The 115343-nt window shown below is 71.2% G+C and carries 88 protein-coding genes (2 of these 88 running past the window's edge); 48 read left to right on the forward strand and 40 right to left on the reverse strand.

Annotated features, from left to right (window positions below):
- From O0S08_RS10265 to O0S08_RS10300, 8 genes are all read left to right on the forward strand, one after another.
- Positions 1-269 carry the 3' end of an ATP-binding cassette domain-containing protein gene (locus tag O0S08_RS10265; protein WP_269038891.1) on the forward strand. 1591 nt of this gene lie to the left of the window's left edge, so the window shows 269 of its 1860 coding nt (coding positions 1592-1860); its start codon lies off the left edge, out of view; its stop codon occupies positions 267-269.
- Entirely contained in the window at positions 266-1522 is a 1257-nt protein-coding gene (locus O0S08_RS10270) for a hypothetical protein (protein WP_269038892.1), read from the forward strand. The genes O0S08_RS10265 and O0S08_RS10270 overlap by 4 nt, the downstream gene beginning before the upstream one ends.
- A gap of 240 nt (positions 1523-1762) precedes the next feature.
- Complete coding sequence (locus O0S08_RS10275) at positions 1763-2698, forward strand: hypothetical protein (RefSeq protein ID WP_269038894.1); 936 nt, start codon at positions 1763-1765, stop codon at positions 2696-2698.
- A gap of 436 nt (positions 2699-3134) precedes the next feature.
- Positions 3135-5003 carry an RCC1 domain-containing protein gene (locus tag O0S08_RS10280; RefSeq protein ID WP_269038895.1) on the forward strand — a complete coding sequence of 623 codons (1869 nt, stop codon included), beginning with the start codon at positions 3135-3137 and terminating at the stop codon, positions 5001-5003.
- 488 nt (positions 5004-5491) lie between these two features.
- The gene (locus O0S08_RS10285; protein WP_269038896.1) at positions 5492-6148 is read left to right on the forward strand and encodes an RNA polymerase sigma factor; all 657 of its coding nucleotides are present in this window, start codon (positions 5492-5494) and stop codon (positions 6146-6148) included.
- Between the two features lie 11 nt (positions 6149-6159).
- The gene (locus O0S08_RS10290; protein WP_269038897.1) at positions 6160-7545 is read left to right on the forward strand and encodes a serine/threonine protein kinase; all 1386 of its coding nucleotides are present in this window, start codon (positions 6160-6162) and stop codon (positions 7543-7545) included.
- On the forward strand, positions 7542-8375 hold the full coding sequence (locus tag O0S08_RS10295; protein WP_269038898.1) for a hypothetical protein: 834 nt from the start codon (positions 7542-7544) through the stop codon (positions 8373-8375). The genes O0S08_RS10290 and O0S08_RS10295 overlap by 4 nt, the downstream gene beginning before the upstream one ends.
- Position 8376: 1 nt before the next feature.
- Positions 8377-10044, forward strand: coding sequence for a hypothetical protein (locus O0S08_RS10300; RefSeq protein ID WP_269038899.1), 1668 nt, complete (start codon positions 8377-8379; stop codon positions 10042-10044).
- A 7-nt stretch (positions 10045-10051) separates the two neighbouring features.
- On the opposite strand, the gene O0S08_RS10305 is transcribed toward O0S08_RS10300, so the two are convergent.
- Together O0S08_RS10305 and coaA are read right to left on the reverse strand one after the other, a co-directional pair.
- Positions 10052-11152, reverse strand: coding sequence for a hypothetical protein (locus O0S08_RS10305; RefSeq protein ID WP_269038900.1), 1101 nt, complete (start codon positions 11150-11152; stop codon positions 10052-10054).
- A 492-nt stretch (positions 11153-11644) separates the two neighbouring features.
- Positions 11645-12586 carry a type I pantothenate kinase gene (gene coaA / locus O0S08_RS10310; RefSeq protein ID WP_269038901.1) on the reverse strand — a complete coding sequence of 314 codons (942 nt, stop codon included), beginning with the start codon at positions 12584-12586 and terminating at the stop codon, positions 11645-11647.
- A 351-nt stretch (positions 12587-12937) separates the two neighbouring features.
- On the opposite strand from coaA, the gene O0S08_RS10315 reads away from it, so the two are divergent.
- Positions 12938-13315: a hypothetical protein gene (locus O0S08_RS10315; protein ID WP_269038902.1), complete on the forward strand. Its 378-nt coding sequence runs from the start codon at positions 12938-12940 to the stop codon at positions 13313-13315.
- 560 nt (positions 13316-13875) lie between these two features.
- On the forward strand, positions 13876-15432 hold the full coding sequence (locus O0S08_RS10320; RefSeq protein WP_269038903.1) for a benzoate-CoA ligase family protein: 1557 nt from the start codon (positions 13876-13878) through the stop codon (positions 15430-15432).
- Between the two features lie 85 nt (positions 15433-15517).
- On the opposite strand, the gene O0S08_RS10325 is transcribed toward O0S08_RS10320, so the two are convergent.
- From O0S08_RS10325 to O0S08_RS10335, 3 genes are all read right to left on the reverse strand, one after another.
- A complete protein-coding gene (locus O0S08_RS10325; RefSeq protein ID WP_269038904.1) occupies positions 15518-16603 on the reverse strand; it encodes a CehA/McbA family metallohydrolase in 1086 nt (361 codons plus the stop codon).
- A 415-nt stretch (positions 16604-17018) separates the two neighbouring features.
- Positions 17019-17732 (reverse strand): hypothetical protein, encoded by a 714-nt coding sequence (locus O0S08_RS10330; RefSeq protein ID WP_269038905.1) that lies wholly within the window; start codon positions 17730-17732, stop codon positions 17019-17021.
- A gap of 56 nt (positions 17733-17788) precedes the next feature.
- Positions 17789-18211 (reverse strand): hypothetical protein, encoded by a 423-nt coding sequence (locus O0S08_RS10335; protein WP_269038906.1) that lies wholly within the window; start codon positions 18209-18211, stop codon positions 17789-17791.
- Positions 18212-18511: 300 nt separating this feature from the next.
- On the opposite strand from O0S08_RS10335, the gene O0S08_RS10340 reads away from it, so the two are divergent.
- Both O0S08_RS10340 and O0S08_RS10345 read left to right on the forward strand, forming a co-directional pair.
- Positions 18512-19717: a hypothetical protein gene (locus O0S08_RS10340; RefSeq protein WP_269038907.1), complete on the forward strand. Its 1206-nt coding sequence runs from the start codon at positions 18512-18514 to the stop codon at positions 19715-19717.
- Entirely contained in the window at positions 19714-20469 is a 756-nt protein-coding gene (locus O0S08_RS10345; RefSeq protein ID WP_269038908.1) for a ferritin-like domain-containing protein, read from the forward strand. The genes O0S08_RS10340 and O0S08_RS10345 overlap by 4 nt, the downstream gene beginning before the upstream one ends.
- 9 nt (positions 20470-20478) lie before the next feature.
- Here the strand turns inward: O0S08_RS10345 and O0S08_RS10350 are convergent, their stop codons facing one another.
- The 3 genes from O0S08_RS10350 to O0S08_RS10360 all read right to left on the reverse strand — a co-directional run bounded on the left by O0S08_RS10350 (position 20479) and on the right by O0S08_RS10360 (position 24483).
- Positions 20479-21066 carry a hypothetical protein gene (locus O0S08_RS10350; protein ID WP_269038909.1) on the reverse strand — a complete coding sequence of 196 codons (588 nt, stop codon included), beginning with the start codon at positions 21064-21066 and terminating at the stop codon, positions 20479-20481.
- Positions 21067-21224: 158 nt separating this feature from the next.
- Positions 21225-23387, reverse strand: coding sequence for an NHL repeat-containing protein (locus O0S08_RS10355; RefSeq protein ID WP_269038910.1), 2163 nt, complete (start codon positions 23385-23387; stop codon positions 21225-21227).
- Between the two features lie 649 nt (positions 23388-24036).
- On the reverse strand, positions 24037-24483 hold the full coding sequence (locus O0S08_RS10360) for an SPW repeat domain-containing protein (RefSeq protein ID WP_269038911.1): 447 nt from the start codon (positions 24481-24483) through the stop codon (positions 24037-24039).
- 397 nt (positions 24484-24880) lie between these two features.
- Here O0S08_RS10360 and O0S08_RS10365 point away from each other — a divergent pair, with 397 nt between their 5' ends.
- The gene (locus O0S08_RS10365; protein WP_269038912.1) at positions 24881-25297 is read left to right on the forward strand and encodes a hypothetical protein; all 417 of its coding nucleotides are present in this window, start codon (positions 24881-24883) and stop codon (positions 25295-25297) included.
- 862 nt (positions 25298-26159) lie between these two features.
- Here O0S08_RS10365 and O0S08_RS10370 read toward each other — a convergent pair.
- Complete coding sequence (locus O0S08_RS10370) at positions 26160-28232, reverse strand: UvrD-helicase domain-containing protein (RefSeq protein ID WP_269038913.1); 2073 nt, start codon at positions 28230-28232, stop codon at positions 26160-26162.
- 195 nt (positions 28233-28427) lie between these two features.
- Between O0S08_RS10370 and O0S08_RS10375 the strand changes: the two genes are divergently transcribed.
- The 4 genes from O0S08_RS10375 (at position 28428) to O0S08_RS10390 (ending at position 32046) form a co-directional block, all read left to right on the forward strand.
- Complete coding sequence (locus O0S08_RS10375; RefSeq protein WP_269038914.1) at positions 28428-28796, forward strand: winged helix-turn-helix transcriptional regulator; 369 nt, start codon at positions 28428-28430, stop codon at positions 28794-28796.
- Between the two features lie 77 nt (positions 28797-28873).
- Positions 28874-29536, forward strand: coding sequence for an FMN-dependent NADH-azoreductase (locus O0S08_RS10380; RefSeq protein ID WP_269038915.1), 663 nt, complete (start codon positions 28874-28876; stop codon positions 29534-29536).
- Between the two features lie 372 nt (positions 29537-29908).
- Positions 29909-30955, forward strand: a complete 1047-nt coding sequence (locus O0S08_RS10385) for a hypothetical protein (protein ID WP_269038916.1) — start codon at positions 29909-29911, stop codon at positions 30953-30955.
- 407 nt (positions 30956-31362) lie between these two features.
- Positions 31363-32046 (forward strand): hypothetical protein, encoded by a 684-nt coding sequence (locus tag O0S08_RS10390; protein ID WP_269038917.1) that lies wholly within the window; start codon positions 31363-31365, stop codon positions 32044-32046.
- A 32-nt stretch (positions 32047-32078) separates the two neighbouring features.
- Here the strand turns inward: O0S08_RS10390 and O0S08_RS10395 are convergent, their stop codons facing one another.
- Complete coding sequence (locus O0S08_RS10395) at positions 32079-32873, reverse strand: hypothetical protein (RefSeq protein WP_269038918.1); 795 nt, start codon at positions 32871-32873, stop codon at positions 32079-32081.
- 72 nt (positions 32874-32945) lie between these two features.
- Positions 32946-33113, reverse strand: a complete 168-nt coding sequence (locus tag O0S08_RS10400; RefSeq protein WP_269038919.1) for a hypothetical protein — start codon at positions 33111-33113, stop codon at positions 32946-32948.
- A gap of 230 nt (positions 33114-33343) precedes the next feature.
- Between O0S08_RS10400 and O0S08_RS10405 the strand changes: the two genes are divergently transcribed.
- Both O0S08_RS10405 and O0S08_RS10410 read left to right on the forward strand, forming a co-directional pair.
- Entirely contained in the window at positions 33344-33949 is a 606-nt protein-coding gene (locus tag O0S08_RS10405) for a hypothetical protein (RefSeq protein WP_269038920.1), read from the forward strand.
- Positions 33950-34115: 166 nt separating this feature from the next.
- Positions 34116-35210 carry an STAS domain-containing protein gene (locus O0S08_RS10410; protein WP_269038921.1) on the forward strand — a complete coding sequence of 365 codons (1095 nt, stop codon included), beginning with the start codon at positions 34116-34118 and terminating at the stop codon, positions 35208-35210.
- Positions 35211-35288: 78 nt separating this feature from the next.
- Here the strand turns inward: O0S08_RS10410 and O0S08_RS10415 are convergent, their stop codons facing one another.
- Complete coding sequence (locus tag O0S08_RS10415) at positions 35289-39020, reverse strand: ATP-binding protein (protein WP_269038922.1); 3732 nt, start codon at positions 39018-39020, stop codon at positions 35289-35291.
- A 594-nt stretch (positions 39021-39614) separates the two neighbouring features.
- On the opposite strand from O0S08_RS10415, the gene O0S08_RS10420 reads away from it, so the two are divergent.
- Positions 39615-39959: a hypothetical protein gene (locus tag O0S08_RS10420; RefSeq protein ID WP_269038923.1), complete on the forward strand. Its 345-nt coding sequence runs from the start codon at positions 39615-39617 to the stop codon at positions 39957-39959.
- A gap of 329 nt (positions 39960-40288) precedes the next feature.
- Positions 40289-42025, forward strand: a complete 1737-nt coding sequence (locus O0S08_RS10425; RefSeq protein WP_269038924.1) for a CHASE domain-containing protein — start codon at positions 40289-40291, stop codon at positions 42023-42025.
- 60 nt (positions 42026-42085) lie between these two features.
- Here the strand turns inward: O0S08_RS10425 and O0S08_RS10430 are convergent, their stop codons facing one another.
- A complete protein-coding gene (locus O0S08_RS10430) occupies positions 42086-42340 on the reverse strand; it encodes a hypothetical protein (protein ID WP_269038925.1) in 255 nt (84 codons plus the stop codon).
- Positions 42341-42739: 399 nt separating this feature from the next.
- Here O0S08_RS10430 and tssI point away from each other — a divergent pair, with 399 nt between their 5' ends.
- On the forward strand, positions 42740-45403 hold the full coding sequence (tssI, locus tag O0S08_RS10435; RefSeq protein WP_269038926.1) for a type VI secretion system tip protein TssI/VgrG: 2664 nt from the start codon (positions 42740-42742) through the stop codon (positions 45401-45403).
- A gap of 10 nt (positions 45404-45413) precedes the next feature.
- Positions 45414-46055, forward strand: a complete 642-nt coding sequence (locus O0S08_RS10440) for a hypothetical protein (protein WP_269038927.1) — start codon at positions 45414-45416, stop codon at positions 46053-46055.
- 12 nt (positions 46056-46067) lie between these two features.
- On the opposite strand, the gene O0S08_RS10445 is transcribed toward O0S08_RS10440, so the two are convergent.
- Together O0S08_RS10445 and O0S08_RS10450 are read right to left on the reverse strand one after the other, a co-directional pair.
- Positions 46068-46310, reverse strand: a complete 243-nt coding sequence (locus tag O0S08_RS10445; protein ID WP_269038928.1) for a hypothetical protein — start codon at positions 46308-46310, stop codon at positions 46068-46070.
- A 248-nt stretch (positions 46311-46558) separates the two neighbouring features.
- A complete protein-coding gene (locus tag O0S08_RS10450) occupies positions 46559-47770 on the reverse strand; it encodes a hypothetical protein (RefSeq protein WP_269038930.1) in 1212 nt (403 codons plus the stop codon).
- 86 nt (positions 47771-47856) lie between these two features.
- Here O0S08_RS10450 and O0S08_RS10455 point away from each other — a divergent pair, with 86 nt between their 5' ends.
- Entirely contained in the window at positions 47857-48729 is an 873-nt protein-coding gene (locus O0S08_RS10455; protein WP_269038932.1) for a LysR family transcriptional regulator, read from the forward strand.
- A 286-nt stretch (positions 48730-49015) separates the two neighbouring features.
- Here the strand turns inward: O0S08_RS10455 and O0S08_RS10460 are convergent, their stop codons facing one another.
- On the reverse strand, positions 49016-49765 hold the full coding sequence (locus O0S08_RS10460) for a hypothetical protein (RefSeq protein ID WP_269038933.1): 750 nt from the start codon (positions 49763-49765) through the stop codon (positions 49016-49018).
- Positions 49766-50024: 259 nt separating this feature from the next.
- Between O0S08_RS10460 and O0S08_RS10465 the strand changes: the two genes are divergently transcribed.
- From O0S08_RS10465 to O0S08_RS10475, 3 genes are all read left to right on the forward strand, one after another.
- Complete coding sequence (locus O0S08_RS10465; protein ID WP_269038934.1) at positions 50025-50636, forward strand: hypothetical protein; 612 nt, start codon at positions 50025-50027, stop codon at positions 50634-50636.
- 265 nt (positions 50637-50901) lie between these two features.
- Positions 50902-52137, forward strand: a complete 1236-nt coding sequence (locus O0S08_RS10470; protein ID WP_269038935.1) for a monooxygenase — start codon at positions 50902-50904, stop codon at positions 52135-52137.
- Positions 52138-53030: 893 nt separating this feature from the next.
- On the forward strand, positions 53031-54509 hold the full coding sequence (locus O0S08_RS10475; RefSeq protein ID WP_269038936.1) for a cytochrome-c peroxidase: 1479 nt from the start codon (positions 53031-53033) through the stop codon (positions 54507-54509).
- Between the two features lie 140 nt (positions 54510-54649).
- Here O0S08_RS10475 and O0S08_RS10480 read toward each other — a convergent pair whose 3' ends face one another.
- Entirely contained in the window at positions 54650-55465 is an 816-nt protein-coding gene (locus tag O0S08_RS10480) for a LysR family transcriptional regulator (protein ID WP_269038938.1), read from the reverse strand.
- Between the two features lie 88 nt (positions 55466-55553).
- Between O0S08_RS10480 and O0S08_RS10485 the strand changes: the two genes are divergently transcribed.
- From O0S08_RS10485 to O0S08_RS10495, 3 genes are all read left to right on the forward strand, one after another.
- A complete protein-coding gene (locus O0S08_RS10485; RefSeq protein ID WP_269038940.1) occupies positions 55554-56387 on the forward strand; it encodes an NAD-dependent epimerase/dehydratase family protein in 834 nt (277 codons plus the stop codon).
- 129 nt (positions 56388-56516) lie between these two features.
- Complete coding sequence (locus tag O0S08_RS10490) at positions 56517-56792, forward strand: DNA-directed RNA polymerase subunit alpha C-terminal domain-containing protein (protein ID WP_269038941.1); 276 nt, start codon at positions 56517-56519, stop codon at positions 56790-56792.
- 163 nt (positions 56793-56955) lie between these two features.
- On the forward strand, positions 56956-58410 hold the full coding sequence (locus O0S08_RS10495; protein WP_269038943.1) for a hypothetical protein: 1455 nt from the start codon (positions 56956-56958) through the stop codon (positions 58408-58410).
- A gap of 196 nt (positions 58411-58606) precedes the next feature.
- Here O0S08_RS10495 and O0S08_RS10500 read toward each other — a convergent pair whose 3' ends face one another.
- Positions 58607-58804 (reverse strand): hypothetical protein, encoded by a 198-nt coding sequence (locus O0S08_RS10500; protein ID WP_269038944.1) that lies wholly within the window; start codon positions 58802-58804, stop codon positions 58607-58609.
- 2 nt (positions 58805-58806) lie between these two features.
- Positions 58807-59196, reverse strand: coding sequence for a hypothetical protein (locus O0S08_RS10505; protein WP_269038945.1), 390 nt, complete (start codon positions 59194-59196; stop codon positions 58807-58809).
- Positions 59197-59515: 319 nt separating this feature from the next.
- On the opposite strand from O0S08_RS10505, the gene O0S08_RS10510 reads away from it, so the two are divergent.
- Entirely contained in the window at positions 59516-60208 is a 693-nt protein-coding gene (locus O0S08_RS10510) for a hypothetical protein (protein WP_269038946.1), read from the forward strand.
- A 197-nt stretch (positions 60209-60405) separates the two neighbouring features.
- Positions 60406-60750, forward strand: a complete 345-nt coding sequence (locus O0S08_RS10515; protein WP_269038947.1) for a lectin — start codon at positions 60406-60408, stop codon at positions 60748-60750.
- 13 nt (positions 60751-60763) lie between these two features.
- Here O0S08_RS10515 and O0S08_RS10520 read toward each other — a convergent pair whose 3' ends face one another.
- The gene (locus O0S08_RS10520; RefSeq protein WP_269038948.1) at positions 60764-63271 is read right to left on the reverse strand and encodes a bifunctional aminotransferase class I/II-fold pyridoxal phosphate-dependent enzyme/GNAT family N-acetyltransferase; all 2508 of its coding nucleotides are present in this window, start codon (positions 63269-63271) and stop codon (positions 60764-60766) included.
- Positions 63272-63567: 296 nt separating this feature from the next.
- Here O0S08_RS10520 and O0S08_RS10525 point away from each other — a divergent pair, with 296 nt between their 5' ends.
- Positions 63568-64236 carry a hypothetical protein gene (locus O0S08_RS10525; RefSeq protein WP_269038949.1) on the forward strand — a complete coding sequence of 223 codons (669 nt, stop codon included), beginning with the start codon at positions 63568-63570 and terminating at the stop codon, positions 64234-64236.
- A 317-nt stretch (positions 64237-64553) separates the two neighbouring features.
- On the opposite strand, the gene O0S08_RS10530 is transcribed toward O0S08_RS10525, so the two are convergent.
- On the reverse strand, positions 64554-64847 hold the full coding sequence (locus tag O0S08_RS10530; RefSeq protein ID WP_269038950.1) for a hypothetical protein: 294 nt from the start codon (positions 64845-64847) through the stop codon (positions 64554-64556).
- A gap of 351 nt (positions 64848-65198) precedes the next feature.
- Between O0S08_RS10530 and O0S08_RS10535 the strand changes: the two genes are divergently transcribed.
- From O0S08_RS10535 to O0S08_RS10545, 3 genes are all read left to right on the forward strand, one after another.
- On the forward strand, positions 65199-66119 hold the full coding sequence (locus O0S08_RS10535) for a Mu transposase domain-containing protein (protein ID WP_269038951.1): 921 nt from the start codon (positions 65199-65201) through the stop codon (positions 66117-66119).
- The gene (istB, locus tag O0S08_RS10540; RefSeq protein ID WP_269037240.1) at positions 66116-66904 is read left to right on the forward strand and encodes an IS21-like element helper ATPase IstB; all 789 of its coding nucleotides are present in this window, start codon (positions 66116-66118) and stop codon (positions 66902-66904) included. The genes O0S08_RS10535 and istB overlap by 4 nt, the downstream gene beginning before the upstream one ends.
- Positions 66905-67015: 111 nt before the next feature.
- On the forward strand, positions 67016-68197 hold the full coding sequence (locus tag O0S08_RS10545; RefSeq protein ID WP_269038952.1) for an NHL repeat-containing protein: 1182 nt from the start codon (positions 67016-67018) through the stop codon (positions 68195-68197).
- Between the two features lie 803 nt (positions 68198-69000).
- Here O0S08_RS10545 and O0S08_RS10550 read toward each other — a convergent pair.
- The 4 genes from O0S08_RS10550 to O0S08_RS10565 form a co-directional block, all read right to left on the reverse strand.
- A complete protein-coding gene (locus tag O0S08_RS10550; protein WP_269038953.1) occupies positions 69001-72054 on the reverse strand; it encodes a thiopeptide-type bacteriocin biosynthesis protein in 3054 nt (1017 codons plus the stop codon).
- A gap of 71 nt (positions 72055-72125) precedes the next feature.
- Positions 72126-73454 carry a lanthionine synthetase C family protein gene (locus O0S08_RS10555; RefSeq protein ID WP_308477871.1) on the reverse strand — a complete coding sequence of 443 codons (1329 nt, stop codon included), beginning with the start codon at positions 73452-73454 and terminating at the stop codon, positions 72126-72128.
- Entirely contained in the window at positions 73442-73648 is a 207-nt protein-coding gene (locus O0S08_RS10560) for a hypothetical protein (RefSeq protein ID WP_269038954.1), read from the reverse strand. Before O0S08_RS10560 ends, O0S08_RS10555 begins: the two co-directional genes overlap by 13 nt.
- Positions 73649-73661: 13 nt before the next feature.
- Positions 73662-74414, reverse strand: coding sequence for a hypothetical protein (locus O0S08_RS10565; protein WP_269038955.1), 753 nt, complete (start codon positions 74412-74414; stop codon positions 73662-73664).
- 616 nt (positions 74415-75030) lie between these two features.
- On the opposite strand from O0S08_RS10565, the gene O0S08_RS10570 reads away from it, so the two are divergent.
- On the forward strand, positions 75031-75426 hold the full coding sequence (locus O0S08_RS10570) for a hypothetical protein (protein WP_269038956.1): 396 nt from the start codon (positions 75031-75033) through the stop codon (positions 75424-75426).
- 2 nt (positions 75427-75428) lie between these two features.
- Positions 75429-77402, forward strand: coding sequence for a hypothetical protein (locus tag O0S08_RS10575; protein WP_269038957.1), 1974 nt, complete (start codon positions 75429-75431; stop codon positions 77400-77402).
- Between the two features lie 23 nt (positions 77403-77425).
- On the opposite strand, the gene O0S08_RS10580 is transcribed toward O0S08_RS10575, so the two are convergent.
- Positions 77426-78556 carry an immunity protein Tsi6 family protein gene (locus O0S08_RS10580; protein ID WP_269038958.1) on the reverse strand — a complete coding sequence of 377 codons (1131 nt, stop codon included), beginning with the start codon at positions 78554-78556 and terminating at the stop codon, positions 77426-77428.
- Positions 78557-78578: 22 nt separating this feature from the next.
- The gene (locus O0S08_RS10585; RefSeq protein ID WP_269038959.1) at positions 78579-79586 is read right to left on the reverse strand and encodes a PAAR domain-containing protein; all 1008 of its coding nucleotides are present in this window, start codon (positions 79584-79586) and stop codon (positions 78579-78581) included.
- 108 nt (positions 79587-79694) lie between these two features.
- Between O0S08_RS10585 and O0S08_RS10590 the strand changes: the two genes are divergently transcribed.
- Positions 79695-81557: a serine/threonine protein kinase gene (locus O0S08_RS10590; protein ID WP_269038960.1), complete on the forward strand. Its 1863-nt coding sequence runs from the start codon at positions 79695-79697 to the stop codon at positions 81555-81557.
- Positions 81558-81628: 71 nt separating this feature from the next.
- On the opposite strand, the gene O0S08_RS10595 is transcribed toward O0S08_RS10590, so the two are convergent.
- The 5 genes from O0S08_RS10595 to O0S08_RS10615 all read right to left on the reverse strand — a co-directional run bounded on the left by O0S08_RS10595 (position 81629) and on the right by O0S08_RS10615 (position 87518).
- Positions 81629-82960 carry a hypothetical protein gene (locus O0S08_RS10595; protein ID WP_269038961.1) on the reverse strand — a complete coding sequence of 444 codons (1332 nt, stop codon included), beginning with the start codon at positions 82958-82960 and terminating at the stop codon, positions 81629-81631.
- The gene (locus O0S08_RS10600) at positions 82957-83646 is read right to left on the reverse strand and encodes a hypothetical protein (RefSeq protein ID WP_269038962.1); all 690 of its coding nucleotides are present in this window, start codon (positions 83644-83646) and stop codon (positions 82957-82959) included. The genes O0S08_RS10595 and O0S08_RS10600 overlap by 4 nt, the downstream gene beginning before the upstream one ends.
- A gap of 63 nt (positions 83647-83709) precedes the next feature.
- On the reverse strand, positions 83710-84912 hold the full coding sequence (locus O0S08_RS10605) for a hypothetical protein (protein ID WP_269038963.1): 1203 nt from the start codon (positions 84910-84912) through the stop codon (positions 83710-83712).
- Positions 84913-84968: 56 nt separating this feature from the next.
- Positions 84969-86840: a serine/threonine-protein kinase gene (locus O0S08_RS10610; RefSeq protein ID WP_269038964.1), complete on the reverse strand. Its 1872-nt coding sequence runs from the start codon at positions 86838-86840 to the stop codon at positions 84969-84971.
- A gap of 540 nt (positions 86841-87380) precedes the next feature.
- Positions 87381-87518, reverse strand: a complete 138-nt coding sequence (locus O0S08_RS10615) for a hypothetical protein (RefSeq protein WP_269038965.1) — start codon at positions 87516-87518, stop codon at positions 87381-87383.
- A 300-nt stretch (positions 87519-87818) separates the two neighbouring features.
- Between O0S08_RS10615 and O0S08_RS10620 the strand changes: the two genes are divergently transcribed.
- A complete protein-coding gene (locus tag O0S08_RS10620) occupies positions 87819-88715 on the forward strand; it encodes an outer membrane protein assembly factor BamD (protein WP_269038966.1) in 897 nt (298 codons plus the stop codon).
- An 88-nt stretch (positions 88716-88803) separates the two neighbouring features.
- Here O0S08_RS10620 and O0S08_RS10625 read toward each other — a convergent pair whose 3' ends face one another.
- On the reverse strand, positions 88804-89355 hold the full coding sequence (locus O0S08_RS10625; RefSeq protein WP_269038967.1) for a hypothetical protein: 552 nt from the start codon (positions 89353-89355) through the stop codon (positions 88804-88806).
- A 227-nt stretch (positions 89356-89582) separates the two neighbouring features.
- The gene (locus O0S08_RS10630) at positions 89583-90134 is read right to left on the reverse strand and encodes a TetR/AcrR family transcriptional regulator (protein WP_269038968.1); all 552 of its coding nucleotides are present in this window, start codon (positions 90132-90134) and stop codon (positions 89583-89585) included.
- 103 nt (positions 90135-90237) lie between these two features.
- Between O0S08_RS10630 and O0S08_RS10635 the strand changes: the two genes are divergently transcribed.
- Positions 90238-90573, forward strand: a complete 336-nt coding sequence (locus O0S08_RS10635; protein WP_269038969.1) for a DUF6463 family protein — start codon at positions 90238-90240, stop codon at positions 90571-90573.
- Positions 90574-90863: 290 nt separating this feature from the next.
- On the forward strand, positions 90864-91214 hold the full coding sequence (locus O0S08_RS10640) for a thioredoxin family protein (protein ID WP_269038970.1): 351 nt from the start codon (positions 90864-90866) through the stop codon (positions 91212-91214).
- A 79-nt stretch (positions 91215-91293) separates the two neighbouring features.
- Here the strand turns inward: O0S08_RS10640 and O0S08_RS10645 are convergent, their stop codons facing one another.
- The gene (locus O0S08_RS10645) at positions 91294-92442 is read right to left on the reverse strand and encodes a M23 family metallopeptidase (protein WP_269038971.1); all 1149 of its coding nucleotides are present in this window, start codon (positions 92440-92442) and stop codon (positions 91294-91296) included.
- A 429-nt stretch (positions 92443-92871) separates the two neighbouring features.
- On the opposite strand from O0S08_RS10645, the gene O0S08_RS10650 reads away from it, so the two are divergent.
- From O0S08_RS10650 to O0S08_RS10675, 6 genes are all read left to right on the forward strand, one after another.
- A complete protein-coding gene (locus O0S08_RS10650) occupies positions 92872-93711 on the forward strand; it encodes a hypothetical protein (RefSeq protein WP_269038972.1) in 840 nt (279 codons plus the stop codon).
- Between the two features lie 877 nt (positions 93712-94588).
- The gene (locus O0S08_RS10655; protein WP_269038973.1) at positions 94589-96757 is read left to right on the forward strand and encodes a heavy metal translocating P-type ATPase; all 2169 of its coding nucleotides are present in this window, start codon (positions 94589-94591) and stop codon (positions 96755-96757) included.
- Between the two features lie 61 nt (positions 96758-96818).
- On the forward strand, positions 96819-98318 hold the full coding sequence (locus tag O0S08_RS10660; RefSeq protein WP_269038974.1) for a tryptophan 7-halogenase: 1500 nt from the start codon (positions 96819-96821) through the stop codon (positions 98316-98318).
- Between the two features lie 454 nt (positions 98319-98772).
- Positions 98773-100221, forward strand: a complete 1449-nt coding sequence (locus O0S08_RS10665; RefSeq protein ID WP_269038975.1) for an RCC1 domain-containing protein — start codon at positions 98773-98775, stop codon at positions 100219-100221.
- Between the two features lie 444 nt (positions 100222-100665).
- Positions 100666-101499 (forward strand): hypothetical protein, encoded by an 834-nt coding sequence (locus tag O0S08_RS10670; RefSeq protein WP_269038976.1) that lies wholly within the window; start codon positions 100666-100668, stop codon positions 101497-101499.
- Between the two features lie 1325 nt (positions 101500-102824).
- Positions 102825-103565, forward strand: a complete 741-nt coding sequence (locus O0S08_RS10675; RefSeq protein ID WP_269038977.1) for a hypothetical protein — start codon at positions 102825-102827, stop codon at positions 103563-103565.
- Between the two features lie 105 nt (positions 103566-103670).
- Here the strand turns inward: O0S08_RS10675 and O0S08_RS10680 are convergent, their stop codons facing one another.
- From O0S08_RS10680 to O0S08_RS10700, 5 genes are all read right to left on the reverse strand, one after another.
- On the reverse strand, positions 103671-104609 hold the full coding sequence (locus O0S08_RS10680; protein ID WP_269038978.1) for an outer membrane protein assembly factor BamB family protein: 939 nt from the start codon (positions 104607-104609) through the stop codon (positions 103671-103673).
- A complete protein-coding gene (locus O0S08_RS10685; protein WP_269038979.1) occupies positions 104606-105862 on the reverse strand; it encodes an outer membrane protein assembly factor BamB family protein in 1257 nt (418 codons plus the stop codon). Before O0S08_RS10685 ends, O0S08_RS10680 begins: the two co-directional genes overlap by 4 nt.
- Positions 105863-106180: 318 nt before the next feature.
- The gene (locus O0S08_RS10690) at positions 106181-107026 is read right to left on the reverse strand and encodes a PEP/pyruvate-binding domain-containing protein (protein ID WP_269038980.1); all 846 of its coding nucleotides are present in this window, start codon (positions 107024-107026) and stop codon (positions 106181-106183) included.
- Between the two features lie 257 nt (positions 107027-107283).
- Positions 107284-108507 carry a cytochrome P450 gene (locus tag O0S08_RS10695; RefSeq protein ID WP_269038981.1) on the reverse strand — a complete coding sequence of 408 codons (1224 nt, stop codon included), beginning with the start codon at positions 108505-108507 and terminating at the stop codon, positions 107284-107286.
- Positions 108504-115343: the 3' portion of a non-ribosomal peptide synthetase gene (locus O0S08_RS10700; RefSeq protein ID WP_269038982.1), read on the reverse strand. 3534 nt of this gene lie beyond the right edge of the window; 6840 of the gene's 10374 nt are visible here — the last part of the coding sequence; its start codon lies off the right edge, out of view — the gene reads right to left on this strand; it ends in the stop codon at positions 108504-108506. The genes O0S08_RS10695 and O0S08_RS10700 overlap by 4 nt, the downstream gene beginning before the upstream one ends.

Consider the following 115343-nt stretch of genomic DNA (forward strand, 5'->3'; position numbering starts at 1 on the left):
ACGGCGGGGTCCTCGACCTCGAGCAGGCCCGCCGCGGGGCGCTGTTCGAGATCGGCGGCCACCTCGAGGACGCGACGCGCGACCGCCTGACCGCCGAGTTCGGCCCGGGCTGCCTGCGCGAGCGCGAGAGCGTGACGCTCCTGCGCGTCGGCGGCCAGGTTTCGCGCCGCGAGGTGCTGGAGCTGCTGTGCGCGCTCGGCGAGCCGCCGATGTACTTCCGCGACATCAGCGGGTCGCACCTGCGCATGTTCTGGGGGGACAGGCCGTGAGGGCGGCGGTCCATCGCCTGGTCGACGCCTGGGCCGCGGTGCGCCGACGACTGCAGCGCTACGACCGGTTCGTGCTGGTGCGCCGGCCGGAGCTGCGCCAGACCCGGGCGCACTGGATCGCGCCGGCGAGCGCGCTGCTCAGCCTGGTCGGGGCGGCGATCGTGTGCTTGCCGGGCGCCGGCGCCGATGACCCGCTGCGCACCGTCGAGTCGTTCGTGTCGCCGCTGCTGTTCGGCGCGGTGCTGTTCCTGGTGCTGTGGATCCGCGACCAGACCCGCGCGCTGGTGTCGTTCGCCCCGCTGCCGCGGGCCCGGATCGCCAGGCTCGCGCTGCTGCGCCTCGCCTGCGTGGCGGCCATCCTGCTCCCGCCGCTGGTCGTCGACGCCTGCATGCGGGCCCGCGCGGCCCGCATCGCCGCCCACGAGGACAACGTCGGCGTGGCCCTGGCGATCGTCGAGGCGGCCGACCGCTGCCTCGCCGTGGCGCCGACCACCGAGACCGGCGAGGCGACGCCGATCGCCGGGCTGCGCGAGCACGCGGCGCGGCTGGTCGAGTCGGCGCGGGCCCACGGCGGCGCCGACGGACCGCGAACGCCCCGGCCGGCCGCCACCCGCAGCGCCTACTGGATCGAGAAGCACTGCCAGGACCCGGCGGTCGCGAGCCCGAGCGAGGACATCGAGCGGCTCGAGCGGCTCCACCTCTACGCGGTCGCGCGCGTGTTCCCCCGCCCGCCGCTGCGCGCGCTGCTGTACCTGCTGGCCTGCGGGGCGGTGGTGGTGCCGTTCCTGGCGATCTGGGAGGACCGGCGCGGGCGCGCCGTCGGCCCGGCGGTCGCGCTCGGCCTGTTCTTCGTCGTCCACGCGTCGATGGCGATCGGCTGGATGCCCGGCAGCGGGTCGACGCGCGGCCTGTGGGTCGGCAGCCTGGTCGCGGTCTCGGTCGTCGCGGTGGTCGCCGCGCCGCTGGCCGCGTGGCGGCGCGCGCGGTGCGAATGGTGCCTGCTCGCGTTCGCGACCGCGGTGATCGTGGTGCCGCTGCTGCCGGTGGCGCTGGCGTGGCTGGCCGCGGCCGAGGCGAGCGCCCCCGGCGAGGTCGGCCCCGCGTGCGCCAGCCTGCCGCGCTTCGTCCCGGCCGAGCTCACGGCCCTGGGCCCGCACGAGCTGGCAGCCTACGCGGCAGGGCTGGTGTTCTGTTGCGTGTACATCGTGGCGATGGGCCCGACGATGCACCGGCTGTGGGCGGCGCCGCGGTGATCCTGCCCGAGCGGCTCGTGAAGTCGGCTCATGGCGTCCCGATGGCGCCGATCCGTCGCCGACGCGACGCCGGAGCCGATGTTTCGCCTGGTTCTTCGGACATGTCTGATGATTGGAAAACCTCGGCCGGATCCTGACGGGACCTCGGCGAGATGCCGACCGCGCCGACTGCCCGCCCGGGGCTCGCCGGCTGCTCGGGGGGCGCGCGCGACCGCGTCCTCGGGTACCTTCGCTGCCACCATGGATCTCGCCGGCGCGTTCGTCGAACTGTTCCCGATCACGTACAAGCAATTCTCCGTCGAACTCGTCCCGGACAAGGACACCGGGGACGGCGGCCTCCGCCGCACGGACGACGGGGAGCTGTGCGCGACCCTGAGGCTGAGCGTGTCGGAGGGCGACGAAGAGGTCGCCTCGAGCCAGGGAGAGGTCACCTTCGTCTACGAACCACACGGCGACGATCCGCGGATCGTCGCCTATTTCGCCGGCTGGGCCGCCGCGCTGCGCCGCGTCCTCGAGTGCCACGCCGATCCCGATGCGCTGCCCGAGGCTCTGCGCGACCGGCTCTCTTTCGTCGGGGTGGACGAGCTGGTGTTCCCCGGCGTCCTCTGGCTGGGCTGGCCGCAGACCGTCGACGACTTCACCGAGGCCCTGCTGTCCAACAAGCGACGGCTCGGGCGACTGCTCCCGTCCGGCACCGATCTCGGGCTCGCGTTCGCCGGGCTGTTCCCGATCAGGTCCGAGCGCCTGACGATCGAGTTCGTGCCGGAGACCGTCGACGAGGACACCGGAGAGGTCCGGGGCGGCTTCCAGGAGATGACCGACGGGCGACTGGTAGCGACGCTGCGGATCGTCCTGTGGGACCTCCACGAGGGCGAACGGACGATCCGCCAGACCACCGAGCAGGAGCTCGTCGTCGTCGACAGCGAGTACAGCTACGACCCGCGCGTCCCGGCCTACTTCGCCGGCTGGGCGGCCGCCGTGCGCTTCGTGTTCGGGCGCCTCGACGAGCTCGCCGCCGCCGACGAGCTGCCCGACCTCGACGAGCGGCTCCAGGAGCTCGTGCCTTCGGACCTGGTGTTCTCCGAGGTCCTCGAGCTGCGCCGGCCGCAGACCGCCGACGAGTTCACCGACGTCCTGCTGTCCGGCAAGAAGCGCCTCGGGGGGGTGCTGCCGTAGCGCGTCTCGCCGGGAGTTTCTCTGCCGAGGCCGACGACCTTCGCGTCTTGTACGTCTCTGAGAGTATGTCCTGAAGGACATGATCCATCGAGTGGTCGGCGGCCTCCCGCAGGCTGGCGCAGTGGATCGTGTCCCCTCATGCCAGCTGCATGACGCCAGCTCGGAGGGACACCGGCGGGGCATCGCGTCGCGCGGAGAGTTCGTGTGGAAGATGCTGGTCCGTGGCGCCGGAATATCCGCCGATCCAGGGAAGAAGTAGCGCGCCTCGCCGGCATGCCGGCCAGGAGCGCGTCGTGCTACGCTGGAATCAGCCGGCGTGAAGCTCTCTTTCGCAGCCCGCTCGTCAGGAGCGCCTCGGCTCGGGGCCGCCTGGGCCCTGGGGTGCTCGTTGTGGCTCGCGGGCTCCGGCTGCGCCACGGGCGGGCGAGGCCCTGTGTTGCAGATCTCGCTCGCGGGCGCGCCGGCGCTGCACGGCCCGGTCGAGGCGCTCTCGCCGGGGAGGCTGTGGGTCGGGCGGATCTGGGGGACGCTCGCCTGCTTCACCACCGCGGCCGGGCGCACGGGTTGCTGGGGTAGCGAGCTGCCGACGCCGATGGCCGCTCTGGCGCCGCTGCCCGCGGGCGCGCGCACTGCCTGCCTCGCCGCGGTGCCGTGGGCCCCGAACTGCGCGGTCGTCGACGCGAGCGCGGCGCGCGGGACGGAGGTCCGCGCGCTCGCCGACGATCCGACGTCGGATCTGTGTGCCTTGCTCGTCGGCGGCGGGGTGCGTTGCTGGGGCAGCGACGGCCGATCCTCGCGCGTACGAGGGATCCGCGAGGCCGTCGAGGTCGCGTCGGACGGCAGCGACGGCTGCGCGCGCCTGGGCGACGGCGCGGTGAAGTGCTGGCATCGCTGGGCGGCGGCCCGGCCGCGCGCGGATGTCGCGGCGGCAGCCGACCTCGATGTCGGCCGCGGGCTCGCCTGCGCGGCCCTGCGTTCGGGCGGCGTGTCGTGCTGGGACAGCGAGGGCGCAGCGTGGCCGGTCGCGGACCTGCAGGGGGCCGTCGCCGTCGCAGTCGGCCAGTCGCTGGGCTGCGCCCGCCTGTTCGACGGCGGAGTCGCTTGCTGGGATCCTTCGGCGAGGTCGGCCGCCCGGCGAGTCGCGGGCGCGGCCGGCATCGTCGAGCTCAAGATGGCCGACGAGTATGCGTGCGGGCGCGACCGCGACGACGGCGTGTGGTGTTGGGGAGACAATCATCGCTTCGGGCTCGGCGATCCGGAGTCCTCGCCGTTCCTGACCCGGCCGCTGCGTGTGCCAGGCATCCCTCCGGCAGTCGATGTGCAGCTCGGTCGGGACGACGCATGCGCACGCACCGAGGCCGGCGAGCTGTGGTGCTGGGGCGCGTCGCTGTCCGGGGTCGAGGCGGAGCGGCCTGTGCCGGTCCGCCTCGGCGAGGGGGTGCAGCACGTGGTGCTCGCCGCCGACGGGCTTTACGCCGAGCTCGCTGACGGGCTCCACCACCTCGACGCTCGCGGGTCGAACGGGTTCGTGCGGGAGCCGGGGCTGACCGAGACGTCGGCGCTCGTGGTCAGCGAGGGGTGGGGCTGTGCGATCCAGCGAGGCACGCTGCGATGCTTTTACCGCACGCTGCCCTTCGACGCGACGGCGCCGGCGTGGCTCACGAAGGTTCGCCGGATATCGCTGCCGGCCGTCGTTTCTCTCGGCGGTTACGGACCTCGTGGCTGCGTGGCGCTCGCGGACGGACGCGCGATGTGCTGGGGCGACCGCTTCGACGGGCAGGATGACGCTGTGGCCAGAGATGCGTTGGTGACGGTCGCCGGTCTGCCGCCGGTCGATGCCGTCGCGGTCGGCGGCGGGTTCGCGTGCGCGCGGACTCCCACGGGCGAGCTGTGGTGCTGGGGCGATGCGAGCGAGGGCCGTCGCGGCGGCGCAGCGGAGGCGACGTCGAGCGCGCCGCGGCGAATCGAGGCGCTGCCGCCGGTGGTGCAGGTCGCCGCCGGAGCGGCTCACGCGTGCGCCCGGACCGAAGCCGGCGAGCTGTGGTGCTGGGGTCGCAACAATCGCGGTCAGCTCGGCCGCGGGACCCGCTCGGCCTGGTCTGCCGAGCCCGCGCCGGTGCAGAACCTCGCGCAGGTCACCGCAGTGGCGCTCTCGCACGAGACGAGCTGCGCGGTGGTGGCCGACGGCGGCGTGCACTGCTGGGGCGACAACCACAAGCGGCACGCGAGCCCGCGCGGCCTGCTGCGCTCGGAGGAGGCGGTGCCGGTCGATCCGTCGCGGGTGACATGGATCGACGCGCGCTGATTCGTGCCGGAGACCGTCGACGACAAGGCGCAGCGAGAACGCTCCTGCCGTGGCAGCTCGCCGAGTTCTCGACTGTCTTGGCGAGACGGTTGTCGACCGAGGCTCGCCGGTGTCTCGACGGTTCCCATGCCTTTTGATGATGACCTTGAGGACAGGTTATGGTGTGAAGTCGATGGCAAGGACGGCGCGTCTCGCCGGGCGTAGCGACGACAAGAAGCGCCTGCGACCGCTGCCGCGGCGTAGCTCGGTGGACTTCGACCGACGCATGTCCTTGCGGACATGCCCTCAGGGCCAGGATCCGAGCGCCGCGGGCGCCGCAAGACGAATCGCCAGAGCGGGGGAGGGGTCCGTCGACATAGCCAGTGAGATTATATCGTTGCTGCGAGCTGGCGGCGCCGCCAGTGGGACTATTCCATTGCTGCACAGCAGTTAAACTATTCCGTTGCTGCGAGCTGACGATGTGTTCAGGGCGTGCCGCGTGCCGACTTATGGCAGCCTCGCATCCGATGCAGGTCCCTGCCCCCGAATTGCATCCGGACGTCGAGCGCTTCGCGGTCTGGCTGGCCGGCTCCGCGGACGGCGGCGCGCGCCTCGTGGAGCAGGCCAGGCCGAGCGGCGATGTCCCGAGCCAGCTTCGGGCCTTGCTCCGCACGCTGCCCCGCGACGCCACGCGGACCGACCTCGACGCGGTGCTGCGCGTCGACCCGACGACCGTCATGGACCTGCAACATCCGTTGATCCGCGGCGAGCCGCGGCGCCTGTACGTCCTGCAGCGGCAGCTGCAACGCACCTGTCTCGCCGCGACCCTCGGGCGTTTGGCCAGGGACCGGCGCGCGGCGTTCATCCTGGTCGACCTCCTGGGTTACTCGAAGGAGGCCGCGGCCGCGATCCTGCAGAGGACGGCGAGCGCCGTCGATGTGCTGGTGTGCCGCGCTCGCCGCGAGCTCGACAATTACCTGGGGCCTCGCTGCGAGCACGTCGACCCCGAGAACCCCTGCCACTGCGTCAATCGCCTGCCGAGCGCCGTCGACCGCGGGTTCGTGGCCTGGCCGGCGCGGAACGACCTCCCCGACGACGGCCCGCTCCAGGCCCGTCGGTACAGCGACGCATCCGCCCTCTACGCGTCATTGACGCCCCCGGGCTGATCGGAGTCGTCGTGTCGGAACCCCGCTCGCGGCTCGATGAGCCCCTCTACGGACGTTACAAGGTGATCCGCGAGCTCGGCTGCGGCGGCATGGGGATCGTCCACCTCGCCCACGATCTCCGCATGCGACGCGAGGTCGCGATCAAGCGGATCCACCGCACCGACGGGGGCGGCCTCGAACGCTTCCGGCGCGAATTCAAGGCGCTGTCGGCGATCCGGCACCGCGGCGTGCCCACGATCTACGAGTGCGGCGACACCACGAAGGGAGAGGCGTTCTTCACGATGGAGATCGTGGAAGGCACGACCCTCGTCGACGTCATGCGAGGCGGCGCCCTCGCGCCCGTGCGCGCGCTGACCCTGACGATCGAGCTCGGCCGGATCTTGATGGCGGTCCACGAGGCCGGGATCATTCATCGCGACGTGAAGCCGAGCAACATCATCATCGAGCCCGGCGATCGCGTGCGCCTGCTCGACTTCGGGGTCTGCGCGCTGACCGACGACTACTACAAGCTCCGGCCCGTGACCGTCGTCGGGCAACGCTTCCAGAGCGGCGACTTCGAGTTCGTCGGCGACCCCGCCTATTCCGACCCGCAGCACTTCAACGAGGGCCTCACGTCGCCACAAAACGACGTGTTCTCGGTCTGCGTCATCCTGTACGAGCTGGTAACGGGGCGCCATCTGTACAGCCACGACATCATGGGCCACCGGGAGATCATGGCCGAAGAGTTCGCGCCCGAGCTCGCACCACTGGCGGTCGAGCTGCAACGCGGCGTGGCCGACACTGCCGACAATCGCCACCTGACGATGGTCGACCTGGTCCGCGAGCTCGAGATCGTGAGGTCGAAGCTAGCGACTCCTCGGGTGCCTCCTCCCCCGACCAGCCGCGCCCGCCGGCTCGCCCTGGGCGCGGCGCTCGTCGTGGCGTTCACCCTCGGCCGCTTCAGCGGTGAGCTGCTCGCGGCGCCGACGCATGCGCCGAGCCCTGCCGAGGTCGGAGCGTCCACCACGCCACCTTCGTTGATTCCTCCCGAGGTTGGCGCTGTCTCGCCGACGTCGTCGTCGGCAGCGAGTGGTGCGTCGCTGCCCGCGGAGGAAGAGGCGCCCGCCGAACGCCCCAGGGTGAAGAGCCGGACACGAATCCGCCGCACGGGCGCCGAGAGCTGGGACGATCGCATGGCCAGGGCCGAGGCGCACGCGCGGCGCTGCTTGAAGGGCAGGGGCGTGGCGCTTCAACCGCTCAAGGTGGCGCTCGAGCCGGACACGCCCGCCCGGGTCCGCGGGTTCACGTCGACGGCGCCGGAGACCGAGTGCGTGCGGGCGGCCCTGCAGCGCTTCGAGCTCCACGTCGCCGACGGACAGCGCATGCACACTTTCTTCGCCGATCGGAGGCCACGATGATCCTGCGCCTGTTGCTCACGCTCTCTCTGGCCGCTCCAGCGACGGAGGAGGCGGCGGAAGCGGCGTACAGCGCCGGCGATCTCGAGGCCGCGCTGAAGATGTACCTCGAGCTCGCCGAGGCCCCGGGCGCTCATCCGCCGCGCGCGCTCGACGGGGCCCACACCAGCCTCCGCGCCATGCACCGCGAGGATCCGCAGGGCGGTCACCTGTGCCGCGCCCGCGACATGGCGCGCGAGCTGGTGAGGCGCGACGCCTTCGCCAGCGAGCAGGAGCGGGGCGCGTGGATCGAGATGCAGGCCGAGGACGAGCGCGACCTGGCGGGCGTGTCGTGCCCGGACGCCGGGGTCGGTGCGACGGAGCGCAAGGCGAGCCCGGAGACCGAGCAGGCCGTGCTCGAGGAGTCCGGCGAGCGGGTGCGCAGCGAGCCGGCGGCGCGCGCCGAGGGGCCGGCGCCACTATCTGTCCCGAAAGACAGCTCGCCCTGGCGTCCGCGGAGCCGGATCGCGGCGGCCTCCGCCCTCGGCGCCGTCGGCCTGGGCCTGCTCGGCTGGATGGCCGGCGCCCTCGCGGGCCGCGCCCGCGCGAACGAGGTGATCGCGACGATCACTGCGGATGCCATGGCCGATGGTCGCGAGTTCACGCTCGGCGAACGAGCTGCCGTCCACGATGCGAACGATCGTCACCGCCGGCTCGACGGGATCGCGAAGACCGTCGGCATCGCCGGAGGTGTAATCCTGCTTACAAGTCTGGCTGTGCTCCTTGTTCCGCCGCGCGGGGCCTCACGGGCGCGAGTTCGCGCCAGCGGCGCTGGCCTCGTATATTCCTTCTGACATGGCTCGCCGATTCTCCAGCGTCGTCCTGCTCGCGCTCGCGTCCTGCGCGGATGCCCCGGCCTTCGCCGCGTTCGCGGCGTACGACGCTCAGATGTCCGCAGGGACAGGTAGCGACGGCAGCGGAGCGACGGCGACGACCGGCGCCGAGGACCCGAGCGCCGCATCGACGGGGAGCGGCGAGGCCGACGCGACGGGCACGGGCGAGGCGAGCGGAGGAGAGGCGAGCGGTGGCGCGGTGGACTCGACGAGCGTCGGTGATGCCGAGCTGCTGCCGCCGCAGATCCTCGCGGTCGACGTGCCGGCCGCGGTTCACCTGGCCGGGCCGGTCGCGGTGCAGGTGACCGTCGAGCACGCGACCGAAGTGCGGGGCACGCTCGACGGGGTCGAGCTGGAGCTGTTCGAAGACCAGGGCGGCGGCGTGTGGCTCGGCACCGCGCCGATCTTCGGCGCGGTCGACGACGGCGACCACGTGGTCGAGGTGACGGCGACCCACGGGCCCCTGGTCGCCACGTGGCCGCCGGTGTCGTTCACGGTGTCGACGCCGGCGCCGGGCGGGCAGGCGTGGGCGTTGCTCGCTCCGCCCGCCTCGACCACGAAGCGGGCGGCCGTCACGCCCGAGGGCGATCTGATCGAGGTCGGTGCGATGGGGGTCGAGGGCGTGATGATGCCGGCGATCCGCAAGCGCTCCGCGGCGAACGGGAGCGAGGTTTGGGCCGAGGGGACGATCGTGCTCGACGTGCGCGAGGGCTCGGCGGACGCGATCGCGGTGCGGGCCGACGGGTGGATGTGGGTGGCGATGAACGTCGCCAACCCGAATAAAAAATGGCAGCCGCGGATCGTCCTGCTCGACGCCGACGGTCACGCGACCGGCGTCGAGGCGCCGACCGAGCCGGGGCCGACGGTGCGAGGCATCGCCGTGACGGACGACGGCGGCTTCTTCGCGGTGGGCTTCGGCGGATCTGGCTTCGGGGACATGGACGTCGTGCACTGGCGGATGACCGGCGAGGACGTGGCCACGGCGAGCGCGAAGACGTGGGACTACCTGCCGCCCGATGACATGGCCGAACCACACACCTTCGACGATCTCGCCTTCGACGTCGTCGTCGTCGACGACGTCGCGTGGTTGGTCGGCGCCAGCACGGGGAAGCACGAGGCCGACTTCGTGTTCACACGCGGCGTCGTCGTGCGCATGGACGTCGAGACCGGCGCGGCGCTCGGGGCGGCGGTCTTCGCCGAGCCGGTGAAGGAGTGGCGCAATAGCATGTTCCTCGCGGCCGGGCGGCACCCCGACGGCGTCGTCGTCACCGGCAACGAGAGCACCAACGACGGCACCACGCAGCGGATCACCGTCCAGGCGTACGATGCCGCCGGCGCGCGCACCTACTACCTCGGCGAGTGGCCGGCGTCCGTCGCGTACGGGACCGGCATCGCGTGGAGCCTTCACGGTGGTGCCCTTGCCGCTGGCGTCGTGGATGACGGCGACGGGCTTCGCGGGGTCCTGTACGGCCGCGGGGGGCCGGGCCTCAACTTCGATCACTTGTTCCCCGGGACGGAGCCCTCGGCCGCGAACGGGCTCGCGCTCGACGCATACGAACAGGTGTATCTGGTCGGCGAACGAACGCTCGGCGGCGTGCGACAGGCCCGGGCCTCGCGTATCCACCGGTGAGCGCCGCTCACTGCGGGATGAAGCTGTTACACGCCTCGTGGACGAGACTCGCGGCGGCGCCGTTGAAGAACGTCGCATATTCGGCCGCGCAGATGTCGCCGTCGGCGTGGTAAGGGAACTGCTCGATCACGCTGCCCAAGAACTGGCCTTCAGGCGGGCTGTCATAGACGCAATCAGGCACCGGCTCGCCCTCAAGCGGTTGCGGGATGATGGCGAGGGCGACGATCGCGTCCTCGTCGCCGCCCTTGGCCGCGACCACGGCGTCGCGGACCTTCTTCGCGCTGAGTGTCGATTCGACGTCCTCGTTGTCCATGATGAACACGAACACGAGGAGCGCGTCGGGTCGCAGAAAGCCGGCGTTGCAACCCTCGGGCCCGTTGAGCTCGGGCGAGAGCGCCGCGACTAGCGAGTCGGCAAGCGGCGGATCCTCGCCGAAGGTGCCCACCTGCGCGATGCACTGGAACGCTTCGGCGGGGTCCGGCTCGCCATCGATGATGTAGCGATTGCCGCCGTAGAGGTTGCAGGGCTTGTTGTACGCGTTCGCGCCGGCGTTGAAGATGAGGCCTGCGCCCAGGGTCTTGTCGCAGGTCCAGACCTGGTCGACGTACTTCCCGCACTCGTAGTCGACCGCGTACGGGCCGCAGTTGCCCTTGTTCAAGCACCAGTCGGGCGACTCGCAGTAGTCGCCGCGCCATGAGCCGTCGGTGTTGATCGAGATGACGTGCGCGTCGAAGTCGGCGAAGTCCTCGGCGATCGTCTCGATGAAGCCGGGCAGGCTGGCGACCAACTGGTCCTGTTCGGTCGCCATCGTGTGCAGCGCCGAGATGGCGAACACGAAGTCGATCTTGCCCTTGCAGCCCGCGGGCGTCGGGTCGCCGAGGTCGGGCGGCGGGGCCATGTCGAACGTCGACGCCACGCCTGAGCTGCTCGCGGCGGCGCTGTCCTCGGCACTGCCGGAGGTCGAGGTCGAGGTCGAGGCCGACGTCGTCGTGCTGTCCGAGCTGCTCGACGTGTGCGCGACGGAGGTGACGCCCGTCGACGAGAACGCCGGCGAGTTGTCGGTGCCGCAGCCGAGCGCGAGGGCGGCGGCGAGGGCGAGACGACGCATGGCCCTCCGAGCGTAGCGCCGCGAGCGAGCGATGTCACGCCGAGGCTACCGCGGGTCGTCGGGCCGCAGCTGTTTCGGGCTGTTCGGTGGCGAGAGCGCGGTGGCGGCAGTCCCGGCGGCGAGCGTCCCGGTCCGTGGCAATAGACGCCACGCAGCGCCGATGAACAGCGCAAGAGCCAGCACGCTCACCGCGGCAGCGAGGGCGCCCCAAATTGGGCCGAGAGCGACGGCCGTCGCCAGGCCCCCGAACGCGGCAAAGCGTCCAGTAGAGTCGAGCCGACGAGGGCGGGAGCAGGCCGGTCGGGCTCACCTGGACGAGCTCTTCGCCGAGCTCGGCTCCTCCTCATCTCCGCGTCGCCCTCGTCGTCGCCGAACGCGACGGCAGGCAGCGGCGGACTGCTGCCGTGGCGCGGTTCGCCGGGCGCCTCGACGACCGACCTGTCGATCCGTATGTCCTCTCGGACATGCCCTCGGGGGCAGATGCGAACGCCTTCAGCCGACGCGCAGCCGGACCCGCTGGACCGAGTGGTCGGCGGCCTTTTCCAAGATGAGGTCGGCGCGCTCGCGCGTGGGGGCGATGTTCTGCCGCAGGTTGACGCCGTTGATCGTGTCCCACACCGTGTGCGCCAGCTGCATCGCGCTGGCCTCGGGCATGTTGGCGTACTTGTGGAAGTACGAGTGCGGGTCGCGGAAGGCGGTCTCGCGCAGGCGGCGGAACCGCTGGAAGAACCACTCGCGGATCGCCGACTCCTCGGCGTCGATGTAGATCGAGAAGTCGAAGTAGTCGGAGATGTACACGCCCTTGCGGCCGAGCGCGTGGGCGCCCCGCTGCAGCACGTTGAGGCCCTCGAGGATCAGGATGTCGGGCCGGCGCACGTGCTGCCGCTCGTCCGGGCGGATGTCGTAGAACAGGTGCGAATAGACCGGGGCCGCCACGTCCTCGGCGCCCTCGCGCACGTCGGCGACGAAGCGCATCAGCGCGCGCAGGTCGTAGCTCTCGGGGAAGCCCTTCCGCTGGAGGATCCCCCGCGCCTCGAGGGTGGCGTTGGGAAACAGAAAGCCGTCGGTGGTGACGAGGTCGACCCGCGGGTGCTCGGGCCAGCGCGACAGGATGGTCTGCAGCACGCGCCCCGCGGTGCTCTTGCCGACGGCGACGCTGCCCGCCAGGCCGAGGATGAACGGCGAGGCGTGGTCCGGGCCGGTGCGGCCGAGGAAGGTCTGGGTGACCCGCCGGAGCTCGCGCAGCGCGGCGAAGCGGAGGTTCAACAGGCGCGTGACCGGCAGCCAGATCTCCTGCACCTCGTCCAGCGACAGCCGCTCGTTGATGCCCCGCAGCGCGTCGAGGTCGGCCTCGCCGAGCGTGAGCGGGGTCTGTTCGCGCAGCCGCGCCCACGCGTCGCGGTCGAAGGTGGCGAAGGGAGCCCTCGAGGTCACTCGCCGCAGTCTCGCACACGCGCGCGCGCGGCACTCGCGCCTTCGCGCGTCGTGCAGGCGTGGAGAGCTGGATCCCGGGCCCGTCGGTGAAGTTCGTCGAGGCGGAGCCATCGGCTCCGTGCGGAAAGTCCGCCATTGCCGGGCGCCCCCGCAGCAAAAGAACACTTTATGGCCTCTCGCCCATTCTCGCGCGGCATCGGGCGCATCCGGGGGTGCTGCGCTGCGCCCGGATTCACACGACGAGGCGCCTGCACCCGGTGGGCCGCTCCACCAGAGCGGTTCTGATACGCTCGCTCCGCAATGGGGGAGCCCCCATTCGTCCGACCTGAACGCCGCGGAATCGTTGCACCCATGGGAAAACCCAAGCTCTCCTTCCGCGGCTGCAGGGCGGACGACGAGGACGCGATCTTGCCGCACGGTGGCGAGTACATGTGGCTCGCCGCCGAGCTCGCGGACTCTCTCGACCGGACGGATCTGGCGACGGAGATCCGCGACATCCTCCGCGATCCGGCCACCCGCGACGAGAACGGCGAAGCGACGTTCCCGCTCGAGCGGGTCGCCGCGCTCCACGGGCTGATGACCACGGTCGCCGCGCTGCTCCGCGCTGCCCCCGAGACGTGGGCGGAGCCCCTCGGCGATTACCCGCTGAGCCGCGTGGAGGTCGTCGCCGAGTATCTGAAGAGCGCGCTCGAGCGCGGTGTCGAGGTCGACCATGGCCGCTATACGTAGTCGACCTCGGGGCGTCGCGGCCTGGCGCGTCGTTCGGGCGAGCGGCGCGATGACGGTCTCGAATTGTTCACATTGAGCGGTCAGGGGCCGGCACCGACGGGCATCGACTGATGCAGCGCGCGCGAAATTCGGCGGCGCGTCGACGGCGTGTTGATGGCGGCCGGGACGAGCGCCATGGTGGTGTACGGGCCTCATCAGGTCGACGCCGTCGTGCCCGATGGCCGGGCGACGACGCCGGCAACGAAGGTGAGCTCATGCATTCGAGAGAGCGCGAGCGGTCGATCTTCCTGGCAGTCCTCGCCATGGCGTGCGGGCCGGACATCCCCGCGGAGAGCAGCGCCGTTCACCTGCGTCCGCGGGGCTGTGTGCGTCGTCGATCATGGTAGCTGTCCCGGTCCGGTGGGCAGCCAATGCGAGCAGTTCGAGACGGTATGGTACGACGAGCCGCCGCCGTCGCTCGAGGGCGATCGTGCGGGCGTCCGCGGGCACGGGGGAGGCGATGTCGCCGCCGGGCAGGGAGGTCCTGACGCCGCGCCGTGTGCCTGGTACGATGCCGTGAGATGGCCGTCAGCTTCCCGCGCCAGTACAACGCCGCAGTCGACCTCGTCGAGCGCAATCTGGCCCGCGGGCTCGGCGGCAAGATCGCCTACGTCGACGCGTTCGGGCCGGTGACCTACGCGGCGCTGGCCGAGCGGGTCGATCGGGCGGGCGACCTGCTGCGCGGGCTGGGGGTGCAGATCGAGCAACGGGTGATGCTGGCGCTGCTCGACACCGTCGACTTCGTGGCGGTTTTCCTCGGGGCGATGAAGATCGGGGCGGTGCCGGTGCCGGTCAACACGCTGCTGCCGGCGGCCGACTACGAGCACCTGCTGCGCGACAGCCGGGCGCGGGTGCTGGTGGTCAGCGATTCGCTGCTGCCGAAGCTCCGCGAGGCGCGGGCGCGCAGCCCGTGGCTGGCCGCGACGGTGGTGGCCGACAGCCCGGACGGCGGGCCCGACGACGGCCTGCCGCGGCTGCGCGACCTGCTGGAGCGGGCGGCGCCGGCGGTCGCTGCGGCCGACACTGGCCCCGACGACGTCGCGTTCTGGTTGTACTCGTCGGGCTCGACCGGGAAGCCGAAGGCGGCGATCCACCTGCACGCGCACCTGCGGCGCACCGCCGAGCTGTACGCCGGCGAGGTGCTCGGCCTGCGCGAGGACGACGTGGTGCTGTCGGCGGCCAAGCTGTTCTTCGCCTATGGCCTCGGCAACGCGCTGACGTTCCCGCTGACGTTCGGAGCCACGGCGGTGCTGCTGGCCGAGCGGCCGACGCCGGCGGCGGTGTTCGCGGCGCTGCAGCGGCGGGCGTGCACGGTCTTCGGCGGGGTGCCGACGCTGTTCGCGTCGATGCTGGCCGACCCGGCCCACGCGGAGGTGCGGCTGCCGGCCCTGCGCGTCAGCACCTCGGCCGGCGAGGCGCTGCCGCGCCACGTCGGCGAGCGCTGGCGGGACCGCTTCGGCAGCGACATCCTCGACGGGATCGGCTCGACCGAGATGCTGCACATCTTCCTGTCCAATCGGCCAGGTGACGTCCGCTACGGCACCACCGGCCTGCCGGTCCCCGGCTACGAGCTGCGCCTGGTCGACGACGCCGGGGCGCCGCTCGAGGGCGCCGACGAGGGCGCGCTGTGGGTGAACGGGCCGACCGCCGCGGCCGGCTACTTCAACGACCGCGAGCGCAGCCTGCAGACCTTCCACGGCCCGTGGACCCGCACCGGCGACCGCTACGCGCGCGACGCCGAGGGCTATTACACCTACCGCGGCCGCGCCGACGACATGCTCAAGGTCGGCGGGATCTGGGTCTCGCCGTTCGAGGTCGAGTCGGCGCTCGCCGCCCACCCGGCCGTGCTCGAGGCCGCAGTCATCGGCCACGCCGACGCCGACGAGCTCGTCAAGCCCAAGGCGTTCGTGGTCGCCCGCGACCCCGCCGCGGCCGGCCAGGAGCTCGCAGCCGAGCTGCAGCGGTTCGTCAAGGACCGCCTGGCCCCGTACAAATACCCGCGCTGGATCGAGTTCGTCGCCGAGCTGCCGAAGACCGCGACCGGCAAGATCCAGCGGTTCCGCCTGCGCGGCGGGTGAGGCATATGTCTTAAAAGACATGTCTATCGGAGCATGCCCTCGGAGACATGTCGCTCAGGCCATCAATGGACCTGAGCCGCCCGGGTCAGCGGAAGTACACCGGGTTGGTCAGCGCGAGCGGCTTGCGCCGGCGGTGCAGCTCGGCGCGCACGAACTCACCCGGACGCACGCGCAGCCGCAGGCGCACCGTCGCGTCGGCGGAGGCGACGGTCCGCGCGAACAGCTCGCCGGCCGGGCCGAGCAGGCGGACGCGGGCCCCGGCGCCGGCCAGCACGCGCAGCTGCAGATCGATCTCGGTGCGGCCCGCGAGCTCGACGGCGTCTCCCGGCCGGGCGCCGTCGACGGCGAGGACGACCCGCGGCGCGTCGCGGTCGTCGACCAGCAGGACGCGGCCGGCCCGCATGCCGGCGAGGACGTCGGCCGCGCCGCAGGTGGCCGCGGTCACGCGATTGAGCGGCCGCCGATGGTCGCGCAGCCAGGCGCCGGGGTGAAGGTCGGTGCCGGCGACGGCGATCAATCGCTCGCCGCGGATCAATCGATCGTGCCACCAGCGCACCGCCTGGCGGTTGCGAATCACCACACTGTCGAGGCCCCACACCTCGACGCCGTCGGCCCCGAAGGTGTCGTCCGGCCAGGTGCGGAACGGGACCCGCGGGTGAGCGATGATCACGAGGCCGCCGCGCCGGTGGGTCTCGGCGACCATGCGGCGAAAATCGTCGGCGACCACGCGCGACCGCCACGGCGGCGGCAGGATCGCGTCGGCCGGGGAGTCGAGGTGGATGCCGATCTGCAGGGCGTGGCCGCGGCGGGTGGTCCACTCCATGCCGGGGATCACCGTCAGCGGGGCGGTCGCGACCGCGGGGTCGAAGGCGGCGTGCGGGCTGTTGTGATCGGTGACGACGATCGCGCCGACGCCGTCGCCGGCGAACGCCGCGATCGCGGATCGTAGGCCCGCCGGATCGTAGGCCTGCCGCTCGTTGGCGGCCGTGGGCGCGTGGCTGTAGCGATCGGAGACGAGGGTGTGCACGTGGTTGGCCACGAGGCAGTCGCGCGGCGGAGCGGGAGCTTCGGTCGTGGCGGCCAGCTCGCGCACGCGATCGTGGGCCTTCGGGTAGCGGCCCGCGCACGCGCAGAGCAGCAGCACGGAGGCGAGGACGGGCGCGCGCGGCACGGGGGCAAGCTATCACGTGAGGACGGGCCGACGCGCCGAGGTGGAGGCATCGGCGGTGCAGAGCGATACGGCGGCGCGCACGCCGGTGCGCGCGCGAGTCCGCGGCGGGTGCGCGGACACGAGGCAGGGTCATGTCGGCGCCTGCCCCGAATGGACGATGGAGCGGACGAGCCGTGTGACCGGACGACGCCGACTGTCGTGAATGGGCGCCGCCATGAACGGCCGGTGCATGCCGTGTCGATTGCAGGTCGCGCCGTCGACCTCGTTTGAGTACGCGGCCAAGAGGCGGCGTCGCGGGCTCGTGCAAATGAGGGCAGGATGAATGGATCGAGCCGTGCCACGAACGGCGAGTGCATGTTGCAGTCGTTCTCGGTTGCGGCGACGGCGTGTCGGCTTCCCGGGCCCGGTCCGGCGCTCACTGCGGGGGGCAGGGAGGATCGTCCGCGGCCCGGCTCAAGGCCAGGCCGACGCCGTCGGCCCGGTAGTAGGCGCGATGCGCGGGCTGATAGAGCGCCACGACCCGCAGCTCGACGAGGCCGGCCTCTGGCCGCACGAACCGGCGCAGGTCGAGTCCGCGGAGTTCGCGATCGACGCACTCCAGCGCTCGATCGTCGGCGGCGCCGTCGACGGCGATCCACTCGGGCGCTCCCGAAGCGTGCAATCGATAGAGCAGCGCCACCCCGCTGCGAATGCAGCGATCGCGGCGCAGGCTGGCGTTCAGGCACGATTCGAGGGCCTCGGTGCGCTGCTCGACCCGGGCGAGGACGGGCGCTGATTCGCGCCCCCCGCCGTCGAGGCGGACGCGCACGCGAAAGCTCGCGGGGACGCGCTCCGTGGTGCACGGGCGCGGTGGGGGGCACGGATCGACCGGCGCCGCCTCGACCAGCGGGCCGGCCAGGAGGGTCTCTGCGAGCGGCCGTGAGGGCGGGCGCTGCAGCGTGAGGGCGGGCTCCGGGGCGGGCGCGGTCGCCTCGACCGGCGTCGGCAGCGGCGTCGCCAGCAGGGTCTCGACGGCGCGCGATGTCGGTTGCGCGGCTCGTTCCCCCGGCCGACACGCGAAGGCGACGGCGAGGGCCAGCAGGCTGCGCGAGAGGGCTGCTCGAGCTCGACGGTCCGCGGTCGAGCGCATGCGCCCGGCCTCGGGCGCTCGCCGCTGTGTCGCGCCACGGACAGGCATTGCGAGCGTCAATCGACGGTGAGCGTCGTGGCGTCGAAGTGCGGGCCCACGATCGCTTCGTCCTGCTTGTCGCAGACGCGGCCGCGCGCGGTCACCTGTTTGCCGGCGAGCTCGCGGTGGACGTCGCGCGCTCCGTAGGTCAGGATCCACCGCTCACCGTCGGCGGTGACCAGGCGCGCGCCGTCGGCACCCTTGCCGAATGGTTCGACGACGAGCTCGCCCTTCAATTCGACGACATCCCCGCGCGGCAGGCATTGCGAGCTCTCGTCATAGCCGCCGGACACGTCGCGGCTCCCCGGCGCGTTCGCCCGAGTGTCGATGGGCGCGACCGGTGCGGGCGCGGCCGGGGCGGGCGCGGTCGGTGCGGACGGCGGGTTCGCCGAACAGGCGGCCGCAAGGCAGGCGATCAGGGCCGGGGTCGCGGAGCGCATGCGGTCACCATACCCGCAATCGGGACGCCTGGCGCGGGTGGCGAAGTCGCCCGTCCGACACGCGTCGTCGCTGCGCTTCCGCGTGGGACGGGCGACCGGCGAACGAACGCGAAGTCTCGTGCGAGAGGCCGACGCGCCGCAGAGACGGGCGCGCAGGCGGGGCGGTCCGGCCGCCCTGGCCAGCGCGGAAGCAGGGCGAGCGGCGCGGGCGGAGCCGCGGGCGGGTGGCGCGGGGCTTTGACTTGCCCTCCCTGCGCAGGGGCCCAGAGTCGCGGCGCAGGTCCGAGCCAGGAGTTCGCAGTGAGCCTCGACATTCTCAAGGAGCGCGGCACGCCGCTCGAGCGGCAGGAGTTCACGTGGAAAGAGATCGCCGGCGAGCCGTACAGCAAGCTCGATGACGACGCCTTCACGCGGGTGCGACAGATCTTGATGCACGGCGTCGAGCAGGAGGCGTGCCGGCTCAAGCACTTCGCCGCGCGGTTCAACCCCGACCTGCGCCTGCCGCTGGCCCGGGTCCGCCGCGTCGAGCACCTCCAGGCGACGATGGTCAACTGGCTGATGCCGGGCGACCAGTCGCCGCTCGAGACGACGATCGGCTACGAGCAGGTGGCGATCGAGGTCACCGCGCACGTCGCCGCGGTCGAGCCGGACCCCTACGTGGCGCAGGTGTATCGATTCGGCCTGCTCGAGGACTTCGATCACCTGTACCGCTACGCGGCGCTGATGGACCGGCTGTGCGGCAAGGACGCCAACAACATCCTGCAGAGCTACACCGACGTCATGCCCGGCCGGCCGACGTCGGTCGAGCACCGCGCCCCGGAGGACGACCTGCGGCGCCACTACGAGAAGGCCACGGCGGCGCCGCTGACGAAGATCCACGCGGCGCTGATCACCGGGTCGGAGTGGCAGACCCGCGATTACTACCTGACGGTCGGCCCGTCCTTCGCCGACCCGGTCGCGCGCCAGCTGTACGCCGAGATCGCCGCGATCGAGGAGCAGCACGTCACGCAGTACGAGGCGCTGAGCGACCCGCGCGAGACGTGGCTCGAGAAGTGGCTGGTGCAGGAGGCGACCGAGGTCTACGCGTATTGGAGCTGCTATTCGCAGGAGCAGAACCCGCGGATCAAGCGGATCTGGGAGCGCTTCCTCGACTACGAATTGGGGCACCTGCACCTCGTGGGAGAGCTGATGCAGGAGGTCGAGCGGCGCGACCCGGCGGAGCTGCTCCCGCGCGAGTTCCCCGATCCGCTGAGCTTCACCAGCCACCGCAAGTTCGTCCGCGAGACGCTGGCCGAGGAGGTCGGGCTGCGCGCGCGCGGCTTCGACATCGTGCCGCCGGACCTCGAGAGCCCGGCCTCGCTGGCCTACCGCGAGCGGCTCAACGCGGGCGGCTCGCCGTCCGAGCTCGTGGCCGCCGGCTACCGCTGGAAGCCGGGGACCGAGCTCACCGACCGCCGCGTCCGCGAGGCGGAGTTCGTCTCGCTGAACCAGGAAGCAGCCCAATGAACAAGAACGACCGCCCCACCGACATCGGCATCAACCGCACCGGGATCGCGCTGTCGCCCGTCGACGGTCCGCTCATGACCGAGGGCGCGACTGCGAGGCCACCGAGCTCAGCCGGATCGGCGCGCGACGCCGCGATCCTGCGCTTCCGCTACGCGGTCGAGTCCGGGGAGATCGGCCACATGCCGCCGCCGCTGAGCCTGCGCGGGGTGACGCAGGCGGCGGTGGAGCTGATCAAGGGCCACAAGGGCAACGTGCTGCTCGACAAGCTGGGCGAGCGGCTCGCGTTCGAGCGCACCGGCGTGCGCCTGTTCGACGGCCTCATCCTCAAGTTCGAGGCGTCGGGCTCGTGGGCGGGCGGGCCGACGCTGGAGGACCTGGTGTCGTTCCGCGCCGACGAGGCGCGCCACTTCGAGTGGATGGTGGAGGCGATGACGGCGCTGGGGGCCGACGCGACGGCGATGACGCCGTCGGCCGACCTCACGGCGGTCGAGAGCCTGGGCGTGCTGCAGGTCATCTCCGACCCGCGCACCGGCCTCGCGCAGGCGCTGCACGCCCAGCAGATCGCCGAGCTCGCCGACGTCGCCGGCTGGGAGTTGCTGGCGGCGCTCGCCGAGAGCCTCGGCCACGCCGAGCTGGCGGCGCAGTGCCGCCTGGGGCTGGCGCAGGAGCACCTGCACGCGGCCTCGGTCGCGCGCTGGCTCAGGGCGCACGTCGAGGCCGCGGCGCACGGCGAGCTCGCGCGCGCGAGCTGACGGCGGGGCTCACTCCTGCAGCTGGAACAGGTCGAAGACGGGCACCCCGACGTGGCCCATGTCGCCGATCGTGATCCTCGTCGCCCGCACGTAGCCCGACTCGAGGCCGTCGCAGAACCCGCCTTGCGGCAAGATCTCGTAGACGTTGTCGGCGACGTAGCCGTAGCCGAAGCCCATCGCGCTGCCGCGGGTGAACTTCTCGATCGTGCACACCAGGTTCTGCAGGGCCTGGTCCGAATACACGGCGAGCTCGGCGAAGGCGACGTACTCCGAGGTCAGCACGGCGCCCTCGGCGAGGCACGGCGCGTCGATCGGCGCGGTGGCCACGTCGAGCTCGAGGTCGAACGCGCCGTCCGGGTGCTGGTACACGAGCGCCGGCGAGTCCGGGAGACCGGTGAGCAGGTAGCGCTGCCCCTCCTCGGCGTGGAGCGCGACCTCGTCGAAGGGGCTCAGGAGGTCGTAATCCGCGGTGAAGGTGGCGATGCAGTAGCCCGCGAGCTCGTCGCCGACCTGACCGTTGTTGCCGGCGTCACTGCCACCGTCGTCGCCGCAGGCGGCGAGCGCGAGGGCACAGACGAGAGCCTTGATTGCACGCATGGGTCTCTCCTCGGATGGGCGCGCTCCAGAGTGCACCGCGCGCGCGACTCGGCTGAAGGTCCACGGGTGAGGGGTCCTCGCGGCGCGCGTGACGACGCGCGCGCGGGGACCCGTAACGAGGGGCGCCGCCGGCGGTCCGAGGCCGGCGGCGCACGGGCTCAGGGCTTGGTGAACTCGATGCGGACCGACTCGGGGTTGGTCACCTCGAAGAACGCGTCCTCGGCGACGTTGTTGGCGCCGCTGAGGCCGAGGATGTCGCTGTAGCGGAGCACGCGCGACTGGGCCTTCTCGGCGACGTAGAGGTGCGTGCCGTCGAAGGCGAGGTCGACGGGGTTGCCGAGGTGCGTCTGGTCGCCGGCGATGACGGCGGTGACTGCGACGTTGCCCTCGGCGGTGTCGGCGTCGGCGACCAGGAAGATCGCGCCGTCGGTGTCCGACATCGCGTCGCCCACGTCGCTCAAGATCAAGGTCTTGGTGAGCGGGTCGTACTGGATGCCGTGGAGGTTGACGCCGATGATCTGGTCCTCGTCGTTGGCCGGCGTGAACGTGCGCGCCGGGCCGTTCGCGCCCTCGTCGGACAGGGCGTTGTCGAACACGCGCACGGTGCCGTCGACGCCGGCGGCGAACAGGCGGTCGTTGGCGTCGTCGTAGTCGATGTCCCACACCGCGCCGCCGCCGAGCTCGGCGAACACGAACACCGGCGGGGCGTCGCCGAAGGTCACCGGGTCGAACACCTTGATCGACGAGTCACCGAGGTCGGCGACGAACAGGCGCGTGCCCGCGGCGTCCAGGGTCATGCCCTTGGGCGCGACGAGGCCGGTCGCGGGGCCCCAGATCCGCGTGCCGATGGCGTCGACGACGTCGCCGTCGGCGAGGTCGGCGATGCCGGCCGCCGCGAACACGCCGCCGCCGTCCGAGGCCGGGGTGCCGTCGAAGCCGACGAGGGCGTCGCTGCCGACGAGGGCGATGCTCTGGACCGAGGTGATCGAGCCGAGGCGGTCGATGGTGGCCGTGACGTTCGGCGCGCCGATGATCGGGACCTCGACCTCGAGCACGGCGTCGGTGTCGAGCCCGGCCGGGTTGGAGGCGAGGATCAGGCGGTTGTTGGTGGCCAGGGCGACCGACTCCGGCGCGGCGACGTCGACGCCGTCGACCAGATCGTAGTCCTCGGAGAGCAGCGCCGGCCGGTAGCGCAGGAGCTTGCCGTTGGCCTTCTCGGCGACCCACAGGGTGGACTGGTTGCCGCCGGTGACCTCGAGGTCGACCGGGTTGCCGAGGTCGCCGCCCTCGATGCGCTGGGCCACCTCGACGTCGCCGTCGGCGTCGGCCGGATCGGCGATGCGGAACAGCTGGCCGTCGGTCGTCTCCATCGGGTCGCCGACGTCGCTGAGGAACAGGTTGTTGCCGACCACGGTGATGCCGTGGAGGTTGACGGACACCTTGGTGCCGCCCTCGACCGGGACGATCGTGCGGTCGGGCCCGGCCTGGCCCATCGAGTTCGAGAAGTCCTCGTAGACCTGGACCTCGCCGTTGGTGCCGGCGGCGTACAGCACGTCGGCGTTGCCGCCGGCGTAGTGCACGTCCCAGATGGCCTCGGAGCTGCCGAGGTCGGTGATCTCGAACAGCGGAGCGGCGTCGCCCTCGGCGTCGTTCGCGAACACCTTGATCGCGGCGGCGCCGGTGTCGGCGACCAGGATGGTGTTGTCCGGCCCGATCTCGACGCCCTTGGGCGTCTGCAGGCCGGTCGCGGGCCCGTGGATCACCCGGTCGCCGAGGCCGAGCGGCCCGTCGGCGGGGTTGTCGGCGAGGTCGTTCTTGACGATCACGCCGCCGGTCGCGCCCGGCGCGTCGTAGGTGATGTACGCGTGGCCCTGCTGGGTCACCGCGACGCTCTGGATGCTGACGACGTCGCCGGCCACCGAGAGGGTGGCCGTGGCGGCGTCGAGCGCGGGCGTCAACGCGACGATCCGGTCCTGCTCGAGCAGCGGCGGGTTCGCGGTCACCCACACCCGCGCGACCTCGATCACCGGCTCACCCGTGGTGGTGTCGGTGTCGGTCCCCTGCGTGTCGGTGTCGGTGTCGGTCGACGGCTCGGTGGTCGGGCCCGCGGTGGTCGGGGCCGTGGTGTCGGTGTCCGTGCCGGGGTCGGTCGTCGTCGGCGGCGTCGTATTGGTCGGGTCCGTCGCCGGCGTCGCGTTGGTCTCGGTCGCGTCGGTGTCGGTGCCCTCGGTGGTGGTCGTCGACGTGTCGGAGTCGGTGTCGGCCGGCGTCGGATTGTTACATCCCGACAGAGTCATCACGAGCGCGTTGGCGAGGAGCAATGAGATGTTACGGTCAAGATGGTATTTTTGCATGGGGGAATGTGTCCAGCGGGGAGGTTACGATAGCCGGCACTGCTCGGTCCGCAACAATCGTACGAAATTCCGGCTGCGATCACCGCTGAATCGGGGCGCTGAGCCTACATTGGAGTCGCGGGGGCTTTAGCCCCCGCGGGTCGTTTGCGCTCGACAGAGCGGCTTCGAAGCGCGTAAGAGCGGCCCTTGGCGTGGTCTCGTGAATCCCGCCCTGTCGTCTCCGGAGTCACATTCGTCTGCAGACCCTGTGGCGTGAGCGCGAGCGAACAGCGAACGTGGTTGCGGCATTCGCGAGAGCGACTCTCGTTAATTCATGCTTGACAATCGCCCGGGGGTCCGCCCCTCACGTGAACCCGGTGGTTCACGCGAGGGTTCGCGCGAGGGTCCGCAGGCGGCCGGCGCGAGCACGCCGGCAGCGTGGTCGCGTCGGTCCCGACGGCGCCGGTCCGCGAGGCGGCGCTCGAGCTGCTCGCAATGGCGTGAGCGTGCGGTCGTCCCGGATGTCTGAAAGGACAGCTTGCCAGGTCGCCGCGGCGGGTCGCAGGCGATAAAGCGGCGGATGCGGCGGCCGACCGGGCGCTCCCGCCCGGCCGAGGGGGCTGTCCGAAGAGGCAGTCTAGGCCGCGCGGTCGACGTCGCCGGTCGGGGTCGCCGGGGACGGAGCTGCTCCTTCGGCGCCGGCGTGCGGACGGTGGAGGCCGGTCTTGCCGGGCTCGGCGGCCCTGTAGTCGGTGATGGCCCACAGGCCGAGCAGGACGAGGCCGGTGCCGACGAAGAAGTTGCGGGCCAGGCTCGCCTCGTGGAAGCCGGCGAGCCAGGGCAGGGCGATCAGGACCGGCGCGGCGATCATCTCGAGGCCGCCGTGGACCGGGAACGGGATCACGCGCAGGACGCCGAGCGGGTAGCGGGTGAGGAGGGACAGCACCAGGAGCGTCCGGCCGATCACGAATGCGCTGAGCTGGGCGGCGTCGCTGCGGAAGTCGAGCCACAACGGGGCGAACAGGAACAGCGCCGCGAACAAATAGTCGAGGACGCCGTGCACGCGCGGGGAGACGAATCGCATGGGAATTCTCCGGGGTCTGGCCGCGGCCGGCGGAGAGGCCTGCGGCGGGTCCTCGGGCAGTGATGAAGACGATCGGCGTGGAGGCAAGCGCGAGCGGGGGCGGGGCGAGGAGGTGCGGCGCCCTGCCAGGGTTCGGCCCGCCGGGCGGCGCCGGGCTCGTCCGGCCCGCGTCCGCGCCGGTCGCCGCGAGGCCGGTTGCCCGGGGCGCCGGCCCGCGCCGGACGAGGCGAGCCGGCGAATGTTGCGAGCGCGGCCGTGGGGGCGACGCGAAGAGGACGGGCCCGACGTCCGCGGCGCTCGCCGCCCGCGAGGTCGCGCGGGCTCAGGGGGAATTTTTCCGGCGAATGGCGGGTCCGCGGACTCGCGCTAGCTTTGATCCGTGGGACATTCGTCAGGTATGAGAGCGCTGTCGTCCGAGGTCCACGGCGCGCTCGACCAGGGCCTGGTCTTCGCGCTGGCCCTGGCCCCGGCGTGGTTCCCCGCGGGGACGCCTCGCGTCGCCTCGATCGCCTGCTACGCGCTGATGCTCGGGCTATGGCTGCTGTCACAGCTGACGTGCTATCCGTTCGGCTCGGTCTGCGCGATCGGCTACGGCGCGCACGGGATCGTCGAGACGTCGCTCGCGCCGCTCGTGGTCGCGCTGCCCTGGCTGCTCGGCTTCGCCGAATGGCCGGTCGCTCGCTCCGTGTTCGTGTTCGCGGGCGTGGCGGCGCTGCTGCTGGGGCTGACCGCGTGGGGCCGGCGCGACGCTCGCGAGGCCCGGTACGAACCTCCGGTCGATCGCGGGGCGCGGCCGCCTCATCAGGGACCGTGAGGCGGGGTGCGAGCACGTCGTCGTCCTCGCCCGCAGGCGCTGCGAGGCGTCGAGGTCGGGCGTCCGGCGAGGCGGTGAATCTCACCGCCGCCGCGCCGGGGCTCGCTCCTGGACGCGATCGATGGTATCGGGGCCGTCCCAGACGTCGGCCTCGAAGTCGTCCTGCGTCGGGACCGGCGGGGCGACACGGGTCGTCTGTCCGTGACGGACCGGCGGCTCGGAGGTCCCGGCGTCGCCGGCGGGTTCAGGCGTGGGAGACGCGGATGCTGGGCTCGCTTCGCTCCCGGACGCCGGCTCGGCAGGCGGCGGCGCGAGGGGTCGCGTCGAGGCCGGACGCGCGCAGGCGAGGAGGTTCGCTGCCAGCGAGGCGGCGAAGGTGAGGTGATGCAGGCGCGGCATCACGCCGACGATGCCATCGGCGCCTGCGTTTGGCAACGACGTGCACGAACGCTCGTGAGTCGGTCGCTCGGACCATTGCCCGGTGTGAATGTGGATTGCGATGCCTGGTGCGAACGTGCGAGGGCGCGGCGGAGCGACGAGTCCGTGAGCGAGCTGCAAGTCGCATCGGCTCGACCCTCGCGTCCGTGTAGCGCTTCCAATTTTCGACCTCATGAACTGCCTCGATTGCGAGATGGCGAGCGATGAGCATCCATCGCCTCGTCCGCGTCGCCTCCGAGCGATCGCGGGTGATCCGGCGCGCCAAGCTGCGGGTCGAGAGGACGGCTCTCGATCACGCCACCAAATCGAAGGAGGGCCGTTGGCGCGCTCTGTCGCGGCTGGCCGGGCCGCTCGCGGCGAGCGGGACTCCATTCGCAGGTCGTCGAGGCGGCCAATGGCGGGTCTCGAAGCGGACCGCGGAGAGTCACTCCTCTTCCTCGAAGCGGCGCCGTCGCGCCTCGGTGCGCTGGCGGATGGCGTCGAGGATCTCGAGGCGGCCGTCGAGCGCGCGGCGGCTGCGGCCGAGGCGTTCGGCGAGCTCGTCGAGGTCCTCGCCGGCGTCGCGCGCGGCGGTCAGGGCGGCGTCCTCGATCGGCTTCCACGCGCTGGTCTTTTCCGGCGTCGCCGGCTTGCGCACCCGCGGCTTGCTCGACGGGGCGACCAGCGCGGGCTTGGCGAGGCCGAGCTCGGCGACGAAGCGGCTCGGGGCGTGCGGCGTGACCTCGAGGTACACGCATTCGCTGGCGCGCGTCAGGCCGACGTAGAAGATCCGCCGCTCCTGCTCGAGCGGGTCGCTCGCGTCGACGCCGGCGGGGGCGTCGACGGTGCCGAGGACGCGGTCCTGGCGGCCGGCCGGGCACAGGCCCTCGGTGAGGCGCGGCAGCAGGACCGTGCGCCACTCCTTGCCCTTGGCCTTGTGGATCGTCGAGACCCACACGCACTGCTCGGCCGGTCGGCCGGCGCGCGGGTCGAGCTCGGCGAGCGCCCGCGCGGCCTCGGCGGGGCCGACCTTGAGGCCCTTGAGCAGCGCGTGCACGGCCTCGAAGCCGGCCACCGCCTGCTCGAGCTCGGCCTCGGAGCGCTTGCGGCCGGCGAGCTGCGCGGGGATGTCGGCCTCGGCGACCAGCAGGTCGAGGGCGGCGCCGGCGGTGCGGCACTTGCCCATGCGCGCGAGCAGGTCGGCGAGCTCGCTCATCGACTCGATCGCGCCGCGCGGCTGGTCGGCGTCGCGGGCGGCCCTTGTGTTGCCGAGGACGACGCGCAGGCCCTTCGAGCCGAGCCGGCGGATCTGGCCGGCGAAGGCCTCCTTGCGGATGTAGCGGTCGGGCGCGAAGACGACGTTCCAGGCGTCCTCGAAGTCGACGGGCGCGTCGCTGGTGGCGAAGCGGAGGTAGGCCAGGGCGAGCTCGGGGCCGCGACCCTTGCGGACGAAGTCGAGGTCGTCGGTCTCCATGCCGATCCGCCGCGCGGCCAGCTCGGCGAGCACGCTGGTGCCCTGCAGGCGGCCGCGGTAGAGCACCGCGAGCTCGGCGGCCGGGTGCCCGGCGGCCAGCAGACGCTCGATGGTGCCGGGGACGTCGTCGGTGCGCTCGATGGCGCCGGGCTGCGCGCCGCGGCCGACGACCTCGATCGGGAAGCGCTCGTCGTTGTGGGCGATGAGGGCCCGCGCGGCGGCGGCGATCGTCGGGCCGAAGCGGAAGCTGTGCGACAGCGGATAGGTGCGCGTCGGCCGGTGCGTGAAGGTGCCGGCGAAGTCGTGGAAGAACCGCGGGTGGGCGCCCGAAAATTCGTAGATGGCCTGGTCGGCGTCGCCCACGGCCATCAGGGTGGTCTGCTCGTGCATGAGCAGGCGCAGCAGCTCGACGCGGGCGGGGTTCACGTCCTGGAACTCGTCGACGAGCAGGTGATCGATCGGCCCGAGCAGCCGCGGGTAGCGGCGCAGCACGGCGACCGCGGTGTAGACCATGTCGGGGAAGTCGACCTGCAGCGCCTGGCCGCCCCGGGTCCGCAGCTCCTCGAGCGCCTGGTAGGCCTCGACCAGCTCGGGGGCGTCCTCGCAGGCGGCGCGATTCGGGGTGACGAGGTGGGCCTTCCAGAAGCCGACGGCGGCGGCGATGTCGTCGGCCGACTCGATCTTGCGGGCGAACCGGCGGTGCACCTGCTGCGACCACTCGCGGGTGCGGTGGGCCGCGACCTCGAGCGGGCGCGTGAGCAGGCCGCGGCGCTCGGCGCGGCCGAGGACCTCGAGGCCGAGAGCGTCGAAGGTGGTGACCTTGACGCCGGCGATGCCTGCCGCCAAAAGGCGCGCGCTGAAGGTCTCCTGGATCGCCTTGTTGAACATGACGACGCGCAGGCGCTCGCCGTCGACCTGCTCGGCCAGGCGAGCGACGCGCCCGACGAGGGTGGTGGTCTTGCCGGCGCCGGGCGCGGCGTGGACGAGCGCGTGGGCGTCGAGCGGGTGGGCGAGGATCGCTCGCTGTTCGGCGGTCCAGTCCATGCGTCGGGCGCAGGCTAGCAGGACCCGTCGCGAGAAGGTCGCCGAGGTGGCGAAGAGAGGCTCGACCGGTCTTGGTTCAGGGCTCCGGCCGCGGGGCTCCCGTCTCGCCGTGTGTGCACCATCTCTTCGCGGCGACCCCGGCGCGGCGCCCGCGCGATGGTTGTCGCCCCGCGAGGGTCGGGCTAGCGTTCCGCGATGAAGTCCCTCGCCGATTACGAGCAGAAGTTCGACCGGCTGCACGAGAACTGCCCCGTCCGCGCCGCGCTCGACGTCATCCGCGGGCGCTGGAAGCCCTCGATCCTGTACGAGCTCAAGGAGGGCCCGCGGCGCTTCTCGCAGCTGCAGGCGGCGCTGGCGGGCATCACGGCCCAGGCGTTGACCGTGCAGCTGCGCCAGCTCGAGGCCGACGGCGTCGTGGTCCGCACGGTGCACCCCGAGGAGAGCCCGCTGCGCGTCGAGTACGCCTTCAGCGAAGACGGCAAGACGCTGTCGGACGTGATGGATCGGCTCGAGGTCTGGGGCGCGGCCTATCTCGCGCGCCGCGGCGCATCGCGGGTCGCCTAGGGTCGCTCACTTTTTTTGGAGCAGCTCAAAATTTTACGACGAGGCGCGCGGCCGGGGGCGCCGCTAGATTCCTCGCCATGCACAAGCTCCTCGTCGTCGATGCCAGCGGGCGGGTCACACGCTCGGTCACGCGTCGTCTCACCCGCCGCTTCACCGAGGTCTGGCGCGCGCACGAGCCCGGCGGCACGGTCCTCCGCCGGGATGTCGGGCTGGACCCGCCGCCGCCGGTCGACGAGCCGTGGATCGCGGCCGCGTTCGCGGACCCCGCGGCGCGCTCCGAGGCGGGGCGCGCGGCGCTGCGGGCGAGCGACGCGCTGATCGACGAGCTCGAGGCCGCCGATGCAGTCGTGATCGGGGCGCCGATGTACAACTTCGGGATGCCGGCGCAGCTCAAGGCGTACTTCGATCAGGTGATCCGCGTCGGCCGTGCCTTCGGCTTCGACGCGGCGGCCGCCGAGCCCTACCGGCCGCTGCTGCGCGCGCGGCCGGTGGTCGTGATCACCTCGGTCGGCGACGGGGCCCTGAACCCGGGCGGGGCGCTGGCGCACCTCAACTTCCTCGAGCCGCACCTGGCGACCTGCCTCGGCTTCATCGGCCTGACCGACGTCACGTTCGTCCGCATCGGCTTCGACGAGTTCCAGGACGGCCGCTTCCGGGCCTCGATCGCCGCGGCGGAGGCCGAGGTCGACGCGCTCGCCGCGGCGCTCGCCGCCGGCCCGGTCAATTGCCTGGCGTCGTGAGCGGCGACTCGTCGCACATCGCACGGCGACGATTGCGGTGAAGGTGCTGGACGGGCAGGGCGGCGGACCCTCCCGACGAGGATGGACGAATGCGCGGAGGGCCACGGCGATGCGACGCCCGGCGCGCTGGAAAGGGTCCATTCAATGCACCCCGATGACTCCACGGAATCGTGGCATGTCGCTCCCCGGCGCTCATGCATGGCCAGTGTCACGATACACAAGGACCCGGGTCTCACTGCTCGCGGTCCGCCCCGAGCCATCCGGGTGCTGCCGAGGACGAGCTCCTCGCAAGCACGAGGCTCGTGGTACCTACACGCATTTTCGACGGTACTGGTCGTGCGGTGCGAGCCGGTGATATGAGGCTTGCCACCGATGAGCGCCACACCCCCCGTCACCATCACCATCGACCTGACCACCAACCTGCGTGCGCCCGACGCGGTGTTGCCCGTGGGCGGGACGCTCGGCTTCATGCCGAGCGGCAACCTCCTCGTGCTCAAGCGGCTCACCAGCGGCCGGGCAGAGGTGTACGAGTTCACGCCCGGCGAGGGCAGCTGGACCGAAGTGGGCAAGGCGGAGATCAAGAGCTCGTCGGGGTCGCGGGCGGGCGGCGCGATCAGCCCCGACGGCACGCGGTGCGTGTACGGCCCGAAGACGGCGAAGGTGTACGGGTGGCCGGGCGGCAAGGCGATGGCCAGCCTGGGCGCGGTGAAGTATTCGCTGGGCGCCAACACGGTGGGGTTCTCTCCGAGCGGCGCCTGGGTGGTCGTCGCCGACAACGGCCGGATCTCTCCGCGCCAGCGCACCGTCACGGTCTTCGACGCGGGCACGGGCGAGAAGCGGGCGGCGATCAAGACCGACGAGTGGTGCTTCGTGCAGGCGGGGATGCTCGACGACGATACGGTGGTGACGCTCGGGCTCCACCTGGACTGGGATGTCGCCAAGGGCTGGACCGACGACGATCTGGTGCTCGGCTGCTACGACGTGACGACCGGCGCGGCCCGCTGGCGGCGCAAGATCCACGACGGCCAGCGTTTCGCGCTCGAGCCCGTGGCGCGGCAGGTGTGGATCGCCGACGACGGCGCGCCGCACGGCACGGGCGCCGAGCTGTGCCTGGCCGCGGACGACGGGCGCGTGCTGCGATCGATCGCGTTCAGCAGCGGCTGGCGTGCCGGACGACTCCCCCCGGTCGTGGTGCGGCCCGGCCTCGTGGCAGTCGGTGTCGTCCCGGTCGACGGCAAGCCCCAGGACGCGCGCTTCGTGCTCCTCGACCTCGAGGCGGGGCGACAGGTCGCGACCCTGGGCGAGGGCCGGGGGACCGACTACAACTTCGACTGCTTCGCGACGGCGCACACCGCGTCGCAATGGCTCGCGTCGGTGGACTTCTTCGGCAACGAGACGTACTTGTGGCGGCTGGCGTGAGCCGCCGGGTCGGGCCCGGACGAGGCGTGTCCGCGCGCATCGTCCGGTCCGGCGTCGTCGCGGTCGCAGGGGCTCACGCGATTTCCGATTCGCCAGCGAGCCCCTGCGCGCGTGGGGGCGCTGGTTGCAATTCTTCGCGCCGCGCGGTCAGCTTCGTCTTCATGCGCGGCGCTGGGGAGGAGATTGCCGGGCGGGGAGTCGCCGAGCGCCCGGGCCCGCTCGAGTCGAGGCTGGGCTACGTTCGAGCGGCCGGGGACGATCGCGTGATGGTGGGAGCCGGGAGCCGCGGGGCGCTGCTCGTGGTCGCGGACGCCTCCCCGACACGCGACACCGGCTGGGTCCAGGCTCGCCTGGCGATCCGCACCCTCTGCGAGGAGCTGGAGGCCGCGTCCGGGCGGGCCTCGTACGTGGGCGCCGCCGCCGAATTCTTCCAGTTCTCGATCCGTCAGGACCGAATCCTCGGACCTGCCGAGCAGGACTACGCCGACTGCGAGGCGCTGCTGGAGCCGCAGGCGACTGCGTCCCCGGACCTCCTGGCGACGTTCCTGCGCCTGAACCGCGCCATCGCCCGGTTCGTCGAGATTCGCCCCTGGTGGGGGCGTACGCCGCATGCCTCGTGCACCGCCGTGCAAGTCGTCGGCGGGCGCCTCTCGGGGGCCCACGCGGGGGGAGGTTGCGCGCTCCTCGTCCCCGCATCCGGGCCCGTCGAGCGGCTCGCGATCCGGGACACGCTCGCCATGTACATGGCGCGCTTGGATCCCGACATCGCGGCGAGCATGCCCGACCTCGACCAGTCACCGCTGCAGGACATCGGGGTCAATGCCCTCGGCCTCGTGGACCTCCGCGCGCCCTCGCTGGCGATCCAGACCTTCGCGCGGGACATCTCGGCCGGGGATGTCGTGCTGCTCTGCTCGCGCGAGCTCCCCCTGGCGGACGACGTCGTGGCCGCGATCGTGGGCCGCGCCCGGGCGTCCTCCGGCTCGCTGGATGAATGTGTCGCCGCATTGACGCGCGCCCTGAGGCAGGCGAGCGACGAGGCACAATTGCAATTCGCGGTCGCCCTCGGCGTGGTGCGAGCCGCTTCGGCCTGACGATCGTGGTCGTGGCGTCGCCCCGCGGCGGGTCACTCCATCCAGTCGTCGTCGGGGCCCAAACGATCGGAGGGCCAGTCGATCTCGAGCTCCTCGTCCCATGCGCCGGCGGCACCGATGCTCACGTCGCTCGCCCGGGTCATCCTGTATCCGAGCGCCGCGAGCTCGGCCGCGAACGCGGGGAGTGAGAGGCTCATCAGGTCGTGGGTGCTGTCGCGATACTCTCGCCCCCACGTCCCCAGGTAATACAGGCGGTGGGCAGCCCCGCAGGCCTCGAGCTCGCGATCGACGCGCCGCGCGAGGTCTTGCAGCGCCTCGAGGTAGTAGAGGCTGACGAAGCCGTCGTCCTCGTCGGTCGGGCGGCCATCGAAGGTGTTGTGCCAATCGGGGCTGGGCTGCGGAGACTCGTCGTCGGCGTCGAACTCGTCGGGCCCCGCCAGCCGAACGAGCCGCTCGGCAGCGTCCGGCCCCCGCAGGACATAGGCTTCGATATCGGCGTCATAGCTGGGCGGGCCGGAGGGGCTGGTTCGCATGACCCTGAGGGGCACGTCCCCGAGCGCCCTGTTGAACCCCGAGAACCAGGAGAAGTCGTCGCCCACCCAGTGCAGGAGTCGCCGCCCCTCGCTGCGGAAGGACTCGTCCGGGTGCTCCACCATGTTCATGTGCATGAAGTAAAGGAGCTTGCTGTGGCCCAGGGCGCCGGGCGGATCGGCGCCGAAGAGCCGCCCGAGGAGGACATGCCATTCGTCGGCGGGGACGGGGACGAGTCCGTGCGCGCGGAGAAGGGCGAGCAGCTCCCAGGCTGCAGGGTGAGGCGAGATGCCCATGGAGCGAGGCTATCACCGCGCGGGTCGTCCCGGGCCTGCCTCATCTGGCTTTCGGGTCAGCTTCACGCGCCGTCACGGCGGTGCCGGATCGACCGCGAGCGGGCGCGTGAGCAGGTCGCTGCGCCCAGGACTCGAGGGCGAGGGCATCGAGGGCGGTGATGTCGACGGGGCGATGCTCGCGGCTTCGAACTGCGCGCGGAAGGTCTCCTCAATCGCCTCGTCGAACACGACGACGCGCACGCGCTCGTCGTCGACTCGCTCGGCCAGGCGGGCGACGCGCCCGACGAGCGTGCGGGTCTCGTCGGCGCCAGGGGCGGCGCGGAGGAGCGGGTGGGCGTCGCGCGGGTGGGCGAGGATCGTTCGCTGTGCGGCGGTCCAGTTCGTGCTTCGGGCGCAGACTCGCGGGCTGCGTCGCGAGAAGGTCGCTTTGCTGGCGCGCGAGCGTCAGGCGGATCTGCGACGATGCCGGTATGAGCGAGCCGCGAGGGGTGCGAGCGCTGCGGGCCGTGCGGGCATGGACGGCCGATCGGTTCGAGCGGGCGCGGGCGCGGGTCGGTGAGGGCTCGGCGCACGCGCTGGCCGCCGGCGGGGTGCGGGCGGCCGCGACGGCGCTGGAGCTGGCGACGGGGCCGCTCGGCGGGACGCTGGTGGCGGCGGGGGCGGAGGCCGCGGTGCTGGCGATCGCCACCGACGCGGTCCGACGGGCGCTGGCCGACGCGGCGACCGAGGCGGACCTGCGCGCGGTGCTCGCCGTCGTGATCGCCGAGCTCGCGCGCGAGGAACTGTGCGAGGCCCACGTGGCCGACGGCTGGCGTGCGGCGTGCGGGCTCGATGCGCCGGCCCGCGGCGGACAGGCCCTCGTCGTCGGCCTGCGCCGCGCGGCGGTCGCCGTGGTCGGCTCACGGGTGGCGACGGCGGCCCTGCGCAGGGCCGGGCTCAAGAAGCTGATGTGGGTCGGCTCGGCCGTGGCAGTGGCGCGGCTGCCCGCCGAGGTGCGCCGCGCCTGCGAGCTGGTGCGTCGCGCGGAGCAGCGAGCCCGGGTCGCCGTCGCCGGTGGTGAGGCGGGGCTGGCCTAGAGCCGCGACCGGGGAGCGTCGAAGGGCCCGGTCGCAGCGCTCGCGGGACATTGCAGGCTTGCAACAATCTGTCCGGCGGGACAGGACCGATCGGACAGCGCGTGGCCGCGCCAGGCTGGCGAATGGAGAGGACGACGGCGGCGGCGGTCTCGGCTACACCACGACGGTGGACCCAGAGAACGAGCTGCACGAGGCCCCGCTGGTCGTGATCGAGGTCGACGCGGCGCTCGTGATCACCGGCTGGAACCGCCGCGCGGAGCGGGTGTTCGCGACCGCTGCGGCGGCGGCCGTCGGCCGCCCGCTGGCCGAGGTGCTGCCGCTGGCAGAGGGGACGTGGTCGTCCCTCACGGCCGGCGACGACCCGCCGCGGGTGTGGTCGATCCGCCGGCCCGACGGGGCCTGGTCGCTCGAGGCGTGGTCGCAGGCGCTGGCGGGCGAGGCGGGGCGGGTCCGGCTGTACGGCCACGACGTCGGCGCCCGGCGGGCGGCGGAGGCCCGGACCGCGCTCGAGTCGACGATGCTGCGCGCGCTCGAGGACAACCTCGAGATCGTGCTGTGGGCGTGCGACGAGCGCGGGGTGTTCCTCTACCAGGGCGGCAAGGCGAGCGAGCTGGCCCGGGTGCCGCCCGACTACCTCGTCGGCAAGAACATCTTCGAGCTGTACAAGGCGCAGGGCAACGGCGAGCTGATCGCGCGGGCGATCGCGGGCGAGCCGGCCCACACCCGCTCGGCCGAGCTGTACGGGCTCTACTGGGACACCTCGTACATCCCCGTGCGCGACGACCCGAGCGGGGCCCGGCTGGTCGGGGTGTCGCTCAACATCTCCGAGGCCAAGCTGGCGGAGCTCGAGCTGCGCGGGCGGGTCGAGCTCATCGAGCGCCAGCAGGCGGTGATCCGCCAGCTCTCCACGCCGATCCTCGAGGTGTGGGACGGGGTGCTGACGATGCCGATCGTCGGCCTGGTCGACACGGCGCGGGCGGCCGAGATCATGGACAGCCTGCTGCAGGCGGTGACGCGGACGCGGGCCCGCTTCGCCATCCTCGACCTCACCGGCGTCGAGGTCGTCGACACCGGCACCGCCGGCCACCTCGTCGAGATGATCCAGGCGGTCGCGCTGCTCGGCGCCCAGGGCATCCTCACCGGCATCCACCCGACGATCGCCCAGACCATGGTCGCCCTCGGCGTCGACCTGTCCCGCGTCGTCGTCCACGCCAAGCTGCGCGACGCGCTGAAGCACTGCCTGCGCGCCGCTCGCTCCTGACGTGGGCGAGCGGACATGCTCGAAAGAGCATGCTCTTGTGGACATGGTCGAATCGACATGTCCTGAGAGACACGACCCCTAGGTGGCCCGGGCGACGGTGTTCAGGGCGGCCTCGAGGGCCTCCTCGCTGACCGGCTTGACCAGGTGGCAGTCGAAGCCGGCGTCCTGCGAGCGGCGGCGGGCGTCGTCCTGGCCGTAGCCGGTGACGGCGATGACGAGGGCGCGCTCGAGGCCGGGCTCGCGGCGGAGCCGGCGGCCGACCTCGTAGCCGTCCATGTCGGGCAGGCCGATGTCGAGCAGCACGACCGCGGGGCGGAACTCGCGGGCGGCCGCCAGCGCGCCGGCGCCGTCGTGGGCGACCCGGACGTCGGCGCCGCGGGTCTCGAGCAGCAGCTGCAGCGACAGGGCGACGTCGTGGTTGTCGTCGACGACGAGGATCCGCGTGGCGCCGCGGACGGCGGTCGAGCAGGGCGAGGGCGGCGGCGGGGCGACCGCGGCCGCGGCGTCGAGGGCGGGCAGGCGGACCACGAACTCGCTGCCCTGGCCGAGGCCGGGGCTGGCGGCCTGGACGCTGCCGTGGTGCATCTCGACCAGGCGGTGCACGAGCGTGAGGCCGAGGCCGAGGCCGCCCTGGGCGCGGTCGAGGGTGCGGTCGCCCTGGGCGAACAGGTCGAACACGCGCGGCACCAATTCCGGCGGCATGCCCATGCCGTCGTCGGTCACGCGGAGGAGCGCGCCCCGGCCCTCGCGCTCGACGGCGAGCCAGATCCGCCCGCCCGGCTCGGTGTACTTGGCGGCGTTGCCGAGCAGGTTGAAGACGACCTGGATCAGCCGCACCGGGTCGCCGTGGACGTGCAGGGGCTGCGGCGGCAGGGTCACGGTGAGGGTGTGGCGGCGCTCGTCGATCGCCGGTCGGGCCATCTCGACCGCTTGCTCGGCGATCCGCGCCAGGTCGACGGTCTCCTGCCGGAGCTCGGTCTTGCCGCGGGTGATCCGCGAGACGTCGAGGAGGTCGTCGACCAGGCGGGTGAGGTGGGTGACCTGGCGATCGATGATCGCGTAGGCGCGGGCGCGGGCCGGGCCGCTGAGGTCGCGGCGGAGCAGCGAGTCGGCGACGCTGCGCAGCGGCGCCAGCGGGTTGCGCAGCTCGTGCGACAGCATGGCCAGGAACTCGTCCTTGCTGCGGTTGGCGGCCTCGAGCGCGGCCTCGGCGTGCTTCTGCTCGGTGATGTCGAGGGCGATGCCGGCGAGCAGCCAGCGGCCGCGGTCGAGCAGCGGGAACTTGAGCGAGAGGTAAGCGTGCGGCGCTCCGTCGTGCGTGACCGTCTCGATGAAGCGGACGACCCGCCGCTGGGACAGCACGAGCTGGTCGTTGCGGCGCAGCGGGTCGCCGACCTCGGCCCCGAACAGCTCGTGGTCGGTCCGGCCGATCCAGTCGACCCGCTGGAACTTCTGCTCGAGCTCGCGGTTGACGAACACGTAGCGGCCGTCCTCGTCCTTCATGAAGACGACCGCGGGGTTGTTGTCCATGAAGGTCTGGAACCGCTGCTCGCTGGCCCGCAGCGAGTCGCCGGCCTCGTGACGCAGGCGGGCCAGGGCCAGGTGCGCCTCGACCCGCGCCAGCAATTCGCGGGCGCTGAACGGCAGGGTCAAGTAGTCGTCGGCGCCGGCGCGCATGCCCTCGACGCGGGCCTCCTCGCCGGCGCGGGCGGACACGAGGAGGACGGGCACCTCGAGGGTGCGGGGGTCGCTGCGGAGCGCGTGGAGCAGGCCGAAGCCGTCGAGCCGCGGCATCATCACGTCGGCGAGGAGCAGGTCGGGCGGGTCCTCGCGGGCGCGGGCGAGGGCCTCGGCGCCGTTGTCGACGGCGACGACGTCGTACCGCGCGCCCAGCAGGCGGCGCACGTAGTCGCGCATGTCCGCGTTGTCGTCGGCGAGCAAGATCCGCGGGCGAGCGGTGGGCGGACGCGGAGACGGCGGGACCTCGCCCTGCCGCGGCTCGGGCAGCCAGCGCAGGGCGTCGCCGACGTACGGCGCGGCGGCGGAGGTGACCGGCCCTGGCGGCGTGGCCGGGCGCACCCGCTCGGCGGGCAGGTGATCGTGGCCGAGGGGGAGCGTCACGGTGAACACGCTGCCGGCGCCGGAGCGGCTGTCCACGCGGACATCGCCGCCGTGGAGCCGCACCAGCTCGCGCACCAGCGCGAGGCCGATCCCGGAGCCCTCCAGCGAGCGCCCGCCGCTGCGCTCGATCCGCTGGAAGCGCTCGAACAGCCGCGGCAGCTGATCCGAGGCGATGCCGACGCCGCTGTCGCGCACCGTCAGCTCGACGGCCGCGCCGCGGCGGTGCAGGGCGACCTCGATCTCGCCGGAGAGGGTGAACTTGAAGGCGTTCGAGACCAGGTTCAGGACGATCGTCTCCCACATGCCGCGGTCGACGTAGACCGGGTCCGGCAGCGGCGGACAGTCGAGCTTCAGCGCCAGGCCGGCGCGGTCGCAGGCGGAGCGGAAGTTGCTCGCCAGCTCGGCGGTGAGCGCGGGCAGGTCGGTCGGTTGATAGGACACCTCGATGCGCCCGGCCTCGATGCGCGAGAACTCGAGCAGGGCGTCGACGAGGTGCGACAGCCGCAGGCAATTGCGGTGGGCGATCTCGAGGCGCTCGCGCTGGCGCGAGGTCAGGGGCGCGTCGCCGTCGGTCAGCGCCTCGTCGAGCGGCCCGAGCATCAGGGTCAACGGGGTGCGAAACTCGTGGCTGATGTTGGCGAAGAAGGCAGTCTTGGCCCGGTCGAGCTCGACCAGGGCCTCGGCCCGCCGGCGCTCCTCGGCGGACGCGAGCGCGCCGGTCACGGCCACGGTCACCGCGCCGGCGAGGAGGTCGTAGAAGTTGCTGTAGGCCTCGTTCCAGGCCAGCCGCGGGCTCACCCCGAGGACGAGGATCGCGGTCGGCCTGTCGTGGCCCGGGAGCATGACCGGGACGGCCAGAGCGCGCCGCGGCGGCTCGGGGTAGGGGCCGCTGGGCGTCCGGAGCTCGGTGACCGCGACGGTCTTGCCGGTGCGCACGACCTCGGCGAGCGGCCACGTTGCGGCGGGGTCGCTCATCGCCGCGGTGGTCGGGCTGGCCGCGGTGCCGGCCGCGATCCCGGCGCAGCCGGCGAGGTGGGCGAGGTCGTCCGGGCCGACGCGGTAGGCGAGCACGAACGGGACGTCGAACGGGTACTCGCCGAGCGTGGCCGCGGTGCCGATGAGCACGTCCTCGAGCGTCCGGGCGCGGGCGGTGCGAGCGGTGAGGTCGCGGACGGCCCGCGTGCGGCGGTCGCTGAGGACGTTGTCGGTGATCTCGATGCAGGGCACGAGGACGCCGCCGACCCGGCCGTGCTCGTCGAAGATCGGGCTGAGCGAGAAGGCGAAGAAGGTCTCCTCCATGTGGCCGTGGCGGTCGAGGAAGATCTGCCGATTGTCGACATAGACGGCGGAGCCCTCCAGCGCCTGCGCGAACGAAGCACCGATGTCCGGCCAGGCCGAGGCCCAGCATTCGCTGAAGTCGGAGCCGAGCGCGGCCGGGTGCTTGCTGCCGCAGATCGGCCGGTAACTGTCATTGTAGAGCAGGACGTGGCCGGGGCCGAGGGTCAGCGCCATCGGGAAGTTGGTCGATACGCACAGCTGCACGATCGTCCGCACGCTCGCCGGCCAGCCCTCGAGCGGCCCGAGCGAGGTGCGCGACCAGTCGTGCGCGCGGATCTGCCGGCCCATCTCGCCGCCGCCGATCAGCCAGTGGCAGACTCCGCTGCTGCTCTTGTCGGTCGCCGCTCGCATGGGTCCGCTGCCCCGCCGCGCCGGCGAGGTGCGCCGATCTCTATACCTCCCGTCCCGCGGCGGGGCGTCCGCCGGGCCCCGCCGCCGCCGCCGCGGCCCGCCGCGCGAGATCCGGCCCGCGCGGCGCGGGCGGCCGGCGGCGCGGGGCCGCGGTCAAGGCGTGACATGTTTTAAAGGATATGTGAAATGCCCTTTGGGGCATGTCTTGAAGGTCATGTCATGCCGATGGCGTCGTGGGCGATCTTCGCGGCCGCATGGGAGGGTGACCCGTGGACATGCGGGCGTCGGGCAGCGCGCGCGAGCGCTGGGTGGCGGCCCTGGCCTGGCGAGCGGGCCGGCCGAGAGCTCGGCTGTCCCCGACGAGCCCGGCGCGGACCCGACTGCCGCGAGCGGCCGCTGTACCCGCTCGAGCGCGGCCGATCCTGCGCCCACGCCGGGCTCGACAGGTGCCCGGCGATTCGGTGAGCCGCGCATCCGCGGGACGGGTGCGCGACCGTTCCCGGCGCGGTTGCAAGCACGACGGGGCGAAACTCCGGACCGGCTCCAGCGCGGCGATCGATCGCCGGGCGGCTGCCGGGTGTATCGTGGTGCGCGATGTCTTTTCTTCGTCTGCTGCTTGTCAAGAAATTTCAACCGCGATGGTTCCTGTGTCTGTTGCTGACCGGGTGTCCCGAGGGCCAGGACGGCTCGTTCCCCTGCGGCGACAACGGCGGGAGCTGCGATGCGGCCACCGAGCTGTGCATCGTCGGCGGCCCCGATCGCTGTTCCACGTGCGTGCCGTTGCCTGCTGCCTGCAATGAGGATTCGACGTGCGGCTGCGTGCCGCCCGGGACAGATCCGCTGTACGGTTCGTTCGCCTGCGAGGACGCGGGCATGTGCGAGGAGGAAGGGGACGGGCGCGTATTGACGTGCGCCCAGATCGCGTGGGGTTGCGGGTGAGCCGGTCGGGGCGATCACCGTCGGCGATCCGGCGAGAGCCCGCGCATTCGCGGCGGAACCGTGCGAGCGGCGCCTGACCGGACCGCCGGGGGCGCGCGACGGTCGGGCCCGCTGCGCCGCGGTCTTCACAATTGGAAAAATAGAAGGTCGCGACCGCCCATTCGCGAAGCGCCGGGGGCGCCAGGCCGAATGCACGCGCGAGCGATCGGAATGCACGAAATGCGTCGTCGCGGGGCGCCGGGCTGCGCTGCGGGCCGCAGCCGCGGCGGTCCGTCCGCGGCCGCGGCGCCGGCGTATGCGACGACAGGGCGCGCGCTACATTGGGCGCCATGTCGTGTACGTCCGGCCTGGTCGCCTGGCTGCCGTTCTCGTTGTGCCTGGCGTTGACTGTGGCGGCCACCGCGCTCATGGGGCACGCGGAGCGGCTGGGCGAGCGGGCCCGGCTGGCGAGCGCAGTGCTGGCGACGCGCGGCCGGATCGTCGAGCGCATGGCCAGCTACGTCTCGGTCCTGCGCGGCTCGTCGGCCCTGCCGTCGCGCCCCGAGCCGGTGACGATCGATGAATTCGGCCGGCTGGTCGAGCGATTGCGGCTCTCCCTCCATTACCCCGGCACTCTGGGGATAGGCTATACGGCGCGGTTCGGCGCGATGGAGGTCGACGAGGCGACCGCGCGGGCCCACGCGGAGGGCTGGCACCACGTGCGCGTGTGGCCGGGGACGCCGCGCGAGGAGATCCACGCGGTCGTGCTGCTGGAGCCGCTGGATCTGCGCAATCGCGTGGCGCTCGGCTTCGACATGCGGACCGAGGGGATCCGCCGCGAGGCGATGGACCGCGCGCGCGACATCGGCGACGTCACGCTCAGCGGCAAGGTCACTCTGGTGCAGGAGATCGACGCGGACGACCGGCAGGCCGGGTTCCTCCTGTATTCGCCGGTGTACGTCGACGGCGGCGTGCCGCCCTCGCTGGCCGAGCGGCGGGCGAAGTTGAAGGGCTACGTCTATGCTCCGCTCCGCGCCGGCGATCTGATCGAGGGCATCTTCGCCGCGGACCTGCCGACGGTGGCGTTCGAGCTGTACGACGGCCAGCGGATCGACGCCGCGGGCCACATGGCCAGCTTCGGCCGGCCGATCGCCGCCGACGACGACGTGATCGTCGAGACGGTGGAGGTGGCGGGCCGGCCGTGGACGGTCCGCTTCGCCGACGCCGCGCCCCGACAGGCCGGCGTGTCCTTGACGCTGCTGGTCGCCGGGCTCGGCGCGTCGCTCAGCGCCGTCGTCCTGATCGCGACCCGGATCCGCGAACGCGCGCGCGCGCAGGCGCTGAGGCGCGCGACCGCGGAGGCGCACGCGAACCAGGAGCGGCTGCGCTTCACCGATCTGTTCGTCGGCATCCTCGGCCACGACCTGCGGACGCCGCTCGGCGCGATCGTGCTGTCCGCCGAATTGCTGCGGCGCAGCCGCGGAGAGGCCGACACGACCGAGGCGTTCGAGCGGCTGCAAGCGAGCGCTCGCCGGATGACGCGGATGATCGACCAGCTCCTCGACCTCACGCGCGTGCGCCTGGGCGGCGGCATCGCAGTGCTGGTCCGGCCGACCGCGCTCGACGCGGTCGTGCGCGACGTGGTCGACGAGCTCGTGCGCGCGGTCCCCGACGCCAGCGTCGAGGTCGTCGCGTCCGGCGACCTCGCCGGCAGCTGGGACCCCGACCGCCTCGCGCAGGTGTTCTCCAACTTGCTCGGCAACGCGGTGCGCCACCGCAAGGACGCCCCGGTGCGCGTCCGCTTGATGGGCACCGCGCCCGACCGCGTGGTCGCCACTGTCCACAACGCCGGCGCGATCGCGCCGGCCCTGCTGCCGGTGGTGTTCGAGCCGTTCCGTGCCAGCGGCGCGCGCCCCGAGGGCGGCGCGTCCGGGCTCGGGCTCGGCCTCTACATCACCCGCGCGATCGTCGAGGCCCACGGCGGCGCGGTCACGGTCGCCGCCGCCGAGGGCGTGGGGACGACCTTCACCGTGACGCTGCCGCGGACCACCCGCGCGGGGCCGGGCCGGGGCGCGCGATCTTCATAATGTCTCGTGAGACATGACCGAAAAGGCATGTATGAAGGGTCCGCTCGACCGCGGCGGCGCTCACTCGATCGCGCAATCGCCGAGCTTCTCGTCCCACTCCTGGCACACCTGGTTCGGCGGATCGTCGGGCGAGACGTAGGCGTCGAGCTCCTCGCAGGTCGCCTGGGACAGGCAGTCCTGGCGGCCCAGCTCGGTGTCGGCACAGTCGGTGCCGGGGTTGTTCGGGGTGGCATGAGAGCGCCCAGGGGCGCCTCGCGGGCGATTCCGTGGCGAGCGAGCGGGGCGCGTGCGCGCGATTGGCCATCCGGGCGCCACCGCTTTGTGAGCTGTGCCCTGTGTTCAGCGCCCCCGGTCGTCGAGGCCCGAGTCCCACGTGTTGTTCGGAGCCCCCGCCGGAGGGACGTGTCGCCGGTTGCCCGAAATCCGCGTCCAGCGACGCGTGGCGGGTGAGAGGCGCCGAGGCGCCGGGCCGGCGAGCACACCAAATAGGGGGCCGAGACCTCCAATGCGCAGGGTCGACAATCGTCGGGATGGCGCAGTGCACACACCATTTGCTCGGAATCATCTCAGGGCGGCTTGCTTTCGCCCGCGGCGGCGCGCTTGACGGTGTCGAGGTCGCGTGCAACGTTGCCGGCCCGGCGCTCACGTATGTCACTGACCGATAATGTCATGTCCGCGCTGTTCGGGTTACCCCCTGGTACCCCCATATTCTCCTTGACCGTCGGCGACAAGGAGCTCCGCGCGGTCCGCTTCTCGGGGCACGAGGCGATCAGCAGCCTGTACGAATTCCGCGTCGAGGTCGCCGCGAACGAGCTCGACCTCGAGGACCTGCTCGACGCGCCGGCCTCGCTGACGATCCGCGGCATGGACGAGGCGCGGCTGGTCCACGGCTTCGTGACCGAGGCGGAGTACATCGGTCATACCACCAGCTTCGAGCTGTACGAGCTCACCGTCGTGCCGTGGGCCCAACGCCTGCTCCACCGGCAGAGCAGCCGCATCTTCCAGGACATGACGACGCAGCAGATCGTCTCGGAGGTGCTGACGAGGGCGGGGCTCAAGGCGGTGATGTTCCGCTTCTCGCTGGTCGAATCCTACGCGCCGCGCGACTACTGCGTGCAGTACCGGGAGTCGGACTTCACGTTCATCAGCCGGCTGCTCGAGGAGGACGGGATCTTCTATTACTTCGAGCACGAGGCCGACAAACACGTATGGGTGATGGCGGACAACGTGAACGTCCACCCGCCCATCGTCGGCAACCCGACCGTGCTGTTCAACCCGCAGATCGACGCCGCCGTGCAGAGCGAGGAGCGGGTGCGCAGCTTCCGGTTCGGCGGGCGGGTGCGGCCCGGGAAGGTCTCGCTGCGCGACTTCAACCTGCACAAGCCGGATCAGCCGATGGAGGTCCAGGCGACCGGCAAGGTCCACCGGGAGCTCGAGGTCTACGACTACCCGGGCGAATACCAGGACCCCGGACGCGGCGGACCGCACCAGGGCCAGCAGATGGCGAAGATCCGCCTCGAGGCGCTCCAGGCGACCCGCCGGCTCGGCAGCGGCGCCAGCGACTCGCCGCGCCTGACGCCGGGGTACTTCATGATCCTGGCCAGCCACCCCCGACCCGAATTCGACGGCGAGTACCGGGTGCTCGAGGTCCACCACGTCGGCGCGCAGCCGCAGGTGCTCGATCAGGAGGCCGAGGGCGGGAGCTCGTATCACAACACCTTCACGGCGACCGAGCTCAAGGTCCCGTATCGCCCGCCGCGCACGACCCAGCGCCCGACCGTGCGCGGGGTCCAGACGGCCACCGTCGTCGGCCCCGAGGGCGAGGAGATCCACGTCGACCGGCACGGCCGCGTGCGCGTGCAATTCCACTGGGACCGCGACGGCAAGTTCGACGAGCGCAGCGCGACGTGGGTCCGCGTCAGCCAGATGTGGGCGGGCAACCGCTACGGCGCGATGTTCCTGCCCCGCATCGGCCACGAGGTGCTGGTCGACTTCATCGAGGGCGACCCCGACCGTCCGGTCATCACCGGGCGGATCTACCACGGCCTCAACGAGCCGCCGTACCCGCTGCCGGACGAGAAGACCAAGAGCACGATCAAGTCCGACAGCTCGCTCGGCGGCGGCGGGTTCAACGAGCTGCGGTTCGAGGATCGCAAGGGGTCGGAGGAGATCTTCCTGCACGCGCAGAAGGACTGGAATACGGTCATCCTCCACAATCATAGCGAGAACGTCGGCGTCAACCGCTCGGCGAACATCGGCGCGGTGGATTCGGTGGTCGTCGGGACCGTCCAGACGATCACCATCAAGCAACCGCCGCCGCCGAATCCGCCGCCGCCGCCGATCCCGCCGACCGGCACGGCGATGTCGGACAAGTTCTTCAGCCTGACGACCGGGCTGGCGACGGTCACCGTCAACGGCGCCGACGTCACGATCGACGCGACCGGCAAGGTGAACATCCACTCGGTCGGCGCGATGTCCATCAATTCGGACGCGGCGCTGTCGATCTCCGGCAAGAGCGTCGAGATCAACGCGACCACGACGATGAAGGTGGCCGGCAAGGCCTCGGTCGACGTCACCTCGAGCGGGCCGACGACGATCAGCGGCACGCCGGTCCAGCTCAACGGCCCGGGCCTGTTCGCCGGCCGCGTGACCGAGCTGGCGCCCGCCACGATCACGACCGGCGCGGCGCTCGTGGTCATCGGCGGGGCGTCGTTCCCGCTGCCGGTCGTGCGGCTGCCGGACGGGTCGTTGCAGGTCGGCAAGAACATCACCGTGCAGCCCGGCACCGGCCGCTACGCGGACTTTCAGAACAAGGTGATGCGCGACCTCGGCATCATGGCGTCGACGCCGTCGGGGCTGCAGCGGCTGAACAACATCGAGAACAACCCGGCCGGGCACAAGCTGACGATCCGCGAGTACAGCGCGGCCGAGGAGGCGACGTACGGCGCCAACAATTCGCTGTGCTACCCGGGCGCGGCGCAGGGCTCGGCCAACGCGCTCGGCTACGACGCCGCCGGCAACCCGGTGCCCGGGCCGGGCTCGGACACGCAGATCTCGTACAACCCGGACATCGTCTCCGGACCGGCGGGCAGCCCGGAGCCGGCCGACGCGACCCTGTTCCACGAGATGGGCCACGCGGAGCACAACGTCTACGGCACCAACCGCCAGTGGGAGGGCCGCACCGACGGCTACGAGAACAACGAGGAGTGGCAGACGATCAGCCAGGGCACGAATCAGCCGGGCAGCGGCAGCCAGGTCCCCGGCGTGCCGGCGAGCCCGAGCGAGAACGATTACCTCGGCGACAGAAACTACCCCTACCGCCGCACCGATCATGGTAGTGGTTACTCCAACCCCGACGGTTCACCCATCACGCCGTGACGGAACCGAGGTGAATACGATGATCGAGCTGGTCCGCGAACGAACCCCCGCCTACGCGCTCTCCTGGTCGTTCTCCGCCGTCGACGGCGAAGGCGGCGAGCCGTCGTTCAAACTCGAGTACGAGGTCACCGCGTCCGAGGAGCTCTACCTCGGGGATCGATTGTGGATCCTCGACAGCGCCGGGAAGCGCGTCCCCGATCCGTTCGGGGTCTATCGATTCGTCGCCGGCGACAGCCTCCGCCTGGTGTTCGCGCGCCCGCCCGTGCCGCCGAACGTGATGCCGCGGGTCGTGTTCCAGCCGCTGTTCTCGCGCCTGGACCCCGGCGAGACCCGGCGCAACGAGGTCTTGCTCAAGGCGCCGATCGACGAGTATTCGGCGCTCGGTCGCGACATCAACTCCGAGACGGTGCTCGAGGAGGTCTCGAAGGTGATCCTCGTCCTGAGCTATCGGCTGCGCTCGACGATGGACAAGGACCCGGTGCCGCCGCCGCTCGAGAGCCCCGACACGGCCGGATACATCGTGTACGACCCCGAGCTGATCGTCTCGACGCTCGAACCGACGCAGGTGCCGGTCAAGCGGCGCACCGGCTATTTCGCCCGCTTCCCGCTGCCCGGCGAGCCGGGGCCCGGGCCCGCGCCGATGCCGACGTGACGGCGTCGCCGGTCACTTCGCGGGGCCCCACACCGCGGGGTCCTTCGTAGTGTCCGGATGCACGACGCAGACGCGCTCCTTGCAGACCGACGCCGCGTTCTTGCACGGGTTGCGGGCGCACGACGGTCCGCTCAGCCGCTCCGGCGTGACCGGCGTGCCGGGCTCGCACGGACCGCAAGGCAGCACCGGGCAGTCCGCGTCCGCCGTGCAAGGGAGCCCCTCGCCGGCGGGCAGAGCGGGCGCCCTGGCGGGCACGGCGGGCGAGGCGGGCGCCCTGGCGGGCGCTGCGGGCGTCGTCGCGGGCGCTGCGGGCTCCTTGGCGGGCGAAGCGGGCGCCTCCTGCGATGCAGGCGGGCGCTCGGCGCATGCGAGCGCGCCGTATGCGAGGAGTGAGACGAGGACGACGAGTCGAGGCCGCATGTCCTGGGAGTGTGCCCAGCCCTGTCGCCCCGGTCGAGATGGACCTGCCCCGGAGCGCGCCGGCGCTCGGGCGCGCGCCATGATCACGGGGTGGTGCGAAACCAGGTCGCCCAGCGGTGGGTGGTGCCGGGGAGCTCGACGGCGAGGCGACACTCGCCGGTGGTGACGACGCGGGCGACGGGGATGAAGCTGGTCGGCTCGTCGTCGCTGGCCGCGGGCGCCGTGCACACGGCCGGGGTCGGCGAGGTGGACGCGAACCATGCGGTCGGCGGGTTTTCGCACAGCTTGCCGAGCTCGGTGGTGGCCGCGTCGACGTGGAGCTCGACGGTGTTGCGCTGGTCGGGGAAGAACAGGGCGTAGCTCGTGCCGGGCTCGATCGGCTCGGAGAGCGTGCCCTTGCCGGCGGCGCGTCGCAGGTGGAGCGCGGCGTCCACCGAGGTGAGCGCCTCCGGGCCGACGACGGTGAAGGACGCGAGGCCGCGGACCGGCAAGGTGGTGGCGACGTCGATCGCCACGAGGCCGGGCTCGGCCGTCAGCGACCAGGGGTCGGGGCCGGCCGTGAGGGCGCCGGGCGAGCGCAGGGTGATGCCGACGGGGGTCGGCGCGTTGATCGGCTCGAACACGGTGTCGTCGTCGGCGAGCGCCCTCGCGGTCGGGGCCCACAGGGGCGCGTCGGCGGGCAGGACGACGCGGTCGCGGCAGTCGCCGAGCTGCTGGTGGAACTGCTCGACCATGAAGCCGGCGACGCGGTCGACCTGCAGGACGATCCGGTGCGCGAGCGGGACGACGGTGGTGACGCCGGGCAGGGCGCAGTCCTGGCCGCGCAGCTCGCCGTGGAGGAGCGCCGAGACGGTGCCCGCCTCGCGCAGCTCGATCGCCAGCGCGCCGGCGCGGAGCTCGAGCCGGGCCGCGCTGCCCTCGACCTCGGCGAGCGAATGCCAGACCAGCTCGCCTTGCTGCGCCTGACACTCCGGCGCGAGCACGATGCCGACCCCGGGCAGCAGCGTGACGAGGTCCGGGTAGTCGGGGTGCAGGCCGTAGGCGAGCTCGGTGCGGGCGCTGGCCTGTTCGCCGTCGAGGTCGGCGTAGGTGAGGAGCTCGTGCGAGGCGGCGAGGACGGCCGGGAAGGTGAGGGTGTGGACCGGGTCGAGCCCGGGCGCGAGCGACGTGGTGGACCCGGGCCGCGAGTCCGTGGGGTCGGTGGGGCCCGTGGGGTCGGTGGTGGGCTCCGGGCCGGCTCCGGGGTCACAGGCGGCGAGGACGAGGCCGATCACGAGCGAGGTGGCGGTGCGCATGGGAGCTCCTCCACGAGAGATAGCGCCGCCCGGCCTGGGTGGGAATGCACAGGGATGCACGCGACCTGTGCAATCATGCACAGGACATGAATTGGGACGACCTGCGCTTCGTGGCCGCGCTCGCACGCGCCGGCTCGCTGACCAAGACGGCCGCGGCGCTCGGGGTCGACCACACCACGGTCGGGCGCCGGATCGAGGCGGCCGAGCGCGGGCTCGGGCTGCGGCTGTTCACGCGGACGGGCGCGGGCTACGTGCTGACGCGGGAGGGCGAGCAGCTGATCGCGCCGCTGCGGCAGGTCGAGGACGCGGTGCTGTCGCTCGAGCGCGGCGTGCATGCCCAGCGCGGGGTGCTCGCGGGCACGGTGCGGGTGACCTCACCCGAGACGCTGGGCATCGCTTACCTCGCGGCGCGGCTGGCCCGCTTCGGCCGCCAGTACCCGGCGCTGTGCGTGGAGCTGGTGCCGGCCGGGGCAGTGCTCGACCTCGGCCGCAGTGAGGCGGAGCTGGCGGTCCGGCTGTTTCGCACGCGCCATGAATCGGTGGTGGCGCGCCGCATCGGCGAGGTCGGATACGGGCTGTACGCGTCGGCGGCGTACCTGGCCCGGCGCCCGCTCAAGGGGCCGGGCGAGCTGCACGCGCACCCGCTGCTGTTGCCGGCGAGCGGGGTCGAGCTGAGCTGGTTGCAGCAGCTGGCGCCGGGGCTGCGGCCGGCGTTCGTCAGCGACGTGTCGCTGGCGCTGGCGCAGGCCGCGAGCGCGGACGCAGGGGTGGCGGCGCTGCCGAGGTACCTCGGCGACCCGACGCCGGGGCTCACGCACGTGCCCATGCCGCGCGAGCCGAGCGAGACGCTGTGGCTGACGGTGCACCGCGACCTGCGGCAGACCCCGCGCGTGCGCGTGCTGTTCGACTTCCTCGTCGGCGCGACGCGGGACGATCGGGCGCTGCTGCTCGGCGCGTGAGGTGCTGGTGGAAGACACGCAACCGGGCCGACGTGGTCGCGGGCGGTGCACGTGGCCGCGGCGGGGTGAGGGAGCACGCGGCGCTCACGTCGAAGTCGTCGCCGCGCAATCCATGCAAGAGCGCTCGCGCCGGTTCACGCGACGCGAGCGCATCGGAAGTCGTCGCCGCGCAATCCATGCAAGAGCGCTCGCGCCGGTTCACGCGACGCGAGCGCATCGGCCGTGCGTGCGACCCTCGCCACGTCCTCACTCGCGGCGGAGGCAGGTTCGACGCCGCCGTCGTGGCTCAGCGCTTGGGGCCCTCGGGACGAGCCTCGAGCTTGCGCTGCGCAGGCGCGGCGGCCCGCTCCTCCGCCCACTGTTTCTCCAGGGTGTGCTGGATCAGCTCGTTGGTGAGCCGGAGGCGCTGGCCGGCGCCCGCGGCTTCCTCCTTGAAGCGCTTCTGCTCGTCGGGGGTCGCGTTGGGATCGTTCGCGGCCTCCTCGCTCGCTTTTTTGTCCTCCTTCGCGGCCTCCGCGGCGCGCTCGAGCGCCTCGAGCTTCTTGGTGTAGCCCTCCTGAGCGTACTCGGCGGCGGTCGCCCTCGCCGACACCCACTCTTCACGCGCCTTCAGGCATCGCCGCATGCGTTCGTCGTCGGCGAGCGAGGGATCCAGCGCAGATGCGCTCGCCGATGAGGCGTTGCTGGCATTCTTGCTGCGCATGAGCATGATGGTCGTCGGGATCGCCAGGGCGCCGCCGCCGGCGATGAAGATCGCGTTGCGGTTCTCGGCCGCCCAGTTCGCCCTGGGGTGGTCATCGGGGCCCATCGCCGCGCCGGCGATCGCCAGGCCGGAAGCGACGAGGCCCATGAAAATACCGAGGCCGAGAAAGGCCTGGCCTCTCTTGTCGGCGCTCTCAGCGAGTCGCAGACAGTATTGCTTGCTCGATTCCACGTCGTTGAGCTTCGCCGCCGGTCCCTGGAAGGGGATGACGACCGCGCCCGAGTGCATGGAGCAGCCGAGTCCTGGCGCGGCCAGGAGCAAGGTCGTGGCCATGATGGATCGTTGAAACATGGATCTCCTCATTGAGTTCGGACCTATAGAGATGACAACGATCCATCGTACCACGTCGAGCAGGCCTGTCGTCGGTCTATATTTATTTACAGAACACCGTGGGGCGATACTCTCCTCTGAAGACCGCTGCGCGCGGGCGAGCCTTCGCAGGAAACCCCGCCACTGCACCGTCGACGCGAGCCGGGACGACCGAAAAAAAACCTGAACGGGTCGGGTCCGAGGCGACACTACCGTGAGCGACATGACGATTCCGCAGGCGATCGAGGCGAGTGGGCTCGCCGTTTTCACGTTACCCCTGATCTTGGTGGCAGCATGCGCGTACCCGCTCGCCGAGGCGGACGATCAGAAGTATGTGCGGCCCGCTCGCGCGACCATGGCGGAGGTCCTCGCCGATCCTCTGCTCGAGAAGGTCATGGCGGCGATTCCTGCGAGTGCAGTCGACCACGCCGAGGATCCGCCCGGGCTGGCGGACGACGCGGGCGAGGCGGTGCTGCAGCGGCTCCGGTCGACGAGCCCGGAATTCGCGGTCACGTGCCGCAGGTCCGCCAATCGCAAGACCTGGGCCTGGGAGGGGAAAGAGTCGACCGAGGGGGAGCCGCGTTCGGTCCCCCTGCGATGCGCGTGGTTCGAGGACCAGAGCATCCCGGAGTGGAGCGGGACGCTGGCGCACGAGCTCGCGCACCACGCCGGCTATTCGCACGAAGGCAACCGCAGGAGCGGCAACGAATGCACCGTGCCCCACCTCGTCGCGGACGCGCTGATCTACGTGGCGACGCTGCGGAGCACGGGGCGCGCGACGCTCACGGAGGATGCGTGCCCGGCGCTCAAAACGGGGAGCGCCGCGGTGCGGTGAATCGACGGCCTGTCCCGATGGCCAGCCGGCGATAGTCGGGTGATTGTCGTCGCCAAGGACGCTCGCCTCCTCGCCTCGGGTGATTCACCGGCGTCCCCATGTCAGCACTCCGTCCGGACGTCCGCCCGCTACAGTCGAGCTCGCTCGCCGCGGCGACGCCCCCGCGCGTCCGCGTGAACTCGCGGCGGGTGTGCGAGGAGCCGCGGGTTGCGACCGTCCGGGTGAATCAGGCCTGTGCAGGGCCCGCCCGTGCTTGCTTGCGAGCATGCTGCTCCGCCCCGTCCTCGCGCTCACGGCCGCGTTCGCCGGCTCGTGCGACCGTTCCGCCGAACCTGCGTACGACGGGCCGACCTATCACCGCGACGTCGCGCCGATCCTCGCCAGCAATTGCGGGGAGTGCCACCGGTCGGGGGGGATCGCGCCGTTTCCCTTCACGACCTACGAAGAGGTCGCGCCGCTGGCCGCGACGATCGCCGCGGTCACGGGCGCCCGCACCATGCCGCCCTTCAACCTCGACAACGGCGGCACCTGCAACACCTACGTCGGCGCCCGCTGGCTCGACGAGGACGACATCGCCACCCTGGCCGCGTGGGCGCAGGCCGGCGCGCCCGCGGGCGAACCGTCCGGCGAGGCGCCGCAGGCCCCGGCGGCGTGGCAGCTGGACCGCGTCGACCTGACTCTGGCGATGCCGGAGCCCTATACGCCGGACGACTCTGCGGACGACATCTATCGCTGCTTCATCATCGACCCGGGCCTGACGGAGGAGGCGTTCCTCGTCGGCTTCGAGGTCCGCCTCGGCCGGCCCGAGATGGTCCACCACCTGACGCTCTACGCCCTCGACTCCGAGCAGGACGAGGCGGACGCCGCCATGCTCGACGCGGCCGAGGCCGGTCCGGGGTACACCTGCTTCGGCGATCCGCTGGTGCCGTCGCGCTGGCTGGTGGGCGCGGGCCCGAGCGACCGCGGGCGAATGCTGCCGGCGGGCACGGGGCTGTACATGGGCGCCGGGCGCAAGACTGTGCTGCAGATGCACTACAACCGGTCGCAGGGCACGTTCCCCGACCAGACCGCGATCGACCTGCAGCTGGCGGCGAGCGTCCCGCACGAGGCGTTCATCGAGCGCGTGGAGGACCCGTTCCTCGAGCTGCCGCCGGGCCAGTCCGCGGTGGTCGAGATCGACACCAGGGAGCTGCGCGAGGACTTCACTCTGTGGGGCGTGTGGCCGCACATGCACGGCCTCGGCGCGCAGCTGCGGGTGACCGCGGAGCGCCCCGCCGGCGAGCAGTGCCTGGCGCAGGTCGACGATTATCAATTCCACTGGCAGGAGTTCTCGTTCTACGAGCGCCCCGTCCGCGTCCACGCCGGCGACACCCTGCGGATCGCCTGCACCTACGACACCACGAGCCGCGACACGACCACGACCTGGGGCTACGGCACCGCGGACGAGATGTGCATCGGCTTCTTCTACGTCACCGAGGGGTTCGTCCCCGGGAGCGAGTAGAGCGGCGCGCGGCCGGGCCCGACGGCCTGGCCCGAAGGCCATGTCGTCGGGCGCCGCGGCTGCCGGGGCCGCGCTCGCGCGGAGGGAGCAATCGCGGCACTCCGGCGAGACCGCGGCGCTCCAGCGGCCGCGAGCCGATCTGCATCGGCGCGCAGGGGCCCAGCGGCCTCGGCGATGGGGCCGTGCGCGAGCAATCGGCGATCGCGGCCCCTGACGATGCGGACGGCCATGTCCGCTTGGCCGGGGCCAATGCGAGGCCCGCAGGTTGCGATCTCGCGGGCGCGCGAGCGGAGTGAAAGCGCCCAATCGCGGGAGCCGAAAAGCCAGTCTGGCCTGTGATTTCTGCAGTGCGTATTCTCTGGCGTCGCCCGATTCGTGGGCGCGTCAAGATGATGCAACGCGACCTGGATCACGACAGACGTGTGCACGCATGCGACCCAGGGGGCCGAGGGAGGCACAGGCCGACGCGGCGAATGCGGGCGAACGTCCGGACACGGGGCGCCGCGCGGCGGTGATGCGAGAGCGCGAGTCGTGGACGTGACTGGGGGGAAGCGAAGGCGGTACGGGCAATCCCGAGGTCGACTTCGATGCGAGTGAGCGCGATGGAGACGACAGGTGTACATTGTCGGCACCGCGAAAAGAATGTTCGCTGACAAGTCGTGGCTTGACGACCCCGATGGTTCGTGCACAATGAAAGCCCAGCTCGCTTTGTAAGCCGCGGGGCAATCGTGCGAGGGTTCGTGGCACGGGCGGGAGATCGGCGAGGCGTGCGGCGACGAGGGCTGGTGGTGAGGTCGAATCGTAGCGACACGGCATGTCGCCGGACAAATGAACCACGACGTACGGGCCCTGCGGAGCGGGGCCCTGGTCGTTCTCCTGCTTGGAGCAGTGTCATGCTGAAGCATCGTGTTGTGACGGTTCTGTGGTTGTCGATGGTCCCCATGGTGGCGTGTGACGCGGGCGCGGTGACCGAGCCGGTGAGCGCGCGGTCGGGCGAGGCCGAGTCCGAGGCAGTACCCGAGGAGCCCGGCGGTCTGGCCGAGCTGGAGTCGCTCAACTGGTACGGCACGCGGAAGCAGCTCGTCACCCAGGTCCGCGCGCTGATCGCGGAGAACGGCATCACCCCGCTCGAGCTGCCGCCGCCGAATTCGGACGAGCTGGTCGAGCTCGGCGAGGCGCTCTTCTACGACAAGATCCTGAGCGGCAACATGGACACTTCGTGCTCCACGTGCCATCACCCGCGGCTCGCCACGACCGACCACCTGACGATGAATCGGGGCATCCGTGGCGTCGGGATCGGGCCGAGCCGCCTCGGCGCGGTGGTGGGCGGGCGGACGACGCAGCCGCTGTGGAACCTGCACAAGCTGACGACCGGCCTCACCGTCGACCACAAGGTTCCGCTCGACGCCAGCGGTCACGTCATTCCGCTCGGCGGGCCGTTCATCCCCTTCGATTGGCAGGACGACGCGTTCGACCCCGACATGCTGGTGGCGGCCGGGCAGGCGATGATGCCCGAGGTGACCGACCAGGAGATGCTCGGCTTCCCCAACGAGAACGACTTCACCACCGACTGCGCGCTCGACAACCCGCCGTTCAACTTCGTCGTCTGCGCCTGGGGCATGATGATGGACCGGCTCGGCGCGATCCCGGAGTACGTCGACATGTTCGAGGCGGCCTACCCAGGCGTCGCCTTCGAAGACATGCACTTCGCCTACGCCGGCAACGCCATCGCCGCCTACGAGTTCCGCACCTTCTTCTCCAACGACACCCCGTGGGACCGCTTCGTCGGCCGCTACGACCCCGACACGGGGGGCCTGATCGCGGGCGACGACGACGCGCTCAGCTACAACCAGCTGGTCGGCGCGCGCCACTTCCTCGACGACGACCGCGGCAATTGTACCGCCTGCCACGCGGGCAACGCGTTCACCGACGAGGACTTTCACAAGACGCTGGCGCCGCAGTTCGGGCCCGGCGACACGGTCCCCGGCGGCGACGGGCCGGGCGGGCTCGACGACTTCGGCCGCATGCGGATCTCCGGCGACCCGGACGACAAGTACGCGTGGCGCACCCCGCCGCTGCGCAACGTGATGTTCACCGGGCCCTGGGGTCGGCAGAGCCATTACAACGACATCAAGGACTTCATCCGTCACTACCGCGACCCCGAGGACGCGCTGCTCGACTACGACATCACCGACAGCGTCGACGAGGTGGCGATGCACTCGCAGTTCCTCGAGAACCGCGCGGCATCATCGCCGAGGGCGTCGACCCGATCCTCGCCACCGTCGACGTCTACGGCTCGTGGACCGTCGACTACCTGGTGTCCTTCCTCGGGTCGCTCAGCGACGACGCCGGGCCGGACTTCTCGCACCTGATCCCGCTGACCGTGCCGAGCGGCCTGCCCGTCGATCCGTGAGCGCCGGTTCGCCGCGCCCGCCGCTCGCGCGGGCGCGGTGCTGGGCGAAGATAGCCCGAAGGGACATGTCTCCAGGGACATTGTCCCGGGGACAGGCGATCACGCCCGGCGGCGGGCCTGGGCGGCGACGGCCAGGCGCAGGAACTCGCTGATCAGCGGGGACCGGCGGGTCGCGTCGTGGGCGAGGCAGACCTCGGCCGGCGGGGCGTCGACGACGGGCACGCGGACCAGGTCGGGGCGCTGATAAAAGCCCGCGGTGGTGGCGGGCAGGAGGACGACGCCCTGGCCGGCGGCGACCAGCTCGAGCTTCTCCTCGACGTTGCGGACCGGGTGAGTGTCGTGGTGGATCATGGTCTCGCCGGCCAGCTCGGCCATGGTCACGACCTCGCGCGCGGCCAGGCGGTGGCCCTCCGCCACGACGACCACGCGGTCCTCGCTCGCCAGCAGGAGCACGGACAGGCCGGCGTCGGGGAACGGCCGCCGCAGGTAGCCGACGTCGATCTGGCCGTCGAGCAGCAAGGCGGCCTGCTCGTCCCAGCCGATCCGCCGCACCTCGATGTGGACGTCCGGATGCGCGGCCGCCAGCGCCCGCACTGCCGGGGTGACGACGAGCCCCGGCATGAAGCCGACGACCAGCGCCCGCCGCCCTCGCGCGACCCGCCGGACCCGCCGCTGCGCCGCCTGGGCCGCGGCCAGCAGCGCGCCGGCGTCGTCGAGGAGCTGGCGACCGGCGGGGGTGAGCGCGACCGATCGGGTGGTGCGGACCAGCAGCGCCGCCCCGAGCTCCTCCTCGAGCGCGCGGATCTGCCGGCTCAGCGCGGGCTGGGCGACGCGCAGCCGCTCCGCCGCGCGGCCGAAGTGCATCAGCTCGGCGACGGCGACGAAGTAGCGGAGCTTTCGCAGATCGAGGTCCACGGGCGGGTCCGGGATTGATGCCTTCGCGGCATCAATCCGACGGTAACCGATCTTGGACGGCGCCGGCAACGGTCGCCACAGTGAGCGCATGACAGTCTTCGTGACGGGTGCTTCCGGATACATCGGCCAGTCGGTCCTGCGGGCGCTGGCCGCACGCGGTGAGACGGTGGTGGCGCTGGCGCGCAGCGACCGGGCCGAGCAGATCGTGGGTGAGCTGGGCGCGCGGCCGGTCCGCGGCGAGCTGACCGACGCTGCGCTGCTGCGGGCGCAGGCGGCCGCGGCGGACGGGGTGATCCACCTCGGCGCGGTCGACGGGGCGACCGACCGCGCCGCCGCCGAGGCGATGCTGGCCGGGGCCAGCGGCCGGCCCTACGTGCATACGGGCGGCGTGTGGGTGTACGGCGACACTGCCGGCCTGGTCGACGAGGAGGCGCCGCTCGCCCCGCCGGCGCTGGTGGCCTGGCGAGTCGACGTCGAGCGGTACGTGCTGAGGCAGCCGGGCCACCCGGTGCTGATCCGGCCGGGGGTGGTGTACGGGCGCTCGGCGTGGTTGCTCGAGCAGGCGTTCGGCGCCGACGCCCGCGCGACCGGCTCGGTGCGGGTCATCGGCGAGGGCGCCAACCACATGACTCTGGTGCACGTCGACGACCTCGCCGAGCTGTACGTGCTGGCGCTGCTGCGCGCCCCCGCCGGCGCGGTCTACAACGCCGTGACCCAGAACCTGCCGCTGCGCGCCGTCGCCGAGGCGCTGAGCCGCTCGCTCGGGCTCGGCGGGAAGACCCGCCCGGTCGCCGCCGAGGCGCTCGGGCCGCTCGGGGAGGCGTTCGCGCTCGAGCAACAGGTGAGCTCGGAGCGGGCGATCCGCGAGCTCGGCTGGCAGCCGGCGCACGTCGACGCGCTGCGCGAGCTGGCGGCGGGCTGATGATCCGTCGCGGTGGACGAGCTCGGTGATCCCGAGGTGGCTGTCCCGAGAGACATGTCGGCGTGCTCGCCGTCCGCAGCGGAGGCTCGCGCTTGACACGCCCGGGCCCGCCTCGGCAAAGTCGCCGCGATGGACAGCCCGCTCGATCACTCCGTCGAAGACCTCGAGATCTCGGTCCGCGCCTGGAACGTCCTCAACCAGTTCGGGATCGCCTACGTCGGCGAGCTGGTGCAGTGGACCGAGCACGACCTGCTGCAGCACCCGTCCTCGAGCAAGAAGATCGTGGGCGAGCTGCGCGAGTTTCTGGGGCAGATGGGCCTCTCGCTCGGGACGCCGCAGCCGGAGTGGAAGCGGCCCGACGGAGCAGCGGTCGCGCTGCCGACCGGGGAATCGCGGCGGGCTTGAGGCCTGTCTCTTCGGGCAGGTGATTTTCTGGCCCCGCGGCGCCGCGCAGTGGCGACCTTCAGGCGCCCGCGAGCGCTCCTGCGGTCGAAGATTTTACCGTGGATTGACGCCGCAGGCCGGGCGGCGAGGGGACGCGCCGGGCTGGCCAGGTACGATCGCCGTCGTGTCGCTCCTCGCTCGCGTCGCCGTCCTCGTCCTCGCTCTCGCTGCAGCGGCCTGTGTCGCGGCGAATACCACCTCCGAATCAGCGGAGTCTTCGGCCCCGCGGCCCAGCGTGGCGCCCGAGGTCGGGGCTCGGGCCGCGCAGCAGGGCGCCGTCGAGCCGCGCGCAGTGATCGCTACGGTGACCGAGGCGAACGGCCCGGTGGTCTCGCTCGGGGTGTACGATCGGACAGGTACGAAGCTCGCCGAGCTCCTGCCGGCGGGGCGCGACGGCGCGTGGACGGCCTTCACCAGCGAGCGCTCGCTGGAGCTGGGATCGCCCGCATCGGCGCGCGATCGCTGGGGCTATCACGTGCTGCTCCCGGTCGAGGCGATCGACGGGGCGCCGCCGCCCGCGACTGCGTCGACGTTCCTGCTCGCGTCGCGTCACGGCGAGCGCCCGCAGCAGGTCCTCGGGCTCGAGCCGACGGGACAGCGACGCTTCGCGTGGACGATCGACCCGCGGTGGATCGAGCTGAGCCCGTCACCCCGAGGACTGCACGTGTTCGCCGGCGACGGCCGGTCGCAGGGGGCCGTGTTCGAGGCGGCCACGGGGCGGCTGCTGTGGGAGGGTGCGCTGGTGGGCGGCGCGTTCGCGGCGGACGACGGCGCGTTCATTCACGTCGACGCCGACGAGCGCCACGACGTGGTGATCCAGCCGCTCCCGGGCGGGACGCCGCAGGTGATCGCGCAGCCGCCCGCGCTGGTCACCGTCGCCGAACCCGGGTCCGTGCACGGGCCCGGCGCGAGCTTCCTCGTGCCGGCATTGTCGACACCTCACGGACAGGTCTTCCGCGTCCAGGGCGACGTGACCTTCGGGACGTTCTTGTTCGCGCTCCAGGCCGGGCGTTTCGAGCCGCTCTCCGGGTCGGTGCAGCGATTCGCTGACGAGCGGCCCGTGGCGCTCGAGGACGACGGCGCGGTCGTGGTGTTCGCGCGTCGCTTCACCGACGGGCCGCGCAAGCCCGCGACGCCGAGGCTGCTCGCGTACGACCTGCGGACCGGCGCGCGCGAGGCCCGTCCGCTGCCGCGCGAGGACGACCGGGCGGCCCTGCTGCGCCGCGTCGAGCCGTTCTTCGCCCGCATCGGCGGCGCCCACGGCTGGCTCCCCCACGCGCGTCGGCTCGAAGTCGGCGGTCGCCGGCTGCTCGTCGGCTCGCTCCAGTGGGGCTTGAACCCGCTGCCGCAGAGCCATCCGGATCCCGGTTACGTGGTGCTGCGCGAGGACGGCACGCCGCTGGCGCTGCTGCCCGCCGGTGAGGCGCAGATCGATCGCACCGGCACGATGCTGCTGCACGAGGCCTGGTCCGACCACGCCAGGCCGCGGCAGGTCTCGCTCGTCGATCTTCGCGACGGGACGCGCGCGACGATCGATCGAGCGGTCGGCGCTGCGTTCGTCCATGACGTGCCGCGGTAGGCGGCGGACGCAGGTCCTCGGCGCCGATTGCGGCCACGAATGAGCCGTGTCCGGCGACCCCCGTCCATGCGACGGCCGGGGGCCCCGATTGCATCTTCCAGCGGGCGCTCTTCGATGTATGGCGCGGCTCCGATGCGAGCCGCGCCGGCATCCTCGGCGGATATGCCCGGCTGTCCGCCGATCCGCCGTGTCCGGATCACGGGCCGGATTTGGCGGAGCGGGGCTTGAGAAGCCACATCAGGCATGCCGCGCCCAATGCGAAAGCCAGGGCTGCGACGGCGCTTCGCTGGAGCGTTCCTGAGACCGAGTCACGGAGCGCCATGAGCAGTCCGAACCCGCAGATGCCGACGATGGCGACGAGCAAGCGTCCGATGTTGGAGGATGCGTTCGACATACTCAACCGTAGGTGCTCGTGCACCAATCCGAGCAGACAGATGCCCCTGCACCCGAAGCGCCGCATGCGGCGACGGTCGCCCACACGCACGGCAAGGCGAAGCCCCCGATGGTGACGACGGTACCCGCTGCACACGCGGTGCCGACCCATGCGCAACCCGCAGCCGCTGCTCCCCAGCAGGCCGCGCGGCACAGCTCTCCCTCCCACGACCGCGCCTCGGAGACGGGAATTCCCAGCTCGGCCAGGGCCTCCAGCCCGGCGTCGTCCAGCTCGCTGAGATCGAACGTGATCGACTCTCCGGCGCGGGTGGCGACCGCCTGCTGTGTCTCTTCATCGAAGTAAACGATCCATTCGTCGTGTTCTTCGTTCACTTCGGCGGAGGAGTCGCTCACGCGACTCGTGTCGCCAGACGGCGGGGATACAGCCAACAAGAGAGCAACACCATACTTCAACATCTCGGGGGCTCCTTTCGGCAGCAACAGTAGCCCGAGATGATTCATTGTCTAGCGGGCGTGCGGGCGCGCGGGCGCTACCGAGCTGAGGTGATGTGGATTGGCACGACGTGATTGCAGCGGAGATGGGTGCGGCCTGCGAGGGGGCCGACCGTTCGAAGGCCTCGCGCCTTGAAGGCGAGGGGCACGGTGGTACGCTCCACGCGAGACGCCGGGGGGCGAGCCACCGCTCGGGCGGCCGGCGTGAGGGAAGGGGCGCATGGGCGGCACGATCGTATCTCCGCGGATGTTGTGCACATTGTCGGCAGTCTCCGCCGTCGCGTGTCCTGTCAACACCTCCGACCTCTCCGGCGGGCCCGTCTCGACGAGCGGCACCGACGAATCGATGGGTCAGACCGAGCTGTCCGACGGGCCCGCCGACGACACCACCTCGCCGCCCGCCAGCGATGAATCGCAATTGGTGTACGGCGACGCCCCGGCCGCCGGCTGGAGAGTGAAGATCGACGGTGCCGATGTCGACCTGTTCAGCCGGGAGGAGGTCCACGCCGGAACAGCGGCGATTGCGGTGACGTTCACGGGCGAGTGGGGGAGCGTGCGCTTCGATGCGACGCCGCCCCTGGCGGCGGAGGCCTACACCGCGGTGGAATTCTGGATCCATGGCGGCAGCGCCGGCGGCCAGGAGATCGAGTTCGCGGTCGTCGCCAGGATCGGCGTCGCGGAGCTCTGGGGAGCCAGCACCGAGCGGCGCATCACCGCCCAGCCGAACGTCTGGCGCAGGGAGAGGGTCGAGCTCTCGTCGCTGGGTAGCCCCGTGAACGTGGGCATCCTGGCGTGGTTGAGCACGAGCGGGGGTGAACAGCCGATCTTCTACCTCGACGATGTGACGCTGATCGGCCGCCCTCCGGAGGACGCGAGCGCGACCGCTGGCCACGCGCTCCCGCTGGGGCCGTGACGGCCTCCGGCCCGATGGTAGGAGTCCCCGCGACGGCGGTGAGGCGGCGCGGCGGCCGGGCTCCGACCGCGGATCCGCGCGCCGCGTGGGACCGGTCGCAAGCCGGCCGCGCGTCGCGCTTGACGCGGGTGAAAGGTCCTTTATCACCTTCGAGGCGGGGCTCGACCCGCCTCTCGCAGTGATTCGAAGGAGCAAACATGACCGATCGACTCGACCCGGGTCAGTTCATCAAGCGCAATACGCCCGACGACAGGATCACGTCGGCCAACGGCAGGTATTCGCTCATCATGCAGAATGACGGAAACCTGGTCATTTATAACCAAGGCTCGGCGATCTGGGCGACCAACACGGCCGGGACCGACGGTGAGACGGCGGTCATGCAGACAGACGGTAATTTCGTCCTCTATCGCGTGAACGGAACGCCCCTGTGGGCGTCGAACACCGCCGGCCGGCCCGTCTCCTACGTCATCATGCAGGATGACGGGAACCTCGTGGTCTATCAGACCCTGGCGACGTGGGCCAGCAATACGGCCGGCCAATAGCCCGTCGACGCCATCACGGGCGCGGCGCGCGTGCGCCCCGGCCGGCGCTGGACGGCTGCACGTGGAGGGCCGTGCGCGTGACGAACTCCTGCAGGCGAGTCGCGCGATAGGCGTCGTCCGCTCGCACGAGCGCCAGCGCGGGGGAGGCCGTGGCGCCGAATCGCGTCTTCTCCTGGCGGGCCCCCATGCCCAGGTGAAGCCGCTCGCAGCCGAGCCGACCGGCGCGGCGGACGAGCTGCCACAGTAATTGTCGATAGGGGTTGATCTTGCCGGCGGGGAACTCGTCGTAGTCGACGCCGCAATAGAGGCCGCGGTATTCGCAGCCGGCGGGGCGCGCGGCGGCCCACGCGACGACCGGGCCCCCGCCTCGCCGCCTCAGCAGCAAGAACTCCCACGAGCCGCTCTCGAGCTGGGCGCGCAGCAGCTCCGGCGGGAGGGGGAAGATGTTGATCCGCAGGTTCTTCGCCGCCATCCTGCGGTAGAGCGCGTACAGGCGGCGGAGCTCGTCGTCCGCCGCGGCGCTGCGGCTGTCCCAGACCTCGACGTCGAACAGGGGTGATTGCTGGTGGACGGCGCGGACGTGCCGCCGCTGGCCGTTGCTCGCCAGCGCGTCGATGAACGCGTCCTCGCCGCGCCAGTCGAGCTGCACGAGGTAGCGCTCGATCAGCGGCACGGGGACGAACCCCTGGCCGGTCAGGACGCGCACGAGCTCGGGATCGTCGGCGAGATCGCGGAGGACCAGGGTGCTGCAATTCTGGGCCTTCATCTCGGCGACGCCGGCCTCGGCGAGGGCGATCAGCGCGGCGCTGCGGCCGGCGCCGGGGGCGAGGAACATGTGCTCGCCCTCGGACGCCATGTCGCCCATGACGACGGCGCGGGAGGTGAACAGGTAGGGATCGGCGAGCCGCTCGCGCTCGAGCGCGGCGCTGACGGCGGCGCTCATGAACGTGTCGTCTTTCATCAGGAGGGTGGTGAAGGGGGCGGCGGCGACGAGCTCGTCCCCGCGGCGGACGAGCACGTAGCGGAACGACCAGCGGTGCTCGCGGAGAGCGTGGCCGCCGTGAAACACGCGCTCCACGGCACGCATGGAGCGGGCGTCGATGTACGAGAGATCGCCGAGGTGCGCGTCCCAGACCCGGGCATCGAGCTGTTCGATGCTCGCGTGGGTCTCGACGGTGAGCGCGTCGGCCGGCTGCGGATGGCGCTCGGGGAGCTGCCGCACGGCGGAGGCGAGCGGGCGCGCGGCGCGGAGGAACGGCGGGAGCACGCCCTCGAACTGCTCCTCGACCTCGTCGCGCGTGACGCCGACGGCGGCGAGCACCGCCGGCAGGTGCTCGGCGATCGCCCGGAACAGGGCGTCGACCTGCGCCTCGCTGTGGATGGCGTTGATGGCGATCCGGATCCCGCCGCGGCTGGCCGGCACGGCGGGGAAGCCGGACACGTTGACGTGAAAGCCGTGCTCCCGCAGCCGTTCGGCCATCAGGTACACCGCCTCGACGCGGCCCAGGGCGATGAAGAAGATCGGGGCCTCGTTCTCGATGACGAGCGGGATCCCGAGCGCCCGGCACAGCGCGTTGGCTCGATCGATCCGGGCGCGCAGCGCCGCCTGAAGCACCGCCAGCTCGGGGCTCAGGTGGATCCGCGCCGAGGCGATGCTCGCGCCGAGATCGCCCGGGCGCAGCGGCCCCGAGAACGAGAAGGGCCCGCCGACGAGGCGAGCGGTCTCGAGCAAGCGGCGGTCCTGAACGACGATGACGCCGCCGCCCGTGGCGAACGCCTTGGCCAGCGAGGTCACCAGGACGACGCGCTCGCCGAGCGGAAAGCGCGACAGGAAATGACCGCACCCGCGGTCACCGGCCCAGCTCATCCCGTGGGCGTCGTCGACGAACAGCCGCACGTTCGGCGCGACCGCCAGCAGGTCGTGCAGGAAGCCGAGCGGCAGAGAATCACCGTACATCGAGTAGACGCCGTCGCAGGCGAACCACACGTGGTGGTGCGTGCGCGCGAGCCGGGCCACGATGTCGAGCGCCCGGTCGAGTTCGCCGTGCTTCACGACCACCTTGTCGGCGCCGCTGCGCGCGCATTGCAGGGTGATCGCGTCGTCGACCGAACGGTGGACCTGGTGGTCGCAGACGATCGCGTCGTTCTCCGCCAGCAGCGCCGGCATCACGACGTGGTGGGCGATGCTGGTGCTCGGCAACAGCAGCACCCGCGGCACGCCGAAGATCCGCGGCAGCAGGTCCTCCTCGAGCTCCGGATAGAGCGGACAGGACAGGTAGCCGCGGCTGAAAGACGTCTGCGTGCCGTAGCGGCGGTAGGCCTCGACCCCGCCGTCGATGAGCCGCGGATCGAACTCCAGGCCCAGGTACGAGCAGCTCCCGAACGACAGCAGTCGCTTGCCGGAGACGCGGATATGTCGGTCGTCGAACCGCTCGTCCTCCGCCGACAGGAAATAGTGCCCGCGGTCTCGACCGTGGCTGTGCACCTGGAATATCGCCTCACGAAAACTCGACGCGTCCATCGGATGTCTGGTGATAGCAGGTCCGTGCGCACGCGACAGGCCGCTCGCTGCTATCCGCCGAGAGCGCCGCTCGGCGCTCGCGGGGGGCCATTGCGCGATCTGCACTCGGGGGAGCGATCGGCGAGCTCGCACCAGGCCGCGCGAGGCTTCAGCGAGCACCAGACCTTTGCGACAGGTCGCGCTCCGGGTCGGCGCCGCGACGTCGCGTGGACCGCGGCCCCTTTTGATCGATCTTCAGGCTCGACGGACACGGAAACCCTCCCCTCTTCCTCATGCCGGTGGTACTCCTCCCGGCCATGGCTCTCGATCTCGCACCATCCTTCCAGGCGTTGCTGGACGCGTTCCGGTCGGCAGGAGGCCCGCTACACACGACGGGGCCGCTGGCCGCGGTGATCGACTGCGACGGTGGCGCGCCCGGCATCGATGCGTGGGCCGACGACGTCCGGAGCGCGGGCGGCGGTCACCTCGTCGAGGGGGCCTCTCTGCTCGCAGGGATCCCGTGGCACGTGCGCGCTGCGCTGGATCTCGAGTGGCAGGACGAGACGGGACGGCTCGACGGCACGACGCTCGACATCGACGTCTCCCATCCGTGGCGCGCCTTCCTCCGGCGCGCCCGGCTCGCGCCTCCGGGCGCGCTGGCGAACGACCCATTCGCGTTCGTCCTCTCGATCCACCCCGTCACTGGGAGCACGGCCCGATGCATCGCCCGCTGGCCGCCCGCGGCGACGAGGCCGGAGCTCGTCTACCACTCGGGAGGCGGCGAGCTCGTCCCGCTGCGCCTCTCGGTCCGCGAGTACTTCGAGCAGGTCCTCGTCGCGCGCGGCTGGGGCGGATGGGAGCTCGCGTTCGCCGCCGAGCCGCTCCGAGATCCGGTGCAGGTCGATGCGCAGGTGCTCGCTCCGCTCCGCAGACGGCTCGGCGAGCGATTTCCGGAGCTCGACCTGGCCGCGCTCAAGGCTCGATAGCCCGGCGAGTTCATGGCCATTCTCCATATTGGCGAAACGACCAAGCGCAAGACGTGAACCAGAGCTCGGCGACGATGCGCTGGAGCCCGCCGTCTCTGCTCGAGCCGCGCGACGCGAGGTGGCCCGCATGGTGTTCGAGCGACTGATGACGATCGGCGGGGTGCCGATCGTGCGACCCGACGATTCAGACGCATCGTCGTGCCTGCGGCGACAATGATCATCGTGCGTCGACAGACCGAGCGGGCCGCCGAGCAGCACCTGCGGCGCGCCCGGTCGGCCGGCCCGACCTTGACGGTGAGCGACGACGACGAGCGCGTTCAGAGCGGGACGAGCCAGGCGTCGACGTTGTGCACAGTCAGCGCGAGCTCGGCCCCGGGCGCGCCGGCGAGGTCGTCCGGGACGTCGATGTGCACCGCGACGAGCGTGCCGGCCGGGCCCAGGACCTCGAGCGGCAGGGCGGTCGCCTGCGGCGTGTCGTCGCCGCCGGTCTCGCTGTCGCCAGTGGTCGTGGTGTCGTCACTGGCAGTGGTGTCGCCACCGCCGGCAGTGTCCCCCGCGCACCCGAACGCGACCAGCAGGAGCGCGAGCGCCACGTGAGTCAGTCGTGCCACGGCCGCAGTGTATCAGCGGCCGTGCTGTCCTCAATACGGACATCACCTCAGGTAGCGACGGTGGCGACATCGTATCTCCTCGTCGGAAACGCTCCCCTGTGATTTGGGGTATGCAGAGGACATGGCCTGTTCGCGTGCTTCGCAGCAGGAATGGATGGTCCGCAGATGCGACGCTGCAGCGGTTTCACAGGGCCCGGGCGCGAGAGCGACCACCGGTGGGCGGCGGCCGCTCGACGCCGATTGCTGCAGGAGCGGGAGGCCCGGGCTCACGAGGTGCCAGCAGCAGCGCATGCGTGACGCAGAGGACCGCCATGATCGCCGCGAGCGCGTCGAGCCGGTCGTGACCCGACCGTGATTCGCCCGTCACGACGTCATGGGCTCGCTGCGGTACGGGAGCCGCGGCTGTGCGAGGCCTTCCTCGAGTACGCGCAGGCACGCGGCTTCGTGATCGACGTCGCGCGGGTGCGCAGGCCGCAGGACAAGGCGCGAGTCGAGCGAGCGGTCCGCGACGTCCGTGACGACTGCTTCGGCGGTGAACGGATCCGCGACCTCGCGGCCGCACGGGAGCGTGCCGAGCGATGGTGCCGGGACGAATACGGCGTGCACCGCCACAGTACCACCGGTCGGATGCCGCGCGAGCACTTTCTCAATGTCGAGGTGCCGGTGCTGCTGCCGGCGCCCGAGCAGCCCTACGACGTGCCGCGGTGGTGCACGCCGAAGGTCGCGCGCGATCACTTCGTCCAGGTCGAGCGCGCACTGTACTCGATGCCCACGCGGCTGATCGGTCGCACGCTGCAGGCTCGAGTCGATCGAAGCAGCGTCCGCTTCTACGATCGGAGCACGCTGATCCGGATCTGTCGGCGGCTGCCGCCCGGCGGCCGCAGCATCAACCCTGAGGACTTCCCGAAGGAGAAACGAGCCTACGCAATGCGTGATATCGAATTCTTGCAGAAGCAGGCCGACGAGCTCGGCCCCAACATCGGCGCGTACGTACGGCGACTGCTGTCCGGCCCGCTGCCTTGGACCAGCATGCGCACCGTCCACGGCGTGCGTGGCCTCGCCGAGCGCCACGGCGTCGCCGTCGTCGATCGCTGCTGCGGCATCGCAATCGCGGCCGACATGCTGAGCCTGAAGCGGCTCCGCGCCATGGTCGAGCGCGACGTGAAGCCCCAACCCATCCCCCTCGACCGGCCGACGCCGCCGGCGAGATTCCTCCGACCCGCGCAGATCTACGCGCTCTCGGCCAACACCAAGCATGGAGAACCGTCATGATCGATACCATCTCACCTGACCTGAAGGCCATCCTCAAGCGACTCAAACTCAGCCCCCTGCTATCGACGCTGCCCGACCGGCTCGCCCTCGCACGCCAGCAGAAGGTCCCGCACCAGGACTTCCTGCTGACGCTGCTCACCGACGAGGTCAGCCGCCGGGACAGCATCTCCGCCCAGCTCCGCGGCCAGAAAGCGCGTCTCGATCCCGAGCACCAGCTCGAGGGATGGGACAGCACCACTCGGGTCCACTTCGATCAAGAGCTGTGGGCCGAGCTCTGCTCGCTGCGTTTCGTCGAGGCTCGCGCTCACGTCGCGCTCGTCGGCCCCGTCGGTGTCGGCAAGACCTTCCTCGCGCACGCCCTGGGCAACGCCGCCTGCCGCCGTCAATACAGTGTCCTCGCCTACCGCTGTGATCGATTGCTCAAGAACCTCCGCCACGCTCGACTCGACGGCTCCTACGACGCCGAGCTGCGCAAGATCCTCGCCGTCGACGTGCTGATCCTCGACGACTTCGGCCTCGACGCGATGGACGCGACCGAGAGCCGCGACGCCTACGAGATCTTCACCGAGCGTCACCGCCACGGCTCGATCATCGTCACCTCGAACCGTGGCCCTGACGAATGGCTCGCAGTCTTCGCCGACCCCGTCCGCGCCCAGGCAGCGATCGATCGCTTCACCAGCAACGCCTACGACCTCGTCATCGAAGGCGAGTCGTACCGAAGCCGCCAGAAACCCTCGCTCACCCGTCCGCCGAAAACTGGATCCCGCTCGCGCACGCGAGCATGATCCCCCTCGTCACGCAGGATGGACCAGAGGGGGAAAGGTCGTGAGAAGGCCGGGGTCCCATGCTGGTGAAAACCGACAACCGGATCCACGGGCCTCGTGTATCCTCCCGGGATGCAGTCGCGTCCTTCGCTCTCGCTCCTCCTCTCGCTCGCCGTCGCGTCTTGCGGAGGCGACCCCAACCAGGATGACGGAGCGACCTCGACCGGTAGCACGGGCGAGCCCGGCACGACGACCACCGACGCGAGCGAGCCGACCGGCAGCACCACCGACGCCCCGACCGGCGGCACCACCGGCGACGCGCACGTCGTCCCCGAGTTCGGCGGGACCTTCACCGTCATCGGCACCGCCGACGACGGCCTGCACGCGGTCCGCGACCTCGAGTTCAACCCGGCCGCCCCCGAGCAGCTGTGGACGTTCAACATGCTGAGCCACGGCGTCGTGATCTACTTCGATCCAGGCGCGCCGCAGCAGACCTCGGAGGAGCGGATCGACGCGTACGGGCAGCACTTCATGGCGTACGTCTCGTCGGCCGCGTTCGGCGATCTGGACACGTTCGCGACCTGCCAGGAGTCGCGCAACGAGTGGAACGTCGGGCCGCAAGATCCGGACGACTTCATGGGCCCGGCGCTGTGGCCGGCCGACCTGGACATCTTCGCCAAGGTCGGCCAGGAGTTCCCGCCCAACGGACAGGAGGGCAGCCACCTCGACATGCTGCACCAGAGCCCGCTGTGCATGGGCATCGCCCACGAGGCCGGCAACGCGTTCTGGGCCTTCGACGGCATGCACGGCAACATCGTCCGCTACGACTTCCAGGCCGACCACGGGCCCGGCGGCGGCGACCACTCCGACGGCATCATCACGCGCTACATCGACGTCACGGTGACCCGCCTCGGCAACATCCCCGGGCACATGGAGTTCGACCACGCGACCGGGATGCTGTACATCGTCGACACCGGCGCCGGACGGCTCCTGCGCCTCGACACCGCCACCGGCACGAACATCGGCACGCTCCCCGGCGACTGGGACGGGGCCGAGTACACGGGCGTCGAGGGTGCCGACGTGCAGGTCCTCGTCGAGGGCCTCGACGAGCCCTCGGGCCTGGCGCTGCACGAGGGTCGGCTGTTCGTGTCCGAGCACGGGACCGGCGACATCGTCGCGTTCGACCTCGACGGCCAGGAGATCGATCGCATGACCACCCCGGCCGATCGCATCATGGGGATCACGATCGGCCCGGCGGGCGACCTGTGGTACGCCGACGCCGGCGCCGACGAGATCGTCCGCGTCGACGAGTGAGCGGCCTGGCGACGCGCGCCGCGGTGGGCGTCGACGTCGTGCCGCGAGCGCCGCGGGCGGCGGAGGTCCATGCTTGATGAGCATGTCGAGCTTCGACGCCTGGCGGGCCCGACTCCCGCGGCTCACGGGGACGCGGGCGATCGTGCGGATCGCCGCGTTGCGCCCGCGCGACGCCGACTACGTCGTCCTCGAGGTCGACCCCGGCGCGGTCTCGGGCTCGCTCCTTCGGCTGTTCGCGCCGGAGACGTGCTTGCTCGCGGCGGCCGCTGCCGGCCCGAACCTGGGGCGCGAGCTCGCCGATCGCCTCGGCGGCGACGCGACCTCGCAGGCCCTGTGCCGGCTCCTCGCGGGGCCGTTTCCTCCCGAGCGCCCGCTCTGTCCCTCGACGACCGGTGGCGCGAGCGGCTCCGTCCGCTGGCGCTCGGCCGCCCGGGTGACCGGGTCGACCACGGGCTGTTTCCCTCTCGCGCGACCAAGCTGGCGCGGCTGCTGCTCGCCGCCGCCGGGGACTACCCGGCCGACGAGGTGCTCCTCGCAGCGCGTGGAGCCTACGCCCACGGGCGCCCCTATCACGCTCACGACGCGCTCGCGTGCGCGCTGGTATGCGCGGGGGCGCCGGCCCGCGCGCTGCTGCGTGAGCGCTTGCGAGACACCCGGGCGGTCCGGGGCTGGCGCTCGCGGCGGCAGACCCATACGCTGGGGCGATGGGCGCGGGCTTTTGGATATATGTCCGAAGAGCCAGGTTGACGTCGCGGCCGCCCGGCCTGAACTCCAGGCCGACCGACGCGGCTCATGCGCTGACTTTATCCGCGGTATGCGGCGAGAGACTCGCGTGTCCGCAGGAGCAGCGCCAGGATGCGCTGCTCCTGGCGAACATCGGGCCCAAGCAGTCGATTGAGGTGCATGTGGACCACGCACCCAAGGACGTCGTCGCGGCTTCGTCCGAGCTGCCCTCGCTCGACCATGCTCCGCAACGACCGCGCGGTCGGGACGAGCGCCACGCTCCGCTCCCTCAGGACCTCCAGGGCCGGGCTCGCGTCGCCGCCGGAGACGGCGAACATCGTGCGGTCGAGGAGCGGACGAAGTTGCGACTGGCAGCGCCGGTACTCGTCCCGGCCGACATCGCGGAACGGGAGCGCTCGACGGCACCAGGTCAGCCGGGCCGGCTCGTCGAGGCCGAGGGCTGCGAGCAGATCGTCGACCGTGAGGAGCGCCAGCTTCTCCAGATCGACCGGCAGCTGCCTGGCCCGCTCGAGCGCGAGCAGACCCACCACGGTCCGGCTGTCGGCCGCAAAAATGTCCTCTGCCAGCGACACGCCGGCCGGACCGCCGTATCGTTCGACCTCGCGGTCGTAGGTGTCGAACGAGAGACGAGCGCACAACCCCCGCTCGACCAGGCTCGCGGCCCAGCGACACACCGCCGGGTACAGCCCGTCGGTAGTACCGTGGAACCGTACCCGCAGATGTGGCTCGGGATCGGCGTAGCGGATGAAGAACCACCTGGCCGCCAGCCCTCGGTTCACCAGGTCCTCGGCAAACTCGGCCAGGTGCCCCGTCAAAATATCATTCTGAAAGCAGGCAGGCCCGTACAGCTTTGCAAACAGCCAATCGCTCCCGGGCGGCCGGACCCGGGCCTGCTGACCGCCGGCATCAGCCGCGGGGATCGCTTGGGCTCGAGCCTTCCCGACGGGGTCCTTCGCCACCAGCGATGCGACGAACTCGCTCGCGTAGCGTCCGCTTGGCCCCGGCAGCCAGATCTGGTCCAGGTCGGGCAACACCTCTTGCAGCACGAGGCGCTCCCTGCGGCCCGGCTCGCTCAGCGAGCCCGCGAGCAAGGCGGCCTGCGCAGGGTCGTCGAGGTCGACGAGGAGGCGGTTGTCGCCGGTCGCGTCCAACACATGGCGAGGCAATTGCCAGTGCTCGCGGAGCACACCCAGCGCCTCCGCGCTGCTCCCGCGCCAGCGCTCGTCGAGGATGGCGCCGACGCGCCACTCTGCAGGTCGCAGCACCAGCCTGCCCGACTGGACTCGCGGTAGGAAGGGGAAGCTGCGCGCGGGCCCCCAGTCGAACGCGCTCATGCACGCTCGTCCGTCGTTGCTGACTTCACAGAGGAAACGCGCCACAGTCGGTCCCTGCAGCTGGTTCAGCAGGTGCCCGGCGCAGCCGGCGATGTCACCGCCGATCGCCGGCCACCGGACGTAGAAGCGGCCGTCTCTCACGCCTACGAGCAGCTCGTCCGGCGCAATGGCGACGCTCTCCGCCCGCCCGGGAGCCACACCGTCGAATCGTATCTCGTGGCCGCGGAGCGCCGGACGGACGGCGACATTGGCGAATCGAGCCTTCGCGGGCTGATAGTACACCTCGGCCCGGACGCGCGGGTCGACCGCGTCCTCGGCGTGGTACACCTCGCCGATCGCGGCGAGCCCCGCGGGCCCGAGTAGATCCGCGAATCGGCCGAGCGTACGGCCGGCCCCCGCGACCCCGACGCTCGGAGCGACGATCACCTGAAACTCGCCGGCATCCAGCGCAGCTGGCGAACGAGCGGCCACCGAGACGAACAGATCGAGAGAGGTCGGTAGCTCGCCCGCTCTCGGAGTCCAGGTGGCGAGCTCCGTCAGCGACGCTTCGTCGAGTTCGACCGCGCGTCGGCGCTCGCGCAGGGCGGTGAGCGCCACGGCGAGGAGCCGCTCCTGGCGCTTCTCGAAGCGCGGCGGCTCCGCCGGTGGAGGCGGTCCGAGCCCGAGGTCCGGATCGAGCAGCTCGAGGAGCGGGACCTCGCGGTGTTCGCCGTAGCGCTGCTCGAACTTTCGCCGATAGTCCTGCAAATACGCCGGACCGTGGGGTTGCGGGGTCAAACGCAGCAAGATCTCGGCCGCCCGCACGACCTCCTCGCCGACCCGACGCGAGATCGACCGCCCTGCGAGCGGCAACGCCAGGTCGACCTGGAACGCGTGCTCGGCGACGAACAATGCTGCGGCCCGCCGGTCCAACCGCCTCAACGCATCGCCGGACGCGGCGCCGGCGTGTCGATCCCAGGCCGCTGTATCGGCGAGCAGCGACCCGATCGCTCGCTCTTCCGCCCTCGCCGTGGGGATCGCGGCGAGCCGGCGGACGACATGCGCCGCGGGGTCTCCGGAGCATGGAGGGCGAAGGTCGGTGAGCAAGAACTTCTGCGCCAAGAGCTCGTCCAGGAATTGCTCGATGCGCTCGCGGGGCGCGTCGTGAGCGCGCTGGATCTGCTCCACGAGCTCGCAGTAGGGCACCGGCGCCCGGGACAGGCGGAGCGCGAGCCGGACGGGTCCGGACGCCCGGATGGAGATGCGGCGGGTGTCCGGAGCGAGCGAGCCGCCATCGCAGAGAAATACTCGTTCGCCTGCGAACCATGCCAGTGGATTCGCCGTGACCCGCAAATACGCGAGGACCTCTCGCCGACGCTCGAGCCGATCCACGACCCCGTATAGCCACTCCATGTCCGGGCGGGTGCGAAGGATCGGTGGGGAATCGCCCAGCGCGAGGTCGGTCCGCTCACCCCAACGCGCCAGCGCGACCCCCGAAAACAGGCCGTAGGGCGTCGGCCGGGTGGACATGCGGATCAGGTACGCGAGGAGCTTCTGTCGCGCCGCTCTCCCCTTCCGCGGCGCCAGGACATCGCTGGCGAGCGCCGCATGGAGCTTCGGCGAGGCGATCGCCAGCGCGTCTCGTACCCAGTCACGATCCGCGACCATCGTCCTGCGCCCGGGGGGACTCGCCCACTGGGCAGCACGATCCAGCGAATCGGGCGGACCCGCCGGCGAACCCGCGAGGGCTTGATAGTCCTCGATCGAACAGACAGGGGTCCGTACGAGGACGAACGGCAAGAGTCGGTAGAAAGAGCCCGTCGCTGGGTCAGCGGATTCGGCCTTGTCTTGAGTCATACAATGGAGCGAGCTCAGCTCAGGAGAAACGCCCGGTCCCAGGTCGGTTCGATCGCGCAGGCCGCGGCGAGCAGCACCGAGGCGACGCCCGCCGCGCCCTCGAGCAGCCCGGGATGATCGGTGCGAACGTCACCTGTCTCGACGTTCTGGAAGCCGAGCAAGCTCCCGGGCGCGTGGCAGGCGACCAGCTGATCGAAGAGCCGCTGGACTTCCGCGTGGAGATCCTCGCTCCCGCTGTCGTGAGCGAATCGCATGACGATCTGCAGCAGCCCTGCGAGGCCGTGACAAAGAGTCGGCGAATCGACGCCGCGCGCCGGCGCCGGACGGCGGCAGAAGGCCCTCATCGCCTCGAGCGCCGCCGAGCAGTACGTGCGCTCCTCCAGGGCCTCGCCCGCCAGCCAGAGCGCTCGTGCGACGCCGGGGCTGCCGTAGCACCACGCATTACGACAGGGCGTCGTCGGCACGCCCGGGAGCAGCGGGACGGCCATCGGCCAGCTGTCGCCCCAGGCGTCTTCGACGCGGCTTGCCAGGAGCCACTCCGAGAGCGCTCGGATCGCCGCTGCCGACCCGTCGACACGGACGCCAGCGCGAAACGTCAGGGCCAGGGCGGCCAGCAAGCCAGGCCCCCCGTGTGCCAGGCCGCAATTGAGGTTTCCTCCCGGGAAGTGCGCCCGCATGGTCTCGTCCATGAAATCGGGCAGGGTGCGCCACAGCGGCCCGACATCATCCGCCCCGACGAGCGCGACCAATGCTCGCGCCACGGCGATCAAGGCCTCGCGCGCCGGTTGGTCGTCCGTGCGGCAGAGCAGGTAGCCCACCATACCACTCAGGCCGGAGATGATATCGAAGTCGCTGGTATGGAGCCGGCCGCGGCGCCGCTGGCAGAGCTCCGCGGCGGCGGCGATCTGCGGCAGCAGCGACGACTCCACGGACGCGAGCATGCGCTGATAACGGCTGCCGCGCGCCAGAAATTGGGTGCAGAAGGCGAGGCCGGAGGCTCCATGATGGAGGCCGAGCGGCACGAACTCGAGAGCGCTCGTCCCCTGAGCGGCGGCGGTGAGATGGACGTGCGCGACCCGATCCCAGGACTCTCCCGGGAAGCACGCGTCCATCCAGCCGTGGAACAGCGCGAGGCCGACATCACCCCGAGCCAGGTCGCACGGCATCCACTGATTGTGCTGCGGCAGGTCGCTCTGCGATCGGGTCCTGGCTCGAGCTTCCGCGACCTGCTCGGGTCGCCGCAGGCGCTCGGCGACGTCCCGCGCCAGCGCCCGCGCCGTCGCGGCGCGGGCGCTGTCGAGGAAGACCGGCCATGGCCGCTCAGTCGCGCTCAACAGCAGCATTGCGAGACGGGGGGGTTGCTCGCGCAGCCGGTGCAGGTCCCTCCGCAAGGGGTGGCGCAGCTCTGGTTCCCCGGCTGGCTCCCGCAGCCGCCGCTCGCGTGGACCTCATGGTTCGGGTCGGGCGGGGGGGGCAGCTTGATCCGGATGTCGAGGTCGAATTCGTCGTCGAATCTGGTGTTCTTGAAGATTCTCATGGCTTCCTCCGGCTCAATCCCACAGCGTGAAGGCAAAGGCGATGTTGGCGAAGAGGCCGATTCCTCGCCGGTGTTCGGCCGAGGACAGGACGCTCACCTGCTCCGCCGAGGGGCCGGACCACAGCGCCCTGCCGGCCGGCCCGGCGTGCTCCTCGAACGCCAGGATGGCGCGGTCGAGCCGATCCTCGAAGTCAGGGTCCTCCGCGGCGCGGCACTCGGTCTCCAGCACCAACTGACTGAAGAATCGCGGTCCCAGCTCCTCGAGCCTGGCCTGGAGGTGCTGGATCGCCAGGTCGACCCGCTCCCCGGTCAGCCAGCTGGAGACGTGCGGGAGGCTCTCTTCGAGCGAGAACCAGCCGTTGCGCAGGACGTGGAGCGCGCGCGCGTAGACGACGGCGAGGTAGCTCTTGACGGGCGTGTAGCCCGGCAGGCGCCAGTGATTGGCGATGACCAGGTGGAGGTCGGAGACGGGTTGGCTCGCGAACTCGGCGAGGACATCGTAGAGCCTGGTGAAGCGCGGGTCGTCGTGGATGACGGCCTCGACCATCCGGGCGATCTGCCGGAACGTCCCGTGCGCCTCTGCCTCGGTTCGGCCGTAGCGAAACACCACCTCGGGGGCGGTGATCGGAACGAGCCATTTATAGACGTGCAGGCTCACCGGGTCCAGCATCTGAGCGTTGCGAAGGCGCTTCATCTGGCTGCGGCTGAACTGCGACGATAAGCTCCGCAAGGGGGCCGTCACCGTCTCATCCAGACCGTGGCCCATGATCGATTTACTCTGTCTTTCGTGCATCGTGCTCCCTCCCGGGCCGTCCGTCGGACTGCCTCTACCGACCCTCGACCCCCCATGTCGGATAATACTGATGCTTAAATCCCAAACGCGTGTCAAGCCACGCCGCCAATTCGCACCGGACGTTGTTTATCCTCGCGGCCGAGGCCTTGGCCCGACAGAGCGGCGTCCTACGCATTCCCCGGATGCGGCTCGGGGGGGTAACGGCCCACACGCTTATGAGCGATGGACGCTGTGCGAGAGTGCGCATGAATCGAGCATGTCGGCTCGATCGGGGCGCGAGGGGCAGGCCGCCGAGGAGCGCCATTTCGGCTTACCATGATCATACTCGCCGGATAAACGCGAGCGAGCAACCCATCTGGTTCCATGTGTATTCGCAGCTCTCGCCGCTCAGCGGGGAGGGAGCGTCCGCGGGACCGATCCGAGCAGCGAGAGATTGGCGCGAAGAGGCGCATCGTCTCGCCGAGCCCTACGCGCGCGGAGCACCGGCGTCGGGGCACGATATCGCACGGTCGTGAGTATTGACTCGCGCTCTCCGACCCGCATATGCTGAGCTTCGGCCTGGTTCCTGGTCGGAGATGGTAATGTGTCCATGATGAGGATAGACAGGGCGCAGCAAGACCAGTTCGCGGCGGAGGCGACGAGCCGGTTTCCGGAGCGACTCCGGTCATTCCTCTCTGGCAGGTTCCGCGAGCACGCAGGCGCGCTCGCGGGGCCCGCGGGGCTCGAGCTCGTCAATGGGCGGATCGTCGAGGCGCGGACGCGCGGGTTCGTCGGGGAGCGAGACATTGCCCGGTATGTGACGCTGGGGTTCGTCCTCGGTGAGGGGTTTGTGGCGGAGCCGTGGGCGAGGGCGGTATTCGCCGATTCGGCGATCCGCACACCGACCGAGCGGATCGAGACGTTGTGGCGGACGGCCGAGCATCGCGAGCTCGACGACGCCGCCGGATCGACGGCGCGGGCCATGAGCGCCCCCGAGAAGAGGTAGCGATGTCGCTCGAGAAATGGAGGCGATTGCACGAGCTCGAGCAGGCGATCCGCGAGGAATTCGCGGACACGGGCTGTCCGACGGCGAGGTGTCCGGCGGGTCCGCGCGTGCACCTGGTCTTCTGCCATTTCGGGGCCCTCGTGGAGCCGGACAGGTCGCTCGATTCCTGGCGATTCGCTACCATCGATGCATACAAGGCGGCAGCGCCGAAGCCGCGCGAGGCGAGGGTCGCCGCGGACTTCCTCGCGGCGCACTTCCTGTGGGTGCGGGCGCGAGACGTTCGGCTGGACGAGCTCCCGAAGCTCGAGCAACCGGTCGCGCCCGCCGCGGCCGACGGCGGTACTCTCGTGCATTTCCAGGACGCCAGCTTCGATCGAACAGAGGTCAAGGCGAAGGTGGGGGCACCCGCGAGGATCGATGACTTCGCGCTTGTCTATCGCTCCTCGCAGGGTTCGAGCGCCGGGCAGGGGAGTGGGGCGACTGCCGGGGCCGTGGCAGGGGCCGGGGCGGCGGCAGGAGTGGCCTCGGGAGCGGCGACAGGCGCGGGGGGAGCTGCGGCAGGGGCGGCGACCGGAGCTGCGGTTGGGACATGCACCGGGGGCGCTGCGGCAGGCGCGGGGACGGGCGCGGCGGCAGGGGCGGCAGGAGCGGCGGCCGGGACGGGCGCGGCGGGAGCGGCGGCAGGAGCGGCGGCCGGGACGGGCGCGGCGGGAGCGGCGGCAGGGGCGGCGGCCGGGACGGGCGCGGCGGGTGCGGTGGCAGGAGCGGCGGCCGGGACGGGCGCGGCAGGGGCGGCGGGGACGGGCGCGGCAGGGGAGGACGCGACCGGCATTCCCCGGCGCAGGCGGCTCTGCCTGTCCGTGCCGGGCAGCGCGGGCGAACACAAGGACGTGGACGTCGCCGGGGCGACGGTCGAGGCTTCGCTTCTGTACCCCGTTCCCACGCAACACAACGAGCTCCGCCTGTTGAGCGTATCGCCCGGTTTCCAGTTCGAGGTCGGCGGAACGGCCGTCGGCGCGACCGATCCGTGGACGGAATCGACGCGCGCGTTCACGGTCGCGCAACGGGGCCAGCGGCTCGAGGAGAGGAGCTCGTCGACCTACGTCGGGAAGGTCGTGTCCTCGCAGTGGGGAGTCGGCATAGCGAAGTACGCGAGCGAGGGGACCGACACGACCGAGCTCGCCAATCGCCACGCCTGCGACCTCGGCGATTCGCGGGTCAAGGTCTTCAAGGCCTTGAGAAACGTCGAGGGCGGGTGCGAGAGCGTGGCGACATACGACGGCCCCAAGATCTCCTGGGGCATCAATCAATGGACTTTGCCGTCGGTGACGGGCGAGCTCTGGCAGATCCTGGCGTTCATCTACGATTTCTACCCCGAGGCGTTCGCCCGGCGCTTCAGCTACTACGGCATCGGTCTCTGGTTCGCCAGCCGCGCTGCCACGTGGACCGCGCACGGAACGTACCGCGATGTCCTCGTGTATCGCCTGCCCTGTTGCGGTCCGCAGACCCGCGCGGCGATCGACGCGGTGTTCGCCGCAGGCGGGGCGGCGGCTGGTGCGACTGCGGAGGCGCAGGCGCAGACGAGCGACACTCCGCCCGCGCCGATGAGGGGCATCGCCCAGGCGCTCCGGCTCACCCGTCGCGCGACGACCAGCATCGCCATGTGCCATGTGTTCACGACCGCCGGCGCGGATGAGGACATCCAGAAGGCGCAGGCGCAGTGGATGAGCTACCGGATCTCGTCGACGAGGCCGGTCGGCAAGACGATCGGCGACGTGATCGATCTCTTTCTGAGGAGTCTCGGCTCGAACATGAGCGCGACCGCCCGCCTAAACACGGCAGTCGCGTCCCTGGGAGACGAGTATTCGCCGGAGCAGGTCCAATCGCTGCTGGGGGAGACGTTCTCCGACGACGGCGCGAGCGGCGGTTGGATCGACTGGCCGACGCGCTGTCGAGACGCCGGAAAGTCGACCTAGGCCCCGACGAGGCCCTTGCGTCCTCACCCGCCCCGGCGGGCGGCGGCCGACCAGACCTCCAAGGACGCGCTCGTACGTGCGGACTCGAAGAGGATGGCATCCAACTCTTGCATGAAACTCGCGCGCTGCTCGGCCGTCATCACCTTCGTGAAGGTTCGAAGGACCCGCGGGTCGTAGAAGCGGAAGAACCATGGCCTCGGCTCGCCCTCGACCTCGACCTTGAGGAATTTGCGGAAGTGGTGCCGCACCTTGTCGAAGCCGGCGCCGCTCTCCGCGTAAATGCCCCAGGCGTCGCCCCAACCTTCGAGGACGAGGCGCTCCAGCAGCCACGAGCTCGGCTGCAGGTGCACGAGGTAGGGGGCGATGTCATCGAAGGCGCGGCCCTGTTCGCCGTCGTAGAGGGAGGCGTAGGGGTCGATGCTCTCCTCGACGAGCTGGAGGGCGCGGTCGGAGCGGGCGGCATCGATGATGGCGTAGAGGTTGCCGCCATCGCAGCGGCGCTCGAGCTCGGCGAGGGCTTCGAGGGCGGCGGCGGAGGGGGTGATGGGCTCGGGCGGCGGGGTGCGGTCCTCGACGAGGAAGCGGTAGGTCGTGCGGGCGGCGGCCATCCAGCCGCGGTTGGCCATCTCGCCGTACCAGGCAGACTCACCGTTGATAGAGAGGCGGTGCGAGCCTTCGGCCTGGACGTGGGCGCTGACGCCGTCCCAGATGATCTGAAAGTGCGGGGAACCGGCGGGGTCTCCGTGGACGACGAAGTCGGCGCGAGCGCTGCCGACTCTGCGCGGGACGCCGAGGTCGAGGACCAGTTTTCGGTAGGTCTCGCGCCCTGACCATACCTGCAAGACCCCCCGGCGGCGCACCGGCGGGCCGGAGGGCAATTGCGGGTAGCGGCGAAATGTGTAGTCGATCTCCTCGAGCTGATCGGCGTACTCGGGGTCGACCTCTTCGAGGTTGCGAGCTGCGAGCGGGCCGAGGGTGGTGCGCAGGCGCTCGTCCTCGTGAGGCACGCGGCCGTGCTTGGTCTGCTCGGCGATGAATTCGAGCTGGGCCTCGATCTGCCGCAGCAGCGGCCAGCGGGAGGGGTCGAGCGCCCGGGTGCGTCGGCGGGCCTCGGCGAGCACCTCGGCGAAGGCGTCGCGCGACAGAATCCGCATCAGGTCGGCCATGGTGTACGCCTCAGACGTTGCGGCTGGAGACGTGGAAGGTCCGCGGGACGTACACCTGCATGCCGCCGCCCTCGCACGGGATCTGCTCGCCGGGATCGGTGGCGGTCTCAGCGAAGGTCCAGGTGTCGATCACGGAGGCGGCGATGCTCTTGAGGGCGAACGCGGGGGCCTCGCCGAACTCGACGGTGCGCCTGTCTCTTGGGACACGTGTACCGTTCGGCCCGGGGACGATCGAGGAGGTGCCGAGCTGTTCGGGCGTCAGATCCGGGTCGAACGCGAAGTATTCGCCGTTTTTGCCGCCAGGATAGCCGCGCTGGTGGAGGACCTGAGCGGCGATGGCGATCACCTCGACGGGCTGCGACAGGTCGATCGCGCGGATATGAGAGGTCAGCTTGCTCGGCTTGAATTTCTCGCCGGCGTGGGCGGCGTAGAACTGATAGGCGACGGCGATTCTGGCGGCGACCCGCTCCGTGTCGAGACCGTCGTTCAGGTTGGGCTGGGCGGCGAGTTCCTGCTTGTTGAGCAGTGAGCTCGAGAGCAGGTCCCGACCGAGCTCGGCGCCGGGCGGGGGCGTCTCGTCGTCGAGGGTTGCAGTGTCGGGAGCGGGTGGCTCTGCCGAGTCGTCTTTCTCGTCGAACTGACGGCGCTTGCGCTCGCACTCCTCGCACAGCGGAACACCTCGTTTGGCGGCAGAGCGGAAGGTGAAGGCCTGGGTGGAGTCGCCGATCACGACCGTCGGGCAGCCGGCGGCGATCAGGTCGCCGGAGATGTGAGAGCCCGGATCGGACCTGCGGGCGGCGGGTCGGCCGTTGATCACCACGGTCGAAGAGCCCTGCTTGATCCGGTCGGCCGCGCCGAGCGGGAAGCAGACCACGCTGTCGCCCTCGCGAGCGGCGGGCAAGAAGCCGATGATCACATTGGCGCTGCCGCTGAAAATCGGACCGCCGACGTGCGGGACGGGGCCCGGCTCGACCTTTGGGCACACATGGAAGTCGCTGATCCGAGCGGCGTCGGGCATAAACGCCGCCATCCTATCACATGCCGGATCCATTGGGTCGGGTCGAGGTCGCGCGGCGCGGAGGCGAACATGTGCGGCGCCAGGGCCCACGAGGTATTCGGGCGGTCGATGGACAACCAGGGCGGCCGCGTATATGGTCGACAACAACCCGGTGTGTCGACCTCGTTTTCTCCCCAAATAGGCGAGCGGTTCGCCGGCCGCTACGAGCTCAAATCGCCGCTGCGGGCCGACGGCGCGCTGCAGGCATTCCTGGCGTTCGACCACCATGCGGGCCTCGATGTCGCGCTGCTGTTGTTCGATTCGGCTTGCGCTCACCCGATCGCGTGGAGCGCGTTCGCGCGGATCGTCGGGGCAGCGACGGCCGCCAAAATCGCGGGCCTGGTGCTGCCGCAGGGGGTCGCTCCCACGCCGCCTGTGCCGCCGTTCTGCCTGGCCGAGCCGCTGGCGCTCCGCGGATTCGACCGATTGCGCGATCAAGGGCCGATGCCGTGGCAGCGCGCCTTGACTCTCGGCGAGCGGGCGACGGAGATCCTGCAAGCGGCGCACGCAGCGACGGGCGTCGCGCACCGCGTTCTGACGCCGTCGCGCTGCGCAGTGACGATGCGCGACGATGTCAGGGTGCTCGACTTCGGAGTGGCGGAGCTGGAGCTGGGACGCCCGGAGGGGGCAGGCTATCGGGCGCCGGAGCAGCAGCAGGGCGGCGGCGATGCACGCAGCGACGTGTACACGCTCGCGGTGATCCTGTTCGAGCTGATCTCGGGCCAGAAGTCGGCCGGAAAGCCTCCTCCGCGCCTCCGCTCGCTCGTCGCGGTACCGCGGCCGGTCGACGAATTCATGGCGAAGGCGCTGTCGCAGGATTCAGCGCAGAGGCCCGATCTCGGGGCGATGCGCGCGTCGCTTCGGGAACTGCTGGGTGTCGCCGCGGCACCGGCCGAGCCGACGCTTCCGCCCGGACCCAAACCCGGGGCCAGCCCGGTCTCAATCATCTCGGCGCCGCCGGAGGCGAGCGTGGTGTCGCCGGCGACGGCGCCGGAGAGATCGAAATCCGCGGTCGGGCCAGGGCCGGCTCCGACAATCGAGAAGGCTTCGCCGGCACGGCCACCTGCTCTCTCCGCGCTGTCACTGTCATCTCCGTCGCCGCCCAAACCGGAGGTCGTTTCGCCGCGGCCCCGTCAAGCAGCTGCGCAGTCGGATGGCCTGCCGAGCCTGCCGGAGCTTCAAGAGTCCGATGGGCCGGGTTTGATGGTTCATGGCCTGGAGGACAGGACGGAGAAGCTGGATGCGCGGCGCTATCCGGCACCTGCGGCCGACGACAGGACGGAGGTCCTCGCAGCCGTCTCGCTCCGGGCTCCGGCGGTCGCCGACAGGACGGAGGCCCTCGCCGCCGCCTCCCTTCCGAAGCGGGAAGATCCCGAGCGGACCGAGATGGTGAGGCTGGACGTCCCAACTGTTCAAGATGAGGAGACGACGGCGTTCAGAAGACCCCTCAAGGGTTTGCTCGCGGCGCTTGCGTCATCCAAGGCGAGTGCCGCGGACCCGGTTGCCACGCCGCTCGCGGTCACGGGCGACGATGCACCGACAGAGAAGAGCGTCAAACTGCTGTCCCTGGCCGACAGGACGCGGCTGTCGTCGTCCGAACCACCGGCGGCGACGGTTGCGTCTCGGCCGAATGCGGAGGTTCGGCCGTCGCCCGAGCCGGCGCGTCCGGTGGACGTCACGTCTCGGCCGGCTCCGGAGGCCCTGTCGGGGTCTCCCGAACCGGCGGGCCTGAAATCGTTCGAGGTTCAGCCTGCCGCGGAGGATCGGCCCGCACCCGGCGATCAGGACGAGGCGACGACGGTGTTCACGCCGGTCCAGGTGCCGGCGAGCCCGAAGCCGGCGGTGGATCCGCTGAAGAAGGCGTTGATCTGGATCAACGTCGTGTGCTTCGCGGCGTTTCTGCTCGCAATGCTGTGGCTGCTGATCGCCTGAGTTCGCGGCCGGCGTCAGCCTCCGACGAAGACGTCGCGCGGCGGTCGTCCGCCATGTGCCGAGACATCGCTTCATTTCGGCGGAGGAAAGTTCGCCGCCGGCATGCTCTGATCATCCCCGAACACGAGGAGCGGCGCATTGAGTCGCCTGCGATACGCCCACAAGTAGACGTCGGTGGAGCGGTCGTCGATTCTCACGTATCTGTCCTTGTTGGTCGAGAAGTAGGCGTACCCCGTCTGGCCGTACACGGTCACTCGCTGCGAGGCGGCGAGCACCTGCGCCGGTGACCACCCGCGCCCGCCGACGATCCCCGAATTGCAGCTGTGCAGGTGAAGGCTGGCATCCGTCGCCCAGTTGAGGCGCTGCAGGCTCTGCAACTCGACGCGGTTCGTGGTGCCGTCGTTCCCGCCGCCGGCTTCGAACTCCAGGCCGTCCTGGCGGTCGCCCTTGGAAGCGTGGCTGAAGATCCGGCCTTCCTTGATGACGTGATAGGGCTCCTTGCTTATCGTCAAAATCTGGGTCCACGCGGTCTTGAAGTCCGTCTCGGTCGAGACGGCGATCGGCGGGATGAATCGGTCCCGCCCCGCGAGGAATTCCGGCGATGCCTTGACGGCGCGCTCCCACGTCGCGGCGGCGCGCTCGAACGCACGGTCGCCTACCACGAAGAATATGGCGAAGTAGACATAGATCGGGCGAATATCTCGAATGATGACCCGGACATTTGAATAGTAAGAGCTGTTTGTGTATGTCTCGGCGCCGTCGTAGGTCGTCCGAGTCTCGAGCCGTCCATACTTGCGGATCTCCCGTTCGAGCTCGGCGAGTTTGTCCCTGCTGCCAGCCTTGACGGCCGGGTACACGTCGCTGCGATCCTCGACGCCGTTCAGTTTCTTGACTCCTCGCTCCTCCCATCCGGGACCCGGGCACAGACATCCTTCAAGATCCCCCGGAACGTTTCCCGAGTGGATGTTGACCATGGAGCGCTCACCGAAGCTCTGGTCGGCCAGATCCTGGCTGAGCTGTACGAGCCGGTACGGGCCTTTTGTCCCTGGATTCTTGATAAGGGAGTAGGTGCCCGCCAGCACCCGCTGATCACTGCCAGCCACCAGACTGGACGGACCTGCGGCTTCGAGCATGACACCGGTGACGAGTGGCGTGGAATCGCCGACCTTGAGTAGTTCGAACTCCGCGATCGTGCCGCCCTGCCTTGCATTCGTCCCTTGCGCCTGGGGGTTCTTCGGCCACTCCTTGATCCGCTGAATGATGAGGGTGAGCTCGACCGGACACGTCTCCGAGGTCGTAGCGACGGGATCGTCGGCGTTCGGGTGCTGGCGCGCCTCTCGCGTCGCAGCGGCGAGTGCGGGGGCCTTGCCCGCAGCCGTCGCGTGTTTGCCGTCGTCGCTCATGGCGCAGCTCCACCGGGTTCCGCCTCGAGCGCCCGCAAGAAAGCCACCGCAGGCTGACAGAGGGGATCGTCGACGAAGCGGGGGCCGAACAGCCACCCGAGCAGCAAGTGACGGTCGCTGGCTCGCCCGCGCAGCCTCAGTCGTTCCCCGTCGATGCGAGCGAGCTCGAGGAAGCGAGCGAATTGCGGAGTGCCCATGAACCCGGCTCGCGCCGGCGTCAACGTTCGGAGCACGCGCTCGAGCGCGTCGGGCTGGACTGCCAGGCGCTGTTCGCCGGCGATCACGGCCTCCTCGAAGCCTGCCAGCGAATCTTCGCTGAAGAACCCGGAACCGACGGCCGCTTCCAGGTTCTCGGCGAACGTGCCAATATTGCAGTGGAGCGCTCCGTCGACGTCGTCCGAGTCGAGCCGCCCGTGAAACAGCCACGCGCAGCGTGGATCGTCGAACACGAACAGGCCGCACACGCACGCGCACGCGAGGTAGATCAGGAGCTCGCTGCGGCAGGTGATCGCGTGTTCGTGACCGAGCCGACAGGCGAGGTGCACCGCCTCGCGAATGTCGTTCGAAGTCGTGCGACGCAGGCGCGATTCGAAGTGTCGCCGCAGAAATTGCTCGGCCTCTTCGGCGAACTCGTCCAGCGAGACTCGCCGTAAGGCGTGGAGTTGATTTCCGCTGATCGAGATCATGGGCGCGGCGGGGGTTATGGGTGGGATGAGGGCCAGGTCGCCCTTGGCACCTTCACGTGTCGGTCATGTCGAGCAGTCCCCCGGAACGATCCCCTCGCTATCGATCGCCGCGAAGACTGCCCCCAGCGCGAGATCGATAGTGCCCGGGCTCATGGCATCCACCGCCTGGCCGGTTCCGCCGGCCGTGGCCAACTCGTTCGCGAACAATTTGCCGCTGGCTTCACCCAGAGTGATGACATGGGTCATCACGTTTTCATTCATATAGAGATCCCCCGCCGTGATCGACGGGTTCTGGTTCGCGGGTCCGGGCGATTGGGTGCCCGATGGGTCCGTCCACTGGCCGTCGGTGATGAGTATGATGCGATAATAGGGCGCCGCGTTCTTGTTCTCGATGAACTCCGCTCGCTGGGCTTGAATGAGGCCGCGGGCGCGATCGAGCGCCCCCTTCGTCCAGGTGCCGATACCGACCAAACTCCCGTTGATCGGCGGTGGCAGCGACGTGATGAGCGCCGCCAAGTTCTCGTGCTGGCATTGGAGGTAAGCGCCCCCTTCAGTCCACGAGAGATCGATCTTCTGTCCGTCCATGATGCCAGAGCTGTCATTCTGGATCAATGTTCCCGCCATCTGGACGTTGGGATCGTGGCCGTACCGAAGGAAGGCCACGTTGATGCGCTGGGCGAGGGCGGGTTGCGTCGTGAGAAAATCCGTGATCGCCCCCGTGATCGCAGAATAGCGAGTCTCGTTCGGGCCCCACATGGAGTTCATGGATGTCGAGTAGTCGAGGACGAAGAGCACGTTCGGGCGGGCGAAGCTGCAATCTCCGCACTGGCTCTTCTCACAGGTGGGCCAGCAGTCGTCGGCGAAGAGGTCGTTTCCATCGTCGCACGCCTCCGGCGGCTCGACTTCGCCGTTCCCACAGCCGGCCTCGGGCTGCGTGGTCGTCCCGGGCCCCGTGGTAGAGCTCGTGCCGCTCGGGTCTGCGGTGGTCTCCGGCCCAGTCGTGGAGGTCGTGCTGCTCGAGGAGTCGGCCGGGTTCCCCGAAGTGGGGGAACCTGTGAGCGTGGTGCTCGACGCGTCCGAAGACCACGTGCCGCCAGGGGGCGCGGTGTTCGTCGATGTCATCACACCGGACGAGCTCATCGCGCTCGTGCCCGCCGGGTCTGGCGCTGCCGTCGTGGTATCGGTGCTCGGCGCAGAGTGGGTCGACACCGAGGGGTTGAAGAAGCACGCCGATTCCACGAGAGAGAGCAGGGGGAGGGCGATCAAGGGCCTTCGGTCCGGCTTCGCAACGCGCCCATGCCAGTTTTCGATCCGTGGGGGATTCACAGAGAGAGCTCCTGCCGAAGTCGGATTTTCGGCTCGAAGCGGGCCTGCTTCACGGCGTTGGCGAGGCACGCTCCGAGCGGGGTATCACTGGAAGGTGTAGCGCGCAGGACGGTGCCGTCGCTGCCGACCACGTATTCGATGGTGAGCTGGGGCTGGCCGACGGCATTGTGCTGCTTGCGGCAGGCGCGGCTCCGCTCCTTGATCCCGGCGATCGGGTCGGCCTGCGCCGTTGATTCGGCCTTCGGCGTCGTGGGGGCTGGCACCTGCTTCCGCGTCCCCGCGCCCCGCTTCGGTTTCGCCTTCAGGAGCTCCTCTCTCGTCGCCTGCTCGCCCTCCGCGGCGCCCGGGTCGACGCTATTTTCCGGCTCCAAAGGAGAGGGGACGGGCGGCGAGGGCTCGGTTTCGGCGGCGACTGGTTCGGCTGCCGTGAAAGGGGGGCTGTGCTTCGGGAGCTCGGGAGCGCGGGGCGAGAGTTGCGCGGTGGTCGACGCGGTGGGCGGCGGGCTCGTGCGATCCGGGTTCGCCTGCGTCGTCGTGCCGGGCGTGGCGTTCCCCGGAGTGACCAGCCAGATTGCGAGGGCGAAGAAACCCGCGAGGCTCGCTCCCTGCACGATCAGGGGCCAGATCTGCCTCGTGCGACCCAGTGAATGCTCGCCCTGAACGGGCGCGATCCTGACGGGCGCGAGGGCCGGCTCGGTGGCGATTGCGCTGAGTAGATTCTGCGCAGTGGCCTCGTCGAGCGCCCCCTCGCTCGCTGCGGGAGACGGTTTGCTCGGGGAAATCGGCGCCAGCCCGGGCGTCTCGAGCGACTCGGCAGGAATCCTCGGGCGCGGCATGGACGCTGTCGTGGACAGCGATAGTTCCTCCTCGTGCGCTCTTTCTCCGTCGGGCCGCGGCGCCGAGGCCGAGGATGAGGCCGCGGCCGCAGGGGGGCCAACCGCCTTGCGGGTCCCGTCGAGCCCGGCCTCGGCCAGCGCGAGGCCGGGCAGCGAAATCCCCTCGGTTGCGAGCAACCGGACGAGCTTTTGCTCGATCTCCTCCATGGAGGCATGGCGATCGTCACGCTGTTTGGCCATCGCCTTGAGGACCAATTCATCGAGTTGCGGCGGGATCCCGGCAGCGGGGGCGAGCGACGACGGCGACGGGGCCGTCGAGGTGAGGTGCTGCATCGCCACCTGGAGCGCCTCGCCCCCGAACGGCGACCGTCCGGTCAGCATTTTGAACAGCAGTACCCCGAACGAGTAAATGTCGGAGCGGCGGTCCAGCGGCTCGTTGCGCACTTGCTCGGGAGACATGTATTTCGGCGTACCGAGGACGAGGCCGGTGGCCGTGAGTTCGGAACCCTGCTCGGGGCGGGCGATTCCGAAGTCGAGGAGCTTGACGATTTCGCCGCCGTCGCGAGTACGTGCGAGGAAGACGTTTTGCGTCTTGAGGTCGCGGTGGATCAGGCCGTTTTGGTGGACGACCCCGACCGCCCGGGCGATCTGGATCGCCCACATACACACCTCTCGCACGCTGTACGGGCGTTCGATCCGCGCGGTCAGCCGGGACTCGAGGTCCTCGCCGGCGAGCAGCTCCATGGTGAAGAACACGAAGCCGGATGGATCCTCGCCGAACGAATGAATGTCGACGATGTTCGGGTGCTCCAGCCGCGCGATTGTCTGCGCCTCGCGCAGGAAACGCTCGACCTGCGCGCGGTCCTCGGCGAATTCGGGTTTGAGTAGCTTTAACGCATAGCGCCGCCCCAGCCGCGTCTCCTCGGCGACATACACGCTGCCCATTCCTCCGCGGCCGAGGAGGCTCATGAGCCGGTAACGTCCTTCGAGGATAGACCCGAGCAGCGGGTCGTGCCGAGCCTGGGGCTTCATGACGAACGAGCATCCTACAATAGGACGCCCCGGTTTGACAATATGGGCGGACGGACGATGACGCGCCTGGTCAGGGAATATGCGCCATAGTGAGCCTTATGTCGTGGTCGATAGAATTGGCCGACGCTCTCCGCCCGTTCTGGGTCTACCGATTCGGGATCGAGAGCGCCGGCTCTTCGAGCCGAGCCGGACGCGCCAGGGCCGGCCCGCGGGTCGGTTCGCGCGCTTTCTGTGCGCCGGTTCGCCTCGATGAGCGCCTCGGTGGATGAATCGCGCGACAGTCTGACGCTCAGACGGTCCATGGCGGATTGGCATCGCTGATGCGCGTGATCGGGGCGTGTAATTTTTGCGGTCCGGCCGAGCGGACTGCATCGACGAATCGGCCGCCCGGTTCACAGTGATGGGGCGGAGAGCGGTATTGAGGTTCGGCGCCCAGGCGGCTGCTCCATCGCGCAAATTCGGTCCCGCGTCGAGGGCGATGGAGCGCGGCCGAGAGTCGATGGGTTGCGGGCGCCTGGACGTATAGTGGTTTGGGCCGTATCAGTGTCTTTGATACCTGCACTGCAGGTCGGCGATCGGCTCGCTGGCCGACACGAATACGCGGCGCCCCATCGCGGCGAGGTGCCCTTCGCCCGCGGGTTCGACCGGCTCCGCGACCGCCTCCGTGGGAATGTGCATTCGCGCTCGACGAGCGGGTCGTGATGATCCTGCATGAACGTTCACGCGGGCACAGGAGCGGCTCGCCGCGCTCGCTCCCGCTCGCTGTGCGGTCACGTCCGAGGGAGGATGTGAGGGGTTCGATTTCGGTAGAGCGGATACGGGGCCGGTCGTCGATGACGGAATACCGCGACCGGCCACGGAGCTTCCCGGTTGAACGGCACCTCAGCTGCATGGTCGCAATACCTGGAAAATCCTGGAGGGGAAAGCGAGCTCGATCTGAGCTTGAGCCCAGAATGAGGGCCGTGGTATATGGCTGAAATGAGCGAGCCTCGTGGCCGAGCAGGGCGTAGGGCAGGTTTCACCCGTCCAATCGCAGTAGCGCTCGTCGTTCTCGCCTGCTTGCGGCCCTCGTCGGCGGAAGGCCAGCCGGCTGACTCGACTCCAGCCGACCCTGCAGCTTTCGACCAGTTGTTTCTCCAGGGTGACCAGGAGTTCGGACGAGGCGACTATCTCAAGGCCGCGCGCACGTGGAGCAGGGCGGCGGAGCATCTCTCCATTGCAGATGCGGACAACCGGCAAGGGTTGTATGACTTCATCGCGAGCGCCTACGAACAAGCCGTAAGCAACGACGCAGGCCTGGCCGTCCTCGCCGAGGCCGTGCGCGTTCTTGATGCATACGCGATAGGATTCTCCATGGCGCATCCAGAGTTGTCCCTCGCTCTCAAGGGAAGAAGCGCGCATGGCAAGCTCCGGGCTCGTTTGGCAGAATTGAACCGCGAACCACTGCCCGCCCCTGGCCCCGACCCGGTCCCACGGGCAGGCCCCCCCGAGGGCCCTGTCCGTGATGCGCCCATGACCCCGCCCTCGCCTCCGGAGCAGGCCCCATGGGAAGGTCTGGCGATCGGAGGGGGCGTCACCGCGAGCCTCGGCTTCGCCATGCTCGGCGTGTTCGTCGGGGGATACATTCGTACCAAGGAAATTGAGCGGAAGGTCTCCGAGCTGGATTGCTCGGTGTCCATCTGCCCGGAGCTCTACGAGAGGGGACGGAAGGCCGACACCGCTGCGGTGTTCGGTTTGATCGGAGCGCCGCTGTTCGTCGCGGCGGGCACGACCATGCTAGGGATAGCAATGGCCCGGCGCAAAGCATCGAAGCATGCCCTTGTGCCCGTGCTAAGCCCGGCCATGGCGGGGTTTGTCTGGCGGCACCAGTTTTAGCGAGGGCGTGTCGGGATGTCTTCGGGGTAGAGAACGACCGAGCGGGGGGCGTCTCCGGCGCGGCGAGGGCGTCGCGCGAGCGGAGCGCTCAGGGGGCGGTCGGTGAGAGCGGGCGGAGCGAGTCGAGGAAGCGTGTCCCGATCCGGCGGGTCTCTTCGTCGTTCGGGCCGATGGCGAAGAGGTGGATCATGCGCCCGCCGAGGATCACGCAGCGATCCTCCTCCCACCCGCCGTTCGGCAGCGTCGCCGATGGCGGGGCGAACCCCGTGACCGCGACGGCCTCCTGGCCGGCGAGCACGAGCTTGCGGGGCGCCTCGGACACGTACTTCGAGCCCTGGAACGGCGCGAGGCAGTCGGTCTTCAGCATCGCCTCGACGGGGACGCCGTCCGTCGAGAGCAGCTCGTACGAGGAGACTTGCAGCTGCCCGCGCGACTTGCGATCGAAGACGACGCGCTCGACAGCGGTCATCGTCACCAGGGTGAGCTGCTGCTCGAGGGTGACTGTCGGCGTGCCGGGGAGCTCGACGGCGATGCCGGCCCTGTACGACTCGAAGGGCTGCCAGACCGGGGCTGGATCCTGGCAGGCGAGCGACGCGAGCAGGGGCACCAGCGCGAGCGAAGAGCTTGAACGAGCGGCCATCGGCGCCCGATTGTACGTCGCCGTCGAGCGGCCTGCACGCCTCGCCGACGCTTCCGGGCGGGCCCGAGCCGGCCTCGGACGCGGCGACGCCCGGCCGTGAATTGCTCCGCCCGCGAATGTCCACACTCCGGCGCCGCCTCGCGGCGGCCTCGCCTGCGGCGAAGATACCGCCACGAGCGAGCGGGCGACGACCTCGCCCGCCACCACCCCGAGATCGCAGCCAGGCGTCAGCGGGAGCTCGCGGGCAGCAAGGTCGCGGCGAAGTGCCGCACCAGCGCGCGGAAGGCCGCGTCGGTCGGCGCGACCTCGGGGGCCGCGCGCAGCAGGAGGCCCGTGCCGAGGTAGGTCGCCATCGCGGTGGCGGCCCACTGCCGCGCGCGCGCCGGCGGCTCGCCGAGCTCACGGTAGGCCTGCACGAGGAACTCGAGCCGACGCGCGGTCACGTGAGCCACCGCGCGGGCGACCTCCGGCTCGCTGGCGGCCGCGAGCGCCTGCTCGGCGCGCAGGTGCTCCGGTCGCTCCCAGGCGATCGCCACCAGCCGGCGCAGCCGCTCGGCCGGGTCGTCGACCTCCGCGAGCGCGGCGATCGGCGCGTCGACCGCGAGCTCCTCCCAGCGGGCGAGCGCCGCCGCGACCAGCTCGCGCCGGTCCTTGAAGTGCCAGTAGAAGCTGCCCTTGGTGACCCCGAGCGCGCGGGCGAGCGGCTCGACGGCGACCCCCGCGAGCCCGCGCTCGCCCAGCGCCGCGAGCGCTGCGTCGGCCCAGTCCTCTCGGGTCACGAGACGTCGTCCCCTGGTCGCGCCTTCCTGCACCGCTTGACAGTACGCAGGCGTATGGCACATACGCAAGCGTATGGAACATACGCGAGCGTATGGAGTCGGGGTGGGGACGCTTCTGTTCTGGACCGGGATCCTCCACGAGGTGGTCGGGCTGTCGCTCGGCGGCGCGATCGCGCTGGAGATCGTGCGCGACGGTTACGTCGGCGCGGTCGAAGTCAGCCGGGAACGCGAGGTCGTGTTCTGGTTCCTCGTCGCCGGCGTCCTGATGATGATCGGGGGGCGGGCGCTGGCCAGCCTCGAGCGCGAGCGGCCGCTGCCGCGCGAGTTCGGCTGGTGGCTGCTGGCGCTGGCACTGCTCGGCGGTCTGGCGATCCCCGTCTCGGGCTTCTGGCTCGCGGTGCCGATGGCCGCGCTGGTGTTCGCGCGGTCGCGGCGGTGACATGTCCCTGGGTCGGGTAAAGGCCCGAAGCGAGATGCGCACCGGCAGTCGGGTCGAGGGCGGCCTCCGGGCGCGTGACGCTGAGCGAGGGCGTGGTCGCATGGCGGATGGAGTCGCCGCCCTCAGGGCGCGGCTCGAGCACCGCGTCGATCGAGTCCGAGTGAACCTCGCGGATCGGCCTGTATCGAGCCCGGTTCGTGAGAGCTGCGGCGACGACGCGCCTTTGGCGGTCGATGCGCACTGGCAGCTTGCGCGAGTGGGGCCACAATCCCGGACAGGAAGGCCCTGCAATGTCTTTTGCGCCCGAGTACCTCGATCCCGATCGCGCTCCGACCCGCGAGCAGCTGAACCAGCGGAGAGGGCTCGTGCTCGTCGAATTCGGGACCGCCTGGTGCGGCTACTGCCAGGCCGCCGCGTCCGCTGTGAAGTCCCTGCTGGCGCGGTACCCCGCCGTCGAGCACGTGAAGGTGGAAGACGGCCCCGGCCGAGCCCTGGGGCGCTCGTTTCGGGTCAAGCTGTGGCCGAACTTCGTGTTCATGCGCGACGGCGCGGTGGTCCACCAGCTCGCGCGCCCATCGAGGACCGAGCTCGACGAGATTTTTAATAGGGAGTTCGTCGGTGCGCCGCCGGCTGGCACCTGAGGGCGGCCGGCGCGTCCCAGGTCTGATCGGACATGTTCCAAGAGACATGCGACCGCCGCGCCGGCGGACGGGCGCGCGTTCACGGGCAGTTGCCCGAGGTGACCTTGTCGTTCTTGGCGAGGCCGGGGGCGTCGGCGAAGCTGACGGGGACGGAGCTGCAGAACCAGATCCCGCAGTCGTTCTGCAGCTGGAAGTGCAGGTGCGGGCCGGAGGTGTAGCCGCTGTTGCCGGACAGGGCGATGAGCTGGCCCTGCTGCACGACGTCGCCCTTCTGGACCTTCATCTCCCGCAGGTGCATGTAGAGCGCGACGGTGCCGTCGGCGTGCTCGATGCCGATGAAGTTGGCCTTGTTGTGGCACGCCTCGAGCAGGCCCGGCGGGTCGTAGCACTGCGAGCCCTCGGGCGAGCGCACCTCGAGGTAGGCGATCGTGCCGCCGCGGGCGGCGTGCACCGGGGTGCCTTTGGGCATGGCGAAGTCCCACGCGTAGGCCTGGCTGCCTTGATGGGAGGAGCCGAAGTTGGCCTGGCTGCAGGTGAACGCGTCGCCGCACGCGTACGGCAGCTTGTAGTCGGAGTCGTCGTTGCAGCTGTCGGGCACGCCGACCATCTCCTCGTGGCAACCCTTCTCGCACGCCTGCTTGACGATCCACGTCTCGCCGTCGCAGCCGAGGATGTCGTTGTTGTGCTCGGGCACGAGCGGCACGCTGCACGGCGGGTCGAGGGTGAGACCGTGCGCGGCCGCCCCGCTGCCGCACCACGCCTCCTTGACGAAGCAGTCGCACACCGGCAACAGGCAGACGTCGGCCTCGCCCGGAGCGGTGACCTCACAGCCGGCCTCGCAGGCGGCCCCGAGGCTCCACTCGCCGGCCTCGCAGTGGAGGATGTCGCCCTCGTGCCCGGCGAGCACGGCGACCTCGCAGCCGGCGGCGGCGGCCTCGACGGCGACGCCCTGGCCGCAGTAGGGGCCGTCGCCTCCGTAGCACGGGCAGGTCGCCGGCGGCTCGATTGTCGTGCCGGTGGTGACGCTGCCGGTGGCCGCCGCGTCGGTCGTGGTCGGCGCCGCGCCGGTCGTGAGACCACCTGTACCTTCGGACATGTCACTCGTGGCCGCGGCGGTGTCGGTCTGGGGCGCGGCGGTGCCCGGGCCGTCGCCCCCGGTGATGGCGGCCCCGTCGACGAAGCAGGCGGCGAGCGCGACGAGGACGAGCGGGGCGAGGCGGAGCGACATGATGGCAAGCGATAGCAGGCCGGGCGCCGCGGGGGCAACGCGCGCGGGTCGCGGGGACCGACTCGACGCCACGCGAAGTGCGAGGACCGCGAGGACGTCGAGCGCGTCGGTCGAGCTGCAGTCGGTCGTGATGCAGGCGGCGAGGACGAGGCGCCGGCTGCAGACGATGGTGAAGCGATCTCGTCGCTCATGACGCCGCCGCGGTCGTCGAGCACTGCGGTGATCGAGATCCGCTGGGCGTGTCCCCATCGATCGCCGACCTCGGGCATGCGCTCGCCGCACGCCCACTCGCGAACGACAGGAGACGGGGGCCCGGATCGACACGGGCGGCGAGGCGCGATCGCGCCCGGAGGCGCTGCGGAGGAGCGGCCGCGGGCGGGCGGGCCGTGAGCGCGTGCGCGGCGGGGCCGGAGGTGGTACGACCTCGACATGAGACTGGCTTATGCGTGGATCTTTTTGACAGTGGCAGCGTGCGGCCCCGAGTCCCCGGAAGGCGCGACCGAGGGCGGCAGCGGCGACACCAGCGGCGAGAGCTCGACCAGCACCGCGACGACCGGCGACGGCGAGCCGACGACCTCGACGACCTCCACCGGCGACGAGGCGACCGGCGAGAGCGAGACCTCCGGGCCGGTGGCGATGTGCCCGGAGCCGCAGACGCCCGACGTGATGTTCGAAGTGGCCGGCTTCGCCGACGACTTTCAGGGCCACATCGAGGCGTCGTGCACGGTCAAGGGCGCGTCGCTCGGCGACGTGTCGGACGCGGTCACGCTGAGCTGCGATGTCGACGGCACGGACGTCGAGGTCACGGTGAGCTTCGGCAACGCGGCGGTGCAGCTGCCCGAGGGCCTGCAGCAGCTCGACGCCCCGGTGACGCTGCGTTACGTCCGCGCCGACTACGAGTACCGCGGCGATTGGCTGGCTCTCGGCGACTTCCGCGACGTCCTGCTGCTCGGCCTGGCCTCCGGCAACAGCGCGCTGCCCTTCGTCGAGGGCGAGGGGCAGATCGGCGACATGTTCGCGCCGGTCTCCATGCTCGCGCTCGGCGGCTTCTGTCCCAAGGGACAGGGGAGCTGCTCCGCCCTCGGCGAGCCGGCGGTGCTGCGATTCTCGCACAATGACGTCGCGCTCGAGGTGTTCCCGCTGCAGGCCGGACAGATCGGGCCGTACGCGGTCCACGCCGGCGCTTCGTGGCTGTCCGACCCGGAGAGCGCGTACCAGTGCGACGGGCCGACCGACGACCGGGCGGCCTTCGCCCTGGCGCGCCTGTGAGGCGCCGTCACCTCGCGCTCGACTGCGGCACCGACAGCCCGCCGGCGTTCGCGTCGACGGGCGTCACCTCCGTCGCGCCCACGTCGAGCCGCAAGGCGCGTCCATCATGGCACGCGGGCGGCGAACGCCGCGGCTCCGACGATTCGACGTCGCAGCGGGCCGAACCGTCACGAGCGTCGCGTCCGTCTCGGGAGAGACGTGATGGATTGTCGCAGATCCTGCAAGGTCATGGACGCGATTGCCGTCCTTCACCGATACTACGAGTGGGAGGAGAGACTCGAAGCGAATCGTCTCACTCGCGTCCTGCCGAGGATGGACCGCGCATGATGCTACGAAAGACGCTGTCACGGAGCGGCTCCCGCTGCGCGACCACCGGGCTCGTCGAGGACGCGGTCGAGGAGCCGGCAGGCAACAGCTTCCGCCGGGTCGCCTCGCAGGATCTCGGGGGTCGGGCGACACGCAGATTCCCCCGAAGGGAGCGGATGATCGTCGGCTACCCCGCGGCGCCTCACGAGCGCGGACGAGTTCTGCGCCGGTCGGGGGGATCCACCTCTGCCTCGGTGCGACGCTCGCGGCTCGAGGGGCGGAGCGCGTTCGAGACCCTGCTCCGGCGCCTTGCTTCCGTGCGACTCGCGGTTCCGCTCCGACGGGCTGAAGCGGCGAAATTGGCTGCGCGGGTGCAGCCGCGTCGGCGTCCGGGTTTGATGGTGGAATGCGCGGGTTCGGACTTTCGCCGGAGAGGCCTCATTGCCGGTGATCGCGCGGGTCGGGCCGACGCCGGAATTCTGCTGCGCCGACTGTGATGGATTCCGTCGCTGTCGGCGCCGGGCGGGCGGCTGGACAACGTCGGTCGCCGGGTTGTACTGTCGCGCCGCCGATGAGCTGGTTTCAGCCGCTCCTCAACGTCATCAACGACCTCGACGAGGCGGTGGACCGCGTCACCGAGCTGTTTCACCAGCACGTCGCCCCGACGATCCAGGAGGCCGCGGAGGCGCTCGACGGCATGATCGAGGGCGCCGCGAGCTCGATCCAGAGCACGACGGTGGAGGCCGCGGACGACTTCGACGCGCGCTGGCAGGAGTTCATGGTCCGCCGCGTCGATCCGCTGTTCGGCCCCAAGCGGACCGAGCACCTCGGCGAAATGGGCGGTCTCGAGATCAGCCCGCAGGAGGTCATGCTCAACCGCCGGATCGGCCATACCGCGCTCGCGTTCCTCGCGATCGCGGTCGGCGGGCAGATCTGGCCGGCGTCGCTGTATCTGTCGGTGCCGATCAGCTTCACGATGATGCTGCCGGCTTACGAGATGGCGGTGCAGTCGGTGAAGAAGCAGAAGCGGATCACGTACCACGTGGTCAGCGCGCTCAACGTGACGGGGATCTGGCTCGGCGGCTATTACACGCCGGCGATCGCGGCGACGCTGTTCTTCTTCATGGGCGAGAAGCTGCTGATGGTCACGCAGGATCGCTCGCAGAAGACCTTCATCTCGATCTTCTCGAAGCAGCCGCAATCGGTGTGGGTGCTGGTCGACGGGGTCGAGATCGAGAAGCCGTTCTCGCAGGTGCTGCCGGGCGACGTCGTCGTCGTCGTCGCCGGCGGCTACCTGCCGGTCGACGGCACGGTGATCGACGGGATCGCGTCGGTCGACCAGCAGATGCTCACCGGCGAGGCGCAGCCGGTCGAGAAGGCGGTCGGCGACGCGGTGTACGCGTCGACGCTGGTGCTGGCGGGCCGCGTGCACGTGCGCGTCGACAAGGCCGGCGGCGAGACGGTCGCGGCGAAGATCGGCGAGATCCTCAACCAGACGGCCAGCTATCAGCTCGACCTGCAGTCGCGCGGCAGCAAGCTCGCGCACGACTCCGCGGTCCCGACGCTGGCGCTCGGCGGGCTGGCGCTGGCGACCCTCGGGGGCGAGAGCGCGCTGGCGATCCTCAACTCGTCGTTCGGCGTGACGGTCCGGATCAGCGCGCCGATCACGATGCTCAACCTGCTCAACGTCGCGGCGCAGAACGCGATCCTGCTCAAGGACGGGCGCTCGCTCGAGCTGCTGTCCAGCGTCGACACCGTGCTGTTCGACAAGACGGGCACGCTGACGATCTCGCAGCCGCACGTGGCGGCGATCCACTGCGTCGGCGGCATGAGCCCGGAGACGCTGCTCGGCTGGGCGGCGGCGGCGGAGCGGCGGCAGACCCACCCGATCGCGCTCGCGGTGGTCGCGGAGGCGGAGGCGCGCGGGCTGGAGCTGCCGGACATCGACAACGCCCGCTACGAGGTCGGCTACGGGATCCTGGTCGAATTCGCGGAGCGGACGATCCAGGTCGGCAGCGACCGCTTCATGACGCGCTCGGGGATCGCTGTGCCGCCGGAGATCCTGGCCCAGCGCGACGCCTGCCACCAGCGCGGGCACTCGCTGATCATGGTCGCGGTCGACGGGGCGGTGGCGGGGGCGATCGAGCTGCAGCCGACGATCCGCCCCGAGGTCGAGGGCGTGCTGGCGAAGCTGCGGGCGCGCGGCCTCAAGCTGATGATCATCTCGGGCGACCAGGAGGAGCCGACCCGGCGCCTGGCCGAGGCGCTCGGGATCGACCGCCACTTCGCCAACGTGCTGCCGGAGGGCAAGGCCGACCTGGTCGAGCGCCTGCAAGCCGAGGGGCACGCGGTGTGCTTCGTCGGCGACGGGATCAACGACTCGATCGCGCTCAAGAAGGCCAACGTGTCGGTGTCGCTGCGCGGCGCGACGACGGTCGCGACCGACGCGGCCCAGGTCGTGCTGATGCAGGAGAGCCTGCGGCAGCTGCCGTACCTGTTCTCGCTGTCCGAGGACATGGAACGCGCGCTCAAGACGGGCAACGCGGCGGGGATGATTCCGGGGGCGATCAACGTCGCCGGGGTGTTCCTCGGCGGGTGGGGCTATTATCACGCGCTCGGCCTCAACGTGATCAGCATGTCGGTGGCGATGGGGATCGCGATGTATCCGGTGTACAAATACCGAAAGAGCCAGGTCGCCGAGGCGCCGGGCGGGGTCGAGCCCGCGCCCGCGGCCGCGTGAACGCCGAGGCTCGGCCATGCGGACGGGCGACCGTCCATTGCTGCGAAAGAGACAAAATAGGATGAGCACCGAAGAGTTCGACGTGATCGTGCTGGGAGGCGGCCCTGGCGGTTCGACGCTGGCGTCGTTCGTGGCGATGAAGGGGCACCGCGTGCTCCTGCTCGAGGAGGCGAAGTTCCCGCGGCACCAGATCGGCGAGTCGCTGCTGCCGGCGACGATCCACGGCGTCTGCGCGATGCTCGGGCTGTCGCAGGAGATCGCGGAGGCCGGGTTCCCGCGCAAGCGCGGCGGCACGTTCCGGTGGGGCAAGAGCCAGGAGCCGTGGACGTTCGCGTTCACCAAGGACCCGACGGATCCATTCGGCTACGCGTACCAGGTCGAGCGCGACCGCTTCGACGAGATGCTGCTGCGCAACGCGGCCAAGAAGGGCGTCGATGTCCGCGAGCAGCACTCGGTGACCGAGCTGCTGCACGAGGACGGCAGGGTCGTCGGGGTCCGCTTCCGCGACGAGGCGGGGATCGAGCGGACGGCGCGGGCGAAGTTCGTCGGCGACTCGTCGGGGTTCCGCTCGCGCGTGTCGGGCCTGGTCGGCGAGCGGGTGTTCTCGCGGTTCTTCCAGAACGTCGCGCTGTACGGCTACTACGAGGGCGCCAAGCGGCTGCCGAGCCCGAACGAGGGCAACATCCTGTGCGCGGCGTTCCGCGACGGGTGGTTCTGGTACATCCCGCTGTCGGACACGCTGACGAGCGTCGGCGCGGTGGTGTCGCGCGAGGCGGCGGAGGCGATGAAGGAGGGCCACGAGGTCGCGCTGGACAAGTTCATCGCGGCGTGCCCGATCATCGCCGACTACCTGGCGCCCGCGCAGCGGGTGACGACCGGCAAGTACGGCGAGATCCGCGTGCGCAAGGACTACTCGTACTGCAACACGCGCTTCTGGGCCCCGGGCGTGGCGCTGGTCGGCGACGCGGCGTGCTTCATCGACCCGGTGTTCTCGTCCGGCGTGCACCTGGCGACGTACTCGGCGCTGCTGGCGGCCCGCTCGTTCAACACCCGCCTGCGCGGAGAGCTCGACGACGAGCGCGTGTTCCAGGAGTACGAGCAGCGGTACCGCCGCGAGTTCGGCAACTTCTACCAGTTCCTGATGGCGTTCTACGACATGAACCAGGACACGGACTCGTACTTCTGGTCGGCGCGCAAGATCGTCAGCACGGAAGAGCGCGACAACGAGGCGTTCATCCGCCTGGTCGCCGGCCGCTCGCAGGTCGACGAGCCGGCGTTCTACGAGGGGGCCGAGTTCTTCGACGCGCGCGAGGGCTTCGGCCGCTGGATGGAGCAGACGCTCAACCCGGAGGCGGTGCGCTCGGCCAACCCGCGCGCCTCGCAGCCGCCGCGGCGGGTCGCGGGCGGGTTCGACGCGACCGACTTCATGGCCGGGTTCACCAGCGAGATCGCCCAGCTCCAGGCGCAGGCGCGGCTCGGCGAGCGCCGCGGCGCCGAGGCTCCGCTCGAGCACGGCGGGCTGGTGCCGTCGCGCGACGGGCTCGAGTGGGAAGTGACCTGACGCGGTACCGGCCGGGGCGACCGTCGGTGGGCTGTCCTCGAGGACATGTGAGGGTCCTCGGGGCCACGGGTCGTGCCACGAGCCTGCCCGGGAGCGCGCGACCGAAGGCGCGGTGGAGAGCCGTCCAGGCAGTGACGGCGACGAGCAGCTCGGGGCTCCGCGAGCCGCTGTCGCGCTCCAGCCGGCGGGCGCGCATCGGCGATCGCGTCGTGCTCAAGCTCGATTGACCGGTGTACGAGCGGGGGCATCCCGCTTGCGGGATTTGCGCAATGTAATTCTGGACGCCGGGCGAGGTGCGAGTCTGGGCAGATGCTGCGTTGCATCGATTGCTCGAACGATGTCCCCCCCGGTGCCGGCAGCACACCAATTCATAGCGCCTTTGACTTCCAGCAGGACGCTCCTACTCTCGCCTACAGCGGAAATCAATCGTGCTTCCACGAGGAGATGCTCTGGCATGTTCAGCGGTACCCATTCTCTGGTCGTGGCACTGATCGCATTCTATCCAGTGCTTCACGCCTTCGATTGCGACGCTCCCCCACCTCATGCCGTTTGTGGCGACGGCGTCGTGGAGAGCACGGAGCAGTGTGACGACGGCAACGCCGTCAATGCCGACCGCTGCAGCAACGAGTGCAAGGCGCAGGAAGTCGAGGCGGTGGTCACCGGGTTGGTGCACACCTGCGCCCTGCTCAGCGGCGGCGCCGTCAAGTGTTGGGGCGGAGGTCCTCTGCTCGGACTCGGCACCACGGACAACCGCGGCGACGAACCGGGCGAGATGGGCGCCGCGCTTCCGACCGTCGATCTCGGAGCAGGCAACCGCTCTGCCGCGCTCGCCACTGCCGGCACGGCGACGTGCTCCCTGCTGACCGATCGCACGCTGCGGTGCTGGGGCTTCGACGAGTCGGGCACCCTCGGACGAGGGAGCTTTGATTTCACCATCGGCGACGAACCAGGCGAGATGGGCGCCGCGCTCCCGCCCGTCGACCTCGGCAAGAAGACCCTGGTGAGCGCTGTGGGGGCCGGGCAGCTCCATTTCTGCGCTCTGTCGACCTCCGGCGCGGTCAAGTGCTGGGGCCGAAATCTGGAGGGACAACTCGGCCTGGGCGACACGGAGAGCCGTGGCGACCAGCCCAAAGAAATGGGGAAGAAGTTGCCATTCGTCGACCTCGGTAGTGAGGCCGAGGTCGTCGAACTTGCCGTGGGGGGAAATCATGTTTGCGCGCGACTCGACACCGGCGCGGTCAAGTGCTGGGGCGATAACCAGTCTGGCCAACTGGGCCTCGGTGACACCGAGAACCGAGGGGACCAGCCGGGTGAGATGGGCGAAGATCTGCCGCCCGTCGACCTCGGCGAGAACCAAGCCGTGACGCAGCTCGCCGCCGGTGGGTTTCATACGTGTGCGCTCTTCGCCAACGGGCGCATCAAGTGCTGGGGGTTCAACGAGCACGGTCAGCTGGGGCTGGGGGATACGCTGGAGCGCGGCACCATGAGCGGTCAAATGGGGGATGACTTGCCCTTCGTCGATCTCGGCGACGGCAGGACGGTGGTCGAACTCGGTGCAGGATGGTTCCACACCTGCGCAGTGCTCGACGACGGGTCGCTCAAGTGCTGGGGCCGCAACGTCGTCGGCCACCTGGGACTCGGTGACACGGAGGACCGCGGTGACGACCCCGACGAGATGGGCGATGACTTGCCAGCCGTCGCCCTCGGCTCCGGACGCACAGCTGTCGCAGTCGACAGCGGATTCTCGCACACCTGCGCCGTACTCGACGACGCGTCGCTGAAGTGCTGGGGTTTCAACTCGGATGGCATGCTGGGACTGGGGGACACCGACGCGCGCGGCGACGAACGCGGCGAGATGGGCGACAACCTCCCGACCGTCAAGCTGTTCTCTGCCGACTGGTGAATGCGGCTTCGTCTACGAGACCGTCTTCTCGCTGGAGGTGCAACGCGGAGACCTTGTCGCGGCGCGAGGCGATCCTCTACGGCTTCAGGCGGTACGGCCGCTCGACGTCGACGGTGCCGCGGCCGGCCATTTCGAGCACCCCTCGCCCCGCCACGCTGGCCGCGTCGCTCGTCGGGCTCGAGTGAGAAGCGACCTGAGCTGCCGCCGGTCGGGGCGATCGTCAGTGGGCTGTCCTCGAGGACATGTGAGGGTCCTCGAGGCTGCGGGTTGTGCCAGGAGCCTGCCTGGGAACGCGCGATCGAAGGCGCGGTAGAGAGCCGTCCAGGAACTCGCGCGGGCGAAGGCGCGGGGGCGTGGAGAGCCGGGTGACGGCGGGCACGGAGCGGCGGAGCGCGGGCGGGCGGTCATGGCAGGGCGCCCTCGGCGGGTGTAGGCTCGCGCGTGATGAGCAAGCCGGACCGGAACCTCAAGGGCGCGTGGATCGTCCACGGGGTCGCGCTGGCGCTGTGGGTCGCGCTGTACTGGTACTTGTTCGGCGAGGCGCTGCTCCCGGTGGAGAAGTCGACGATCGATTCCGCGATCGCAGGGATCGGGGCGGTGGTCGCCGTGGAAGTGCTGATCTCTTTCATGGTGCTGAGCTCGCTGGTGATGCTATTCGTCGGACGGCGGCCGCTGGTGCCGCTGTTTATCCACGGGCTCGCGGTCACGGTGTGCTGGGCGGGGACGGTGGAGGTGGAGCAGGACAAGCAAGCGCGCGCGGAGGCCCACGCGCGCGAGGAGGCGCGCGCGCGGGCGGCGGAGCGGCGCGAGCGAGAGCTGGAGGAGCAGGCGAGGCTGGCGTCCGAGGCGGAGGAGAGGCGGCGGGAGGAGTTGGAGCGCCAGCCGGAGGGGTGCCTGCACGTGCGCGAGCTACGGGTGCAGGACGGGAAGAAGCCGCGCGCAGAGGCGACGTTCGCCAATACGTGCGACGGCGAGGTGGTGGTCGACGACCTGACCGTGCTCGGTCTGGACCGCGCGGGCGGCGAGGATGTCCTTCGCCGGTGGGACGAGGACCGGGTGACGGTGCCGCGCGGGGGGACGGCGACGGCGGCGATCGAGGAGGTCGTGAAGCGAGACGGCGATCGGTCGAGCCCGCTGGCGAGGTGGGTGTGGCAGCTCAACGTCGATACCGCCGCGCCGCGCTCGATGATCCTGTGCTTCGCCACGGCAGGGGCGCCCGATGGGGCGCTCGATGGGGCGAGCTGCGCGCCGCTCGAGAAGGTCACGATCGTGCCGTAGCGATCGCTCTCTTCGTCGGCGGCAGGACGCTGCTACACGCGGTCCGGGTGTCCGTCGTCGGTGCGCGAGGCTTCCACGGACAGCCACCGTGGCGTGCCCCACCGCGGGTCGCACTTCGCGCACTGGCGCGCGAGCAAAAAGCGGCCAAACCAGTACCACGATGAGCAAACTTCTACGAGGTGCAGTCGCGGGTGTTGGGGCCTGGAAGCTCGGCGGTGGTGTCATTGGCACCGTCCTGATCTTCATCCTTTTGTGGGTCGTCCTCGGCAACTTCGACATCTTCAGATGATCGTCCTCGGTGCGGCCCAGCCCGCCGGCACACCGGACGGTGGGGGCCAGGCCGAGGCGGGGCCGTCCTGTTGCAGCAGGTCGGGCGCGGCCACGGTCCCGGCCGCAGGCCGTGATCGACGCCAAGTACGGCGATGGCGGTCTATTTGCCGCGGGGTGGGCTATCAGCAAGCGCTGGCGTCGCAAATCCGCCCCGGAGTGAATGCCGCGATGGCTGCGTCGACAGCCACGACGCTTCGCGTGCCTCGTTCGCGCTCGACTGTGGTCGCAGTGGCCGATCCATGGTCTGGCAGCAGCACGCAGCGGGTGGGGGTTGATGCCGGCTGCTTCGCATACTCCCGCAGCTCCGCCCGCTCGCCTCGAAGCCCTCCAAGAGTCACTCAAGGAGGGATAGCAGATTGCGGTCCGACAAGACGGCGATGGGACCGTTCGTTCGCCGGGATCGTGGAACGGACCTCTACGCGGCCATCCACGCATTCATCGCAGTGGAAGCGACCGCATCTTCCAGGGCAAGCAGTGCATCCTTCCCCGTCGCAAGCGGAGCAGACAATCGAGCCAACACCGTCGCATTCAGGGCAGTAGAGGAGCCTCCTGTCGGCTGTGCGTCCTCGCGCCGAGCAGAGACGCTTGTCACGCGGATGGAGGCGCGCTGTCCCCTCCGAGCCGGGCTCCGCGGGGTTCGTGAACGCAGTCAAGTGCCACGCCATCGGCGAGCTCGTCGCGCTCGCATGGCGACCGGCTCCGATCGTCGGTCTCGCCGCCGGCCTCCGCCGGCGACAGCCCCGAGGCGCAGCGTCGTAAATTCCGTCGAGTAAGGCGAGCAACAAGCGCCGGGGTCCCACCCCCCCGAGGGAGTTGCACGCACTCCGGCGAGCGCTTGAGGTGGCCACGGCCTCTGCTCGAGAGAGCGGGCGCGGCGGGTCGTCGACGCAAAAAAACAGTCGCGCGGAATAGACTGCTTCGCGGCCTTGTTCAGCGCCTCGTCCGCGCGTGCGGGCGCTTCAAAGGAAACACCAGTGACACTGCAATTTCGGGAGATGATCATCTCCAGTCTGTTCATGCTGCCGCTCTTGTCGGGATGCGACGACAATAAGGGCGGAGCGACCGCAGGTGGCAGCACGAGCGGCGAAGACACGACCGGCAATAACATGACCGACGACAGCCCGACGGAAGGGGGCACCGGGGGCAGCGCCGGCAGCGACAGCGCGACCGGGGGCGGCACGACCGGGGGCAGCACCGGCAGCGACGGCACGACCGGGGGCACCACCGGCAGCGACGGCACGACGGGAGACTCCGGAGACGCGTCGCTCTGCCAGGACGCGTGCGACAAGCTGGTCTCCTGCGAGCTCGAGGAGAACGTCCGTGAGTGCCTCTCGTGGTGCGATCCGCTGGTAGAGGAGGTGAGCGACCCTCGCGTCTTCCCCGGGTGTGTCGCTCTCGTCGAGGACTTTCTCGAGTGCGTCGCCGAGGAGCCCATGTGCTTCGAGCGCGACCCGTGTTCGGGGCTCGACGTGGCGATCGAGGAGCAGTGTAGCTGCGGGCGCACGGCCGAGGGCGCCATCGACGGGAGCGAATGTACCTACGAGGAGGAATGTGGGGTCGTCTCCCGCGAAGTCCACTGCGTCGGCGGTACCTGCATCTGTGAAGTGAACGGCGAGGACGTGGGCGAGTGCCAGGCCCAGGCGAAGATCTGTGAGAGCCTGGACCAGGGCGGCGATCTCATGGCGATCGCCGCGGGCGAGTGCTGCGGCTGGGAACCGTTCGAGCTGGGCGATTGAGCCCCACCGAGCGCCCGGGTCTGGCAGCCCGCGCGGCCGTCAGCGCTCGCCCGGGTCGCCGCGGTCGACCGTAGAGGAGTCTAACGCCGCGAGTCGCCACATGCGTCAGGGGGAGCCGTTCAGATCGTAGCTCGTGATCGCGGTCTCGGTGAGCACGTAAAAGCGGTCGTCCGGGGCGAGCAGGGCGTCGCGAATGCCGTTACCCGCGGCCAGCTTCGACCACAGGACCGCGCCGTCCGGGCCCACGCGGGCGACGTGCTGGACCGATTGGCCCTCGCCCGTCGCGCCGCCGGCCAGGAAGACGCCGCCGTCCTCGGCCGCGACCAGTTTGCCGGCGCCGCCGCGCCAGGGGGCCGGCAGCGAATAATCGTTCCACGACAGCTCGACGCCGGCGGTGTCGAAGGTGAGGAGGCTGTACCCGGGCAAGGGCTCGAACGGGATGTCGATGCCGTGGCGGGACAGCGAGACGACGAGCTTGCCGCCCGTGAGCGCGATGCCGCCGACGGACACGCCGATGGGCTCGGGCGGCGGGCGATCGAGCTGCCACAGGGGCGCGCCGTCGCGGTCCAGGGCGCGCAGGTGGACGCGATGAGCGATCGGCAGGTCGTCGGTGTGCTCGCGGCGCTGGCCGACGACGTAGACGGCGTCGGCGTCGACCGCGAGGCTGTGATAGGAGGTCTGCGTCGGAGATTCGTCGAAGGGGTCCTGCGCGGCGCTCCACAGCAGCGCACCTTCGCCGGTGAATCGATGCACCTCGCTGGTCGAGACGATGTTGAGGATCATGCCGACGACGACGATGTCGCCGTCGGGGGCGATCTCGAGGTCGAATGGTTGCAGGTGCAGGTCATCGTATTTGAATTGCCACACCAGGTCGCCGGCCGCGGTCAGCCGGGCGAGCCAGAATGTGCCGAGACCGTCCGAGAGGACCTCCTGATTCGACACCGGGCCCGCGAGCACGACGTCGCCGTTGGCCGCCGTGGCGGCCTCGAAGACGGGGAGCCACTCGACCTTGTCGGACTCGAGCGACCACGTCCAGGGCGTCAATCGAGCGCGAATCGCCGGATCCACAGGCGCGCGTGTGTGCCGGTGGAGGCTTTCGCGGCGCCGGCAACGACGAGGAAGTCGGGGCCGATGCCAGCGGCGGCTGCGACATCGTCGACGTCGTCGACCGAGTCGGTGAGCGTCGATGTCCACAGCTGGAGCCCGCTGCCGTCGTACATGCGGACCATGCTGGTGCGAACGTCCTCGAGGCGGAAGCCGGCGAGCGCGATGTGCTGGTGGGAGTCGGTGGCGACGTCGGCGATGGCGTCGTCCGGGTCGCCGATGACGCCCCAGATCTCGTCGAACTCGGAGCCGCGCCGCTGAACCATGAGGTCGTGGTCGGGTCCGAAGCCGGCCAGGACGAGGTCGTCGCCGCCGATGGGGGCGGCGACGGTCCTCGGCCTGGATCCGCCTCCGAGTCGGGTCGAGAGCAGCACACCGTCGTGGTCGAGGGCGAGGAGCAGCGATTGGCCGTCGAGCGTGCGGCCGACGACGACGACGCGGTCGTCGAGGGCGACGAGCGCCTCGGCCGAGATGCTCAGCTCGTCCGCGGGCCGCGTCTCCCACAGCGCCGCGCCGGTGTCGAGCCGGTGTTTGCGGACGACGAGGCGCCAGCCGGGGAGGCTGTCGCCGCTCTCGACGGTGGCCGAGTAGAGTGCGTCGCCGTGGACCGCGAGGCCGGCCACGCGATCGAAGAGCTCTTCGGGGATCGTGGGCTGGAAGCTCCACAACTCGGTGCCGGTCGCGGCGAGGCAGACGATCGCGCCCTCGTGGGCGCCGAGGAAGATCCGGCCGTCCTGGTGGACGTCGAGCCTGTCGATCTGCTCGACCGGCGTGCGCCACAGTTCGGTGCCGTCGGCGGCCAGCGCCACCACGAACGAATCATTGCCGGCGAAGCCAGCGAGGATGGTGCGACCGAGGCCGTCGATCGCGAGGTCGGACACGCCCCTGAGGCCGGCCGGTTCGACGGTCCATTCGACCCGTCCACTGCGGCCGCAGGCGTTGTCGCAGCCGTCGTTGGGTTCGTCGTTGCCGTCGTCGCAGGCCTCGCTGGTGTCGATGATGCCGTCGCCACAGACGGCCGGGCCGGTGGTCGGTGGATTGTCGGCAGCCGTGTCCGTGGTCGGCGCGGTGGTGCCGTCCATCGTGGCACCGGCGGTGTCGGACGGGGTCTCGCCGACGACGATGGAAGGGAAGCAGCCGGCGAGGGCGAAGCCGAGTGCGGCGAGGGTGGTGAAGCGGGGAGAACAGGACAAGGGTACCTCCGTCGGAGTGGTCCCCGGACGGAGGTGCTTCCGTCACCGTCGCGGCGGATGACCGCGGCGAGGCGCTCCGTGCTCGCCGTCACCCGGAGCTCCACGGCTCCCGGGGCTGCGGTCGAGAGTTGCTCCGCCGCTCCGCCGTCCCCCGGAGCTCCACGGCCCCGCGGCTGCGGCCGCGCGAGTTCCTGGACGGGCTGTCCTTGGGGACATGTCATCGCCTGCTCCGTCGCTCCGTGCTCGCCGTCACCCGGAGCTCCACGGCCCCGGGGCTGCGGTCGCGCGATTCCTGGGCGGGCTGTCCTCGGGGACAGGTCAGCGCAAGGCGGTGATCGGCCGGCACTGCAGCAGGTAGAGCCGGCCGGCCTCGTAGGCGCACTCGAGGTCGACGGGCCAGCCCATGGCGTCCTCGAGGCGGAGGGCGAGGGCGCCGAGCTCGTGGACCTGCGCGTCGGTCAGGCAGGCGCGCGCGCGCAGGGTCCGGAGGACGGGGACCTCGCGCGTGCCGCCGTCGCTGCGGACGGTCATCTGCGCCTTGTCGCCGAGGCGGAACTGGATCGTCGACAGCGCGGGCCGGCGGAGGATCCACGTGTCGGGCGTGGCGAGGCCGCCGACGATGCTCTCGCCGAGGCCCCAGTTGGCGTTGATCACCAGCTCGTCGGCGGCGCGGCTGGTCGGGTTGACGCTGAACACCACGGCCGCGGCGTCGGCGGCGACCAGCGCCTGGACCAGCACGCCGAGGCCGACGGAGTCGCCGCCGCGCTCGCGCCGGTACGCGAGGACCCGCGGGTCGGCGGCGGAGCTCCAGCAGCGGACGATCGCGGCGAGCACTGCGTCGAGGCCGCGGACGTTGAGGTAGGAGGCGAAGATGCCGGCGAACGAGGCGCTGGCGCCGTCCTCGTCGACCGCCGAGGAGCGCACTGCGACGGCCGGGTCAGCGGCGCCGCAGCGGGTCCCGAGAGCCGCGTAAGCGTCGGCGACGGCCCGCGCGAGGTCGTCGGGGAGCGAGTCGCCGGGGCTGCGGGCGTGCGCCGCTGCCGTCAGGACGAAGCCGGGGGGGACGGGGCAGCGGGCGGCCAGCCGCGCGAGGTTGGCCGCCTTGCCGCCCACGCGCACCGGGTCGTCGCAGCCGGGCTGATCGAGCCAGAGGAGGTCGTTCATCGCGGGTCTCAGGCGGCGGCGCGCGGGTGCAGCCGCAGCGGCAGCTCGGCGCCGGGGAAGTCGGAGTGGAGGATGGGATGCATCGCGGGAGGTCGCGCCCGGGAAGTTGGAGTGGAGGAGGTCGAGGTTCGCGGCGACCGAGGAAGTCGGAGTGGAGGAGGTCGAGGTTCGCGGCGACCGGGGAAGTTGAAGCGGAGGAGGTCGAGGCTCGCGGCGACCGGGGAAGTTGAAGCGGAGGAGGTCGAGGTTCGCGGGTCTCAGGTGGCGGCGCGCGGGTGCAGCCGCACCGGCAGCTTGCCGTAGCCGCCGAGGAAGTTGGAGTAGAGGCGACGCGGCTCGCCGGTCAGCTCGATCCGCTCGGTGGTGGCGAGTAGCGCCTGCAGCAGCGCGCTCAGCTCGATCCTGGCGAGCTGGGCGCCGAGGCAGAAGTGGTGACCGTGGCCGAAGGCAAGGTGACGGTTCGGCCGGCGGCCGAGGTCGAGGCGGTGCGGCTCGGCGAACTCGGCGGGGTCGAAGTTGGCGGCGCTGTTCCACACCGTGACCGTGTGGCCGGCGGCGATCGACTTGCCGGCGAGCTCGTGGGCGACGGTGGCGGTGCGGCCGGAGTGCATGGCGGGGGTGGTCCAGCGCAGCAGCTCCTCGACGGCCGAGTCGACGGGGACCTCGCCGCGGCGCAGGCGCTGCCACTCGTCCGGGAAGTCGGCGAGCGCCTTGATCGTGCCGACGAGCGACAGCCGCGAGGTCTCATCGCCGCCGAGCAGCAGGCTGTAGCTGTTGAGCAGCAGCTCCTGCTGCGACAGCGCCAGCGGCTCGCGCGTCAGCTGCAGGAGGATCGCGAACACGTCGTCGCCGGGGACGTTCTTGCGCCGCATGGCGAGGCGGGCGAAGTACATCAGGATCTCGTTGCGGGCCAGCCGGGCGTCGGTGTCGGTCGCGTCGGCGGACTCGGCGGCGAGGCAGGCGCGGGCGTGGGCCAGCAGCGGGCGGCGGTCGGGCTCGGGGATCGTCAGCAGGTCGCAGATCGCGGCGAGCGGGATGTGCTCGGCGACGTCGGCCGAGAACTCGCACTCGCTGCGGGCGGCGGCGGCCTGCACGAGGGCGACGGTCGAGCGGGCGATCCGCTCGGACAGGTCGCGCAGGGCGGCGGGAGTGAAGGCCCGCAGCAGACGGCGGCGGATCTCGAGGTTGCGCGGGCCGTCGGAGACGACGAGCATCTGGCCGCCGGCCGGGTCGCCGCCGGCGAGCAAAGTGGCGAGGACGTTGCCGCGTTTCGAGGTGTAGGTGTCGCTGTCGCGGTAGACGGCGAGCGCGTGGGCGTGGCGCGTGACGACCCAGAAGCCGCCGGCGCCCGCGGGGTGCCAGACGACCGGATCCTCGTCGCGCAGGAGCTGCCAGACGTCGGCGAGGTCGCGCTCGGCGTGCAGCCGGGGCGAGGCCAGGTCGATTCCGGCGAGCGGGCCGGTGGCGAATGCGAGGGTCATGCGGGCTCCTGGGCGGCAGCGACGACGCGGACGGTGCCGGCGTCGCCGTCGACCTCGACGAGCTGGCCGTCCTTCAGCATCGAGGTGGCGGCGCGGGTGCCGACGACGGCCGGGATGCCGTACTCGCGGGCGACCACCGCGGCGTGGCACAGCATGCCGCCGGTGTCGGTGACGACCGCGGCGGCGATCGCGAAGTACGGGGTCCACGACGGCAGCGTGGCGGTGGCGACCAGGACGTCGCCGGGGCGCAGCTTGCCGGCCTCCGGCAGGGTGCGGACGATCCGCGCCGGGCCGGTGACGCGGCCGCGGGCGCCCGGCAGGCCGTCGAGGGCGCCGCTGCGGGCCTGCGGGCTGACGCGGTCGCCGTTCATGCGGAACATCGCCCGCATCAGCGCCGAGTCCATCGGCAGGAACGGGCGCGGGACGCCGAGCACGCCGGGCGGCTTGAAGCCGGCGAAGCGGGCGGCTTCGGCCTGGCGCTCGGCGACGAGGGCGTGCTGCGGGGGCAGCGGGTCGGCCTCGGCGAGGGCGGTCAGCTCGGCGAGGGACAGGTGGAACACGTCGTCGACGTCGGCGATCGCCCCGGCCGCGGCGAGCCGGCGGCCGACCTCGAGGGCCGCGCGGCGGGCGTGGAAGGTGATCTTGCAGTCGATCCAGAAGTTGTGCTCCTCGCCGAGGAAGGTGCTGGCCTGGGCCGCGGCGAGCAGCGCCTCGAACTCGTCGACGACCGGGCGCGGGTGGGCGGCGAGGGCCTGGCGGACCTCAGCGAGGCGGGCCTCGCGGCGCGCGGCCTGCTGCCGCAGCTCGGCCGCGAGGTCGCGGTCGGGCTGGAGCACGGCCTCTCGCAGGCTGCGGAGCACCGGCAGCGGGGCCTCGTTCCAGGTCGGGCGGTCGATGTAGAGGTCGTCGCCGCGCTCGCCGTAGACGCGCAGGTAGCCCTGCAGCTCGGCGTGGAGCGCCTGTCCTTCGGGGCTGGTGGCGAGCGCGGCGAGCAGGGCCTCGGGCGGGGTGTCGACGACGAGCGCGCGGGCGGCCGGGTCGCGCGCGGCGGCGCGGCCGATGTCCCACAGGCGCAGGTTGGCCTCGGTGGTCTTGGTCGGGAAGCCGGCGAGCAGCTCGTAGACGTCGAGCGGCCTGGCGTCGGGGAAGAGGTCGCGGTAGGCGTCGTCGAAGTCGCTGAGCGCGAGGGTGACCGGGTACATCAGCTCGAAGTGGATCTCCCACAGGCGGACGACGCGGCGGCGCAGGTCGACGAGGTGGGCGACCAGCTGTGAGAGCGAGGCGCCGGCCAGGTCGATGCTCTGCAGCGCGGCCAGGTGCTGCTGGATCTCCGGCAGCCACGCCCCCGACCAGTTGCCCGCCAGGCCCTCGCCGCCCTGGCGCAGGGCGGCGTCGGCGGACCGCCACACCTCGGCGGCGGCGTCGGGCTCGATCTCGGGGACGATCGCCTTCTGATAGACGAAGCCGTTCAGCAGGCGCGGATGGGAGGCGAGCGGCAACTTGTAGAGGTCGTTGGCGCGGTTGGTGCCGCTGGTCATCGGCGCCATGCGCAGGTCGAAGTCGAGGCGGGCCATCGGCGCGGGGCTGTGGGCCACGTCGAACAGCCACATCGCCTTGGCGTCGTCGGGGTCGTCCCAGGCGACGGTGAAGGGCTGCGCGGGGGCGGCCTCGGCGGGGCGCTGGCCGTCGACGACGCGGCGCAGGTGGGCCGCGACGACGCCGACGTGCGGCTCGCGGATCATCGTGAGGTGGTCGCCGGGGACGATGTGGGCCTCGACGTCGCGGGTGCAGTAGGCCTGCCAGGCCTCGGGGGAGATCCGCGGCATGCCGACGCGGCGGCGGTCGGCGACCGAGAGCAGGACGACGCGGCCGGGGTAGGGCCGCGCGGGCACGAAGTCGGCGAGCAGGGTGAACACGCGCTCGCGCAGGCGGATGGTCCGGCGCAGGGTGTCGACGCCGCCGCCGGGCGGGAGCAGGCGCTCGCGCTCGAGGATCGCGGCGATGTGGGCCCAGGCCTGGTCGTCGGGCATCTTCGCGGTGGCGTCGATGTCGACGGCGAGGGCCTCGCCGAGCACGACTTTCATCTGGCGGATGTAGTCGAGCAGCTGGTCGTCGGAGGTCCACTTGTCCTGGGCGGCGCCGCCGTGCACGGGGGCGTGCATGTCGAGCACGACGAGCGCGGTGCGGTGGCCGCGGGCCTCGAGCTCGAGGGCGATCGCCAGGGCCAGGCGGGCGCCCGCGGAGTGGCCGCTGAGGGTGTAGGGGCCCTGCGGCTGGACGCCCTGCACGAGGTCGGCGAGCCGCGCGGCGAGCTGCTCCATGCGGGTGACGTCGGGCATCTCCTCGGCGAGGTCGAGCGGCTGGAGGCCGTACAGCGGCTGGTCCTCGCCGAGCGCCGGCCCCAGCGGGTGGAGGTAGCTGGCGTGGACGCCGAAGCCGCCGACGCAGAACACCGGCGGGCGCGCGCCCTTGGGCTGGATCGGCAGCAGGAGCGGGCTCGTGGTCGAAGGGACAGGTTGGTCGGCGGTCATGGTCCGGGCGAGCTCTCGCAGGGTGGGGGCCTGGAACAGGGTGGCGATCGAGATGGTGTGGCCGAGCTCGGCCTCGACGCGCAGGACCATGGTCAGCGCGAGCAGCGAGTGGCCGCCGAGGCGGAAGAAGTTGTCGTCGGCGCCGACGCGCTCGACCTCGAGGACCTCCTGCCAGATCGCCGCGAGCGCCCGCTCCGTCGCGGTCTCGGGCGGCTGCCAGGCGCTGTGCTGGAGGTCGGCCTCGTCGGGGCTCGGCAGGGCGCGGCGGTCGATCTTGCCGCTCGCGGTCAGCGGGAAGGCGTCGCGGCGCAGGTAGATCTCGGGGACCATGAAGGCCGGCAGGCCGGCGGCCAGGCGGGCGCGCAGGTCGGCGACGGTCGGGGCCTGGCCGGGCGCGGCGATCCAGTGGACGACGAGGCGCTGGTGCGGGGCGACGCCGTCGGCGACGACGACCGCCTTGTCGACGCCGGGGACCTTCTCGAGCGCGGCCTCGATCTCGCCGAGCTCGACCCGGAAGCCGCGCAGCTTGACCTGGTGGTCGAGGCGGCCGAGGTACTCGATCTCGCCGTCGTCGCGGAAGCGGCCGAGGTCGCCGGTCTTGTAGACGCGGCCGGGGCCGAACGGGTCGGCGACGAAGCGCTCGCGGGTCAGGCCGGGGCGGTTCCAGTAGCCGCGGCTGACGCCCTCGCCGCCGATGTAGAGCTCGCCCGGGACGCCGATCGGGACCGGGCGCAGGCGCTGGTCGAGCAGGTAGACGCGGGTGTTGGCGAGCGGCCGGCCGAGGGTCGGCTCGTCGGTCGCGTCGCGTCGGGTCAGCGAGTAGGTCGAGTAGGTGGTGGTCTCGGTCGGGCCGTAGATGTTGTAGACGCGGTCGACGCCGGGCAGGCCGTAGGCGCGCTGCACGAGCTCGTTGCCGAGCTTCTCGCCGGCGAGGTTGATGGCCCGCACGCCGGTCGGCACGCGGCCGGCGCGGTGCAGCTCGGCCATCGCCGAGGGGACGAGGCTGAGCAGGCGGACGCGGTCCCTGGCCGGGACGTCGGGCAGGGCGAGGGCGTCGGCGGCGAGCACGACGGCGCCGCCGGCGATCAGCGGCAGGAAGATCTCGAGGATCGAGTAGTCGAAGCAGATCGAGGCGCAGGCGGACACCGCGACGAGGTCGTCGGGCTCGTACTGCCCGAGCGCGGCGTGCAGCATCGCCACGGTGTTGCGGTGCTCGATGGCGACGCCCTTGGGCTGGCCGGTCGAGCCGGAGGTGTAGATCAGGTAGGCGAGCCGCTCGGGCGCGACGGCGACGTCGAGTGGGGCGTCGGACTCGGCGGCGATCGCCGCGGCGTCGCCGTCGAGGGCGACGAGCTGCGAGCGGTCGGCGACGAAGCCCGAGGCGAGGCCGCGCTCGGTGACGATGAGGGCGGCGCCGGAGTCGGCGGCCATCAACGCCTGGCGCGTCAGCGGGTAGGTCGGATCGATCGGGACGTAGGCGCCGCCGGCCTTGAGGATCGCCAGCAGGGCGACGATCATCGCGTCGGTGCGATCGAGGCAGATGGCGATCCGCGTCTCGGCCTCGACGCCGCGGCGCTGGAGGAAGCGCGCGAGCCGGTTGGCGCGCTGCTCGAGCTCGGCGTAACTGACGACGCGGTCGCCGTGATAGATGGCCGGGGCGTCGGGGGTGCGCGCGGCCTGGGCGGCGAACAGGCCGTGGATGGTGGCGCCGCGGTCGTGGTCGCGGGCGGTCTGGTTCCAGGCGACGAGCAGCTGCTCGCGCTCGCCGTCGGTCAGCAGCGGGAGGTCGGCGATCTTCGGCGAGGCGGCGCGGGTGAGGCCGGTCAGCAGTCGCTCGAGGTGGCCGGCCATGCGCTCGACGCTGGCGGGCGCGAAGCAGGCGAGGTCGTACTCGATGGTGAAGTGGAGCTCGCGGCCGGGGATCGCGGTGACGACCAGCGGGTAGTGGGTCGGGTCGGCGGCGGCGTGGAAGCCGACCGACAGGTCGGGGTCGCTGAACTGCGAGGTGTCGAACGGGTAGTCCTGGTAGACGAACACGCTGCGGAACAGGGCGGTCCCGGCGGGCACGCCGGCGAACCGCTGGATGTCGGCGAGCGGGGTGATCTGGTGCTCGCGCGCGGCGGCCTGCCAGGCCTGCAGGCCGCGCAGCCAGGCCCACACGTCCTGGTCCTCGTCGACGCGGGCGCGGACCGGGAGCATGTGGATGAACAGGCCGACCATCGACTCGATGCCGGGGACCGCGACGTCGCGGCCCGAGACGACGGTGCCGAACAGGACGTCGTCCTGGCCGCTGTAGCGGGCGAGCAGGAGGGCCCAGGCGCCGGCGATGACGTTGGCGAGGGTCAGGCGCGCGGCGTCGGTGGCGGCGCCGAGGGCGGCGGTGAGGTCGGCCGGGAGGCGGATGTCGTGCGAGCGGAGGCCGTGCTGGTCGGTCGGGCCGCTGCGCTCGACGACCAACGGGGTCGGGGCGTCGAAGCCCTGCATGGCGGTGCGCCAGTGGGCCGCGGCGGCGGCGTGGTCCTGGCGCTCGCGCCAGCGGAGGTAGTGCTCGTACGAGACGGCCGGGACGGCGGGGGCCGGGCGGCCGCGGACGATCGCGCGGTAGCCGGCCAGCAGCTCGCGCAGCAGCACGGACATGCTCCAGCCGTCCATCAGGATGTGGTGCGAGTCCCAGAACAGCACGCGGCGGCGGTCGTCGAGGCGGACCAGAGTCATCCGCATCACCGGGGCGACGCCGAGCGGCAGCGGGCGAGCGGCCAGCTCGGGGCCGAGGGCTTCCAACCTGGCTTTCAGGTCCTGTCCTCCGCGCCAGTCGATCTCGTCGACGGTGAGCGCGGCCTGGCGCAGGACGACCTGGACCGGCTCGCCGAGGCCCTCCCACGCGAAGCAGCTGCGCAGGGCCTCGTGCCGGCGCGACACCTGCTCCCAGGCGGCCTGCAGGGCGGCGAGGTCGAGCGCGCCGTCGAGTTCGAGGGCGACCTGGGTGGTGTAGGCGCTGGCGGTCTCGGCCTGCAGCGCGTGGTAGAGCATGCCCTGCTGCAGCGGGGTCAGCGGGTAGATCGCGGCGATCGTGGCGCGGCCGGTCTCGCCGACGCGCTCGAGCAGGCCGCGGAGCTCGCGGCGCGACAGCGTGACCAGCGGGAAGTCGGACGGGGTGAAGGTCCCGGTGGCGGTCCGGCAGTGGTGGACGAGGCGGGACAGCGCGGCGGCGAGGTCGTCGGCGAGGCGGGCGATGGTCGAGTCGTCGTGCAGGCCGCGGCTGTAGCCGAGAGTCAGCTCGAGGTGGTCGTCGTCGACGTGCGCGTTGACCTCGAGGACGTGGGCGCGACGGCCCTCGGCGGCCGCGAACGGGCCGGTGCCCTCGCGGGCGAGGCGGAGGCCGAGAGACGGGTCGAGGTCGCGGCGGAGCTGGCCGACGTAGTTGAAGGCGACCTCGGGCTGCGGCCAGGCGAGGCCGTCGCCCGAGACGAGGTGGCGCAGGACGCCGAAGCCGACGCCGCGGCGCGGGACGGCGCGCAGCTGCTCCTTGACGGCGATCAGCGCCTCGGCCGGATCGTCGCTGGCGAGGGCGAGGCGGACCGGGTAGAGCGCGGTGAACCAGCCGACGGTGCGCGAGAGGTCGAGGTCGTCGAACAGGCCCTCGCGGCCGTGGCCCTCGAGGTCGATCCACGGGGCGTCGTCGCCGGTCCAGCGCGCGAGCGCCTGGACCAGCGCGGTCAGCAGGACCTCGTGCGCGCCGAGGCCGTAGGCGCGGGCCGCGTCGCGCAGGAGGGCGCGGGTGTCGTCGGCGTCGAGCTGGACGCGCAGCTCGGCGGCGCTGCTGCGGTCGTTGCGGCCGCCCGGGCGATCGAGCGGCAGCGGGCGCGGCGGGTCGGCGGCGAGCAGGGCCCGCTCGGCGGCGAAGTCGTCCTGTCCCGCGAGCGCACTCAGGCGCTCGGAGAAGCGCTTGAACGAGGCGGTGCGGGCCGGCAGGGCCGGGGCCTCGTCGGCGGCGAGGCGGCGCCAGGCGGTCGCCAGGTCGGGCAGCAGGACCTGCCACGAGACTGCGTCGACGACGAGGTGGTGGACGACCCACAGCAGGCGGCACGGCTCGCCGGCGCCCATGCGGACGAAGGCGGCGCGCATGACCGGGCCGGCGGTGATGTCGAGGCCGGCCTGCAGGCGCGACGCGGCGCGCTCGAGGGCGGCGGGGCGCTGGTCGGCGGGCGTGCGCGAGAGGTTGACGACCTCGAACACGACCTCGTCGGCGGCGGCCAGGCACTCCTGAGACCAGGTCGGGCGGCCGGCGTCGTCGGCCGCCGGGGT

The sequence above is a fragment of the Nannocystis punicea genome (genome assembly GCF_026965555.1).
Taxonomy (GTDB): domain Bacteria; phylum Myxococcota_A; class Polyangia; order Nannocystales; family Nannocystaceae; genus Nannocystis; species Nannocystis punicea.

Bases quoted from the DNA above. Each gene is read 5' to 3' on its own strand.
- O0S08_RS10275 (WP_269038894.1), top strand. From the start codon at position 1,763: ATGGATCTCGCCGGCGCGTTCGTCGAACTGTTCCCGATCACGTACAAG.
- O0S08_RS10285 (WP_269038896.1), top strand. From the start codon at position 5,492: ATGGCAGCCTCGCATCCGATGCAGGTCCCTGCCCCCGAATTGCATCCG.
- O0S08_RS10295 (WP_269038898.1), top strand. From the start codon at position 7,542: ATGATCCTGCGCCTGTTGCTCACGCTCTCTCTGGCCGCTCCAGCGACG.
- O0S08_RS10300 (WP_269038899.1), top strand. From the start codon at position 8,377: ATGGCTCGCCGATTCTCCAGCGTCGTCCTGCTCGCGCTCGCGTCCTGC.
- O0S08_RS10305 (WP_269038900.1), bottom strand. From the start codon at position 11,152: ATGCGTCGTCTCGCCCTCGCCGCCGCCCTCGCGCTCGGCTGCGGCACC.
- O0S08_RS10315 (WP_269038902.1), top strand. From the start codon at position 12,938: ATGGGAAAACCCAAGCTCTCCTTCCGCGGCTGCAGGGCGGACGACGAG.
- O0S08_RS10320 (WP_269038903.1), top strand. From the start codon at position 13,876: ATGGCCGTCAGCTTCCCGCGCCAGTACAACGCCGCAGTCGACCTCGTC.
- O0S08_RS10330 (WP_269038905.1), bottom strand. From the start codon at position 17,732: ATGCGCTCGACCGCGGACCGTCGAGCTCGAGCAGCCCTCTCGCGCAGC.
- O0S08_RS10335 (WP_269038906.1), bottom strand. From the start codon at position 18,211: ATGCGCTCCGCGACCCCGGCCCTGATCGCCTGCCTTGCGGCCGCCTGT.
- O0S08_RS10345 (WP_269038908.1), top strand. From the start codon at position 19,714: ATGAACAAGAACGACCGCCCCACCGACATCGGCATCAACCGCACCGGG.
- O0S08_RS10350 (WP_269038909.1), bottom strand. From the start codon at position 21,066: ATGCGTGCAATCAAGGCTCTCGTCTGTGCCCTCGCGCTCGCCGCCTGC.
- O0S08_RS10360 (WP_269038911.1), bottom strand. From the start codon at position 24,483: ATGCGATTCGTCTCCCCGCGCGTGCACGGCGTCCTCGACTATTTGTTC.
- O0S08_RS10365 (WP_269038912.1), top strand. From the start codon at position 24,881: ATGAGAGCGCTGTCGTCCGAGGTCCACGGCGCGCTCGACCAGGGCCTG.
- O0S08_RS10370 (WP_269038913.1), bottom strand. From the start codon at position 28,232: ATGGACTGGACCGCCGAACAGCGAGCGATCCTCGCCCACCCGCTCGAC.
- O0S08_RS10375 (WP_269038914.1), top strand. From the start codon at position 28,428: ATGAAGTCCCTCGCCGATTACGAGCAGAAGTTCGACCGGCTGCACGAG.
- O0S08_RS10380 (WP_269038915.1), top strand. From the start codon at position 28,874: ATGCACAAGCTCCTCGTCGTCGATGCCAGCGGGCGGGTCACACGCTCG.
- O0S08_RS10385 (WP_269038916.1), top strand. From the start codon at position 29,909: ATGAGCGCCACACCCCCCGTCACCATCACCATCGACCTGACCACCAAC.
- O0S08_RS10395 (WP_269038918.1), bottom strand. From the start codon at position 32,873: ATGGGCATCTCGCCTCACCCTGCAGCCTGGGAGCTGCTCGCCCTTCTC.
- O0S08_RS10405 (WP_269038920.1), top strand. From the start codon at position 33,344: ATGAGCGAGCCGCGAGGGGTGCGAGCGCTGCGGGCCGTGCGGGCATGG.
- O0S08_RS10415 (WP_269038922.1), bottom strand. From the start codon at position 39,020: ATGCGAGCGGCGACCGACAAGAGCAGCAGCGGAGTCTGCCACTGGCTG.
- O0S08_RS10420 (WP_269038923.1), top strand. From the start codon at position 39,615: ATGTCTTTTCTTCGTCTGCTGCTTGTCAAGAAATTTCAACCGCGATGG.
- O0S08_RS10425 (WP_269038924.1), top strand. From the start codon at position 40,289: ATGTCGTGTACGTCCGGCCTGGTCGCCTGGCTGCCGTTCTCGTTGTGC.
- O0S08_RS10450 (WP_269038930.1), bottom strand. From the start codon at position 47,770: ATGCGCACCGCCACCTCGCTCGTGATCGGCCTCGTCCTCGCCGCCTGT.
- O0S08_RS10455 (WP_269038932.1), top strand. From the start codon at position 47,857: ATGAATTGGGACGACCTGCGCTTCGTGGCCGCGCTCGCACGCGCCGGC.
- O0S08_RS10460 (WP_269038933.1), bottom strand. From the start codon at position 49,765: ATGGCCACGACCTTGCTCCTGGCCGCGCCAGGACTCGGCTGCTCCATG.
- O0S08_RS10465 (WP_269038934.1), top strand. From the start codon at position 50,025: ATGACGATTCCGCAGGCGATCGAGGCGAGTGGGCTCGCCGTTTTCACG.
- O0S08_RS10470 (WP_269038935.1), top strand. From the start codon at position 50,902: ATGCTGCTCCGCCCCGTCCTCGCGCTCACGGCCGCGTTCGCCGGCTCG.
- O0S08_RS10475 (WP_269038936.1), top strand. From the start codon at position 53,031: ATGCTGAAGCATCGTGTTGTGACGGTTCTGTGGTTGTCGATGGTCCCC.
- O0S08_RS10485 (WP_269038940.1), top strand. From the start codon at position 55,554: ATGACAGTCTTCGTGACGGGTGCTTCCGGATACATCGGCCAGTCGGTC.
- O0S08_RS10490 (WP_269038941.1), top strand. From the start codon at position 56,517: ATGGACAGCCCGCTCGATCACTCCGTCGAAGACCTCGAGATCTCGGTC.
- O0S08_RS10500 (WP_269038944.1), bottom strand. From the start codon at position 58,804: ATGTCGAACGCATCCTCCAACATCGGACGCTTGCTCGTCGCCATCGTC.
- O0S08_RS10510 (WP_269038946.1), top strand. From the start codon at position 59,516: ATGGGCGGCACGATCGTATCTCCGCGGATGTTGTGCACATTGTCGGCA.
- O0S08_RS10515 (WP_269038947.1), top strand. From the start codon at position 60,406: ATGACCGATCGACTCGACCCGGGTCAGTTCATCAAGCGCAATACGCCC.
- O0S08_RS10520 (WP_269038948.1), bottom strand. From the start codon at position 63,271: ATGGACGCGTCGAGTTTTCGTGAGGCGATATTCCAGGTGCACAGCCAC.
- O0S08_RS10525 (WP_269038949.1), top strand. From the start codon at position 63,568: ATGGCTCTCGATCTCGCACCATCCTTCCAGGCGTTGCTGGACGCGTTC.
- istB (WP_269037240.1), top strand. From the start codon at position 66,116: ATGATCGATACCATCTCACCTGACCTGAAGGCCATCCTCAAGCGACTC.
- O0S08_RS10545 (WP_269038952.1), top strand. From the start codon at position 67,016: ATGCAGTCGCGTCCTTCGCTCTCGCTCCTCCTCTCGCTCGCCGTCGCG.
- O0S08_RS10555 (WP_308477871.1), bottom strand. From the start codon at position 73,454: ATGCTGCTGTTGAGCGCGACTGAGCGGCCATGGCCGGTCTTCCTCGAC.
- O0S08_RS10560 (WP_269038954.1), bottom strand. From the start codon at position 73,648: ATGAGAATCTTCAAGAACACCAGATTCGACGACGAATTCGACCTCGAC.
- O0S08_RS10565 (WP_269038955.1), bottom strand. From the start codon at position 74,414: ATGGGCCACGGTCTGGATGAGACGGTGACGGCCCCCTTGCGGAGCTTA.
- O0S08_RS10570 (WP_269038956.1), top strand. From the start codon at position 75,031: ATGATGAGGATAGACAGGGCGCAGCAAGACCAGTTCGCGGCGGAGGCG.
- O0S08_RS10575 (WP_269038957.1), top strand. From the start codon at position 75,429: ATGTCGCTCGAGAAATGGAGGCGATTGCACGAGCTCGAGCAGGCGATC.
- O0S08_RS10580 (WP_269038958.1), bottom strand. From the start codon at position 78,556: ATGCGGATTCTGTCGCGCGACGCCTTCGCCGAGGTGCTCGCCGAGGCC.
- O0S08_RS10585 (WP_269038959.1), bottom strand. From the start codon at position 79,586: ATGCCCGACGCCGCTCGGATCAGCGACTTCCATGTGTGCCCAAAGGTC.
- O0S08_RS10590 (WP_269038960.1), top strand. From the start codon at position 79,695: ATGGACAACCAGGGCGGCCGCGTATATGGTCGACAACAACCCGGTGTG.
- O0S08_RS10595 (WP_269038961.1), bottom strand. From the start codon at position 82,960: ATGAGCGACGACGGCAAACACGCGACGGCTGCGGGCAAGGCCCCCGCA.
- O0S08_RS10600 (WP_269038962.1), bottom strand. From the start codon at position 83,646: ATGATCTCGATCAGCGGAAATCAACTCCACGCCTTACGGCGAGTCTCG.
- O0S08_RS10610 (WP_269038964.1), bottom strand. From the start codon at position 86,840: ATGAAGCCCCAGGCTCGGCACGACCCGCTGCTCGGGTCTATCCTCGAA.
- O0S08_RS10615 (WP_269038965.1), bottom strand. From the start codon at position 87,518: ATGCACATTCCCACGGAGGCGGTCGCGGAGCCGGTCGAACCCGCGGGC.
- O0S08_RS10620 (WP_269038966.1), top strand. From the start codon at position 87,819: ATGAGCGAGCCTCGTGGCCGAGCAGGGCGTAGGGCAGGTTTCACCCGT.
- O0S08_RS10625 (WP_269038967.1), bottom strand. From the start codon at position 89,355: ATGGCCGCTCGTTCAAGCTCTTCGCTCGCGCTGGTGCCCCTGCTCGCG.
- O0S08_RS10640 (WP_269038970.1), top strand. From the start codon at position 90,864: ATGTCTTTTGCGCCCGAGTACCTCGATCCCGATCGCGCTCCGACCCGC.
- O0S08_RS10645 (WP_269038971.1), bottom strand. From the start codon at position 92,442: ATGTCGCTCCGCCTCGCCCCGCTCGTCCTCGTCGCGCTCGCCGCCTGC.
- O0S08_RS10650 (WP_269038972.1), top strand. From the start codon at position 92,872: ATGAGACTGGCTTATGCGTGGATCTTTTTGACAGTGGCAGCGTGCGGC.
- O0S08_RS10655 (WP_269038973.1), top strand. From the start codon at position 94,589: ATGAGCTGGTTTCAGCCGCTCCTCAACGTCATCAACGACCTCGACGAG.
- O0S08_RS10660 (WP_269038974.1), top strand. From the start codon at position 96,819: ATGAGCACCGAAGAGTTCGACGTGATCGTGCTGGGAGGCGGCCCTGGC.
- O0S08_RS10665 (WP_269038975.1), top strand. From the start codon at position 98,773: ATGTTCAGCGGTACCCATTCTCTGGTCGTGGCACTGATCGCATTCTAT.
- O0S08_RS10670 (WP_269038976.1), top strand. From the start codon at position 100,666: ATGAGCAAGCCGGACCGGAACCTCAAGGGCGCGTGGATCGTCCACGGG.
- O0S08_RS10675 (WP_269038977.1), top strand. From the start codon at position 102,825: ATGATCATCTCCAGTCTGTTCATGCTGCCGCTCTTGTCGGGATGCGAC.
- O0S08_RS10690 (WP_269038980.1), bottom strand. From the start codon at position 107,026: ATGAACGACCTCCTCTGGCTCGATCAGCCCGGCTGCGACGACCCGGTG.
- O0S08_RS10695 (WP_269038981.1), bottom strand. From the start codon at position 108,507: ATGACCCTCGCATTCGCCACCGGCCCGCTCGCCGGAATCGACCTGGCC.